This is a genomic window from Bacillus carboniphilus (assembly GCF_020524035.2).
Taxonomy (GTDB): Bacteria; Bacillota; Bacilli; order Bacillales; family JAIVKR01; genus Bacillus_CC.
On record NZ_CP129013.1, the window covers coordinates 3,272,210 to 3,387,552 of the forward strand.

Below are 115,343 nucleotides of genomic sequence, written 5' to 3' on the forward strand. Positions count from 1 at the left end.
GCTCACAATGCTGGCATCACTGCATGTTATTTCACAGAGGGTGATGAAATAAGTAACCATGCTGATTACAACATTAGCGACTTCAAACAACTTTACTCTATCATTTGAAATAAACTCTAGCTGGTGATGAGGTGCATTTTTTTAAAAGCAGATGATTTGCTTTTGGTTATTCAATTTGTCACAATTGGTCTTAGTTACCATTTCATCAATTTTGATAAGGAGGTCTCTTAATAATGAAAGTTTTTGTAGTAGGAGCAAACGGCCAAATTGGCACACAGCTGACAAACTTACTCAAACAAAGTGACGATCACAGTGTCGTTGCAATGGTAAGAAAAGAAGAACAAGCCAAAAAATTTGAGGAAAAAGGCATCGAAGCAAAAATCGCTGATTTAGAAGGTAGTGTAGAGGATATTGCTGAAGCAGCAAAAGGATGCGATGCTATTGTCTTTTCTGCAGGCTCAGGAGGGCAGACTGGGTACGATAAAACCTTATTAATTGACCTAGACGGTGCGGCCAAGACAATTGAGGCTGCTGAAAAAGCTGGAATACATAGATATGTAATGGTCAGCTCTCTTCAAGCCCATAACCGTGAGAACTGGAGCGAGCAAATCAAACCTTATTATGTGGCAAAACATTATGCAGAAAAAATATTACTCCAAAGTAATTTAAACTATACAATTGTTCGACCGGGTAGGCTACTAAATGAACCTAGTATCGGAAAATTTTCGTTAACAGCCACTCCAGATAATTTTTCTATTCCTCGTGAAGATGTGGCAAAAGTACTGTTTGAAGTGATTGATAATAAAAATACATTCAAGCGTTCCTTTGATGTCGTTTCTGGTGAAGAAACGATTACAGATGCTTTAACATATTTGGAAGACTAATATTATTTAGTTCTATCATTGGATTTCGCCCATGAAATCCAATGATAGAATGTTTTTTCACTTTATTCCTAGACGGATTCTTGCTCCCTTTGTTATTGAATTAAACGATTATACACAAAATAAAATCGAGATTACCGTTTGTCTCTTCTCTATTTATTGCACTAATTTTCTTTAAATTTTCATAAGTGAATGTTTGACTTTGAAGACTGTTGATCGGGATGATTTTTGTTCTACCAGATGTGAATTCGAATATGAGATCAACATCCGTTGGGAGATTTTCGATCGAGATCATTCCTGTTCGTCCTGTTTCTTGAAGTGCTTCATACAACCTATATTCAACATTAGGCAGCATTTCATCCAATTGTTGACTAGCTTCATTTTGGTTGCATACTAAAAAATTATCAAATTTAATACAAATTGAGTACAATAGAATATTCAATAACTGGTCAGTAGGGTTTTTGAGGATTATTTTACATACATTCTCAAAACTAAATGTAGTGTAATCTCTGGTTATGGTCCTTTTAATGATTTCACAATCTTTAGTGACAAAAATAATTTCTATATCAAAAGGGTCTCCTTGATTAAAATTATAAAGCGTAATTGCGCCATCTTTTCCTTCGTTAGCCAAAGATTGATATATTGTTCTCTCACTCATTTCCGGTATAATCACATCAAGTCCAGCAAGGTTTTGATTACAAACCACACCCTCATTACAATGGCTATTCAGGCTACTCTCCTCCTTTCTTAAGGGATACTTCATTGTATGTAAGCTTATCCAAAAGTGATTAGGTACTTGCGGAAGTGGAAAACCTAAAAATATCTAAAATTTTATTTTTCTTTTTATTGACTCACTGGCTCCTTTACGTTAATCTAAAACCAAATTAATATCAGGATTGTGACCATGTTGCGGGCAAGACCTTAGGTAAGTATGGAGTCATTTATTTGAGTCCTATAAATACCTGTGGTCTTTTTTTATTTTCAATCTTTTCTTATGGTTCACTGTAAGAGAGGGTAAAATAATGAAATCAAGAAGAGTGACTGTTTGCAGAGGTAATGCGTTATATAAAGGAGGGACATCTTTGAAGATTCATCGTATTCTGAATAATAATGCGGTTGTTGTTAAAGAGAATAATGTAGAGAAGGTTGTAATGGGTTCGGGTATTGCCTTTCAAAAACAGCGTAAGGATATTATTAATAAGATGAAAATTGAGAAAGTCTTTACGATGAAAGAAGGGAATAAAAAGTTCCAAGAATTGTTAGAATCGGTTCCTGTCGAGCACATTGAGATAGCTGAAAAGATTATTAGTTACGCAGAAGGAAAACTACAAGCTCCTTTAAGTGACCATATTCATATATCATTAACGGATCATCTTTCGTTTGCTATTAATCGGTTTGAACAAGGTTATACAATCCAAAATAAATTGTTGAGTGAAATTAAACTGTTATACAAACAAGAGTACGAAATTGGTCAGTGGTCACTTGAATTGATTAAACGAGAGCTGAATATCGAGCTACCTATTGATGAGGCAGGACATATTGCTATTCATATTCACACCGCTAAAATGAATTCGTCTGATTTGGAGAATACACTAAAACTTACGACGGTCATTTCAGAGTTAATCGAGATTATTGAGAAAGAGTTAAAAATTAATCTTGATGAAGAAGGAAATTTTTATCAACGTATGATTACTCATTTGAGGTTTGCTCTTTCAAGGATGGAAAAGAAAGAACCTTTTCACCAAATAGATAAAGAATTACTTGAATTAATTAAAGGGAAATATCATAATTCTTTTGAAATAGCAAAAAAGATAGCCCGATATTTAGAGAATGTATATGATTTTATCATTCCTGAATCCGAAGCCGGTTATATTGCGCTTCATATTGAAAGAATTGCTAAACGTTCCCAATGAATAAGGGGTTGACGTATATGTCCGTTTAGGATTACAATGAAAGCGCTATAATAAATAACTAAATATGTGGGATTGTTACTGGATAAGCAGGCAAGACCTAAAATGAGCGATAATATTTTATTCGCCCGTTTTAGGTCTTTTTTGTTGTCATAAATTTCTGCTTACGGATAATCCTATTAATAGAAGAAAGGGTGAAGAAAATGGATGTAAAACAAATAGCATCTCAACTAGTTCCTTTATTAGGAGGAAAAGAAAACATTGTTAGTGCGGCACATTGTGCCACGAGACTCCGCTTAGTATTAAAAGAGGATGATAAGGTTGATAAGAAAGCAATTGAAAACCTTGATGGAGTAAAAGGGGCCTTTGCTAGCTCTGGTCAGTTTCAAGTAATCTTTGGTACAGGACTTGTAAATAAGGTGTATGCTGAGTTCGTTAAAGAGGCAGGTTTAGATCAAAATAACGAGGAAGTAGTAGATCATCAAGAAGCGGTTAAGAAAAAAATGAACCCTCTTGCTCGTTTTGCAAAAACATTGTCTAATATTTTCGTTCCTATTATTCCAGCCATCGTTGCAAGTGGTTTGTTAATGGGATTACTAGGAATGATGAAAACGTTTGAATGGGTTTCAGGAGACAGCGCGATCATTTTATTCCTTGATATGTTTTCTAGTGCTGCTTTCATTATTCTACCTATCTTGATTGGTTTTTCAGCAGCGAAAGAATTTGGTGGAAACGCATATTTGGGTGCAGTCATCGGTGGAATTATGACCCATCCAGCATTGCTTAATCCTTGGGGACTAGCCAATGCTGAACCAGAAGTCATTAACTTTTTAGGGCTAAATGTTGAGCTTTTAGGTTATCAAGGAACGGTTGTACCCGTTTTACTTGCCGTTTATGTGATGAGTAAAATTGAAAAAGGCACTCGTAAAATTGTTCCAAATGCGATTGATTTACTTGTCACTCCTTTTGTAACGGTTATTTTAACAGGTTTAATAACCCTTTTAGTTATTGGTCCTTTAGGAACTATAGTTGGTGAAGGTATCACAACTATATTGAACTTTGTTTATGATAATGTTGGTTTTGTATCAGGTATTATTTTTGGTGGTATTTATTCTGCTATTGTCATTACAGGAGTTCACCATAGTTTCCATGCCATTGAAGCAAATTTAATTGCAGATATTGGGGTTAACTATTTACTTCCAATTTGGTCAATGGCTAATGTGGCTCAAGGGGGAGCAGGTTTAGCCGTATTTTTCAAAACAAAACGTGAAAAAACGAAGCAAGTGGCTCTTCCTGCCGCATTTTCAGCTTTCTTAGGTATTACGGAACCGGTCATTTTCGGTGTAAACTTAAAATACCGCAAGCCATTTATAGGTGCTATGATTGGTGGAGCACTAGGTGGAGGATACGTGGTTCTAACTGAAGTAGTTGCCAATGCTTATGGATTAACAGGTATTCCAATGCTCGCAATTGTTGCCCCGTTAGGAGCGACCAATTTAATCAACTATATCGTTGGCTTTGCGATTGCTCTAGTAAGTGCATTTGTCGCAACTTGGTTATTAGGATTTAAAGAAGAAGAAAATTAATTATAAGAGAAGAGATCAGGTTTATTTGTACCTGATTTCTTCTGTTTCATGAGGAGAGATATGATGAAAAGTGGAATCATTAGTCTAGGCGAAGCATTAATTGACTTTATTCCTATGGACGAATCCAATTTAGTTTATCAAAAATGCCCTGGAGGTGCTCCAGCAAATGTAGCAGTAGGGATTGCTAGACTGGGTGTCCCATCTACCTTTATAGGAAAAGTTGGCGATGATGTATTGGGCAACTTTTTAAAAGAAACACTGACCAGCTATGGAGTAAATACGTCTCAAATGCCCTTAACAAATGAAGCGAAAACAGGGGCAGTCTTTGTAACATTAGGAGAAAATGGAGAACGTAGTTTTGATTTTTATATTAATCCAAGTGCAGATACCTTTTTAAATACTGGAAATATAGATGAATTAGTTATAGGGAAAGAGAGAATTTTACATATTGGGTCTATTTCATTAATAAGGGAACCCTCAAAATCAGCTACTTTAAAAGCAATTGAAGTGGCAAAGAGGAACGGTGTACTTTTTTCGTTTGATCCTAATATAAGATTATCTCTATGGGAAGACGAAGAATCTGCAAAAAAGGAAATTACTTCTCTTCTTTCTCAAGTAGACATTTTAAAGATTTCAGATGATGAACTTCAATTTTTAACAAATCAACGAGATATAGACAAAGGGATAGACCTTCTCTCATCTTACAATATTCCGTTAATCGCCATTACGTTAGGTGCAAAGGGAAGTGTTCTTGTAACCAAACAAGGGAAAGTTCATGTACCTGCTATGAAAGTGGAAGCAGTTGACACGACAGGTGCTGGGGATGCCTTTGTTTCGGGACTTTTATTTAGTGTTTATCACTATGAAGGGAACCTATCCCGTATGACCATTGAACAAGCGAAGCAGATAGGTCAATTTGCTAGTGTTTCTGGAGGACTAGCTGCATCAACTAAAGGAGCCATGACGGCATTACCTACTCTACAAGAAGTTGAAAACAAACTAACTGAATAGCAGGTGAAAAGATGCTTGAGGATTTAGTGAAAAAAGAAGTAGATAAACATAAAAAGAAGGTTGAACAAGATTCGTATCGTTTAAGCTACCATCTCATGCCACCTGTAGGCTTATTAAATGATCCAAATGGATTTATACAATGGAGAGGGCAATATCATCTCTTTTATCAGTGGAATCCGTTTGAGACGGGGCATGGAGCGAAGTTTTGGGGTCATTATCAATCAAAGGATCTCGTTCATTGGCAAGATTATGGCGTTGCTTTATCTCCAACAAATTGGTTTGATAAAAATGGATGCTACTCAGGAAGTGCGGTCGAGGATTCATTGGGAAAACTCGTTTTGTTTTATACAGGGAATGTTAAGGATGAACAAGGAAACCGCCAGACGTATCAATGCCGAGCGATTAGCGAAGATGGTCTTCATTTTGAGAAAGAGGGGGTTGTCATTGAACTTCCTGAAGGCTATACGGCTCATTTTCGTGACCCGAAAGTATGGAAACATGAAGATCTATGGTATTTGGTCGTTGGTGCTCAGTCTGAAGATTTAAAAGGAAAAGTCGTGTTGTTTCAGTCTAATGACTTAAAAGAGTGGCTTCATTTAGGAACTGTTGCAGGTAGTCATGAAGGATCATTAGAAGATTTTGGTTTTATGTGGGAGTGTCCAGATCTTTTCCAACTTGATGGACAAGATGTGTTAATTGTTTCCCCGCAAGGCCTTCAACCAGAAGGATATAAATATCATAATAAATACCAATCGGGTTATTTTATTGGTAATCTGGATTATAATCAAGTGAATTTCGAACATGGAACGTTTACAGAGCTTGATCGAGGGTTTGAATTTTATGCTCCTCAGACAACAATGGATGATCAAGGAAGAAGAATCATGATCGGTTGGATGGGCGTTCCGGAGCAAGGGGAAGACCAGCAGCCAACGATTAAGCATAACTGGGTTCACACACTGACTATTCCAAGGCAGCTCCACTTAAAAGAAGGTAAGCTTTATCAAATGCCAATTAGAGAGTTGAAATCTCTTCGGCAAAATCGAGTTGATTTTTCACACGTGGTTATAAATCAAGAGGAAAAAGAGCTTGCTCAAGTTGCTGGTGATGTAATGGAATTGGAATTAAACAAAATTAATATCCTAAATGATTTTCGGATCAACATTCGTAACCACTGTTATATTCATTTTGATAAACAAAGGAAGCTGTTTTCTTTTGAAAGAGAACGTTTTACAGGTGACGGCATGGAGTCAAGACATTGTGATTTAGAAGAATTGAAGCAGTTGTCTATCTTTTTAGATACTTCTTCAATCGAAATCTTTATCAATCATGGACAAGAAGTGTTTACTTCAAGAATCTTTCCTTCCCCTCATGATAAAGCAGTCTCTTTTCAATCATCCGAACAAATTACCTTTGATTTAGTCAAATGGAATTTAAACTAATATACAAGCTGTTTGAACAGAGAGTAATGCTGTCCAACAGCTTTTTTGTTTTGATGCTATGATAAGATGAAAAGAAAGGGAAAGGGAGATAGTGATGAATACATACAAAGTCATTTTATTTGATTTAGATGGAACACTTTCAGATCCGAAAGAGGGAATAACAAAATCAGTTCAATATGCCTTGCAAAGAATGAATATTCATAAGGTAGATGTTGATCAATTAGAAAAGTTTATCGGACCTCCCCTGCAAGTTTCTTTTGCTGACTATTACGGTTTTAATAAGGAAAAAGTAGATATTGCGATCGGTCATTATCGAGCAAGGTTTAAGGAGAAGGGTATGTATGAAAATGAGTTATATCCTCAAATTCCATCTTTGTTAAAAACCTTGAAAGAAAGCGATATGACTTTAGTTGTTGCTACGTCTAAACCTACTGTGTATAGTGAACAAATATTAAAGCATTTTAAGGTTGACGATTATTTTGATCTTGTTGTTGGAAGTAATCTTGATGGAACGAGAACGTCTAAAGAGGAAATTATTCAAAATATTCTTAATACATATTACGAGTATCAACTAGAGGATTTTATTATGGTTGGAGACAGAAAACATGATGTTATAGGAGCGAATCAAACAGGGATTGACTCTCTCGCTGTTACTTATGGTTATGGTTCATTGGAAGAGTTACGTGAGTTTAGTCCTACTTATATAGTAAATACAGTGGATGAAATAAAAGATATTTTAACCTAATTACCGAGAAGTCGCCCACTTCTAAATGAAGAGAAAGTGGGTGATGAATCGGTTCTTTTTTTGTATAATATTGTTATAGAATGTCAAGGTAGGTGAAAATCGTGACAAAGCTAAACAAGGCGTATAAATTCCGTATCTATCCTACACGTGAACAAGCTTCTCTTATTCGCAGAACCTTTGGTTGTGTGCGTTTTGTGTACAACAAAATGTTAGATGACCGTAAGAAAACCTATGAGAAATATAAGGATGATAAGGAAACCTTGAAAATGCAAAAGTTCCCGACACCTGCCCAGTACAAACAAGAATTCAAATGGTTGAAGGAAGTTGATTCACTCGCTTTAGCGAATGCACAAATCAATCTTCAAAAAGCGTATCAAAACTTCTTTGCTAAAAAGGCTGACTTTCCTACCTTCAAAAGTCGTAAATCGAGACAATCCTATACAACAAATGTGGTCAATGGGAATATTAAACTTATAGATGGATTGATCAAACTACCAAAACTGACATGGATAAAAATCAAACAGCATCGCCCAATACCTGATGGACATAAGATAAAAGCATGTACGATCTCCATGACTAAAACAGGGAAGTTTTTTGTGTCCATCTTGACTGAATATGAAAAGAAAATTGTAGAACAACCAGCTCATTTATTGATTGGTCTAGACTTTGTGATGAATGGCTTATTTGTCGATAGTGAAACAGGTAAGAAAGCCAATTACCCTCGTTTTTATCGTCAAATGGTAGAGAAGCTAGCCAAAGAAAGCCGCATATTAGCTAGACGAACAAAAGGCTCTTCTCGTTGGCATCAACAGCGCTTAAAAGTAGCGAAAATTCATGAGAAAATCGCCAACCAAAGAAAAGACTTTCTTCATAAACAGTCTTATAGACTCGCAAACCAATACGATTGCGTCATTATTGAAGACCTCGATATGAAAGGGATGTCTCAAGCATTGAAGTTTGGTAAAAGTGTAGCTGATAATGCCTGGGGGAGGTTCACATCCTATTTAGAGTACAAGTTAAAAGAACAAGGAAAGAAACTAATCAAGATTGATAAATGGTTTCCTTCTTCAAAAACGTGCTCAAATTGCGGTCAAATCAAGGAAGAATTGACGCTTTCTGACCGAGTGTTCCATTGTCATTGTGGATTCTCATCCGATCGTGATTGGAATGCGTCAATCAATATCAAAAACGAAGGTATTCGAAAGCTTACATAAAGGAAACAAGAACTCTTGGTTCACGAGGGATCGCCTAGTCCATTAGAGACCATTAGGTTTCTGTACCTAGGAAGCATCCACCTCTAATCGCTAGAGTAGGTGGTATGTAGTTCACTAGAGAAGTGAGTCAATTTCATTATAGTGTGTGTTTAAAAAGTAGGGAAAAAAGGGCGCTGAATAGAAAAGCTGAAACCCTTTGTAAGTCCATCATCTAAGAACAGCCGCGTCCTGCGGCTAACAATGATGCTAGCACATCGTGTGCATCGCCGACAAGCATAAGGCGAACATAACGTGAAGGTGTTCTTTACCTTCACTAAGTGTTTGACTTATGACCTCGAGGGTGTAAGGGGTGAAGCTAGACAGGAACGAGGCGGTCTACTTAAGGATCACAGGCTAAGAACAACCACATCGCACGAGTTAACGCCTGCGCTAGCACTTCGTGTGCGCATGAGGAGCGGAAAAGCAACCAACAAAGTTATTCAACCGACCACTACGGAACATCATCTAAGTTCAGCCACTTCCTTTGGCTAACGATGATGCTAGGCCATCCAGGCCATCGTAGGACTTTTTAAACAACCTCTTATAGAAAACAAGAAAATAGATTTAATTTTTGAATACATCGTTGGTACTTTTTATTTTTGAGTTATGAAATTGATTCGAGTAATCATATTAAAGGAAAAGAGGGGGGAGGTCAAAGGTATTTAGGGTCTTACATTGTACATACTGTTATTATACTCTGTTAGGATAGACAGAGAGTTATCAATAAGATAAGATCAACTATACGATCATTTTTTCAAAGGAGATATCCACCCACATGCTTACGAATTTGAAACCATTCATCAAGACTAATTGGGAAAAACAGCAGTTTTCTCATTTCACTACTATTCAAGAAAAATCAATTCCCCTTATTATAGAGGGAAAAGACGTTATTGCTCAATCTCCAACAGGGACAGGAAAGACGTTAGCCTACTTGTTGCCGCTTTTACATAACATTGATTCAGAAAGCAAAGCCACTCAAGCCGTTATTTTAGCTTCTTCCCAAGAGTTGTAATGCAAATTTTAAAAGAAATTCAAACATGGGGAGAAGGCAGTGGCATTCGATCTGCTTCCATGATAGGTGGAGCAAACGTTAAAAGGCAGCTTGAAAAACTAAAGAAAAACCCTCATATCATTGTTGGGACACCAGGACGAGTGTTTGAACTCATTCAAAAGAAAAAACTGAAGATGCATGAGGTGAAAACGATTGTGTTAGATGAAGGCGATCAACTTTTAACACATGAACATGTATCAACAATTAAAAGCATCATCAAATCTTCTTTAGCTGATAGGCAAGTATTGTTGTTTTCAGCTACTTTACCAAAAGAAACGGAAGAAAAAGCAAAAGAGCTGACGAATGAAGCCACCATTATTAAAATTGACAAGGATGAATCGATTAACACAGCTGCTATCGACCATGTTTACTTTAAAGCAGAGCAAAGAGACAAAATGGCTGTTTTAGAAAAGCTATCGCGATTAGAAGACGTTAAAATTCTAGTCTTCATGAAAGATATAGGGCAAATAAATGTGGCGGCGGAAAAGCTATCATTTAAACAAATTGACGTATCACTTCTTCATAGTGAGCTGAACAAAGATAAGCGAAAAAAAGCCATGAAAGATTTTCGACAAGGCCAAACAAATATGCTCCTAGCAACAGATGTTGCGGCTAGAGGGCTGGATATCAAAGCCATCACCCATGTGGTTCATTTTGATTTCCCTAAAAGTCTCGAACAATATGTTCATCGTTCTGGTCGTACGGGAAGATTTGGAGCTGAAGGTACCGTTATATCTATTATTAATCATAAAGAAGAAAGAGATTTAGAAAGAATGGCAAAAAAAGCTTGGTTTCAAGGCGGAAGAAAAACGCTTTTATCATGGGGAAATTGTTGACGCATAAAACGAAACCATCAGTTGAGGAAAACTCACTGATGGTTTGTTTTTTTACTTGTAACTTCAATTAACTCTTCTATAGATTCTTCTCCTAAGTATTCGATATAGTAAACAACATTCTCTTTTCTTGCAATGATGGCCTTTTTGAGACCGTCTTCATTTATCCACAGTTCATCAAAAGTACGATTATCCAGTGGTTGAAAATTTTTATTGAATGATCTTTTGTCCATTAAATCATTAACAAAACGCTTTGCTAACCAAGTGGTTTTTATGTCGTATCGCTCAGATATAAGAGATGGTCGGTACTCCATATTCATGTGATTCCACTGTCTATCTTTAAATTCAACTACTTCATATAACTCTTCATAAGCATGGACGAAAAGACTTGAATCTTTTAAAAAATAGCTTTCGTGATCATCTCTTTCATAGTTAGCTTCATTATTGATATCGTCCATTCCGACAACTGATAAGTTCTCATCTAATATTTTATGGTAACGATCATCATCATTTGTATTTAATAGATTACTCCAAGCGAATCCATTCAAAATTAGCACAAACGCCAACATAATGACTCCTTTTAGATTATATTGAAACCTTTTTTTTCTTATAATTTGTACGATGGTTGAGAAAAACACCAGACCTTAATTTGTTGATTAGCTTTTGTGTATGGAAGACGTTTGCTATCATGTTGAGTGATAGAATGAAGAAGAAGAGAGAAATACAAAAAATAAATACCATATTATTATTTAAATAGCTCGTCACAGGATTTCTATAAATTAAAAATAGATTTAAAAAATAGATGATTGTAACAACGGCGAATGAGACCGTATTTGTGATGGCTTTTTTTTTCAAACGATTGAACACTTTTGCTTGTTCTTTTGGTTCAGCATATAGCTCCTCCATTTTCCCTCTAAATATAAGAATTACATCGCTACGATCAACATATTCCCACCCTTCTTGTTTGAAAAGCTCAATCTTATCTTTATACGTACTGTTATTCTCTTTGATATCAATTCGGTAGTTGATGGTTTCGGGTTCACATTGTTCAAAAGTAGCCCATAAACTATTGATTTTAATCAGCTTCCACCCTTGTTTCGCCATGTCTGTCAGCCAAGACTCGTATTCTTCAACATGCCACTGATTAAGTGAGCGGAATTTTCTTTTGATTTTTTTCTTCATTATAGTAACTCCCCTTTGGTTACTATTATTTCAAATGGCTAACGACATGACAACAGTTTTAGATGTAGATATTTAACAAATTTATATTGAACGAATGGCACAATTATGATATTCTTATCCTTAATTATTTACTAGAAAAGCGATGATGAGGAAAAGTAAATTGAATCTTTCTTTATACAGAGAGTGCCGAATGGTGAGAAAGCACAAGGAAAATCAATTGAAAAATGGTCTTTGAGCTGCTAGCTGAACTTCCCTTGGATAATAGGGAGTAGTAGGTGTGGCCGAGTATGTCTCTCGTTATAAAAGACAACGGTATAAGAGCTTGTTGCCTCCGTACCGGTTGAGGTTGATGATTTATTGTCAACGAATAAAGGTGGTACCACGGGATCCAAAGTCTCGTCCTTATTGTATGTTACATAAGGACGGGGCTTTTTTTACAGAGTAAGAAAGTATATAAATAGGTCTTTTTTTGGATGGTGCTTTTATTTTTGTCTAGCTCCAGCGCCCAGCGACTGGTGATGCTTCGTCCTCCTCTCTACGATAAGTCAACATCGAAGCCTGCGGCTTTTCGTGTTTCCTTTATCTCATGCGGGGGTCTATAAGCACCTGCGTCGCTAGATGGGCGCTTGCGCTTTTCTTATACTTTAGAATTAGGAGTGTTAATGATGAGTGTATTTATAGGTGGGGCTTGGCCTTATGCGAATGGGTCCTTACACATTGGACATATCGCTAGTTTATTACCAGGTGATATTATCGCTCGATATTACAGACAAAAAGGAGAAAAGGTTTTATACGTTTCAGGAAGTGACTGTAATGGAACGCCGATAGCGATACGTGCAAAACAAGAGAACAAATTGGTGTCGGAAATTGTGAATGATTATCATGAGGAATTCCTCTCTTGCTTTGAAAAATTAGGTTTTACTTATGATCATTATGGAAGAACGGACAGTGAAGACCACCATCAAACAGTACAAAAAGTGTTTAAAGAACTATTAAATAAGGAATTCATCTATAAGAAGGTTGTGAAGCAAACGTATTGTGATGCATGCCAGCAGTCATTACCAGATCGTTACGTAGAGGGAACTTGTCCGCACTGTCATCATCCTGCTCGAGGAGATCAGTGTGAAAGCTGCTCGAAAATATTAGATGCCGCAGATTTATTGGATAAAAAGTGTAAGAATTGTGGGAATGAACCATCAATGAAGGACTCGGAGCAGTTTTATTTTACTTTGAAAAAATTTCAGCCCTCATTAGAAAGTTACTTAGAGAAGGCTAAAGAAAATTGGCGAGACAATGCGATTCAGCTTACCGAACGGTATTTGCGTGAAGGTTTAGTTGATCGAGCAGCTTCAAGAGATTTATCAGTAGGAGTGCCGCTACCTGTAGATGGATATGAAGACAAAAAGGTGTATGTGTGGATCGAAGCGGTTTGTGGATACCTTTCAGCAAGTAATCAAACAAAAGATGGAGGATTATTTTGGACAGAACATACGAAAACCTACTATGTTCATGGGAAAGATAACATTCCTTTTCACACGATTATTTGGTCAGCCATTTTATTAGGGATAGATAAAAGACCATTGCCTCAATCCATTATTTCTAGTGAATATGTGACGCTGGAAAAGAAAAAAATTTCTACAAGTAGAAATTGGGCAATATGGGTGAAGGATCTACTGGATCGGTACCATCCTGATACGGTTCGTTACTTTTTAACGATTAATGCACCCGAAAATCGCGATGCCGATTTTTCCTGGAGAGAGTTCATATACAGTCATAATAGCGAACTTTTAGGTTCGTATGGAAATTTTATTAATCGTACATTAAAATTTATTGAAAAATACTTTGATGGAGAAATTCCTAATGAAAAGATTGATCCCGTATTAAAAGATCAAGTAGTGACTCTTTATGATCAGGTAGGGGAATTAATTGAGAAAGGTCAATTGAAAAAGGGAATAGAAGAAGTATTCTTACTCGTTAAAAAAGCAAATAAATATTTTGATGAAAGGGAGCCATGGAAAACGAGAACCGAAAATATAAAAGAGTGTAGGCAAACGCTGGCTACCTGTGTTCATTTAATCATAAATTTTGCGCAAATCTTATCACCTTTTTTACCGTTTTCCAGTCAAGAAATACAGAGGTATTTCCAGATTGAAGAGTGGAAATGGGAACCATTATTTATCATATGGAATGGAACGATTGAAAATGTAAAACCATTGTTTGACCGAATTGATATAAAAGTGATTGAAGAAGAGAAGGAGAGGTTGTTTAATAAAAACGTGTAGGATTAAAATTTTAAAGGGGAGAGGCAAATGGATTTACTTTTTTGGTTTACCATTATTCTTACTGGTTGTTTAATCTATGAAATGTATAAACTGAAGAAAAAATATCAACTAAAAGAAAAAGAAATCGAATTAGAAAAGAAGAAGATAGAGTTAGAAATGATAAAATGTCAAAATCAAAAAGTGTAATATTTATAAGGACTAGAGGGGCTTTTTATTATTAGGTAGCCCCTTTTCAATTTTCAAATAGGTCTCCTTTAAAATTCGCTTCTTGTTTCAATGCTTTGTTCATAGCAGTTATGGCTTCTTTACTTTTTGTACATTCTTTTCGTGGTTCAATTTAACTCGAGCATGCTGCAAGACAGGCTTTACAGATTCAACAGAGCGACCAAACCGGGTCATCCAATCATACCTTGGGATCATCCAAGTATGAAAGTGATGTGGAGTGTCTTCGTTATAGAAGTAATAGACATTTTCAATACCTAATACGTTTCTTTGAGCTTTACGAATTTTAGATAAAGTATCTATGTAATTGGATTTTTCTCTTTCTGTTAATTCATCGAAGCCTTTTACGTGCCTTTTCGAAGTTAAAATCACCAACCCTCTAATAGGATAAATAACGTCTTGATGGGCGTGAAAAAATTCTGTTTCCATTACTTTTCCTCCATCTGGTTCAACGATCCCTCCAGCTATCGCGCAGCTTAAACATTCCACTTTTATTTTTTTACCGTCAGATAAGGTAATCTCTCTCAAAGAATTTCCCTCCTTTTAAGTTTTGTAATGGGATTTAAATAGAACAATAAAAGGATTTTCATCATGTAATTATTGGTAGTTTAGGGATAGTTTAATTGGAAGTGAGCTCACTTTTTGTGAATTGCTCATTGAGTGAACGATAAAATTTTTCAGGTTCATCGACTCGAATAGCCACGTTGGAATAAACCTTTTCAATCCCATAAATAAGAGTTGCGTCTGTAGGGGTCTTTAATTCTATAATCATCTGAGGATAGAGCATTTCAAGATCTCTAGCCATAAATTCAACGGTCGTTTGTTTATTTAATTTTTTTTTCTAATAGTTGTGCATCTATATTAATAGCAGAAATGTTTTCAAGGGGAATCTTCATTTTCTTCATCAATCCCATGGACAGATATAGATGTTGGTCAGTTATTTTAATTGGGTTTAACCTTAGCGACTGTATGTCTCCTATGAAAAAAAGAATGGAGTATATATTCAATATGAGAAGCACGATTGATAATACCATTGACTGGTTGTGGAGCCACCAATGTAAGCTAATCGTCTCCAGTATAATAGCATGGATAATCATGACTCTAAATGCAATGAAACTGGTATTTTTATGGAGAGTAAAATATTCTTTACCATTCGGTGCTTTTTGTCTCCAAGACCCTAAAGCGTAGTAAAACATAAGCATTTCAGACACAACTACTTGTACTAGTGGATTTTTTCGTACATTTCCTTCCACTGCTTTTGGAAAAGAGTGTAACAAGCTATCTTCGCACATTCTCACTTGTTTATATATTTTTGGTAAGTAACGTAACAAAATCAGAAGGATTGTAAACTCAAATAATAATATGAAACCTTCTATGGCAAATCCAACGTATGTTAATACGATAAATGGTTCAAGATGGTTTTCTGAGATGAGGAATCTAGCTATAACTAAGCCAGCTGCCATGAATATGATAAATCGTTTAATGGAATCACTTTTTTTCTTATAAATGGCTAACAAAATCAATGGTACAAAAATGGCTAAATCAAATAGGGAGCCGAAGACAACCCATTTGCTTTCTGTGGGGAGATCTATTGGAGATCTGTATAAGAGCAGATTAGTAGTTAATACGATGAATACCAATGAAATTGCAATATAATGTCTTTTGTTTGTTTCCCATGCAAACAAAGAATCACCTCTTTTTGTTATCTCTTTAATAATAACTGAAATTTGGATATTTTCACACAGTTGAAATCGTTTTTTTCATTAATTATTGAACTACACATGATTGTTACCATAAATCTTTTCTTTTTTAGACATATGCTTGACCATTAATTATGTATGATCTTTAAGTATAGAAAGCATCAAAAGATAAGAAAGAGGCGATAAAGTTGAAAAAAGTTATAGCTGCATGTATGGCGATTTCATTAATTACAGCTGGCTGTTCTATCGATCAAGAAGTTGTTGAAGGAGAAAATACAGAAGAGAATATGGACTCACAATCAGAAAATAGTGCTACAGAAAATGGTGAAAGGCCAAGTGAAGAAAGACCCAATGGGGAAGGACAAATGGGTGAAGAAGGGATGACACCTCCTGATTTAGAAGAGATTGATCTTCCAGAAGGAGTGGAATTACCAGAAGAGATGACTTTACCTCAAGTAATTCAGTACATTATGGAATCTGATGTGGATGAACTACCAGATGGTATGACTATACACGAAGATATGGATATAAAAGGTTTTCTAGAATGGATAGAGGAAAACCTACCCGCTCCAAATCATGGCCAAGGTGGGCAAAGAGATGAAGGTCAAGGTTAGATCTATCCATTCTGCACAATTTTGATATAAAAAAACTAAAGGAACAGTCTAAAGAGCTCCTTTGGTTTAATATTTTATAGTTATTATCAATCAACTATTTTTCCTCAAGATAGATTTTAATTGAAAACGTTTCTCCATTTTTCGTTTTAAAGGTTACTTCCCCTGAATAATCTTCGATTGCTTCTTCAATAGCCTCATTTAATTGTGTTAGACTACTTTTTGTACCGTTAATTTTGAAGTTTATGTCTTCTTCTATAGTAATGGTCATGGTATCATCTTCTTCATCATCTTCATCATCTTTAAACAGGTCGACTACATAATACATGATCATATAAATTGAGGCTAAACTAAATCCTACTCCAACTGCCCCTAACCAACTAACAGTGATTTCATTTATAAACCAGATCGTTAAACTGAATAATAGAGTGTTCATGATATACATAAATATTTTTTCTGATTTCGTTTCGTGAGTTTGAAATAGATAACCCCATGGCTGGCGCTTCCATAGTAGAATCATTACATCGACTAGTAATGAGAATAGAAAGCTTACAAGTGTAATTTTCAAAGACATTTTAAAAAATGCAAAGGCTCCAATAACATGGATCGTTATTAAGTCGAGTTGATCGAAGATAAATAAATTTGCCGCAATTAATAGGAAAGGAATTGATAGGACAATGACAACTGCTAATAAGACAATAAAAATTATAACGAGGAGGAAAAAAGCATTTAATAGTTTTTTAATTGACATAGTGAGATCTCCAAATGTTTTTGTAGTTTAAGATTGAAAGTAAAATCAAGGACGAGTGAAGACTATATTTAGTTAAAATAAAGGAGGTCTATCAATCATTATTTGAAGGAATTCCTTCAAATAATGATGTCATTCTCTACATTTTCGTTTATGATAATTAATATATCATAAAAAGTTCAATTATTGTAATATATTAAAATGGTAATTGGTGAACATAGTAAAAACAAGTCTTAAGGGGGATGGTAGAATGAAAGTCAATGAAGGAGATCAATTCGTGTGGGGAAAAAGGTTTACTGAAGAAGATATACTTCAGTTTGCGGAGCTAACAGGCGATAAAGGCCGTCACCATATGGAATGCGATGAAAGTGGAAAGTTAATGGTTCACGGATTGTTAACCGCTAGCATAGGAACAAAAATTGCTGGTGATTTAAACTATATAGGAAGTATGCTTTATACTGAATATTTTCGGCCAGTTTTCAGTGGTGATACGATCGAATGCGAGTTAAACATTATAAAAGTAGAGGAATTAGAAGGCATACAAAAAGTTTCTCTTGAGAGCGTCTATAAGAATCAAAAAGGGAAAATAGTGATGCAAGCAAAAAGCGAGGGGATTATTAGAAACTAGAGTAGATTTTTGACTATCTACTCTAGCCTACCTTAATCTCTAATAGGTCTTTCTAATGAATGTAAATCTTCATCTAAATTAGTAAGCTTCTGCTCTACCACTTGTTGAGCATCTTTGATGGCTCCATTATAAAAGAAAGGTCCCAGCTCCTTTAAAGCGAAATCAAGGAAATTTTCTGCTGCCAATAAACCAATTTCTTCAGAACGCTCCGTATAAAAGTAATGTTGGATTTTTTCGATAATTAAATCTTTCTTTTCTTTAGGAAATTTCATGTGCATCGAGTTCCCCTCCTTATAAAGTACAGTTTTATTATAACAAGAATAGGAAGAATGAAAGAACGAAATGGAGGGGATCTAAACTCTTCCGAAGCTAACAAACCTACTTTTCCAGTACACGGTGGTGACATCAGTAAAACCTATACCATTTCTATTAGCGTCAAACATAAGATTATTTCCTACATATATACCAACATGTGTAATGACCCTTTTTGATTTACGTGTGTTTGTAAAGAAGACTAAATCTCCTTCTTTTGCATATTCAGTTCGAATTTTTGTGCATTGTTGATACTGTTTTTGTGCTGTTCTAGGAAGTGAAATCCCACCTTTTTTAAAAGTCCATTGCGTAAATCCTGAACAGTCGAAACCTGTATGAGGATTAGAACCTCCCCATACATATTTCATACCTATATATTGTTCCGCTTCAGAAATTATTTTTAAAAAAGTATCTTTTAACAAAGATATCACCCTAAATTAAAATGTTTACTATATGATATTTTTTTATCGTATAAATGCTTGTACTAATGACGCGAAAATTTAAAAATAGGTAGTTATAATTAAGATATAAGAGATCTAACAAAGGGGAGTTGTTGACATTGAAATATCATATTTTCATCAGAGGGAAAGTACAAAAGGTTGGTTTTCGAAAGTTTACAGCATCAGCGGCAAAAAAACTTCATATAGTGGGATGGGTTAAAAATAATGACGATGGAAAGGTTGAAGTTGTTGCAGAAGGCGAGAAAGAAAATTTGAATAAATTTGTAAAAAAACTAAAAAGGGGACCTTTAGTTTCAAAGGTGGATGAAGTAAAGATTACGGAATATCCTACAACGAAAACTACATTCAAAAGCTTTGAGATTATATAGATGAAAGAGAATAGATTGAAACAATGGATGTGGACTCTATTAAAAAAAGTGGATGGAAGTACCCAAGCTTTATAAACAAGTAATTTCTGTATCTATTACATTGATCAGTTTCGGATACTTACTATGGTCTGGTGTGAGTAGGCTAATAAAGATATCTAAAGAACCAATTCCCCCCATGGATTTTATGTTTATTATCGCTGCATCAGTCTTGGTGTTTATTGGAATGAAAACGTATTTACGAAGAAGTGAGAGGTGATGAGAGATGATTGGAATTTTAGCAGGGATGGGACCAAAATCAACGGCCCCTTTTATAGAAAAAGTGAATTATTATTCTCAAAAATTATATGGAGCACAAAATGACATTGACTTTCCTCATATGATGATTTATTCGTGTCCGACCCCCCTTTTACGTAGATCACCCTATCGACCACGCAAAAATGAAAGATGCGATTGTAAATGGTGCTAAACGATTAGAAAGTACAGAGATTTCATTTATGGCTATTCCATGTAACACGGCTCATTTGTATTTTCCTCAAATAGAAAAAGAACTAGACGTCCCATTGATAAATATGATTGAGGAAACGATTAAGGAAATACCGAACGATGTTCAAAAAGTAGCTGTTCTTGCAACCCAACCAACAACAGAATCGAACATTTATCAGAATGATTTATGTAAATCTGGATTCACACCTATTCAAGAAGAAGGTTGGCAAGAGAAGATTAATCTGATTTTAAAGGCTATAAAACAAGAGGACGGTTATAACCAAGCTAAGAATTTGTGGGAAGAATTACTGTTAGAACTAGATAGGAAAGTAGACTCGGTGGTAATTGCTTGCACAGACTTAAATGTATTAATAGATGATTCTTCTTCCAAAAGCATGATTGATTCCTCAAGTAGTTTAGCAAAAGCAGTAGTGAAACGTTATTATTCAGGTTCGTAAATCATAAACTATTTAGCATTTAAGTTATATTTTACATTTTAATATGTAAAATTTTTTTGAGATAATTAATCTTAAAAGGAATACTGGAGAAAGCGTGAATGTCTAAATGTTATTAATAGAAATCAAGCAAAGTATCATGAATGACTCACAAAATAAAGTGAGAAGTTATCAAGAAATTGCTGATATGATTGGGGTAACGAAAAACACGGTTACGAACACGATTAAGTTTATTGAAACTGGGCGTCCGCAAACCTCTTTACAAGCCATATTAGGTTATCATCAATTGTATGCTAGTTTAGATGATCATGAGAGGACAACTATAAGAGATTATGTCGAGAACTATGACTTAAAATCGAGTCATTTAAAGGATGTAATGGACTATTGTTATGAAAATGACTATTTTGAAGTTCTAGAATTGGCAATAAAAAAGAGTAAGGAAAAACCGTACGAAATGTCAAAGGTTGCTAGGCTTTATGAATTGTTGGCGAAACCGAGAATGCGTGAAATAAGTTATGTTGAGGCGTACGCTCAGTCCAAAAAGATTGATTACCGCCATCCGCATGTTGAAATTTTAAAGAGATATTTAGAAATTGTTTATCTTACGAATGAAGATGATTTTGTAAATTCTGAAGAAAAATGTATCGAACTAATGGGCATTTTGCAAAAATCAGATCCTCATGAATTGCCAGTAACAAATATTAATACCCGTGTGAACGTTGTTTTCTTAAAAGTTATGTTTGTACAGCAAAAATATCATTTAGTTAGAGAAACTGGGTTTAAGCTACTTGATGATCTTTCGGGAAACCGTTTTACTGCAATGGTATTCATCTATATTGGTTTATCCTATCAATATGAAGATTACCATCTAGCAAAGGTGCATTTTTTAAAAGCATTAGAGATTTACAAAAGGTTGAAGTTGAAAGGTGACTATATAGTAACGCAAAGAAATTTGGAGTTAACCTCTGTCATTTTCGATCGCTATCGTATAGAAGAGTTAGTTGATTCTAAAACAATCGCAATTGCTTATTGTTTGGAAGGAAGAATGAGAGAAGCTGATAAAATAGTAACCGAACTTGAAAAAGGTGACCTAGGTTCTCCGATTTTACTTATTTCTAGAGGATTAATCGAGTTATATGAAACAGGTAGAGACATCTACTTAAGATTATCAAAACTCAACTTTGAAAAGTGCGGCGACTTTCACTTTGCCGAGCTACCAATGAAAATTAAAGAGCTGTTTTTACAAAAGAGACAAGAGTGGGACGTTATTGATTTATAATGCGCACACTTTTTTCTGTTTTTAAGTAATGATAAATTCCTACACAAATAGGTATTAACAATAGGGTCAAAATCAATAATCTTATTTTTTTCAATTTAAACATTCATTAGGCTCCAATTCTATTTTTTCAATTTCGAATCATTTTATCCGATAGATGGATATATTGCAAGATTCTTCAGTGGTGAATAAAAAACTAAATGGTAAGCATAGATTAAATGGAACCAAGATATTGAGCTTTCTTTTCAATTGGCTAGTTTTAACCACGAACATTTTTCATTTGACATTTGTTTTTGGTTAGGATACGTTAGTAATAATATAATCGTCTAAGGAAATTTTAAACTTAAGCTTTAGCATTCTTTCAATCTCGTACATTGTTTGAGTGAAAAAGCGGTATTTAGGAATTTTAACGGGAGCTCTTACAAATAACTTGTTCGAAGTTAGTTGAAGTGAAACCGACAACATTCGAGATTCAATGATAGATATAATCATTGGACTTTTGAAGTTGTCGGTTTTTTATATGCCATTTTTTGAAAATTATAATAAAACAATAGGAGTGACATTAGAAGAATATACAAATAATTAAAGTGTAAACGCGTTGAGAGAGGAGAGTGTTCTTTTGTTAGTCTCGTTAAGTTCGTCATTATTATTAACCTTATTTTTTATAGCATTAAGTTTTTCCTTGTTAAGTGGTTTAATTTTTCTTCTTCCCCGAGTACCATTGAAATTTGTACACATTCATATTGGGATAGTGGCTCTTCCGCCCTTAGTTTCTATATTGGGCCTTACTAATATTAGTGAGAATGGAGCGATTGGTCTATGGTACTTAGATTCGTTAGCTTGGTTTATGGCTATCTTCGTCCTTATGATTGGTTTGATTATTCAACGTTTTTCTGTACGTTATTTATTAGGAGACCGTTATTATCGTAAGTATTTCTTTCTCTTCACGTTTACGACTAGCTCTGCGTCGATTGCTTGGTTAAGTGGCGATCTTCGTTTAATGGTCTTATCATGGGGAGCCACTCTTGTTGGTTTAATTATGCTTATAGGGTTAAACAAAGGATGGAGAGTCGCGAGAGAAGCAACAAAGGTTTCTAGTCGATTATTTTTATTAAGCTGGCTTTCTCTTTTATTCGCAGTGGTATGGCTTTTTCAAGCTACAGGTGAGTGGCAGCTTTCCGTCGCTCTGACAAAGGAAAGTTTAGCTCAACTAACAGCATGGGAGAAAACAGGAATTAATTTATTGATTGTATTAGCAGTAATCATTCCTGCAGCCCAATGGCCATTTCAAAGGTGGTTAATTGAATCTGTTGTTGCACCCACACCTGTTTCTGCCATTATGCATGCAGGTTTAGTAAATGCGGGTGGAATCATGCTAACTCGGTTTTCACCTCTTTTTAATGGTGATATAGCTTCGGTTGTATTACTTATTATTGCAAGTATCTCAGTCTTAATAGGATCCGGTATTAGTTTAGTGCAAGTTGATTATAAGCGGCAGCTAGTAGGTTCCACGATTGGACAGATGGGGTTCATGCTCATTCAATGTGCATTAGGTGCCTATTTAGCAGCGATCATTCATCTTATTTTACATGGTTTGTTCAAAGCTACGCTGTTTTTGCAGGCTGGTTCAGCCGTACGGCGTTTTGAAGTTTCGACTCGTGTTTATAAAAGATCATCCTATTTATGGGTCTGGATTGGACGTACGTTAGGTGTACTTGTAGGGGTTGCATTTTGGTTGATGTCTTCTGGAGATGGGTATCAATTGCTGAGCGCGTTTATTTTAGGCTGGTCCTTGTCCGTTTCATGGAAACATCTCGTTGCTTTTGGTGAAGGGAATTTTGGACGTATTGTTGGATTAGCAATCATAGGGGTTTGTGCCTCGGTCTATTTGTTCATTCATAATCTTTTCTATGACTGGCTATACACTTCTGTAAATCAAAGTATTCAGCCGAGCATGTCCGTTGTGATGATCGTCGTATCTCTTTTGTTTCTTTGTAATGCTATAGGGTCTTGGGTGGCTCGTCATCGTTCTTCTGTACTCTTCTCCATCCTTTACGTTTGGTTAATAAGGTTAGGTGAAGCAAAACCTAACTCAGTAGAAAGTCATCCAAACTATCTTAAACAACTTTTATCTCAAGGAGGTAATGAGTGATGGACGGAACGTCAGTGTTAACAAAAGAAGAATCCACAACACAGCCGAAGATCAATACGGAAAAAATGGATATTGATGCTTTAGTGGAGTCGTCCAGTAGGGTGATTGCTCCATTATGGCCGATCTCTACTGCAGCTCGAAATCCTTGGATGGGTCTTGAAAAGCAATCTTTTGAAGAGGTGGCAAGCTGGTTAAAGAATCTCCGTGATGTGGATATATACCCTAGTTCTTCCATGTTTCTTGAGGCAAAGAAAAAAGGAGAAATTGATGAAGCTCTTGTTGAGGAAGGGCTGCAGCGCTGGCTGGATTCACATCTTTTAACTATATCAAGGGAAGTAGCAGAATCATTTTGTCGTTCTGCATTGAAATTAGATTCTTTACCCCCTAACCTGGTATCATCAGTCAAGAAAGAGGAATGGGGCGCAAAATTTAGCACATCAAACATGGATAGTGCAATGCAGCCAACCCTTAAGTGCTCATGTTAAGAATCAAAATGGTGAAAGATTAGTTGAGTTACTGGATTATCATGTCATTAAATGGTGTAAATTATATCTTGATGATTCGCAGGCAGGATGGACTATGCCAAATCGTAAGGAAGGCTTTTATCGAGCGTGGCGTCGTCTCATTCAATATGATCCAGCGCTTAGTAAGACTCAACGTAAAAGCTTAAAACATTGGCCGAAAGAGGCACATGATGCTCTAAAGAAAGCCATTGATGCTCTACAGGTCCCTTCATCTAAGGTTCAGACTTACCTCGAAGGTCATTTGCTTTCCTTACCTGGATGGGCAGGGATGATGTTATGGCGCTCTCAACAGTTAAACCATGAACGTTCCCTTCTAACAGAATATTTAGCTGTTCGACTTTCAATGGAATGGGTACTGGTAAACTCTTATTTACCTATACAAAATCAAGAATCTAATCGAAATAATTTAAATTCTTATCTTGTAGCATCTTGGATTCATTGGGGCGGACTATCAATCGAGGATTGGTCGAGGATGACCTCTGTAGACCAAAATGAATATTTGACATTTGCTCATCAATTTGATGAAAAGGTACGTAAAAAGCTGTGGCTTGAAGCTTGGGAACAGACACAGAGAGATCAATTAAAGAAGGAAATTCTCTCTAAACAGCATGAGGCCGAAGAAAAAAAACCACCTTTAGCTCAATTAGCATTTTGTATCGATGTACGTTCAGAACCTTTTCGCCGTCAATTAGAAAAACAAGGTCCATTTGAAACGATTGGAATTGCTGGTTTCTTTGGGTTGCCGATTGCAACTAGTGAACTTGGGAGTCATCACAGTCATCCTTCTTTGCCCGTAATATTAAATCCACAGCACAAAATTAGAGAATGTGTGAATGAAAATAACCTTAAATCTTATCAACAACGTAAACAAACCGTTCAGTCTATTAGTTACACGTTTAAAACGATGAAGCAAAATATATTTGCAAGCTTACTCTTACCTGAGCTAAGTGGTCCTTGGTTAAGTCTACAAATGTTAACACGAAGTTTTGTGCCAAGAAGCGCAGATCGTTTCATTCATAACCTTCATGAAACGTGGTTACGTAAACCTAAAACAACGCTCTCACTTAATCATACTCATAACGAAGAGATTCCTATTGGTTTTTCAAACGAGGAAAAAGTGTTTTATGCACGTCAAGCTCTCAAGATGATGGGATTAACAGAAAATTTTGCTCCACTAGTGGTCATATGCGGACATGGTAGCCAAAGTACAAACAACCCTTATGCGGCAGCTCTTGAATGTGGAGCTTGCGGTGGTGCAGCAGGTGGATTTAATGCGAGGGTTTTAGCGGAACTATGTAATTTACCAGAGGTAAGAAAAGAGCTTTTTACAGAAGGGATTGAAATCCCTAAAGGTACCATATTTGTTGCCGCTAAGCATAAAACAACGGTGGATGAATTAGAGTGGGTTTATGTTCCTGAACTATCCAAAGAAGCAAAAGAAGCTTTTGATCGAATAGAAGCAATCATGCCGAACGTGAGTCTTAAGTCAAATGAAGAGCGACTAGCACAACTGCCGAGTTTTGAAACGAACCCTGAAAATCCAATGGTTGAGGCGCATCGTTATGCGGAAGATTGGAGCGAAATACGTCCTGAATGGGGGCTGGCTCGTAATGCTGCCTTTATTATTGGACAACGTGAGTTAACTAAGTATAGTGACTTGGAGGGTAGAGCGTTCCTTCATAATTATGATTGGAATAAGGACGAAAAGGGTGATCTTTTATCTAGTATAATAACCGGACCTGGAACAGTAACTCAATGGATTAACTTACAATATTATGCTTCAACGGTCGCTCCTCACTATTATGGGAGTGGAAATAAAGCAACGCAAACGGTCACTGCTGGTGTAGGTGTGATGCAAGGGAATTCAAGTGACTTGTTGGCCGGACTTCCTTGGCAGTCCGTCATGCGATCAGATCAGGAAGTGTATCATTCTCCTCTTCGTTTGCTGATTGTGATCCAAGCACCGAACGAATATATTAAGCGAATACTAAAGATTGATACTGCCTTTCGTGAAAAGGTTCAAAATGGATGGGTTCGCTTGGCTAATATCGATCCAGAAGGACATTGGCGAAATTGGTAAAATCCTTTTATGATCGTCGCATCTCACTGAAGTTTATCTCGTTTATTTAAAACGATTAGGAGGAGTTATCAAGAGACTATGGAAAGTAAAATGGGAGAGGTGTTTAGGAATCGTCAAGTGGTCATTGCCACAATGCATAAAAGGAACAAGTCATAGCTCCGTTATTAGAAAAGGAATTAGGTTTAAAGGTATTGGTGCCAGAAGGATTTAACACAGATAAGAATGAAATGGAAAACCGTCTTTCAATAATAGAAAGGCGGTTATTTTGATACGAGGCTACAATATCAAAGCCATTCTCTCAGTTTGTAGTACATAATCATCAATGGGATCATCAAATTCTTCAACTAGTTTAAATCCTTTGGAAAGATAAAAATTCTTTCCTTTTTGGTTGTCCTTTTCAACGTTTATATAGATTTTCTTCACTCCATTTAGTCTTTTAATTCCTTCATCTAGCAATGCCGTTCCTACTCCAAGACCCTGGAAATCAGGAAGTAAGTAAATAGCAAAAAGCTCAACTACTCCTTTTTCTTTAACAGGAGAAAAATTAGCAAATCCGATAATCTTTTGATCTATTTCAGCAATATAAAGATGAGAGCGTTCCATTCTTTGAATCATGCTTTTATCATTGTATGCATTTTTCAAAAAGTTCTCCTGTATGTGAGTGGGGATCATTCCTTCATATGTATCATGCCAACTAATTTTAGCTACGCTTTGTACTTGTTTAATATCGTTTTCATTCATTTCACGTATCATATATTTCATTTTCATAGCATCCTTTCTATGAATTTCACCTATTATAGCATATAATGGATGGGAATCTGCTTGGTATTGGAGAGTTTTTAATGAGTGATAGAGTGATACAAGAAACCGTCCGTTTTGTAAAAAACAAATGTTAGGTGAGGCTTCTGGACATGATTGGTGGCATATTGAACGGGTTTGGAAGAACTCACTCCTACTTAGTAAAAATGAGACTGTAAATTTGGTCGTTGTTCAACTAGCTGCCTTATTGCATGATATTGCTGATCATAAATTTCAAAATGAGACTAAGGGTAAGCGATGAAGATGTAGTTTCATAGTAAAGATTAAAGGTAAATATAATTGGATTTCAATAAAATCAATTGACACTAAGTTATTTTTAATGTAGTGTATTGTTGAATTTATAGCTCTCTAAACCTTTTAAATACTGATGGTTTAATGGACATAAAATAACAATAATTTCTCTAGTTTGAGGAGATATTTTTATGAGGAAAACAAAAGGATCTATAGAAGCCGAAATTAGTAAGGCGATTACTCAGTGGGAAAAAGATTTTCTAGGACGTGGTTCTGTTTCGGTCAAGACAGATATTGTTAGCAATATGATTATTGTTAATTTACATGGAATCTTATCACCGGCTGAATATGTCATGTGCGAAACAAAAGATGGATTACTAGCTGTAAAGAAAATACGTTCAGATTTAGTTGAGTCTGGTATAGATGAATTAAAGAAAATCATTCTTAATGTCACAGGAGAAGAAGTGAAGACATTCCATACAGATATCAGTACCCGAACGGGAGAAAGAATGATGGTCTTTAAATTATTTAAAAACTATGAAAAAACATTTGAATAAACAGGATAATCAGACAATTTAGTATGAATGAGCTGTGCTTAACTATACTGAGTTGTCTTTTTGATATTGTAATGTTGGGAACATGACCAGAAAGGAAAAGAGGTATAAGGGGATGAGTAACCACATTGATAAAAGAGGACGATTAGAAGAAACTCCATTTGATTTTCGTATATCCAAGAATAATACAGTGTTCATAAGTTACTATGGGAAGGAAATAAAAATTGTCAAAGGAAAAGAAGCGGAAAAACTAATAAGGGATCTCGAAGAGACCAACAATGAAAAAGAAGAACAACTTGTCTTAGCCAAAATTACAGGAAACTATAAGAGAGGAAATGAAAGATCCAAAGGAAGAAGATAAAAGAGCATCTTACTATATAATTTGTCAGTGAAAAGTTTTCATTATTCCACCAATGCTTAAACAACTGATTTTGCTGATAATTATTCAGTTTTCAAAAGTATGGTGTGAACGTCTAAACTTTGTTTCACTGGTAATGGTACAATGATGTAATAAACTAGAGGGATAGACACTCCAATATAATAAGATCTTATTTTTTTAATAAATTAATGTGCTAAGGTAAAACGGTATTTTTAGCATTTAACCTTGAAGATAAAACTGTTCTACAAAAGTATTATGAAGGGAATAGAAGGATTTATATATCATTCACTTGTTAAACGGCTAATACCCTTTCATATCATGAAAAACCATGGATAAGGCAGGTTAATCAGCTTTGAGAAAATCTACCTGTAAATGGTACAATAATAGAAGACATCAAGGAGGGGTATTTATGCATTGGTATGATAAGCTTAATCAATATTTCCCTATAGAAGAAATGAAGTCCAAAGAACATATTGAACTGTTATTAGACGAGAAGAGTGATATTTACTATAAAGATGAAGGTCCCGAACATGTTCTACTTTATGCGGAATTAGATGAGTTTGTGTTTATCGACTATATCTATGTGGCAAAAGAAGCACGAGGTAAAGGGCTTGGTTACAAACTACTAAAGAAATTGAAAGATAAACAGAAACCGATCATTTTAGAAGTGGAGCCTGTTGATTATCAAGACAGTGATACAGAAAAGCGATTGCATTTTTATGCTCGTGAAGGATTTGAACACGCTACCTCAATAGGATATAACCGCAAATCATTAGCTACAAATGAGACAAATTCATTAGAAATCCTCTATTGGTCTCCAACAAATGAGTCTAAAAAAAGCATCTTAAATAGAATGAAGCAAACGTATGAGAAAATTCATACTTATAAAGATAAACACTTATATGGAGAGGCATATCAACCTGTTGATCAAGTGCTAAAGATCGAAGAGGGCAAAGAAGATATTTTAAAACCTATTTCGGTAAAGTGAGGTTGAAGATAGTAAAAACCAGAAGGCGATATGTTTTCTGGTTTTTTATTTTACAGAGTAAGAAAGTATAAAAATCTGTCCTTATTTGGATGGTGCTTTTATTTTTGTCTAGCTCCAGCGCCCAGCGACGGGTAGCGCTTTCGACGCACAGGAAGTGCTAGCATCAACGTTGCCCACAGGAAGTGGGCGTCTTTAGTTGATGTTCCAATGTCTCTACGATAAGTCAACGGAGACGCCTCCAGGAGGGAGGTGGATCTACGTTTGCTCGCGCGACGTGGCTGAACTTAGTAGATCCTTCGCTTTCGGGTTTTTCGTGTTTCCTTTATCTCATGCGGCGATGCACAGGAAGTGCTAGCGTCAACGTTAGTTCGCGCGTCGTGACTGTACTTAGTTGACGTACCTTTTCACCTGCGTCGCTAGACGGGCGCTTGCGCATTTCTTATAAAAAATAGTGAATAATAGAATTTGTTACATATCTGTTACAAAAAAGATGAGTTAATCGTGTACAATTTTAAATGTGAGTGCTCTCACTACTACATAATGAATTAAGTTGAAAGGGGTTATCCCATGACAGCAATGGTGGAGCTGAAAAATGTAACCAAAACGATAAAAGGGAAGAAGATTATTGATGATTTATCATTCGAAGTAAATCATGGAGAAGTGTTTGGGTTTCTAGGACCAAATGGTGCAGGTAAAACAACAACGATTCGCATGATAGTTGGACTCATTGGTATTACCGAAGGGGATATATTGATTAATGGGAAAAGTGTCCAAAGAGACTTTGCTGATGCGATGAAAGATGTTGGGGCAATCGTCGAAAATCCTGAATTGTATAAATTTTTAACGGGGTATCAAAATTTGATGCAGTTTGTTCGAATGACTAAAGGAGTGACGAAAGAACGAATTGATGAAGTTGTCGAACTCGTTGATTTAAAAGATAATATTCATAAAAAGGTGAAAACCTATTCTTTAGGAATGAGACAACGATTAGGCCTAGCTCAATGTTTACTTCACCAACCGAAAGTGTTAATTTTGGATGAGCCAACAAATGGGTTGGACCCAGCCGGAATTAGGGAAATGAGAGATCACTTACGTAAACTAGCAAAAGAAGAAAACATGTGTATTATTGTTTCTAGTCACCTCCTTTCAGAAATGGAGATGATGTGCGACCGTATCGCAATTATTAGTAAAGGAAAACTAGTGAATGTTCAAAATGTTCATGAACAAATGGAAGAGAATGAACGCTCCTATTTATTTGAAATAGACAAGCTTGAAGAAGCCATCAGTTTATTAGAAGGTAAGGGGTATAGTGTATTGAAAGAACAGGATGGCCTTGTTGTTTCAACGAATAGAGAAGGCATTCCTTTTATCATTAAACTAATGGTGGAAAAGGATATTAATATGTACGGAATCAAAGAAGTTAAACGAACATTAGAAGAGCGTTTCTTAGAAATAACAGCGAACTAGAGGAGAGGTGAATAGAATGGTAAATTTAATTGCAAATGAATGGATCAAAATATTTAAACGTGTTGGAACGTACGTTATGATTGGTCTTGTCCTTTTAGTTATCTGTGCATTTGTTGCTGGTATGGTGTACTTTGAGGGAATGCAAACTCAAGAAGAACAGTTAGATTGGCGAGTAGAATTACAAAGTGAGAATCAAATGTTGGAAGAAAATGCTGAGTATGATGATTATTCTCTTGAGCAATTAAAGATTAATGAATATCGTTTAGAGAATAATATTCCTCCGGTTAATGAAACAACTGCTTGGACATTTATGGGGGAGAATGCTAACGTTTTAAGTTTTGCTGGACTTTTTACAATTATTATAGCTGCAGGTATTGTTGCGAGTGAATTTTCATGGGGAACTATAAAGGTCCTGCTGATTAGACCTGTAAGCCGTTTTAAAATTTTATTATCTAAATATATTACAGTTGTACTCTTTGGTATAGTAATTACCGCGATTGTTTTTGTTTTCTCTGGGTTACTAGGTTTACTCTTTTTCGGAACGGGCGATTCTACTAGCAACGTTCATTTAGCTTATAGTAACGGAGAAGTGGTTGAACAAAGTATCTTTTTACATATTGTTAAGTCATACTTGTTTAACTCCATTGATATCTTGATGGTGATGACTATGGCATTTATGATATCCTCAGCTTTTAGAAGTTCATCGCTTGCAATTGGATTGTCTATCTTCTTATTAATTGCTGGTGGGAATATCACTTTTATCCTATCCCAAAAGTTTGATTTCGCGAAGTATAGCTTGTTTGCGAATACGAACCTAACTCAATATTTTAATGGAACGCCGTTGGTCGAAGGAATGACTTTGCCATTTTCTATAACTATGCTTCTTATTTATTTTGTTATTTTTCAGGTTGTTGCCTTTGCGGTATTTATGAAACGAGACGTATCAATATAATAAATGAATTAGAAAAAATCTCGGTTTTAACCATCGTTAAAACCGGGCTTTTTTTGCATCCAACAATTTGAAAGCTTTTTCATGTACAGTAGGTTTCAGCATTAACGATGTGTAGTGATCCATATGTTGATTTTTTATGCTTTCGGTCTTCGAACAAAGGCCATTTTGCTTTCCTTTAGATGCGTTTAAAAAGACTTCATGAAATAAATCTTGTAAACTAGATGAGGTGAACGGAAAGGAGGAAACACACGTGGAAAAGGTTATTGATGTTCAATCGTTACGAAAAGATTTTAAGTCATACTCAAGTCGATCTGGACTTAAAGGTGCGTTTCGTGATTTATTTACACGTAATTATCAAGTGATCTCAGCAGTTAAAGACATTACCTTCTCTGTAAATGAAGGGGAGATGGTTGGATATATAGGAGAAAATGGGGCCGGGAAATCGACTAGTATAAAAATGTTAACAGGGATTTTGACACCAACATCTGGAGTCGTTCGTGTCAATGGGATGGACCCTCATCGTGAACGAGAGAAGTTTGTTCGAACGATTGGGGTTGTGTTTGGTCAGCGTTCTCAGCTATGGTGGGATATTGCTGTTCAAGAATCATTTCGGCTGTTACAGAAGGTTTATAAGGTTTCAGAAGAAGAGTATCAAGAACATATGGGACATGTAATTGAGTCTCTTGATATTGGTTCGCTTCTTGATAAACCAGTCCGAAAGTTATCTCTTGGGCAAAGAATGAGATGTGAATTAGCGGCAGCCCTTCTTCATAAACCGAAATTACTATTTTTGGATGAACCTACGATCGGTCTTGATGTTTTAGTTAAATTAAAGATTCGTAACTTCTTAAAGGAAATGAATCAAAAATACAATACTACGATTCTATTAACGACACATGACTTATCGGATATTGAGGCTTTATGTGAGCGAGTGGTTATGCTTGATGAAGGAAAAATTATCTACGATGGGAAATTGGCAGAGCTTCGTTCAAGTTGGGGAGATGGTAAGCAAATAGAATTTCAGTTCTTCGAAAAAGTAAAAAAGGATGATGTTGTTTCTCTGTTTACCGACCTACAAGTAGATTGGTCTGAAGGTGATCGTGACAATGTTTGGGTAGCCAATGTGGCGAACGATGAGCACGTCGTTTCTGAGGTGATTCGCGTAGTCGTTGATTCCTTTCGAATAAGTGATATTAAGATTCATGAAATATCTACCGAAGAAGTTATTCGAAATATATATGAAGAGGGGATTCTCAATGGCTAAATATATTGAGATGATCCGCATTCGTTTTTTAATGATGCTCGCTTATCGAACGAATTATTATAGTGGAATTTTAATTTATAGCATTAATATTGGTGCATACTATTTTTTGTGGAGTGCCATTTATGGAGATAAGGCTCAAATTGAAGGCCTTTCTGTTGTTCAAATGACGAGTTATGTGGCCATAGCTTGGATGGCAAGAGCGTTTTATTTTAATAATATTGATCGGGAAATTGCCCAAGAAATTAAAGAAGGTAAAGTAGCAGTAGAGTTTATTAGACCTTATCATTATTTACTAATGAAAACGATGCAAGGACTCGGAGAAGGAATCTTTCGTCTAACATTTTTCTCTCTTCCAGGCATGTTTATTGTCAGTTTGATTTTTCCTATTGAATTTTCAACTTCTGTTTCTACGTGGGTGTTTTTTAGTCTGTCTATTGTACTCAGTTTTATCGTGAATACCCAGATAAATTTATTAACAGGGGTTATGACGTTCTTTTTCTTTAACAATGATGGATTAATTCGTGCGAAACGTGTCGTCATTGATTTATTTTCAGGATTGCTTTTGCCGATCAGCTTTTATCCGATGTGGGCACAAAATGTAATGGACTTTTTACCATTTCAAGCGATTAGTTATATTCCTAGTATGATCTTCACCGGAGGATTTGCTGGAAGTGAAATAGCTGAGGCACTTTTTCTTCAATTTATATGGACACTTATCTTAATTGTGCCGATTCAAGGGTTTTGGATGATAGCGAAAAAGAAACTAGTAGTGCAGGGAGGGTAGAAAATGAATTATGTATCAATGTTCTTTCTTTATATCTCCCAATATATGAAAACGAGATTAACTTATCGAGTGGATATGGTGATGGAAATCCTTTCTGATTTACTGTTTCAAGGAGTCAATCTTATCTTTATCCTTGTTGTATTTGATCATACGAGTTTTTTGAATGGATGGAATCGAGATGAAATTATTTTTATTTATGGTTTTTTCCTTGTTCCATTTGCTGTGTTCGCTTCGTTTTTTAATATTTGGGATTTTAATGAAAGGTATATTGTTAAAGGAGAAATGGATCGAATTTTAACAAGACCTCTTCATAGTTTATATCAAGTGGTTTTAGAGAGGATGGAGCTTGAGTCGTTATTTGGTATGATCACAGGTTTAGCCATCATGTTTTATGCTGGAGCTAACTTAGGGTTAAGTGTGTCTTGGTACGATCCATTCATCTTTGTTGTACTCGTACTAGGTGGTGTATTCGTTTACGCGAGTATTTTTATTATGCTAGCTAGTATTAGCTTTTGGTCTGATAGCCGAACGAGCATCATCCCAATGATGTACAACATCGGCAACTATGGAAGGTATCCAGTTGATATTTATAATAAAGTTATTCGTTTTGTTTTAACGTGGATTTTGCCGTTTGCATTTGTCGGTGTCTATCCTTCGGCTTATTTCTTAAAACGAGAAGAATGGTATGGGTATGCTTTTTTAACTCCTGTAGTAGGAGCCGTTTTCTTTATTATTTCAATTATGATTTGGAACAAAGGGGTCACGAAATATCGAGGTGCAGGTAATTAATATTGAGGTAAGGGTCATCAACTCAGGGTGGATGGATCTTTTTTACAACTTCAAACATTCGAAAGGATTCTAACACATAATAGCCAATTATAGTAACTAATGATAAAGAGGAGTGTTTATGATGATTACATTTTTTGAATATAATTGGCAAGTTAGAGATGAATGGTTTGAATGGAGTAGTAATTTAACACGTGAATACTTAGTAGAAAAGCGTGTAGGTGGAGTAGAAAGTATCCTCTATACTCTTTTTCATATAGTCGAGGTAGAATCTAGTTGGATAAGAGGAATTCAAGGAAAAGAAGAAATATTGATAGAGTTTAAACATTACAACGAGCTGGAGAAAGTAAAAAAGCTGTCAGATACATATCGTAAAGAGATCATTAATTTCTTAAAATCTAGTTTATATGAATCTAGTAATGCCCTTATTACGGTTCCTTGGGATGAAGATTCCTATTCCAAAGAGGATATTTTACATCATATAATTGCTCACGAAATCCATTATATTGGTCAACTTTCCATTTGGGCAAGAGAAATAGGTTTAAAGCCGATATCAACATCTTTTATAGAAAGAGAGCGAAGGGGGATTAATCATTTTTAATCTAATAATATGAAGATGTTAAATCTTACCATTAATGTTAAAAGGAGACGTTTTATGGAAATCAGATCATGCCATAATGAAGATGAAACCGGATGGGTAAGATGCAATGGAACCATAATATAAAAAGGGTTCGCTAATACTCAGAACTGACGTATTAACGAACCCTTATATCGAAACAGCTGTTATATATGTGTGCTTCTTATTTATGTAAACGTTCTCAAGAAATAGAGCAGGCCTGCTTGTCTTTAATCAGTTCTGATAACATCGCTTTTATTTCTCCATTTGTGAAACCTAAACGAATGCCATACTGAATAACTTCTAACCATTCTTTCTCATTATTCATCCTACTCATCTCCCTTTGTAAGATCTATGAATATTATATAATAGTGTAGTTAAATTCTGAATATTCTATTCTATTCATTTTAGATTAGGAAAATAGATACATAAATAACATGGACATGGTCATTATATAGAACTTATTGCATGTTTTGATTCAAAAAAAGCTCAAATATGAACTATAATTAAGAAAAAGGACTCAAATATGAAAATTCTTTCGAAATTGAAAATAATGCTTATGGATTATGTCGAATCATGTAAGTGAGTTAATTCTGTTTCTTAATTTAATTGACTTATTGACGCTTACTTTAGTGGGGTAATATATTATTTAGATAAAGTATGCAGAAATCAATCTTTTTCACTTTTCGGTTTGTAAGACTAACATTTCTTGTTATGATAGAGAGAAGATTTTACAAGTGGAGAGATTATCAAATGAATGAAATTAAAACGTACGATATTATGGATATATGCTTATTAGCAGGAAAAATAATGCTGGTTAGTGGTGCGGAAACATATAGAGTGGAAGACACGATGACGAGAATTGCCATTTCATACGGGGCCCATAACTCTCATAGTTTTGTTACACCTACAGGTATTATGCTTTCAATTGAGGGGAATGAACCGACGAAAACGAAGCTCGTGCGGATATCGGAGAGAACTACAAATTTAAAAAAAGTGACGCTGGTTAACTCGATTTCACGGAAAATTGTCGCTCGTGAAATCCCCCTTTCTGAAGCTTATCAGCAGTTAAAGGATATTGAAAAAGAACATCATACATATCCTCTATACCAACAAATACTAGCAGCTGCTTTTGCAAGTGGTTGCTTCACTATTATGTTTAAAGGCTCTTTCATTGATTTTTTACCTTCCTTAATTTGTGGAGGAGTTGGTTTTTATTGTTTAGTTCTTTTTCATCGCTTGCTTTCTATCAAATTTTTTGCTGAATTTACTGCCTCTGTTGCTATCGGTATCTTATCTTATTTATTAATAATGATAGGGATAGGAGATCATATGGATAAGGTGATTATCGGTTCGGTTATGCCGCTAGTTCCAGGGCTATTAATAACAAATGCCGTAAGGGATCTCATTGCAGGCCACCTTGTTTCTGGCCTTTCAAAAGGGGCAGAGGCCTTTTTAACTGCCTTTGCTATTGGGTCGGGTGTGGCAGTAGCAATATCTTTGTTATAAAGAATGATCTAAAGACTGTAATCGGTTTTTATGAATAGAAAGGAGTTTTTTTTTGTTACCTATATTCATTCAGCTCGTCATGAGTTTTATCGCTTCTAGCGGATTTGCTATTCTATTTCATGCTCCAAAAGAGTCATTAATTAAATGTGGATTTGTGGGCATGTGTGGCTGGATATTGTATTTCGTGATGACTGAAAATCAACAGGACGCCGTATTAGCAACATTGCTTGCTTCATCTCTAGTTGCCATCATTAGTCAAGTTTTTGCTAAACGGTATAAAACTCCTGTCATTATTTTTAGCGTGTCGGGTATCATCCCTTTAGTCCCAGGTGGGTTAGCCTATGATGCTATGCGTCATTTTGTGCAAAACGACTATAGTGTAGCGAATGGATTAGCCGCAAAGGTTTTTATGATTTCAGGAGCAATTGCAATTGGACTAGTGTTGTCAGAAGTATTAAAACAAATGGGAGTCAAGCAGGAACAGACAATGAAAGGCTAACTTTTTTACAGAGTAGGAAAGTATATAAATAGGTCCTTATTTAGCTTGCGGTTTTAATTCTTGTCTAGCTCCATTGTCCAGCAACTCCCACGCACACGATGTGCTAGCGTCAACGTTAGTTTGCGCGTCGTGACTGTACTTAGTTGACGTTCCTTTGCCCCTTCGTTGCTAAACGGGCGCTTGCGCTTTTCTTAATGACACGAGGTAGCCTGTTATTTAGACTATCTTGTCTCTAGTTAGTTTATTATGGATACAGCTTCTGAAATAATAACAGATACGATCATAATTAAAAGGATGAATATGGAGATTGCTTTTTTATTTTGGCTTTTATAATCAATATAAATCGGGATAGCTGCTAAGATAAAAATGATCTCTTGAGCCCAAAGATAATATTCTAAATCCATCATGTTCATTAATAGAGGGGAAAAAGCGAGATAAATAAAAAGCATCGCAATACCGGTTTCTTTTTACAGAGTAAGAAAGTATAAAAATCTGTCCTTATTTGGATGGTGCTTTTATTTTTGTCTAGCTCCATCTCCCAGCAACTCGTAAGTTTTTCGACGCACAGGAAGTGCTAGCGTCAACGTTAGTCACAGGACGTGACTGTACTTAGTTGACGTACCTTTGCCCCTGCGTCGCTAGACGGGCGCTTGCGCTTTTCTTATTGTGTATCATAAATGAACTCCCCATGTATTATAGTCTTTAGATATCATTATATCAAAAATTACGTGTTTAAGAGATGGGATTAACTGTCGTTATATGTCCAAATATTTATAAGATTGTCTATAATAAGATTATCGTCTATAATTTTAGAATAGTATAAAAACTAAAAAAGGAGGACGAGCGGTTTGGGAGAATTTTTTAAAAGTTTCATTGATGGTTTAAATGGGATTTTATGGAGTAATCCTATTATTTATTTACTTCTTGGTATTGGCTTAATATTTTCTATCCTAACGAGGTTCTTGCAGGTTAGACACTTTAAAGAAATGATTCGTTTAATGTTTAAAGGGAAGAGTTCAGAATCAGGGGTTTCTTCTTTCCAAGCATTGGCTATTGCTTTATCAGGTAGAGTAGGTACAGGGAATATTGCTGGTACAGCAACTGCTATTGCGTACGGTGGACCTGGGGCTGTTTTTTGGATGTGGACCATCGCCTTTATAGGTGCTTCAAGTGCATTTATTGAGTCTACTCTTGGACAAATTTATAAAGAAAAACAAGATGGTCAATATCGTGGGGGACCTGCCTACTATATTGAAAAAGGAATTGGTTTTAAGCCATTTGCCATTGCCTTCGCATGTGCAGCTTTGTTAGCCATGAGTTTGCTTCTGCCAGGAATTCAAGCGAATTCGATTGCACTAAGTGTGGATAATGCTTTTGGTATAAATAGTTATATAACAGGAGCAATCATTGTTGTTCTTTTGGCCATTATCATATTTGGTGGAATCAAGAGAATAGCGTCTGTTGCGCAAATAGTCGTTCCATTTATGGCAATCGCTTATATTCTTCTCTCACTTATCATTATTTTTGCAAATATCAGTGAGGTACCTCAAGTTTTGTCGCTTATTTTCTCTAGTGCTTTTGCATTTGATTCGACGTTTGGTGGGATGATTGGTTTTGCAATTGCCTGGGGTGTGAAGCGTGGGATTTATTCCAACGAAGCTGGACAAGGGACAGGTCCACATGCTGCAGCAGCAGCAGAAGTATCACACCCAGCCAAGCAAGGGCTTGTTCAAGCTTTTTCTGTTTATATTGATACACTCTTTGTTTGTACAGCGACAGCATTTATGATTCTTTTTACAGGTTCATATAATGTTTTAGAAGGTTCAGAGGATGGAGCAGTGGTTGTTGAAAACTTACAAGGCATACCAGCAGGTGCAGAATATACTCAAGCTGCAATTGACTCTTTCTTCCAAGGTTTTGGAGAGCTGAATTCGTAGCGATAGCCCTATTTTTCTTTGCCTTTACTACGATTATGGCTTATTACTATATGGCCGAAACAAACATTGCTTATTTAACAAAGGGGCGCAAAAATATAATCCCAATGTTTCTCCTGAAAATTGCATTATTAGCCGCTGTTTTTTATGGAGCGATTCAAACAAAGCCAGGAACGGTATGGAGCTTAGGAGACGCAGGACTTGGGATTATGGTTTGGTTAAACATGGTGGCTATCCTGATACTGGCTAAACCAGCGATAAAGACGTTGAAAGATTATGAGCAACAGCGTAAACAAGGACTTGATCCCGTTTTTGATCCCTCAAAGCTAGGAATAAAAAATGCCCACTACTGGGAAGAAGAGCGAGAAGAAAAGACGAAAAGGAATTACTATAGTTAAAGTGAAAAGCTCTCAATCTACATTTAGATTGAGAGCTTTTTAACAGAGTAAGAAAGTATATAAATTGGTCCTTATTTGGATGGTGCTTCTATTTTTGTCTAGCTCCAGCGCCCAGCGACGGGTAGCGCTTTCGAAGCACACGACGTGCTAGCATCATCGTTGCCCACAGGACGTGGGCGCCTTTTAGATGATGTTCCATTTCTCTACGATAAGTCAACGGAGACGCCTCCAGGAGGGAGGTGGATCTACGTTTGCTCGCGCGACGTGGCAGTAGTTAGTAGATCCTCCGCTTTCCGGCTTTTCGTGTTTCCTTTATCTCATGCGGCGATGAACAGGAGGTTCTAGCGTCAACGTTAGTTCGCGCGTCGTGACTGTACTTAGTTGACGTTCCTTTGCACCTGCGTCGCTAGACGGGCGCTTGCGCTTTTCTTATAAGATCAGAAAGTATAAACTTTGTCCTTAATAAGACAGTGCTTTCATCGTTGTCTAGCTCCGGCGCCCAGCGACTGGTGATGCTTCGCCCTCCTCTCTACGATAAGTCAACATCGAAGCCTGCGGCTATTCGTGTTTCCTTTATCTCATGCGGGGGTCTATAAGCACCTGCGTCGCTAGACGGGCGCTTGCGCCTTTCTTAAAAGATAAGAAAGTATATAATTTCGGGTCTACCACAGTCTTAGAAACTGTGGTATTTTGATGTCATGGAGAATAATATATTAAAACAAATTTTCTTTGATAAACATAACCATTGGGATCACTTTCAAAAGAAACATGGAGCTAAAATCCGTCCAATAGTAAGAAAGGAAATAGAGAAATTCAGAGGGTGTGGGAATCCCAAAAATGGATTTAAGCTATTTGTTTGTGAAGGTTGCCATGATGTCAGGAAGGTTCCGTATCGTTGTAAGGGGCGATTTTGTACCACTTGTTCAGTAGGAGAAAGCGAAGAATGGAGTCGACTACTAACAGAAGAGGTCTTACAGGTGAATCATCGTCATGTCATCTTTACAATTGATGAAGGACTGCGTGATGTGTTTTTGCTTCATCGCCATCTGTTAAAAGATTTGATGGACGAGGCAGCGCGATTAATCATGGATTTTTTCAAAAAGAAAGCGAAAGTGACCCCTGGAATCATATCAGGCTTACATACTTTCGGATCCAGAGTGAATTTCAATCCCCATGTACATATGCTAGTGACGATGGGAGGTCTTACGAAAAAGGGGGAATGGAAACAGTACGATTATCTGCCATTTGAAATGTTAAGAAAGCAGTGGCAGACCGTGGTGTTAAAGTTCATACGCAGAGGTGTGTCAGAAAAAGAAAAGAAGAGAATACAACCTCGATTACAACAGGCGTTTCACAATAATGGGAAGGGCTTCTATGTGCATGCGCCAAAACAGGAAGGGAATGTAAAAGAACAACTTCGCTATATTGGCCGTTATATTCGTCGACCTGCGATAGGACTGAATCGGATCGAGGCATATGACGGACAAAAGGTAACCTTTACGTATCATGATAAGACAGGCGGAAAAGAAAAAGAGAGAAACGATCAGTGTAGAGGAATTTATCTCTAGGCTTATTCGTCATATCCCAGATGAACAGTTTAAGACGATTCGTCATTATGGGATGTATTCAAGGAGATGCAAGGGCTTGAGTAAAAAGTCTTATGTCAATGGCAACAGAAAGCGAAACGCTGGATAGTGAAAGCAAAGAAAACAATGCGCCGTCAGACATGGAGGGAACGAATCGTATCAAGTGGTAAGAGAGACCCTCTTATTTGTGAAAAATGCCAGTGTTACTATGAATACAAGGGAGAAGTCTGTCTTGAAAATGGTAGACTAGAAATCAAGGTGGCCTTGTGTACCACGACAAGAGCCTATTTAGAAAGGGTGATTCATCATTTCACCAGTATCGAAACACCGAAAAAAGGCAAGAAAAAAAGAAAAAAATGGCCCAATCAAAACAGAGCATCAACTTTGTTTGTTTAGTGTGTCATGAAAAGAAGAGATTCCACAACAAGTGGTAAGAGATTTTGATTTAATGGATGGAGGTGATCCAGCCGTCCCCCCTATGTTCTCCTGTGAAAAATGTGGAGAAGACATGTATCCTGAATACTATAAAGGTATTCATGGGAAGGAATACAGGATTGAGGATATTCTGAGCACCAAAAAGGACCAGGTGTGATTTTTAATCACACCTGGTTTTTCTTAAACACTTATTGTTTATGTAGTCGAATCTTTCTTCTTTATTTCTAATTCACCTATGGCTCTAAAAATGCTGAATCCTGCATAAATCAGCATCAAAATTCCAGGTACAATCAGCAATAAGGCTGAACCTTCTTTTGATTGGGCGAATTCTAAAAAGTAACCTACGTACGGAATCGTAAATCCATTATATTCACCGACCACATTTTCAGGTAAGACTGGATCCATATCCGGCGCGTTATTGTTATCCCCTTTTGTTTCATAAATGACAGAACCATTTGCCTCAGTGACGCCAACAATTCTATGTGTAACTAATTTATCCTCATCCATTTTGAAAGTAATGACATCATCTTCTTTAAATCTGGTCATATCTCCACCAGGTTCGATCGCGATTATAGATCCTGTTTTAATTCCAGGCTCCATCGATCCTGAAAGAACAACCTTAAGTTGGTGACCAAAGATTTCAGGCTCACCTCCAGAAGCTCTAGATGAAATCGTGATAAAAAGCATTAAGATAAATATACAAGCTAGAATAACGGTAAGAGTTCCACTTATAATTTTTTTTGCACGTTTCATATTGTTTTACCTCACAATCGAATTTTTGAAATCTATTAGTTATATGTATTATTTAACATATATTTCATTGACTGTCTATACTATTGTCAGAATACTCTACTAAATGACTAGAGATCTGGTCAAAGGTAGTTGGGTCTTTTAGCATAACGGTATAAAATCCATTATCTTTAATTGGAAATTTAAGAGTGCGTTTTTCATCGCCTTGAAGATAAGGAATCGGTCCAGAGTCAATAAGTTGTTTTGATGTTTCCTCTTTGTCGGATGAATAATATAACTGGTATTCGAGTTCAGGTGATTGATCTTCACCTTGGTTTTCTATATTGATTACTAGTTGTGTTTGATTGTTAGTAGTTTTTACTTCAGTAGATAGGATATTGAGGGATTGAAGGCTCCAATTTGTAAATGAAGGCTCCGTATTTAGTGAATGATCTACTACGGATTGATCAACAAAAATAGCATTTGTATAACCAACATTTTTAATCATTCCAATATAAAAAAAAGACCATGCAAAAAAAACAAGAAGAATAAGAGGGAATGATTTAGATTTACTAGTATTGTTTTTCATAAACTTCATGCTAAATTCACTCGTTTCTTAAAGGATAGATAGTAAAAGTAAAGGTGGAGTTTCCTCCACCTTTACAAAGTCATTACTTAAATTATTTAGCTTCTCCAGGACCTTGCATTCCTTCGAATGTCCAAGTAAGTTCTAGAGAATCACCTTGGAATTTGTTTTGGTCTTTACCATTGTCAACAAATTCGAATTGAACTAATAAAGTGTCACTAGTTCCAGCAGCTAGGTATCCACCGAATGTTCCTAACCAAGGAACGAATACTTTTTCATAAAGCTCTGTCTCATCCATTTCTTTTAACTCAGATAGAGTTGTAAAGAAGATAGGTGTATCAGCTTTATCCCAGTTGTGTAAGAAGTTAACACGAATGTGATCACCGAAGTCTTCACCAGCGTTATTACCTTCAGCGTCAATTACTTTGTAGTCTGTATATAATTTAATTTGATCAATATCTAAAGTACCATCATTTTTTAGTTCGAATGCACGATTCATCCAGTCACCTGGTTTGATGTTTTTCACATCAATAATTGTTGTTGGTTGTGCATTTAAGTCAAGTGTACCAGCAGCAAAGCTACCGTTTACTTCTGTAGTATCATTGAAGTAAGCAAATGTACCTCCACCTACTAAAGATAATCCTAGTGCAGCTGATGCAACGCCTAAACCTAATTTCTTTTTAAGACCCATTATAAAATTCCTCCTTCAGATGTTGGTTGAACTGTATTGAAAAGTACAAATTAATCTTAGCAAATATTATCTGAAATAGAATCTTTATATAGTAGGAAAAATTGAAGGGTTAAAAGGACTAGAATCTCAAGATATTTGTCATATAAAGTAAAAACTAAAGGAAATATAGGTATATTTGTCATAGAAGGATGGGTATAATTTCATTTAATTTTCCTATAAATTTGAATAATATTTCATATATATCCTTAATGAGAAAAATTCTCAATCGAAATATTTTGTATTTTTAAATAATGATTTATTTTCTTTGCAAAAGTAAGTGAATCTTTATGATCTCCATGAAGGCAAATCGTTTGTACTTTTAAAGGGATGTTTTTTTGAGAATAAGTATCTACTGAATGCTCTTTTACCATTTGAATGGCTTGCCGAATAGCCACTTCATCTGACTGAATAAGTGAGTGCTCCATTTTTCTTGGTGTAAGCGTCCCATCGTTTTGATAGACACGATCAATAAATCCTTCACTCGCTGTTTTTAACCCTATTCTGTTTCCTTCTTTTACTAATTGACTACCATGAAGTCCATAAATAATGAGGTTTTTGTTTAGATCATATATCGCTTTCACGATAGCTGAGGAGATTATTTGATCAACGGCTGCCATGTTATATAAAGCCCCATGAGGCTTTACATGCTGCATTTTTCCCCCTTGAGCTTGAACAAAAGCTTGCAAGGCACCTACCTGATAAAGAATGAGTTCATATGCTTCTTCTTCACTTATCTCCATCTTTCTCCTTCCAAATCCATTTAAATCAGGTAACCCTGGATGTGCCCCTATAGCGACACCTTTTTCAATGGCAAGTTGAACGGTTTTTCTCATGGTGTGTGGATCACCGGCATGAAACCCGCAAGCGATATTAGCAGAAGAAATATAATCCAGTATTTGTTCATCATGTCCGATGTTATAATGTCCAAAGCTTTCACCTAAATCACAGTTAAGGTCAATCGTAATGGTCATTTTTGATTCCTCCCGAATAATGAATACAGTATGTTTATCGTTTGTAGCTGTTTAGCATATAGATGTTGAGACTGTGTTAGACTGATCTCTTGAAAGGTTATTCATTCACCAATTCTTGTTTGAGCAAGTTTAGGTAGATCAGCTAACGAGACTTGACCAATCATTGGATACCCGCCTGTTGTTTGCCTGTCAGCCAATAAAATGATAGGCTTCCCACTTGGTAAGACTTGAATGGTCCCCACATTTACAGCTGTTGATAAAACTTCTTGTTTTTTATTTAGTAATAGATTTGGACCATCTAGTTGATACCCCATTCGATTAGATTGAGGTGTGACGGTAAAACAGTTTGATTGCATTAGCGTTTTTGCATTTTGATGTAACCAGTCATAATGTATTCCTTTTGTAAATTGAATGGAACGATCAGTTATATAGGTGTATACGTTAGGTGATATAGATTGCTTCATTAAAGAAAAATGAGAAGGAGAACTGCATAAGGATTTTTTAATTTTTTTATTTAAGTCCGCTTCATTTCCGATATGAAGAATGTCGTTTTTCTGTAAAGGACGCCCCTTTAATCCACCCAGATTTGCTTTTATGTATGTGGATTTACTATTTAATTGGTTAGGAACATCAATTCCACCAGAAATAGCGATATATCCTCTCGCTCCTTTCAAGGTAGGTCCAATTTTTAATGTACTATTCTTCCTCACATAAATTGTTCGCCACATAGGAATTGACTGGTTTTCAATAGATGCTTGAAATTCCCCTCCACAAATAGCGATGACACAATCCGAGAAAAACGTCAATGTTGGCCCTGACATGGTTATCTCAATGGTCGTTTCTGATGGAGGATTTCCAACTAGAATATTGGATAGTTGATGTGCCAAAGGATCCATAGCTCCGCTAACAACAACACCGAATTGTTGATAACCATGCCTTCCTATATCTTGAATGGTTGAAAACAATCCAGGTTTTTCGACGAGTATCATCGTTGTTTTTCCTCCAGACGTTTAAACGTTGCTATATCAATTGGGATAAATTGAATGTGGTCACCAGCCTTTAAAAAAGAAGGCTTGTCTAGATGAGGTTGAAACATCTTTAAAGGCGTTTTTCCGATAATGTTCCATCCACCTGGAGTATCTAATGAGTAGATACCTGTTTGCTCTCCAGCGATGCCAACCGATCCCGCTTCAATTCTTTTCTGAGGAGTCGCTTTTCGTGGAGTTGCGATCCTTCTTGACATTCCTCCGATGTATGGAAAACCAGGAGAAAATCCGATCATATAAACAAGATAAGTCGTCTCACTATGAATAGAAATAATCTCATCTTTTGTTAGTTGATGATATTGTGTGAGATGTTGTAAGTCTGGCGAGAACGGTTCCTCATAGCAAACTGGAATCTCATTTATCCTTATATCGGTCTTTTTTTCTACTTGTAGATCATTAAGCAAAGGTTGAATCGTTTGACAAACCCATTGAAAGGGAGACACGACTTGTCGAAACAACTTTAGTAAATCATAATAAAGGGTAACTGCCGTATAAGATGGAACAAGCTCAACTAACCATTCGAACGATTGATTGTTTAATTGTTGAAACACCGTTTGAACTTTATTAAATGTCTCTTCATTGATGTGCTTTCCTAATTGAATGGTTATTGCATTGTCACCCAAGGGGTATATCGTATAGTTCATAATGAACACCTTTCGTTATGTTTATAATAAAGAAGGAACTATTCTTCTAATGGTAAAGACTTTATATGAATGTCTCTTTGAGGAAAGGGGATCTCGATTTCATTTTGATTTAGTACTTGATAAATTCGGTAATGAAACTCACTTCTTAAGGTGATATATTCATATGGATTTGAAATCCATACAAATAACTCAAAGTTTAACGAAGAATCGCCAAATTCAATAAAGTTAAGGTAAGGCTTTGGTTTTAATAAAACAGCAGGGGTATTCTGTGCTTCATCATGCACGAGTTGTATGATGAGCTCTTTTAATCGTTCAGCATCTGTCCCATAGGCGACGCCGAAAGGGATGACTAGTTTGAGTTTAGAATCACTATAGGAGCGGTTAATGACATGTTCTTCTAAAAAATACGAATTTGGGATAATAATATGTTCATTATGGAGAGTCTTCACAACGGTAGCTCTCATTTTAATTTGTTTAACATCGCCAATAATATCATCAATGATGATTCTGTCCCCAACTTCGATCGGACGTTCAAATAATAAAATAATACCGGAAATAAAGTTTGATGTAATGTTTTGAAGTCCGAATCCGATCCCTACCGATAATAAACCTGCAAAAACGGTAAGCCCGTTGAGGCTAACTCCTACACTCGAAAGACTGATTAAAATAGCGATGACCATAATTATGTAGTGAATAATACGGCTAAACGTGTATTGAAGTCCTTTTGTGACATGGTAACGAGTAAATATAGGCGGGAGTATAGCTTCCCTGATTGTTTTTGAAATAATGTAAGAAATAGATAGGATAAAGACCGCAACAAGTATGAGAGATGGAGTAACTTCTATTTTTCCAACCTTAATCCATTCTTTTGTCATCCACTCAGCATCTGCAAAATAGACCAGCATAAAAATGAGAATCGCATAAAATGAAAGCCAATTAATTAGGGTTTTAAATGCTTTTCCTTTCAAAAGCGTGGTTTTTTTAAGACTTAAAAGTAATATTAGCCTAACTACCATAATAAGTATGGTGATCGCTATTATTAAAATGAAATCAATAACATTGAATTGCTCTAGCCATTTTAATAAATAGTCCATTTCCTCTCCCCCCATGTATCATTCATCATATCACTTTCATTGGTCAATGATAAAGATACAGAGCTTGGTCAATCATTCAAAAAGAAAAGAGATGATGCACTTTTCTTGAATTGTATGTTAAAAAAAGATAACGTAGATGATAAGAAAAATATGATTTTAAAGGAAAAATATGAAAAAGGGGATTAGACATGAATGATAGATTCTTTACTGTTTAGTATCGTTTTAATTACTGTTTTAGGTGTTTTATCACAGTGGGTAGCTTGGCGATATAAGTTGCCTGCGATTGTAGTTATGTCCATCTCTGGCCTGCTTGTTGGTCCTATTTTTGGATTTATTCAACCAATGGAAGACTTTGGGACCCTTTATAGTCCGTTAATTTCGATTGCAGTAGCCATCATTCTTTTCGAAGGAAGTCTAAACCTTGATTTAAAAGAAATAAAGGATTTAAATAAACCAGTCTTTCGCATCGTCACCTTTGGTGCCATCCTTGCATGGCTACTCGGATCATTCACTGCACATGCGGTTGCTGGATTATCATGGGAAGTCGCGTTTATTATCGGAGGATTGTTTATTGTAACAGGTCCTACTGTTATCTTACCCATGTTAAGGCAAGCTAAGTTAAACTTACGGCCAGCCAAAATATTAAAATGGGAAGGAATTATTGTTGATCCTTTAGGTGCACTTTTAGCGGTGTTTACATTCGAGTTTATTAAATTTTTCACAAATGATAAAGGTTTTTCGATCCTCGGCGAGTTTTTATTTATATCTTTATGTGCGATTGGTATCGGAATTTTCTTTGGATATGGTATAGGATGGTTATTTAAAAAGGGGCATGTTCCAGAATTTTTAAAGTCTCCTTTTGTTTTTGCTGTTGTTTTGTTAAGCTTTGCTCTCGCAGAAGGCTTAATGCATGAGACTGGTTTACTTTCTGTTACAGCAATGGGAATGGTTATTGCCAACATGAAGTTAAACTCAATAGAAGATATGAGGCATTTTAAAGAAAACATATCAGTCTTACTCATCTCTACTATTTTTATTATGATTACAGCATCTTTAACAAGGGAAACGCTTTTTCAAGTTTTTCAACTAGAAATTATTCTATTTGTTCTTTTAATGCTATTTGTCGTTCGTCCACTATCTATTTACCTTTCGACAGCAGGAACCGATTTAACAAGAAATGAGAAACTGTTAATTGGCTGGATTGCTCCAAGGGGAATCGTCGCTCTCACTGTTTCTGGTTATTTATCTTCCTTGCTTATTAGTGAAGGATTTGAAGAAGCATCGATTTTGAACTCATTAACTTTTGCTCTCGTTTTTACAACGGTTTGTGTTCATGGGTTTTCCATTCGCTGGGCTGCGAGGAAGTTAGATTTAGCATACAAAAGTCAGGCTGGTGTCTTACTAGTAGGAGGAAATCCATTTACAACAGCCTTAGGTCAAGTACTTGAAGATTTATCTGTACCTGTGTTAATCATCGATTCTTCTTGGAAACGTCTTTCTTTAGCTCGAAAAGTTGGGATCCCCTCGTATAGAGGAGAAATACTTGCTGCTGAAACTGAATATCAAGTAGATATGACTCCATATGATTATCTTCTTTCAGCTACTGAATTTGATTCTTACAATGCTTTAGTTTGTACGACTCATGTCCCTCATATTGGACGAAATAACCTTTTTCAATTAAGTCTCGAAAGGCAAGAGACAGATGGACTAGACGAGCTTGGTCATACGGTTGGTGGTAGAAATGTTTTTAGCGAGAAGGCTACATGGGGTCGCCTTAATGCAAAAGTAAAATCAGGATATGTTATGAGAAAGACATCTATAACGGAACAATATTCTTTTGAAACATATTTACGTGATCAAGATGATGATACAGTATACTTATTTTTGTTAAAAGAGACAGGAGATATAGAGTTTTTTACGACTGATCATAAGTTGGTAGGAGAACCTGGAGATATTGTAGTTGCCTTGATGCCGCCAAGTAAAGAATTTAGAAGAATTAGAGAGAGGTTAAATGAAGAAAGATAAAGAAAGTTGAGTAAAGTGAATTTTTTTGTTATTATACAAATGACTAAGAACCACAATATCTTTCTTGTATAGTGCCTAGGCGGTTTGCCTAGGCACTTTCTCTTTTTGAGTAGTATTGGGTGGGCCTTTCAAAAAGGAAGATTTCTTTTATCATCAATATTCGTTATAATAAGAAAAATCAATAAAGGGAGGATGGGCAATGAACGTACATAAACAAATTGAAAAATTTAAAAAGCAACATGAAAACCGAGGTAGGTTGCTTATTCACTGTCCGGACAAACCAGGGATCGTTGCATCCGTTTCTACCTTTTTAAAGGATTTTGGTGCGAACATAATTGAGTCGAATCAATTCTCAACAGACCCATCTGGAGGATCTTTTTTCTTAAGAATTGAATTTGATTGTCCCTATTTAGTAAACAAAATGGAAAAAATGTTAAGTAGCTTTTCAGACATTGCTAATCAATTTTCGATGTCTTGGACATTAACACGAGTGTCTGATGTGAAGAAGTGTGCCGTATTTGTTTCGAAAGAACTGCATTGTTTGCAAGAATTATTATGGGAGTGGCAGAGTGGAGAATTGATGATTGATATACCACTTGTCATTAGTAACCATCTAGATGCAAAAGAAGTGGTGAAGTCTTTTGGGATCCCTTTTTATCATATTCAATCTTCGAGAGATATTCGAAAGCAGGTCGAGCAGGAACAACTGAAATTACTTAATCAATATTCTGTTGATTTTATTGTGTTAGCAAGGTACATGCAAATTTTAACTCCTGAATTTGTTGAACAACATCCAAACCAAATTATTAATATTCATCATTCTTTTCTCCCTGCTTTTGTCGGTGCAAAGCCATATGAACGAGCGTTTAAACGAGGTGTAAAACTAATTGGTGCCACCTCTCACTATGTGACGAATGACTTAGATGAAGGACCAATTATAGAACAGGATATTGAACGAGTCGATCATCGTCAAGATGTAGAAGGGTTGAAAGTGATTGGTCGAAAAATTGAACGAAATGTATTAGCTCAGGCAGTCAAATGGCATATTGAAGATAGAATCATTGTTTTTAAGAACAAAACGATCGTTTTTTAATGGTAAATAAAGTTTTTCATTTCTCCTTATGTAAAGAGTATTCCTCTAATATAAGGTTTTTTTTGTGTCGATTTTCATGTTTATTACATATTGTAGAGTATCCCTTTAGTTGGAGTGTGACAGATGAAAGCGAATTTACCTGTTATTACATTAGGTAAAGTGTTTAATCCCCGATTACCTAATCAATTGAATCAAAGTGAGCCACCGATTAAGTTGGCTGAAGTAATTTTAGAACCTAACAAATGCATGAGTACCTGTGCGTTATTGGAGTATTCACAATTTATCACTTTTACGATTTTTGGTTTGAATCCAAAGTTAGAAATTGTATATCGTCTTATTAGACAAAATAAAAAATCAACAGAAATTCTTCAAATATGGGATTTTCTTTTTGAATCTGCAACAATAGCAGAGGTTGCCAATATTCAAACAAATCAACCTGATGTTTTTAAATTTTGCGATTGTGATCTTCAAAATCAAGGTGAGAAACTGATTTATCTGTACCAAATCATTAGTATTAAGAAAAATTCAGTAAGAGAATTTGAACTTACTAACAAGAATGTGACTGGGAACGAACTAAGGAATGGAAAGAGCTACTTACTTTATAATTAGGCTTGAAAATATGAATTAAACGAGGAAGGTGAATATATTGGAGCTACAGGGAAGCTATTTACCATTCATTGTTCAGGCTAAAGTTTTTAATCCTGTTTTACCAATTAAGTTAAGTAGACAACAACCTCCAATTAAATTGACGCAACTATCCTTTGATGTACCCCAAAATATTGATATGTGTGTGTTTATTAGTTTTTCTGGTTTTGTATCATCAAATTTGCGAGGGGAAGATTTTAATCGTTTGACTTTTAGGTTGATTAAAAAGTGTGAAGGATTCACTGTGCAAAACCTCCAGGAATATTCCTTTCGAAGAGGTTTTGTGAATGATACTAATATAAAAGAGCCTGTGGTCTATAATTATTGTCAATGTATATCCAATCGCTTTATAAGTTTTTGTACGTATTCATTTGAGTTAGTTGAAGCAGAATTATCCAACAACTCGTTTTATAATATTTCAGAAAAAAATATGACCGCTCAAGTTTATCGGGGCGAAGAACAACATCAGGGGAGGTGTTGAGGTTGGAGTCATCTTGTCAGTCTTCATTTTTAAACTGTGGGAAAACTTATAAAGTATTAATTCCGAATCAACTATCTCTCAATTCGGTGCCTTTAAAAATTGCCTCTGTTAAAGTAGATGTTCAAAATATTAAAAATCCTCGTGTACTTATAAATTATTCTCAAAATTGTAATGTAGTTGTAAATGGTTATAATATACTTATTAGCGTTACTTTTGAACTTGTGAGGAAATCAATTCAAACAGGTGAGGAAGAAAGATTAGAGAAATGGACATTTAAAGTGTCTGAAGGAATTCCTACAGTTGTGGAGGAATTAGTAACAATTGAACCTCTGGTCCTTAATTATTGTGATAGTCTAAACAATTCCTTTGAAGATGCATTTATTTACACTATCCAAATTATAGATTTAAAATCTAATAATGCTTCATACACTTTAGATAGTCAACAAATATCGGCAATTGCATGTAGTGGTAGTTCTAACTAAAAAATGTTTTTTGAGACATTAAGAAAATTGGACATCCAAAAGTATTCAACTTGAAGAAGAACACAATCCTCGTAAAAAAGTTTGTTTGTTTTTTCATTCTCCATCTTTCCTAATGGATATTTCTTGTTCTAAAAGGTCAGGATGAGTAAATATTAAACTGTGTAACAACTGTTTGTGTTAATCAAATTTTAGACTTCTCTTGTAATCAAAAAACTAGGATTAAAAATATGTCAACTACTTACACAGATAAATACGAAAGAATTGCAGTGAAAATCAAGTGATTTTTGGTTGATATTTGTTTGTTGTATTGTAAATCCCCATTCTAAAAGGGGAATTTACAATAAACAAAAATTAACAAGAACCGATTTACATCGGTTCTTGTTAATAAGTAGAATTCAAATAAAAAAAGGATACATAAACCCTCCAAACCCTCTATATGGAAAGCGATATGGACGAAAGTAACGAAATCTTCTTGGGTAACCGTAACCATAAAAGGGAGCGCCGAAAAATCGTTCATCTTCTCCAGAAGGAACTAGCAGACTAAAAGAGTCATCATCTAATTCATCTATAATCCCTTCAACTTGTTGTCCTTCATTCGTTACAAAGATAACAAAGTGATGGTGATGATCATGACAAAACTGTTTAATTTCACTTTCTGATTTCTTTGTCATTTGTGGAGAAACATTAGCTTGTTGGTTTGATTGATATGGTGATACATTTGCTTGTTGATTCATTTGGTTTGGGGACACGTTCGATTGTTGATTAGGTTGGTATGGAGACATCATTGGGTTATTCGGATAATAATTCAAGTTTATCGTCTCCTTTCATATATATTTACAAACATTTATATGTAGCAGTAGCTTGTACTAGTATTCGATCTTCAGTAAAAATTTTAAAACAACAAGGGGAAAAGTGACGGAAATCACATCCACTTTCCTTTAAAAATTGTATAGTAAAAGAGTGTTTTAGCATGCCATTGCAAATGAATTTCTACTTCCTTTTCGAACAGGCTTCCTACAGGGAGCTATTCGCTATCCTTTCATAAGGGTAGCTTTTTTTTATATGATATGAATGTATAAACTTTGTCCTTTATAAGAAGGTGCTAAAATGATTGTCTAGCTCCAGAGCCCAGCAACTTCGACGCACACGAAGTGCTAGCGTCACAGGACGTGACTGCATTTAGTTGACGTTCCTTTTTTTTGGCGTCGCTAAACAGGCTTATTCCCTCGGTGTCGTCATCACTAGGAAAAATTCGTTTATAAAAGCTCGATAGTCAAACCATAAAGCAATATTATGAACAGGCCAATTTGCTTTATTGACTATCTTTCGAAAATCTCCAGAGCTTTGTCCAAAGCTTTCACCTCTAGTTGTATTAATGAAGGTAGGTGTTTCTTCATAATATATATTTTTTTTACCACTATCCGAAATTGCCCATAAGGTAAACGTGTCGTGAAGAGGGCTTCCATTCATTGAAGGATAGTTCTTTTTATAAAAGTCATTATAATAGTCAAATAGTGGTTTTATAATTTGTCCTACTGAATCATTTTGCCCTTTGTAAAATAAAGTTAATTGATTAATCATTGGGGTTGTCACTAACGCATATTCTGTAACGTCTAGTGGAATTAAGTAAACAGGTTTAGGTGCTAATTGAATGAGTAAATTGGCTGCATATGGATCTCCAAAATAATTAGCCTCAGCAACTGGGGTTACATTTCCAGGGACGTTAAAAGCTCCTCCCATAACATAAAATTCTTTCACTTCTGACATTGTTTTAGGGTATAACACGAAGGCGGTTGCTAAAGAAGTTAATCGTCCAGTTGAAAGGATATAGAGATCATTTTTGTAGCGTTCAATAATTTCATTAATTAAGTAAAAGTTTTCGTCTATTACGTGATTCGTTTCAATTTGAGGGATGATCGGTCCTAAACCGAAGGGTCCGTGAATATTTGTAAAGTAGTGAGGTTCTTGTCCTGTTAATGAAGAAACAGCGCCACTAATTATAGGAACATCTGTAACTCCCGTTAGATTTTGAATAAATTTTACGTTTGTCATAGCGGCTTCAAATGAGATATTTCCGTAGTCCGCTACAATTCCGACTAGGTTGATCTCCTCACTATAATAAGCATAAAGAAGCGTGATCACATCATCGATCCCAAAGTCGGAGAATGCGAGAACATTTTTCTGATTTCTCATCCACACCACCTCTTTTTAATAAGTATGGAGAAAAACATCAATAATTCCTAATTTGAAATAAGATTTTTAAATAGTCCAAAAAATGAATGTAGATTAAGAAAATCGCAATCACCCGTTTAGAAACGCAGGGAAAAAGGAACGTCAACTAAGTACAGTCACGTCCTGTGACTAAAGCTGACGTTAGCACATCGTGTGCGTCGGAGTTGCTGGGCAATGGAGCTAGACAAGAATTAAAACCGCAAGCTAAATATGGACCTATTTATCTACTTTCTTCCTCTAATAAAAAAGATCCTAATCAATTGATTAGGCTCTTTTTTGAATAGTAGATGTTCAATTCCAAATTTCTTCAACCCATTCGGGGTGATCAATAAAAGGATTGCGGTTTTGTTGATAATCCTCGTAAATGATGTCATTTCTTGTTCTTTCAAAATCATCTACTGGGTCTTCGTTATGCCATTCTAAAAGAGTAGATAGTTTCCCATGATAAGGACTAGAATCATTACTTACAAAATCATTAACCTCTAAATCTAGTTCACCAGAATCCCCTTCGTAGCGAACGGCCATATAGAAAATCATTCGAGCGATGTCTCCTTTTACTTCGTCCCTTGGTTCCCAAGAATCGCTATCATAAAAGGTATCATCAGCTTCGCCTTGAGCAGTACCACCATTGTCAAAATCTTTGTTTCCTCTGGAGCTATTGACAGTCATATCAGAAGGTCTAATGTGATGAAGGTCTGTACCTTCTCCTTTAGATGTACCGAAATCACCATGAGACTTAGCCCAAACGTGTTCTCTGTTCCAATCATCTATTCCATTACCATTCCTATATTTACTTTGTGATCGACCAGTATATATTAATATGACATTATTACTATTATCTGGGTCTTGATCCGTATATCGTAATGCATTCCATACATCATTATAGCTAAGTTCTACGTGATCATCAATAATGGCATGGAGTGATCTTTTTAATGTATCTCCTGTTTTATTCTCTGCAGATTGATAGTACTCTTCAATCTCTGAATTTACTGTTGATTCAGAAGAAAATTCAATGGACTGGGGTGATTTTAAACCAGCATGTCCATAATAACTAGTTAATGTACCGGTTACGGAAATTTTATCCGCTAATATTGATGAATTTGTATCAAGACCAAATGTAGAGCGGTAATCTGAAGTTAGTTGTATGTACAACATGTTTTCTGTTGATGTCTCATCTTGATCATCAGCAATGGCAATCGAATAATCATCTGAAAAAGACGAGGTTTGGATTGAACTGGACGAAAGTGGCTTTCCTACTATATATCCTTCGACCGTTTGAGATGAACCATCTTGATTGTTAATGGCCTCTTGAGTTGAAGAAATAGTCGTAGCTTCGTAAGTTGATAGTGGCATCTGAAGTAATGAAACTAGTAAAATAGCTGAAATAAATATTTTCACCTTTGACAAATTAATTCCTCCTAAATCCCCTTTGATATCACTTATAATTAAAAACATAATTGAAAACGCTTACTTTTTGACTATATTAATTTTATTGCATATTTTTTAAAAAAACAATGATTTTATATAAAATTTAAAATAATTTACTAAGTATATAAATTGTTTATCATCCTTTTACAAAGAAAACATGCCCTTGCCCGTTCTTATACACTTTATGCTATTATAGTACACGTGCAGGTTATGCCAAGAGTACAAATCATACATTGTTCGATATTGCACAAGCTTATCTTTTTCTGTTATGATACAATCTAGGTACGAACCAAAAAGGGAGTGAATGAAATGATTTTATGCGAATGGAAAGATTTCCATACAGATGCTGAAACTTATACACAAGAAGTATTTGAAGATTTAATTGGTGATGAATTCGAAGCTATGATGATTAAAGAAGAGGAAAAGATTCCTTCATATATATGGACTGTCAATTTTGTAGTCATAATAAAAAGAAGTGCACGCATGTTTAACGATATCTCATTTGAAAAGATCCCACGTAATCCTGTTTGCGAATAAATAGAGCAAAAGCACCTTAATTTGGAGGTGCTTTTTATATGCAAAAAATTCAATGAACAACACATGAAATGATCTGCTAATAGTAAGTGAACATGATTAAGAAAGGGTGAAGAAAAATCTCAGATATAATCATGTGTTAAGCGCTTACATTTTTACTTTGTTCAATAGTTCACAAATTAGACATACACAAATCGCTAATAGCGTTATATAATGAGTTCATAGAAAAGAAAATAACCTTAATTAAATTTTTTTAAAGATGTATGTGAAAATATTCACATACAAATTAGGAGGGTTTATCCATGGTAGTTGAAGAGAAAGTAATCGACAAACAAAAAGAAGCTCGTTTAATGGTTGATAAGTTAGTGGAAAAAGGAAATAAGGCTTTAGAAGAGTTTCGTGGATTAGATCAAGAAGCTATCAATGAAATTGTTAAACAAATGGCGTTAGCTGGTTTAGATAAACATATGCACTTGGCTAAAATGGCAATTGAAGAAACAAAACGTGGCGTTTTTGAAGATAAAGTAACGAAAAATATTTTCGCTACAGAATATATTTATCATAATATTAAGTATGATCGAACTGTTGGTGTTATTTCTAATAATGAATATGACAATGTAGTAGAAATTGCTGAACCTGTAGGAGTGGTTGCTGGAGTTACTCCTGTAACAAACCCAACATCAACAACCCTATTTAAAGCGATCACAGCTATTAAAACAAGAAATCCAATTATTTTTGCTTTCCATCCATCTGCTCAAAAATGTAGTAGTGAAGCAGCTCGTATTGTCCGTGATGCAGCTGTAAAAGCAGGAGCACCAGAAAACTGTGTGCAATGGATTGAAAAACCATCTTTAGAAGCAACGAAAAACTTAATGAACCATGATGGTGTAGCACTTATTTTAGCGACTGGTGGAGCTGGAATGGTGAAATCAGCCTATAGTTCTGGGAAACCTGCATTAGGTGTAGGTCCTGGTAACGTACCTTGTTACATTGAAAAAACAGCTGTTGTAAAACGTGCAGTAAACGATTTAATCTTATCTAAAACATTCGATAATGGTATGATCTGTGCTTCTGAACAAGCTGTTATTATTGATAAAGAAGTGTACGAAGAAGTTAAAAATGAAATGACGTACCATAGCTGCTATTTCTTAAATGAACAAGAACGTAAAAAAGTAGAAAAATTAGTCATTAACGAGCAATCTTGTGCAGTTAATGCAGATATCGTAGGTAAACCAGCTTATGAAATTGCGAAAATGGCTGGAGTAAAAGTACCAGAAGATACAAAGATCTTAGTTGCTGAAATAGAGGGTGTAGGACCAAAATATCCACTATCTCGTGAGAAATTAAGTCCAGTATTAGCCTGCTACCGAGTACGTAGCACAGAAGAAGGAATGACTCGTGCAGAAGAAATGCTTAACTTTGGAGGCTTAGGACACTCTGCTGTTATTCATTCTGAAGATCAAAAAGTATTAGATGAGTTTGGAATCAGAATGAAAGCAGGTCGTATCATTGTAAACGCACCTTCTTCTCAAGGGGCCATTGGTGATATTTATAACGCATATATGCCATCTTTAACGCTTGGCTGTGGAACGTACGGTGGTAACTCAGTTTCTACAAACGTTGGAGCGGTTCATTTGATTAATATTAAAAAAATGGCGAAAAGGAATGTCAATATGCAATGGTTTAAACTTCCACCAAAAGTATTTTTCGAGAAAAATTCTATTCAATACTTGTCTAAAATGCCGAACATTTCAAAAGCGATGATCGTAACAGATGAAGGAATGGTTAAATTAGGATATGTTGATAAATTACTTTATAATTTAAGAAAACGTGCTGATTATGTTCATTGTGAAATCTTCTCTGATGTTGAACCAGATCCATCTATCGAAACGGTGATGAAAGGTACAGAAATGATGCATAGCTTTAAGCCAGATGTCATCATCGCACTTGGTGGAGGATCAGCAATGGATGCCGCCAAAGGAATGTGGTTATTCTATGAGCAACCAGCAACTGAATTCAATGGCATTAAACAAAAATTCTTAGATATTCGTAAACGTACGTATAAGTACCCTAAACTAGGTGAGAAAGCGAAATTTGTTGCAATTCCAACTACATCTGGTACTGGATCTGAGGTAACACCGTTCTCTGTTATTACAGACAAAGAAAACAATGTAAAATATCCATTAGCAGACTATGAGTTAACTCCAGACGTGGCGATTGTTGATCCGCAGTTTGTCATGACGGTTCCTAAACATGTAACAGCTGATACAGGTATGGACGTATTGACTCATGCGATTGAAGCGTATGTATCTAACATGGCGAATGATTATACGGATGGATTAGCGCTTAAAGCCATTCAACTAGTGTTTGACTATTTACCAAAAGCCTATCATAACGGTAGCGATGAAGTCGCTCGTGAAAAAATGCATAATGCATCTACGATTGCAGGTATGGCATTTGCAAATGCGTTCTTAGGAATTAACCATAGTTTGGCTCATAAATTAGGAGCAGAATTCCACATTGCTCATGGACGTTCAAATGCAATCTTAATGCCACATGTTATTCGTTATAATGCGATTAAACCTAAGAAATTTGTAGCATTCCCTAAATACGAATACTTCAAAGCGGATGTTCATTACGCTGAGATTGCAAGAATGCTAGGATTACCATCTAGCACAACCGAAGAAGGAGTAGAAAGCCTAGTTCAAGCGGTCATTAAGCTTGGAAAAGAACTTAACATTCCAATGAGCATTAAAGAAAATGGTGTCACAAAAGAAGCGTTCGAAGCAAAAGTAGACGAATTAGCGGAACTTGCTTTTGAAGATCAATGTACACCAGCAAATCCAAAGTTACCTCTTGTAACTGAATTAGCAGAAGTTTACCGTAACGCGTTTAAAGGTGTTTAATTCTTTAATATAAATGAAATATACTTTCCCCTTCCCAAGCACCTCCTACTTCCCAACTGCAAGTAGGAGGTGTTTTTATGGCTTAGAAAACTTCTAGCTACCAGGCGTTCAGGAAAACTTATAGCGTGGTATTAAAAAAAACCTCACTTCATAGTAGGATAAAGATGGTTTCCCGACCACTTCATCTCACCATAGAAGGAGGTATGTCCGTATGAAGGACATGAATAGTTTAGCACACACAGCATGAAATTTTAAGTATTTCTAAATGCATATGCTTGCGCTTTTCTTATGGCAATTCGTCTCCCCTAGACGTTACGTATAGCTCATACCATTCTTCTCGTGTCATTAATTTTGATTGCTGCACTCCATCTGCGCACTTTTGAATGCGTTCCGGATTTGTTGTACCGATTACTGGTTGAACCTTGACAGGGTGACGCATTAACCAGCCAATGACAATCGCTTCAGGAGAAGTGTTCTTTTCTTCTGCAAGTTTGTTCACTAATTGAATTGTATTCTTTTCTGTTTTCGATACATTAGCTTGTCCTCTTCCAGAATAAATCCCGTTTGCGAGAGAACCCCATGCTTGGATTTGCACATCAATTAGTTTGCTGTACTCCAATAGTCCATCGGCAAAATAATTGTTTAAACCTATTTGTTGATTAACCGAAATTCCTTCGTTAACCCAATCAAGTTTTCGTAGACTCATTTCTAATTGATTAACAATGAGAGGGTCCTCAAGATAAGCATTCATTAGTTCCATTTGTGATTTGTTCATATTGGAAACGCCAAAATGTTGAACCTTTCCAGAGGATTTTAACCATTCAAATGCTTCAGCAACCTCTTCAGGTTCTATGAGTGGATCTGGTCGATGAAGAAGGAGAACATCTATAGAATCAATAGTAAGTCTTTGTAATATGTTATCAACAGATTGTATAATGTACTCTTTTGAAAAATCATACCTTTTTGGACCTAAGTCATCAGGAAAACGAATCCCACATTTGCTTTGAATGACGATCTTATTTCGAAGTGAGGGGTTTGCCTTTAACACCTCACCGAATACTTTCTCTGCTTTTCCATTACGGTATATATCTGCATGATCGAACATCGTGATTCCAGAAGAAAGAGCGGCATCAATGGCTATCTCCATTTTATATATATCATCTTGGGAATAATGGTCAGTACCCCGCTCTCCTCCAAACCCCATACATCCTAAAACGATAGGGCTATTCGATATATGTCTTTTTTTAATCGGAAATTGAGACATAAAATCCCTCCTTTTTATTTAATTCTAATGCTTTTATTCAAGTACTCCTTGCATGTAATTCAAGTAGATTGCGTCAAACTCATCTAGTGAGTATGGTTCTTCTTGATCATCCCACAATGTTTGGCATTGTTCAATAAACTGAATTGTTTCTTCACACCATTTAATATATTGTTTTTCTTGTTCAATCCCACGCTTCAAAACAGCGGAACTTAAAAGAATTCTTGCTTTCATGATGTTACGTTCTTTAATACTGAGCCATCTTTCTTCTACAAGCTTGTTCATTTTATTGAGTCGTTCTTTTCTTTCATTCTTGTGTATTTTTAGTTTAAATAAGACTTCCTCTAAGGGGAGGTTGTCCATAAAGAAAGATTTCATAAGAAAGGGATTTTTCACCTTTATAGGTTCCGGTGGTGAAAGGAGCCAATTTGTTAGTTCTTTTTGCCCTTCATTTGTAATAGAGTAAGCTTCCAAGGGTAATATAGGGTAACTGCTAAATCCTGTATTGTGATAAAAAATGTAAAAATTCTTTTTGCTCTCGATGGTGATATTTTAGAATGGCGTATGTGTGAGCTTCTGGTAGCTGAAACGAATGGGTCTCAACTTCTAAAAGCCTTCCTTCTAGTAGTTCTCGTCTTATGGTGGAGGATGGAAGATAAGAAATGCCTAATCCCTCACTTATAAAGCGTTTCGTAATATGAATCTGTGACACTTTCATCATTCTGGTAGCAGGATAAAATTGCTTTATAGTTTTGGATAAATCGTCCCAATAGCTAGGATGATTATGGGTTAATAAATAATTCGAAGTTAATAGTTCTTCTTCGTCTAGTGGGGGAGCAGATTCGAGATCTTTTCCATCGTGAGGAGCCACTAAAACGACTTTGTCTTTATACAGTAGTTCACTGTCGAGTTCTTTTTGATAGCTAGGGAGACAAGATAGGCCAATATCAACTCTATCATTTAAAACCGACTGTTCTATTTCACTAGACTCAATTATTTTTACAGATATTTCAACATCTGGATGGTACTCTAAATACTTCTTTAAAACAAAGGGTAAAATTGTATCTGCTATCAGTGGAGATATAGCAATAGATAGTTTCCTTGTGTACCCTTGACTGTATGTTTGAAGATCTTCCATGCCTTTCTCATAAACCTCGATTAAATCAGTTGCATGATTGAAATATCGCTTTCCTTCCTCTGTCAATTTCACTTTCTTTCCTTCTCGTAAAAATAACTTCACTCCTAGTTCCTTTTCTAAAAGTTTTATATGAACGGTTACGGTAGGTTGAGAGATATAAAGTTGGTCAGCTGTTTTTCTAAAGTTACAAAGCTTTGTAGCGGTAATAAACGTTTGAGTCCAAGTTAAATCCATCATAAACCTCCATAATTAATAATTTTAATCAAATAGTTTAAAAATATTTAATTTTATTAATTAAAATTATATCATACAATGTTGGTAACAAACGGAAAGGAGAAATGTTAAATGATGAATGAAGGTTTAAAGGGGATTATCGCATGCGCAAACAAAAATTAGTCATATTGATGGAAAAGAAGGATTACTGCTTTATCGAGGTTATCAAATTGGAGATTTAACAAAGAAGTATTCTTTTGAAGAGGTCGCTTTTTTACTTTGGTATGGTTATTTACCATCTGAAGAGGAGACAAAAATGATTCATGAGAAATTGATGAAGTATCGGTATTTGACAACGACAATGAAGTCAGTTATTCGATCTTTACCAAAAGAGATGGATATGATGAGTGTTTTAAGAACCGTGATATCTTCTGAAGGGGTTATAGACTATCAATGGAAACCAACGGTGGATCAAGCGATTCGCTTAACGGCTGTGTTTCCACTTATAATTGCTTACAGAAAAAGTATAGTGGAAGAAGAAACATTTGTTGAACCCAGTCCAGACTTTAAACATGTTGAAAATTATTTGTATATGCTAACAGGAAGTAAGCCCTCAGAAGCAGTAGTAAGCGCATTAGAAACTTACATGATATTGACCCTCGAGCATGGACTGAATGCTTCATCTTTTTCTGCAAGAGTGACGATTTCCACTCAATCAGATCTCGTATCAGCTATTACATCAGCAATTGGGACAATGAAGGGACCTCTACATGGAGGTGCACCAACAGGAGTCATTGCCCTTTTAGACGAAATAAAATCAAAAGAAAATGCAGAACAAGTCCTTAGAGAAAAATTGACCAATGGGGAAAGATTAATGGGATTCGGACATCGAGTGTATAAAACGCATGATCCAAGAGCGGTTGCCCTACGAGAGAAGTTGCTACACTCAACAACAGAAGGAGATAAATGGTTAGCCCTTGCTATACATGTTGAAGAGACAGCCATTGAGGTTTTAGATGAAGTGAAACCAGGCCGGTCATTATATACCAATGTAGAATTTTATGCTGCGGCAATCATGAAGTCAATTCATTTAGATCCGGAGTTGTTTACACCTACTTTTTCAGCTTCACGTATTGTCGGGTGGACTGCGCACGTATTAGAGCAAGCAGAAAATAATACGATCTATCGCCCACAGGCTGAGTATGTTGGGAGGATGGAAGAGGGGATAAAGTAATGTTATATCGATGATGGTTGACCGGATGGGAAGGGGAGTGAATAAAAGAGCTTTTCCTCACATACCTCAAAAGAATTGTAACTTTTGTTGTCTCTAACAAAATAAATAGGCTGTTCTCATTTTGGATGATCACAGCCTATTAAATATTCATTTGTGAATTCATACTAAAACCTTTTTTCCCATTAAGACATCATACGCATGTTTGACTTGCTCATCATTCGGAGGATCGACATGTGAAAGTTCATATTTTAAGCCGAGAGCTTCCCATTTGTACATACCTAATTGGTGATATGGGAGTACTTCTACTTTTTTGACATTGTTTAAGGTCTTTATAAAATCTGCTAACCAAGCTAGGTCATCTTCACGGTCTGTTACTCCTGGAACAAGGACATGACGAATCCAAACTGGAATATCCTTATCGGATAGATATTGGGCAAAGTCTAAAATGTGACGATTCGTCATACCTGTAAGCTTTTTATGACGTTTTTCATCGATCAATTTTAAATCTAATAAAACTAGGTCTGTATATTTTAAAAGTTCTTCTAAAGGTTGAATAAAGGCTGGGTGATTGTGAAAGCATCCTCCAGAGCTATCAATGGTTGTGTGAACACCTAGTTTTTTGCATTCTTTAAATAGCTCGATGAGGAATGGAACATGTAATAACGGTTCCCCGCCACTAACCGTGATCCCACCACCTGACGCTTTTAAAAAAGGGAGATATTCTTTTAAATCGTTGATAATTTCCGAAACGGTGATGTCTCTTCCTCCACGTACGTTCCATGTATCAGGGTTATGGCAATATTGGCAACGTAATAGGCATCCTTGTGTGAATACTATATAACGTAGGCCAGGACCATCAACAGTACCACAAGTTTCAATTGAATGAATACGAGTTTTCATCGTGATCAGACCTTCTTTCAATGTGGGGCTGACATGTTCATGCCAGCCTCATCAATATTTATAGTATATGCTAGTCTAAATAGTTGGTTCCACTTGATATTGGCGCTACCGCTTTTCTTGTTGTCCAGCTTCCGCGCCCAGCGACTCGTAAGTTTTCGCCCTTCTCCTTATGATAAGTCAACATCGAAGCCTGCGGCATTTCGTGTTTCCTTTATCTCATACGAAGTGCTCAAGCCCCTTCGTCGCTAAACGGGCGCTACCGCTTTTCTTGTTACATTGTTTCGTGGAATGTACGGTTAATCACGTCAATTTGTTGTTCGCGTGTAAGTTTAATAAAGTTAACCGCGTAACCAGAAACTCGAATGGTTAACTGTGGATACTTTTCTGGGTGCTCCATAGCATCCATCAATGTTTCACGATTGAATACGTTGATGTTTAAGTGATGCCCTTTTTTTTCAACATATCCATCAAGAATCGCAACGAGATTCATATCTTGTGTATCCTCTTCACGACCAAGTGCTTTCGGTACGATAGAGAATGTATTTGATACACCGTCTAAAGAATACTCATAAGGAATTTTTGAGACAGAACTTAGCGATGCAAGTGCTCCTTTTTGATCGCGTCCATGTAATGGGTTCGCCCCTGGAGCAAATGGTTCGCCTGCTTTTCTTCCATCAGGTGTATTTCCTGTTTTCTTACCATAAACTACATTAGATGTGATCGTTAAGATTGACATGGTGTGTTCTGAATTACGGTATGTTTTATGTTGTTTTAGCTTTTTCATGAAACGTTCAGTTAAATCGACAGCAAGGTCATCTACTCTTGAATCGTTGTTACCGTATTTAGGAAAATCACCTTCAATTTCATAGTCAACAACAAGACCGTTTTCGTCACGAATTGTACGAACTTTTGCGTGTTTTATCGCGCTTAAAGAGTCAGCGACAACGGATAATCCAGCGATTCCAGCGGCCATTGTCCGTAAAATATCACGATCGTGAAGCGCCATTTCGATTCTTTCATAGCTATATTTATCGTGCATGTAATGAATCACATTTAATGTATTAATATATAAACTTGCTAACCAATCAAGCATATGGTCGTAACGTGCCATTACATCTTCAAACGATAAATACTCCGTTGTTATAGGTGCAAAAGGAGGTGCGACTTGCATTTTTAACTTTTCATCCATTCCACCGTTAATTGCGTATAATAAAGCTTTCGCTAAGTTTGCTCTTGCCCCAAAGAATTGCATCTGCTTACCAATCGCCATAGCACTCACACAACAAGCAATTCCATAGTCGTCACCGTATTTTTCACGCATCATATCATCATTTTCATATTGTATTGAACTTGTTTTAATTGACATTCTTGCACAATATTTCTTAAATTGATCTGGTAATTTTGTAGACCATAACACGGTTAAGTTTGGTTCAGGTGATGGACCTAAGTTATCAAGCGTGTGTAAGAAACGGAATGAGTTTTTCGTAACTAGAGAACGGCCATTTAAGTCAACACCACCGATAGACTCTGTAACCCATGTTGGATCACCACTAAATAATTCATTATATTCAGGTGTACGAGCAAACTTGACTAGACGGAGCTTCATGACAAAATGATCGACAAGTTCTTGAGCGTCTTGCTCTGTTAGATTACCTTCTTCAATATCACGATCAATGTAAATGTCCAAGAAACTTGAAACTCTGCCTAAACTCATGGCTGCCCCATTTTGTTCCTTGATTGCAGCTAAATAACCGAAGTAAAGCCATTGAAATGCTTCTTTCGCGTTAATAGCAGGTTTTGAAATATCAAATCCATAGGCTGCAGCAAGCTGTTTTAATTCTTGTAGCGCTCGAGTTTGCTCACTTAATTCTTCTCTTAAACGAATGATGTCTTCATCCATTGTGCTACTTACCGTTTCATTTAAAATTTGTTTTCTTTCTTCAATTAAGAAATCTACTCCATATAAAGCAACGCGACGATAATCACCAATGATTCTTCCACGACCGTATGCATCCGGTAACCCTGTAATAATACCTGCTTTACGAGCTAATTTCATTTCAGGTGTGTACGCATCAAAAACACCTTGGTTATGAGTTTTTCGGTATTCAGTAAAGACTTTCTTTACTTCTTCATCCAATTCAAATCCATAAGACGTACAAGCAGTGTCTGCCATACGAATACCACCGAATGGTTGCATTGAACGTTTAAATGGTTTATCTGTTTGAAAACCTACTACGGTTTCTAATTCTTTATTTAAATAACCAGGTCCATGAGAAGTAATGGTAGAGACAATCTTAGTATCCATATCGAGGACGCCGCCGTTTTCTCTTTCTTGCTTCGTTAACTCCATTACTTGATCCCACAATGATAAAGTTGCATCGGTAGGGCCAGCTAAAAAGGACTCATCTCCTTCATAACGTTTAACATTGTTTATGATGAAATCTCTCACGTTCACTTCTGTTGTCCATTTACCTTCTTTAAAGCTTCTCCATTGTTCCATTTAAAAAGCCTCCTTGAAAACTTTGCTCACAATTGAGCATATTTATTTTCTAATTTAACCATACCTGAAATACTCCGCAATCAGTTGTGATATTTATCACATATTATTTGCTGTAGAAAGGTGTTCAGAAAAAGTTCATATTTCTCTATTAGTACAGGGTTTTTCGAAGATTTTGTGTTTTATAACAATGAACTAGGAAGTAGTTTAATAGAAATTGATTGTTAGATTAATTAATTATGATAGAGTCAATTAGTTGCGTATGCAACTAAATGGTGGTAAAATAAATAGATAATTTGGTTGCGTGCGCAACTATTTTGAAAATAGATCGGAGTGAAGTACATGGACTCAATTGGTAAATGGATATCGACAATCCATCGCTATAATCATATTTATATTTCTAGACAATTTGAAACCTTAGATATCGGTATTGGTAAAGGGCAAATGATGTTTTTGCTTTTTTTATATAAAAATGATGGGGTAACTCAAGACTATATATCAAAAAAATTGTACATTGATAAAGCTACCGTTACTCGTGCTATTCAAAAACTTGAATCTGAAGGTTTTGTGAAGAGAACGGTATCTCCGGATGACAGACGACAAAACTTAGTGTATTTGACGAAAAAAGCTCGAAAAGTGGAGAAAGATATATTAAATGTATTAAGAGATGTAAATGACGTGATGTCGGAAAACTTTACCGAACAAGAAAAAGATCAGATCATTTGTTTATTAAAAAAGATGGTAAATAATATGGTTACAGAAATCCAAGAGAAGGGAGTGGAAAAAAGTGCAGAGTGAATTAAGTAAAAAATTAGGGACTGAAAATATATCAAAGCTAATGGTTAATTTATCCCTTCCTGCTTTTATAGGAATGATGGTTATGGCTTTATATAATGTCGTTGATACAATCTTTATTGCTCGAGGTGTAGGAACTTTAGGGGTAGCTGGATTAACCATTGCCTTTCCTATTCAGATGATTATGGGAGCCTTTGCTTTGGCTATGGGTGTAGGTGGTGCTGCTGTTGTTTCCATTCGTTTAGGAGAAAAGCAAGATGATAAAGCCAACGAAGTGTTTGGACATATTGTTTGGCTCGTTATTTTCTTTAGTTTGTTATTAGTCATTATTGCACTTTTATTTTTAGAACCGCTATTACGAATATTTGGAGCAACAGAAGTATTACTACCTTATGCAAGTGATTACCTATCCATTCTCCTACTAGGTTCGATCTTTTTATCCTTTGCGATGGCGACCAATAATGTTGTTCGTGCAGAAGGAAATGCAAAAATGGCTATGTCCACCATGCTTGTTTCTTCTGTAATTAATATCATTCTTGATCCTATCTTTATTTTTGGTTTGGATATGGGGATTAGTGGAGCGGCTACTGCGACAATTATTTCACAAGCATGTGCAGCCATTTGGATTTTTACTTATTTCATGAGTGGCAAAAGTTCTGTTAGCTTTACATGGATTGGGTTTATGCCGAAACTCTCCATTGTGAAAGAAATAGTGGCCATTGGTTCGTCCACTTTTGTCAGACAAATTGCGGCGAGTGTTTCAATTGTAGCTATTAACTGGATGGTTCTTTTATACGGAAGCGAGACACAAATTGCAATATATGGAATCATTAATCGTATTTTAATGTTTGGATTAATGCCGATGTTTGGCATAGTTCAAGGGATGCAACCTATTGTTGGATATAACTATGGTGCGAAGCAATATAGTCGTGTAGGGCATGCGGCAAAGCTTAGCTTTATGGTGGCTACTACGATGTCTATTGTTATTTGGATTATCGCTTTAACGTTTGCCGAGCCTTTGATTTCAATATTTACTACCGATCAACAGGTAATCAACCAAGGAGCTGAGACGTTAAGGTTGATGTTCTTACTTGCGCCGGTGATTGGTTTTCAAATGGTGTCTGGCGGATTATATCAGGCACTAGGTAAAGCAAAAATCTCGTTTGTTTTATCAATTGCTAGACAATTGTTATTTTTAATTCCAATTGTATTAGTGTTACCCCATTTTATCGGAGTAATAGGGGTTTGGCTCGCCTTTCCAATTTCTGATTTCTTTGCCTTTCTATTGTCATTGTTCATTATCACAAAGGATAGAAAAATGCTCTTTAGAACTGATGATTTGAAGGATACATCCCCTAGCTTGAGAACGTCCTAAGCCTCAAGTCTTATGGCAAAATGGAGCTCAAGCTCGTTATGGTCTTTCTTATTTCTGTGTAACATGGAGATATAAGAAAGGAGGGAGCTTGATGAAAAAAGTTGGTCTTCTCATAATAGGTGGAATCGCTACTTTTGTTTTAGTTGGTTCTATTGGACCATTAATTAGTTTAGCAATCAGTTTAGTGATTCTTTACTTTGTGACAAAAGAGTTTTTAAAAACGAACTCAATGACAGTGAAAGTAGCTTTATTTATTATCGGGCTTGTGCTAGTCAGTATAACTCTTTCTAATTTTCCAGCTTTAGTTGGCGTGTTTGTTGCCTATGTTTTATATGTTATATATAAAAAATGGAATGAAGAGAAATTAGATCATCATTCGAATGAAACAAATGATCCTTTCACAAACTTTGAAAAACAATGGGCAGAATTAAATAAATAACGCTTCTTGGCTTATTAGAGGGATGTCAACTAATCATTCCCCCATCCAATAGATAAGTTGACATGCTCTCTCAAAAAAATTTAGGAACAAATTATGTAGCTGACCTTAAAAAAGCTATTTACAAAATTCTAAATCGAAAATGGAAAAGGAGAGAGTTTAACATGACGAACATATTGACCCGTATAAAAAATTCAATTTCAGCTGATATAAATGAATTGTTAGATGAAAAGGAACAAAAAAATCCGATTGCAACACTTAATCAATATTTGAGAGAGTGTGAACAGGAAGTATTAAAAGTAAGAAACTTGGTCGAAAGACAGAATCGATTAAAAGAGGAATTTTATAAAGAGTTACAAGAAGCAAAGTATTTATTTGGAAAAAGAGAACGACAGTCAGAAGTAGCTAAAGCAGCTGGTGAAACAGACCTTTATGAATATGCGATTAAAGAGAAGCTTGAGTTAGAACATAGGACAGAATCATTAGAACGCTCATATGAAAATGCATTAATGCAGCTAAAAGAGTTGGAAGAAAAGTATCAAGACATGAACGCAAAGTTAAAAGATATGAAAATGAGAAGAATGGAACTAATGGGAAAAGAAAACTACGTTCGAGCAAACAGACGTATGGATCGTATGATGGATGACCAACAAATGTTTAAATCATTGGATCGCTTCAGCGAGATGGAATATTATATAGAAGGTTTAGGAAGGCAAATGAACGAAAAGTATGATCAACACCAGAATGACATTCGTCTAGAGCAACTAGAAAAAAAGATGGAACAGGTTGAAAAGTAAAGAAGGAAAGGACGTAGTTGCTAAAGATGACTACGTCTTTTTTGTAAATATGAAAAGCCTTCAAATTTGCTAAAATAAAGTGGTATGATTTATGTTGTGGATATCACAAGTAAAGAAAGGAGTTGAGTCGTCATGGGACCAAAGTTTTCGACAAATGCAGTCAACTGGTTTATCTTAACAGGATTACTATTCATATTTGTTGACCAGTTGTTTTTTGATCAAATCCCGATCTTTTTTTTACTTGTGGTTTCTGCTTTTATTTATTATGGACGTAAAAACTATCAAAAGACTAGAGGAAGATCACTATTTTGGATAGGGATCATATTCATTATTATTTTGATCCTTAGCACGGATCTGTTTATGATTGCGGGAATCATCATTATCATTTACATCATTATTCAATATTCACAAAGGAACAGTGAACCGAAAATAATGGATATTAATCGTTTTAAAGAATCGAAAATCGACTCCATGTTATTTCATAAAGTGAGGACGAAGAATTTATATGAATGGACAGATGTGAATATACAGGCTGGAATTGGAGATACAGAAATAAACGTTAGTAATACGGTTTTGCCAAGAGGCGAATCCATTATTTTTATTAGAAACATAATTGGGAACATCAAGATTTACGTTCCTTACGATGTCGAAGTTCATATCAATAGTTCGATTGTTTTTGGAGGGCTTAGTATTTTTGAGGAACAAGCTCAACAGCTAATGAATGAAACAATCATTTATGCGACGGAGGACTATGCAGATGCTACAAGGAAATTAAAAATTGTTACTTCCATTATCATCGGTGATGTGGAGGTAAAGAGGATATGAACCTAATTCAACGTTATTTATTCATAATGTTTACGATAATTTTTGTTATCACGATTGTTGTTGGGGTTAGTTTTTACAAAGTTTTTCTTCCTGATCATTTTTTGGTTCTTTGGGAACGAAAAGTGTTTACGCTTCCCTTTATCGTTTTTTTGTTTTTAATGATTATGATCGTAGGATTTGTTTTTTCCATTCCTATTATGTTTCATCTAAAAAATGAATTGCGAAACGTGGATTTTTCCCTGGAGAAACTTCATCATGGTTCTTATAAAAAGCATGAAAAGTATAGTGTTATTCCTGAGATAAAAAGAATTCAATTAAAATTAGATGACTTTCAATCTTATGTTATGGAACAGACAAAGCGTTCACAAAAACTTGTCAACGAAATGGTCGAAATACAGGAGAAAAGAGTTCAAAAAGTAGTAGAGGAAGAAAGACAAAGGTTAGCAAGAGAACTGCATGATTCAGTTAGCCAACAGCTTTTTGCAGCATCGATGTTAATGTCTGCATTGAATGAATCAAATCCAGGTGATAACCAAAAACAAATGAAAATGGTAGAAAAGATGATTCACCAATCTCAACTGGAAATGAGAGCCCTCCTGTTACACTTGAGACCTGTTGCTTTAAAGGGAAAGTCACTATCTGAAGGTGTTGAAGAGTTACTAAATGAATTAAAACAAAAAGTAACGATATCCATTGAATGGAAAGTGGAAAATGTTGAAATAGATTTAGGAATTGAAGATCATTTGTTTCGCATTTTACAGGAAGCTGTTTCGAATACTCTTAGGCATGCTCAGGCACAATCATTGGATGTTTTCTTAATGGAGCGGTCAGGTGTTTTAATATTAAAAGTAATAGATGATGGAGTAGGATTTGATGTACAAGAGCAAAAAACGTCTTCATATGGTTTAGGGAATATACATGAACGAGCTTTAGAAATTGGTGGTTCCTTCAAGATCGTTAGCCTACTAGGTAAAGGAACTACTGTTGAGGTGAAAGTACCCATTTTCTCAAAAAAGGAGGGCTCTGAGAAATGATTAAAGTTCTACTCATTGATGATCATGAAATGGTGCGCATTGGCGTATCCGCTTATTTATCATCTCAATCTGATATTGAAGTAGTGGGAGAAGCTTCAAATGGAAAGCAAGGCGTATTGCTTGCACTTGACTTAAAACCAGATATTATTTTAATGGATTTAGTCATGGATGAAATGGATGGAATAGAAGCGACAAAGCAAATTATCACTCAATGGCCGGAAGCGAAAATCATTATTATAACAAGTTTTTTAGATGATGATAAAGTGTACCCGGCTATAGAAGCAGGTGCCGTTAGTTATTTGTTGAAAACGTCCAAAGCGAATAGGATTGCCGATGCTATTAGGAAAACATTTCAAGGAGAAACCGTTCTTGAGCCAGAGGTAACGGGGAAAGTAATGAAAAAAATGAGAAATCCGAAAAAAACTTTTCTTTATGAAGACTTAACAGAAAGAGAAATGGAAGTCCTTCTATTAATGACGAAAGGTAAAACGAATCAAGAAATAGCCGATGAATTATTTATTGCCTTAAAAACAGTGAAGGCGCACGTTAGTAACATTTTGAGTAAATTGCAAGTTCACGACCGAACGCAAGCGGTTATTTATGCTTTTAAACATGGATTAACAGACTAGGAGAAGTCATAAATATCTTTTTTAGATCCTACAACGAGAGGTGAACCATCAAATGAAAGAAAAATTGTGGCATGAAGCTTCATCATTTATACAAACGTGTTATCAAGAGTTAGGCAAATCAATAGAACAAACAGAAAATCGTCTTAGAGAAATAAAAAAGCAAATCGACACTTCTTGCTTTTATGAACATACGGAAGAAGAACTGAGTCACGGTGCTAAAATGGCTTGGCGAAATAGTAATCGCTGTATTGGAAGATTCTTTTGGGACAAGCTTCATGTCGTTGATCAACGAAACCTAAATACGGTTGAAGACATAAAAGAGGCCCTTTTTCACCACATTGAATATGCTACGAACAAAGGAAATATTCGTCCGACAATTACCATTTTTAAGCCCAAAAAAAGTCTTAATAATCAAGTGAGAATTTGGAATCATCAACTCATTCGTTATGCAGGTTATGAAACAGAGCATGGAATTTTAGGTGATTCTTCTTCAATTTCTTTTACAAATGCATGTGAAAAACTAGGGTGGAAAGGCAATGGAACTCATTTCGATGTCTTACCCTTAGTCATTCAGTTAAATAATGAAGATCCAGTTTGGGTTCCTATACCTGAATCATTGATAGTAGAGGTACCTATTACACATCCCTTTATTGAAGGATTTCAAGACTTACACCTTAAATGGTATGCAGTACCAATGATAGCCGATATGAAGTTAGAAATAGGTGGGATTGACTATATTGCATCTCCTTTTAATGGTTGGTACATGGAAACGGAAATTGGAGCGAGAAATTTAGCGGATACAACTAGATATAATATGCTACCTAAAGTAGCTTCTATAATGGAAATTGATACACGTCTAAACACACACTTGTGGAAAGATCGAGCGCTAATTGAGTTAAACACGGCTGTTATGCATTCTTATAAGCAAGCAGGGGTAAGTATTGTGGATCATCATACAGCAGCCAATCAATTTAAACGGTTTGAGAAAAATGAAGAATCAAGTGGTCGAAAGGTAACAGGTGATTGGGTTTGGCTTATTCCTCCTGTATCACCAGCAACGACGCATATTTTTCATAAACAATATAGTAATGTGGATGTGAAACCTAATTATTATTATCAAGAAAAGCCATACTGACATCATACTTTTTAGTCTATTTGTCTAAGCTATATGTATGATGAAAAAAATAAGAAGTTTAACCGTATTGTTGGTGCTGCTTTGTTTATGGAATGGAATGGTTTATGGTCAAACTTATGATAACTATACTGTCCAAAAAGGAGATAGTTTATGGATTATTTCATTGAAATACCAGATCGGGTTAGACGAGATTATCGCTGCAAATCCGGAAATTAAAAACCCTGCTCTGATATATCCTAATCAAAAGGTGTTAGTTCCTTTGAAGACAGAAACAAAAGCGATAGAAGAGGAGGTAGTTGAATTAACAAATGCTCAGCGACAAAAAGTTGGGTTAACGAGTTATCAGCATGATTGGGAGTTGCAAAGAACAGCTCGATATAAATCTTGTGACATGAGAGATAATGGTTATTTTTCTCATCAATCTCCTGTATATGGTAGTCCATTTGAAATGATGAGTTCCTTTGGTATTTCTTATCAAACAGCAGGAGAAAATATTGCCAAGGGACAAACTTCCGCTCAACAAGTAGTGAATTCGTGGATGAACAGTAGCGGTCATAGGGCGAACATTTTAAGCCAGAAATTTACTCATATTGGGGTAGGGTATTGTAGCTCTAGTCAAGGTGGATATTGGACTCAAATGTTTATCGCTAAATAAAAACAAAACGATTACGCAGGTGATCGTTTTGTTTTTTGAAGGTCCTCTTTCACCTTTTCGATTAACTGTGGTGAGTCGTTAATGATCTTTCCAATATAAACAAATCCAATGACAGTAAAAATGGACATGATCCAATTGAAGATTTTACGAACAACAATGCCTTTGTCGAAAGCTTCTACTCCATACTCCATAATTAGCCAAGTTTTAATGGAAGCTAAAATGACCATTTTTAAAACAAAAATGAGACAAATAATGTGAAAGAGAATAAGAAGTTTTTTCTCATAATATAGCTTTTTACTAAAAAACTTATCATAGCCTTGAAGCTCAGCGAAATCAACTGCAAAATAAAGAGGGATAGGCTTATTAATTAACATAGAAAAAAGAAAGATACCACTCATACAAAAAGTGAAAATCACTTGATTCCAAAGAAGCTGCAAGGCTGACCCTGCAAGCAATTCAACAGATGTACCAATGATTAAAGTTAACAATATATAAACACCAAAAAAATTGATTTTTTTTAGTTCAAAAAAACGATAAATACTATAAAGGATTCCAGGAACGGATGATAGGATCATAGCATAATAATCACCAAGTGATTCTCGTAAAATCCCTGAATTCCACATAACTACAGGAAAGATTAGATAAAAAATAATATCATAAACAACAATGTTCTTTTTCATACAATACCCCCTTTGTAATGGTTCGTATACTAATATTATCCAATAATTAGATTATTATCAAGGGGAAAATAAAAAAGCCGAACCTTGTTCGACTTATTAAATGTTAATACCTACTTTTTTAGCGATATTTTTATTTAGAATAAAGTTATATTTATCAGCGTGCTTCTGCTCATCCGTAATGATTTCGTACAAAATATCTCGATAGTAAAAATTCTGAAAAAATGCTCTGATTTTTCGGTAATCTTCTACGGCAGATAGTTCACCAAAAAAGGCTTCTTTAATACCTGCTAAATAGCTTTTCGGTTCTTGATAGGAAGGGGATTCATTTGTTTGAACTTCTTGACCTGTTAAGTTTCTATAAATGTCTCTAAATAATTGATTATGCTTCATTTCATCATTTCGAATGGACGTAATGATGTCTTTTTCTTCAGCAGTTGGAGCAACAGATATGAGATAGTTATAAAATTGCTCATCTTTACGTTCTCCTTGAACGGCTTCTTGAATTAAGTTTGCTGCTTGTTGAACCGATTGATTCAAACGTTGATAATAATAGAAGTCGGGTCTTCCATATTGATACATCAATTTTCCTCCTTCTTTGTTTCGTTGATAAGATGTAATAGAGGAAGTTTAACTTCGAACATTTTAAAACCCTGTGTACCAAATTGAGAGTCTCATAGGGTTTTTCTTAATGTCTAGCTCCATCGCCCAGCGACTCGTAAGTTTTTCGACGCACAGGAAGTGCTAGCCTAGCATCATCGTTGCCCACAGGACGTGGCTGTAATTAGTTGACGCTCATTATCCCAAGTCGCTTAGCGTACTCTTCCGCTTTTCTTTGTTTGGTACTCCTTTAATAATTGAGCAAGCTTATACTGTTTGTAACTTTCAATATATAAATCTCCATGTTTATTAACTCCTAACTTTTTTAGTTCTTTCACATACCAGCCTTTGCTCCCATAATACATGCTATTCCTCCTAATAACATTATGACAAGTTGTTTTGTATATTGTATTCGTGAACTTTTAATATATGCTAAATGAGAGTGAGGTGGTGGATAAACTCATTTCTTTCTCCTGTTAAATAGTTAATAGTTTAAAATGCTAATTTTCTAAAATTTGAGACAGTTACATTGACAGTTTATAACTAGAAACCGTACACTTGAAGTAGTGATTAGTTATTAGAGTAATAATAAGATTCATTCATCTTTTAGAAAAAGTAAGGAGACTTACATGATTCAACATTCAAATAAAAAAATTGGCCAATTAGCTTTAAGACTTACTTTCTCAGAAGAACAAAGGGAAGTTACCAATCATCTAGGTCAGCTTGGGTGGTCGTATTGTCAAGGAAAAGTGGGTTCAATGGAATTGCAAAAAATCGTTGCAGCTATTGAGACGGCCTCAAAAAGAAATGCTGTCGTGAATGGTGATTTATACAGAGAAATGCATGCTTTATATCACGCCATTATTGAGAGTATGCAAGGTGTAACAAGAGGGCAAGTAGAGTTAAAAGACCTTCTCCGAACGGTTGGTTTACGCTTTGCTGTTGTAAGAGGGACCCCTTATGATGACAAGGCAGAAGGAGAATGGATAGCGGTAGCATTATATGGAACGATAGGAGCTCCTGTTAGAGGGTTGGAGCATGAGACGATGGGGCTCGGAATTAATCATATATAAAAGCCTATAGTTAATAGACATGAGTGGTTGTTCAAGGTTAGAAATTTTATTTTCTAATCTTTTATGATGACAATTTTAGGAGGCTGTACGAACAAGAATATTCTGTTCGTATGGTCTCTCTTTTTGTTTAATTTTAGAAAAGAGGTGAGAGCATGATTCAATTGGATGGAAACCATTTGACCATAGATGAGGCGAAAAAGATCATTTTTAATTTTGAAAAGGTCACCGCCAATCCTGCTAGTTGGGAAGATGTTCGACATTCTAGAAAGTCAGTGGAGAAAATTGTAGAAGAAAAAAAGATCGTATATGGGATCAACACGGGGTTTGGTAAATTTAGTGATGTGTTAATCGATTCAGAAGATGTAGAAGATTTGCAACTACATCTTATTCATTCGCATGCTTGTGGGGTGGGTGAGCCTTTTAAAGAATGTGTATCTCGAGCGATGGTATTACTGAGGGCAAATGCATTGTTAAAAGGCTATTCTGGTGTGCGAAAGGTCGTAATTGAACGTTTACTCCAGCTCTTAAATGCTTGTATTCATCCAGTCGTCCCTCAACAAGGTTCATTAGGTGCTAGCGGAGATCTTGCACCACTTTCTCATTTAGCATTAGTCTTAATGGGAGAGGGAGAAGTCTTTTACCGAGGAGAAAGAATAGAAACGAAACATGCCTTAATAATGGAAGGGATTGAACCCATTACGTTGAAGGCAAAAGAGGGGCTTGCGTTAATTAATGGTACACAAGCCATGACAGCGATGGGGTTAGTTGCTTACATTGATGCGAATTCATTAGCTTTAAAAAGTGAATTGATTGCTAGTGTCACAATGGAAGGATTAACGGGTATTATTGACGCTTTTGATCACGATGTTCATCGGGTACGTGGGTATAGAGAGCAAATAGATGTGGCAAAGCGTATTCGTAAATATTTAGAGGGGAGCAACTCGTCACAAAGCAAGGACAGCTTCGTACTCAAGATGCCTATTCTTTACGTTGTATTCCTCAAGTACACGGAGCTTCTCTTCAAGTATTAAATTATGTGAGAGAAAAACTTGAAATAGAAATGAATGCTGCAACCGATAATCCGTTAATCTTTGATGGTGGAGAAAAGGTTATTTCCGGAGGGAATTTTCACGGTCAACCAATCGCATTTGCAATGGATTTTATGAAAGTCGCGATGAGTGAGCTAGCCAATATTTCAGAAAGAAGAATTGAGCGGCTTGTCAATCCTCAGCTTAATGATTTACCACCGTTTTTAAGTGCTCAGCCAGGTCTTCAATCAGGAGCGATGATCATGCAATACAGTGCCGCATCCCTTGTTTCAGAAAATAAAACCTTGGCTCATCCAGCGAGCGTTGATTCCATTCCTTCTTCAGCGAATCAAGAAGATCATGTAAGTATGGGAACCATTGCTTCTCGTCATGCTTATATGATTATCGAGAATGTCAGAAGAGTAATGGCAATTGAGTGTATTTGCGCTCTGCAAGCCGTCGAATATCGTGGAGTTGAGAAGATGGCGACGTCAACAAAGGATTTTTATGATGAGGCGAGAAAAATGGTTCCTTCTATTGAACAAGATCGCATTTTTTCGAAGGATATTGAAAAAGTGTCTCAATGGTTAAGTACGTTTGATATTTCTAAATATAGCGTTACAGATCGTGAAAAGCAATTATAAAAGGGGAGTGTGATGATGATGGAATCACGTACGATTCATGCAAAAAAAGGGTTGGAGTTGGAATGTAAAGGATGGGAGCAAGAGGCTGTATTACGAATGCTTTATAACAACTTGGACCCAGAGGTTGCGGAGAAACCAGAAGAATTAATCGTCTATGGAGGAATCGGCAAGGCGGCTCGAAATTGGGAAGCCTTTGATGGGATTGTTCGTACATTGCGAAATTTAGAAGAGGACGAAACAATGCTAGTGCAATCCGGGAAGCCTGTTGGCGTATTTAAAACACATGAAGAAGCACCACGAGTGTTACTTTCAAACTCAGTTCTTGTTCCAAAATGGGCGAATTGGGAACACTTTCATGAGCTCGACCAAAAAGGATTAATGATGTACGGTCAAATGACTGCTGGTAGTTGGATTTATATTGGGACACAAGGAATTTTACAAGGCACTTATGAAACGTTTGCTGAAATTGCTAGACAACATTTCGGTGGAAGTCTATCTGGAACCATTACACTTACTGCTGGATTAGGTGGAATGGGAGGAGCCCAGCCTCTTGCCGTTACAATGAATGGTGGAGTTGTTATTGCTGTAGAAGTGGACCCTTCAAGAATAGAAAAGAGAATTGCAACAAACTATTGTGATCGAATGACGGAAAATTTAGAAGAAGCATTAAGATGGGCTCAAGAAGCAAAAGCAAAAAAGGAACCGCTTTCTATTGGTCTATTAGGAAATGCTTCAGAAATTCATCAGCAAATAATCAATCAACAGTTTCCAATTGATATTGTCACAGACCAAACGTCTGCACATGACCCGTTAAATGGTTATATTCCAAAAGGCTTTTCGTTAGAAGAAGCCGCTCAGCTAAGAAAAGAGGATCCTGAAAAATATAGTAAACTTTCTAAACAAAGTATGGCAATTCACGTTCAAGCGATGCTTCAATTCCAAAAACTAGGTTCCGTTGTTTTTGATTATGGAAACAACATTCGTCAAGTAGCGAAAGATGAAGGGATTGCTCATGCGTTTGACTTTCCAGGATTCGTACCAGCCTATATTCGTCCCCTGTTTTGTGAGGGGAAAGGGCCATTCCGCTGGGCTTGCCCTATCTGGAGATCCAGAAGATATTTATCGTACAGATCAACTCTTAAAAGAATTATTTCCCGAGAATGAAGCCTTAATGAGATGGATTGATATGGCACAAGAAAAGGTTCACTTTCAAGGGTTACCATCACGAATTTGTTGGCTTGGTTATGGTGAACGCGTCAAGATGGGACTAGCGATTAATGAGTTAGTTCAAAATGGGCAACTAAAAGCACCGATTGTGATCGGTCGTGACCACCTCGATTGTGGGTCCGTTGCTTCACCTAATCGTGAAACTGAAGCGATGAAAGATGGTAGTGATGCCGTAGCAGATTGGGCTGTATTAAATGCACTTGTGAATACAGCTGCTGGAGGCTCATGGATTTCAGTACATCACGGTGGAGGCGTAGGTATGGGCTATTCTTTACATGCGGGTATGGTTGTCGTCGCTGATGGAACGGAAAGAGCAAAAAGACGATTAGAAAGAGTATTAACAACAGATCCGGGTATGGGAATTATTCGACATGCAGACGCTGGGTATGATAAAGCAGTTGATCATGCGAAGAAACATCATATTACGGTTCCGATGATGGATAAATAGAGGAGGCATTTTTATGAAAGTAGATATATTGATTACGAATATTGGGCAGCTTTTAACCATGCAACACGGACCTGTTAGGGGAAAGGAAATGGGGCAGCTTTCATTATTAGAGGATTCTGCAGTAGGAATTAAAGATGGCGAGGTTGTATTTGTCGGATCAAACAAAGAATCTGTATCTCTCGAAGCTGAAGAAGTGATTGATGCGAAAGGTAAGCTTGTCACACCGGGATTAGTTGATCCTCATACTCACCTTGTTTTTGGAGGGTCGAGGGAACATGAAATGGCCCTTAAACAACAAGGTGTCCCTTACTTAGATATTCTAAAACAAGGGGGGAGGAATTTTATCAACGGTTGCATCTACAAGAAAAACAAGTGAAGAGCAATTGTTTCAGAAGGCTCTTTTCCATTTAGATCGATTTGCATCCTATGGTGTGACAACAGTTGAAGCAAAAAGTGGTTATGGGCTAGACAAAGAAACAGAATTAAAACAGCTTCGTGTGACAAAGCGATTAGGTGAGGATCATGTTCTTGATATCGTTCCAACCTTTTTAGGTGCACATGCGATTCCACCTGAATATAAAGGACGTTCCGATGAATTTTTAGCAGAAATGATCGACTTATTAGACACGATTAAAAAAGAAGAGTTAGCAGAGTTTGTGGATATTTTTTGCGAAACAGGTGTTTTTACCGTCGAACAATCGAAAGATTATTTACAAAGAGCGAAACAAAAAGGATTTGATGTGAAAATTCATGCAGATGAAATTGATCCTTTAGGAGGAACAGAGCTAGCGGTGGAAGTAGGAGCTAAAAGTGGAGATCATCTTGTTGGTGCATCTGATCGAGGGATTGAGGAGTTGGCCGCTCATGATACAACCGCAGTGCTCCTTCCAGGAACTTCTTTTTATTTAGGGAAGGAAAAGCATGCAAGGGGTAGAGAAATGATTGATTCTGGTGCAGCAGTTGCTCTTTCCACTGATTTTAATCCAGGAAGCTCACCAACTGAAAATATTCAGCTTATCATGAACCTAGCGGCACTACATTTAAAGATGTCACCTGAAGAAATTTGGAATGCCGTTACGGTAAATGCGGCTCATGCCATTAATCGAGGAGAACAAGCGGGACAAATTGCGAAAGGTCGCAGAGCAGACATCGTCATTTGGAACGCTACTAACTATCTTTATATTCCTTATCATTATGGTGTCAATCATGTTCACTCTGTCTTTAAAGAAGGGAAGAAAATTTATGAGCAACCTACCATTTCTTAAAGGAGCGGGAAAAGCAACTTTTCAAGATCGTCATGTGACGAAGATAGCAGATTGCTTGGAGGAATGGAGCGGTCAACAAAGCCCACCCATTGGCCTAGTAGGGATTCCGTTATCAAAACCGTCTATTAGTCATTCAGGAGCATCTTTCTCTCCCCATGTTATTAGAAACATGTTGCAAAAATATAGCACGTATTCGATGGAAGAAGACCTAGATTTAAAGGAGCTTCCTATTACTGACTTTGGGGATATCGATATGCATGTTACTGATTTAGTTGAGTGTCAGCAAAGAATTGAGAAAACCGTTGAACAGTTAACGAACGATCATAAAGATACACATTGGATCTTTATAGGAGGGGATCATTCCATTAGCTGTCCTACCATTACAGGGTTGCAAAGAAATAAAGGGAAGGTGGGTGTTATTCAATTTGATGCTCACCATGATCTTCGCAATGTAGAAGATGGAGGACCAACGAATGGGACCCCTTTTAGAAGGTTACTAGAATCTAGTGCAATAAAGGGTGACCATCTCATTCAAATAGGCATTCGCGATTTTTCTAATGCGAAAGCTTATTCACAATATGGGGAGTCACACCACGTGACCATGTTTTCTATGAAGGATGTTAAGGAACACCCTCCTAAACATATGATTAAAAAATGTATAGATCAACTGAAAGATGAAGTGGATTCGATTTATGTATCAGTCGATATGGATGTGTTAGATCAAGCGTTTGCTCCAGGATGTCCAGCTATTGGACCAGGGGGAATGACTTCTGATTACTTGTTAGAGTCCATGTTTTTATTAGGTCAGGAGAAAAAGGTTGAAGCCATTGATATCGTGGAAATCGATCCGACTGTCGATTTTCGAGACATGACTAGTCGGGTTGCGGCGCATGTTATCTTGCAATTTTTAAAAGGAAGGCTTGTTTTACAGAAATGATGGATGCTATCCCCACCATAAAAGTAGGTGGGGGTATTCTCAATCATCTTTTAGATTCGTTATGGCCTCAACAGCAATTTTCATGCATTCCAGACGAGCGCTTTTTTTACACTCTCCAGAGATGACGACCCAGGGTGAATAATCGGTTGAGGTTCGCTCGAGCATCTCTTCTACAGCCGTTTCATATTCATCCCACTTCTCCCGATTACGCCAGTCTTCCTCTGTTATTTTCCAGCGTTTTAAAGGATTATCTTGTCTTTCTTGAAACCGCCTAAGTTGTTCTTCTTTGCTAATGTGCAACCAAAATTTGATGATGATATATCCTTGTTGGTGGAGGAATTTTTCGAAATAATTGATTTCGTTATAAGCTTTCAACCACTGTTCATTAGAAGCAAATCCTTCTACCCGCTCCACTAAAACTCTACCATACCAGGATCGATCAAAAATACCGATCTTACCGTACTTTGGAATTCGGCTCCAAAAACGATGTAAATAAGGGTATTGTTGCTCTTCATTTGTTGGTGCTTTTGTTGCATGAACTTCAAATCCTCTCGGATCAAGTCCAGCTGTCATTCGTTTAATGACCCCACCCTTTCCTGCTGCATCCCATCCTTCAAAAACAAAAATACATCCTCTATGGTTATCTACTAATGTTCTTTGTAACCCTAATAATTGCATTTGTAATTCTTTAAGCCTAGTTTTATATTCTTTTTTTTGAATAGATTGTTTGAGATAAATCGACTTTTTCTAAATGTCCCATGAAGTTCCTCCTAGTTTTTGTTGAACGAAAAAATGCTTCTTTTAGAATGTTTGACAAATACACAGAAAAAACCTCCTGCTTCAATCAATAAGCAAGAGGTTTTTTCTATAGATAACATCATTATTTTACTTCTTCCCATACCATATGGCTTCCTGGTGTATCTCCTTGAGTCCACCATTTTGCTTTATAGGTTTTCCCATTGTATTCAACAGTGCTTCCACCTGTATAAATGGTCTCCTTGTCCCACTCTAGGGCAGTGTCACTAACTAATTTCCATCCGTAACGCTTTTCAGGTTGTTTGTTTTGAGTCCACCATAAGGCTTCATAAAGAGCGCCATTGTACTCGACCTGATCACCTTCAACGTAAATTTTTGTTGCATCCCATTCTTGAACAGATGCACTTTCATTGTTGCCTTCATTGTTATTTGAAGCATCATCGTTTGTGTTGTTATGATCGTCATGACCGTTTTCTGAGTTTTCATCAGTATTTTCACTACTATCATCATTTGACTCGGATTGAGCCGTTTTTGTTGTGATGACATTACTACTATCTGACGCGTTATTATAACTATCTACTGCTTTTACATAATATTCATAGGCTGTGTTCGCTGTTAATTCTTCTTCATCAATAAATCTTGTCTCTGTTGTTTGACCAACTTTTTCACCATCACGATATATTTCATAGTGCTTGGCATTTTCAGAAGCTGTCCACATTAAATCAATCGTTTGATTTGTTACTTCCATTACGTGTAACCCAGTTGGTGCAGTTACAGCCTGGTCATTAGTTGAGTCTTCATTTGTAGCATCGTCAGAAGAATCATTATTGTTTGTTTCATCATTAGAAGCATCATTTGTGTCATCTGAAGTATCGGCATCATTTTCATCTGTTGCTTGATCGTTATTAGAAGGTACATTGTTTAAATTAACATCAATGACTTGATAGAATGCATTATCAGTATCGGCAACATCCCAAACTCCTAAAATGATATGGTATCCACTCCGATCATCTGGTACTTCTATATCATGTGATAAGTTGGTGTTTGTTGCTGATCCATCATGTTCAACTGTTCCAATTAACTCAAAGTCTTCACTTTTTAATGGAGAATTTGGATTCCAATCGACTTTTGTAATGTAATAATGCCATTTTGACGTTGCATGTGGAGCCGTATAATTCCATGTGAAAGTATTAACCCCACTGTTCATATCTTGCTTAATCCAGCGATCTTCCGTTTGGTTATCCATTACATAGTCAATTTGACCAAATCCACCTTCAGCTGAAGCAATTTGTCCATCTTGTGGACCGTCTTCAGGAAACCCTTTAGGACCTTCCACTGCATGAGGTGAATTAATAACAAATCCGTATATTTCTAAAGCTTCATAATAGCCTAACTCTTCTTTCATTAAACTACCAGTGTAAGCTCGACTAGCAGGTTCTTCAATATAGCCATGTGCGTCAGCTTGATCCGCACTGATTGTTGCACCAATTCCAATCGCTGATAAAAGTGCCACAGCTTTAAGGGATGTTTTTATCAAACTCAAATTCTATCATCCTTTCAAATTTTATTATATCTATCTATTTCAAATTATCATGCGCTTCAGGAGTTAAACAAGGTGTATAACCGATTCGTAAGTATATTGAATTAGCTTTGAAATAGAACGGTAGACTATGTAACAAATTTAATGTAAGTGATTAGGTTAGATAAGCATCATATAATGATTCGAATTATATTGTTTAACTGTCCCTAATTAATAAGGGGGTTGAAAAATTGGAACAAGGTTTAATGATATATAGAGACCTTTGAATAGAGTCTGTCGTTGGATCACTTCATGGGGCAAGATTTTAAACCTAAATTTTCCTTGGTTAGATTAGTTTTAATATCTAATTGAAGGCATAAGGTTCGTTAGAATGTAATGAGAGGAATTATATAGAAATGAGGAAAAATGAGTAGATCATGTTTTTTAAAAACGATTATGCACACATTTTTGAAATCAAAATATACTATTAGTGCGGATACTCGATGTTCTGTAAAACTTCTGGCCTTGATACGACCCTCTAGCGTGGGAAACTAGAGGGCTTTTTGTTTTTTTTGTGTACCTAACAGGTATGGACGTAACTACCTTAGAATTGATCTCGGAGAAAGGGATTTATTAGGGACAAGTCTTTTTTTCACCATTGGACTAATACTGCAAGGTGAAAATTTCCAACCTTTCATATATATTTCATGTTTTATCAAAGAAACAGCTCGGGAGGAGAGGAATGCCCCGAGTTTTTTTCGCTCCCTGTCCGCTTTTTTAAATACTAATTGATCATTCTAAATGGTGAAGAACCAAAAAACACCACTTAAATAGAAGTTATATTTCCAGGACTATCTCCAACTGCTATTGTTCCGGTCACCATATTTGTATTACCGTCAATTACAGCAACACTGTTGGTGAAAAGATTAATAGCATAAATAGTATTTAAGTCTTCGCTAACGGTTATACTCGTTGGACCATTTAAACCAATAATGGTAGCAGTTACTATATTTAAGTTTCCATCAATAACGGAGACAGTATCGCCTAAGGTATTAGTCACGTAAATCAGGTTAGTATTTTCATTTAGAGCAATACCAATGGGGAATACCCCCACTGTAATGGTGGAAGTCACGACAAATGAAGTACCATCAATTACGGCTGCAAGGTTATCAGCTACATTTGATACTAGATAAATTAGGTTTGTCAATTCGTTGACTGTTAAATCTGAAGGACTTCCCCCTAAAGGGACAGTCGCTGTGATCACAAAGCCAATGTCACCATCAATAACGGAGACTATTTGTGAAAATTGTGATACAACGTAGATTAGGTTTCTTTGTTGATCAACATCAATAGCACTTGCACCAGGAGCTACGGTAACCGTATTAATAATTACATTAGATGTTCCATCAACAATAGTTACAGTGTTTCCTAAACCAGTAGTAGGACCATTATTAGCTAAATAAATTAAGTTTTCATTTTCATTAACAGCCACTCCAAAAATATTTACATCAATTCCTGCTGTTATTGTGTTAATTATGATATTCGTTGTAGCATCAATAACAGAAAGAAACATATCATTATTAGCTACGTATACTAAACCTGTGACAGAGTTAGCAGCAATTCCAGTAGGGTTAGTGACTCCCGTAATCGTATCAACCACCATATTTGTAGCTGTATCGATCACAGAAACATCATTAGAATCAGTATTCGTAACATATAATAAGAGGCATAACACTTCCGTTATCCCAACCGACTGCACGTTTTGTCCATCCACGGTTGCACTCGCGGTAATTGAAGTTTCCGTCGTAGGCTTTGAAGGTGTCACGACAACAGTCGTCACAAAATCTCCATTTATACCCGTAGTGGATGGATTTGGCATGAACGAAACACCCGATGTATTGGACGTAAAACTAACATCAACACCCGCTTGTGGTACACTGTTTAACGATACGTCACCCGATATTGGTTTTTTACAATTTATGAAGTCGGGTAAAAATAAATTCAATTGCGGAGTCACCGGATAATCGATATCCTGTAAGACCTCCGGGCTTGATACCATTAAACGAATGAATTGAACAAACTCACTTGATCCGTTAAATGCGGTCACTGTTGGATGAACGGCAGTGGCGGTAATCACATCGCTTCGATTGGCTAAATCAATCTCCACCTCGATTAAAAACGAAGATAAAGCAGCTAAACTATACAATTCACTCTCGGTTCTGCTTGCATTGACTATAAATGAATCCGAGTCAATAAGTGTCTCTGGTGAAAGGCTTTCGTCTAAAAGTCTTACGGTTACACTTGCATTATTAGAAGGATCTGTATTACGAATACGAACCTCGATGTTTTCTAAAGTCGTGTTATCAATTGGACCCGTCGTAAATAAAATAGACATCTTTTATTCACATCCTTTTTTAATTTACTATATGTTATGTTAAGAAAGAAGATTTGCATGGACGAAAGCGGATTATACGAAAAATTAGGTACACATTTTTGAAATCATAGTAAACTATTTAGTGCGGATATGTGATATTCTGTAAACCATCTGGAATTGATAAAACCCTCTAGCATAGGAAACTAGAGGGTTTTAATGTGTTAAACTATACTAGGATTTTAATCCGAACTAATCCACTTAGAGTTGATATCAGCAACACGAGAAAATTTACTTGAGTCTCATCACCTTTTTACTGGCCCCAGCAAAATATCTTATTTTACAAAGTCGAAAAAAAGGTTCATGCCAAAACTAGAGCCTAGAGTTGTTCCCGTAGCCCGCATATGCCAATATGGGCTAGCATAAAGGAGTAAACAATGTGATTCCTTGTGGAAGAATTCCTACTGTAATTGTAGTAATTAATTCATTCGAATTCCCATCGATTACAGAAATATTGTTTGTAGCCTGATTGATCACATAAACAATGTTTGAGTCTTCATCGATAGTTATCACCGTAGGTTGCTCACCACCAGTAATAGTGAAAGTAACTATATCTAAGCCTCCATCAATAACGGAAATATTACTGCTCACTATATTAGACACATAGATTTGATTGTTTTCTTCATTGAAAGCAATTCCAACTGGGTTGTCACCAACAGTAATTGTAGCATTGACAACATATGAATTGCCGTTAATTACAGATACAAGGTTATTGGGGCCACCTGTAGCTACATAGATTTTATTTTCCAATTCATTAACAGAGATACCTTGAGGGGAACCTCCCACATTGACAGTTGCCGTGACCACAAAACCAATATCTCCATCAATAACGGAAACGATCCCTGAAGTATCAGATGTGACGTAGATTAGGTTTCTTTGGATATCAACCGCAACCCCCGTTGCATCGGGCGGGACGGTTGTAGTACCTATGATTTGATTAGAAATCGTATCAAGAATAATTAAATAACTTGATATATCATCGTTACTAGCTAAATAAAGTAAGTTTTCACTTTCATTAATAGCAATCCCGAATTGCCCCACTCCTCTTCCATCTGTTACAGTGTTAACAATGACATTTGTTGTAGCATCGATAATGGAAAGAGCATCATCTTGGGCTAGTACAAAGTTATATACATAAACTAAATTGGTTTTGGAGTTAACGACTATCCCATCTGGGTTAGAGAATCCTGTAATGGTATCTACCACCATATTTGTATTAGTATCAATAACGGATACATTATTAGTTATAGAATTTGTTACATATAATACAGAACTACAAACCACTGTCGTTACCCCAACTGATTTTACACTTTTCGCATCTATGGTTGTACTAGCGGTAATGGCCGTTTCTGTTGCTATTTTTCGCTGTTTCACGCCCACACTCGTGACAAAGTCCCCGTTTAAATCCGTAGTGGATGGATTTGGCATGAACGAAACACCCGACGTATTAGACGTTAAACTAACATCAACACCCGCTTGGGGAACTCCCTTCTATTGATACATCTCCTTTAATCTGTGATTTGCAGTTAATCGTATTGGGTAAAAACAAATTAAGTTGTGGTGTCATTGGATAATCAATGTTTTGTAAATTTTTCGGATTTGAAACGAGTAAACGAATGAATTGAACAAGCTCGTTCGTATCATCAAGAACTGTTATTGTTGGCTGAACGGCAGTAGCGGTTGTTTTATCACTCCGTTTTGTTAAGCTGACTTCCACCTCTACTAAAAATGATGTTAATAAGGCAGCACTATATAATTCACTTTCCGTACTGTTTGGTCCAATGGTAAAAGAGTCTGAGTCAATAAGGGATTCAGGAGACAAACTTTCGTTGAAAAAACGTATAGTTACACTCGCATTATTAGACGGATCCGTATTACGAATACGAACTTCGATGTTACTTAGATCCAATTTTGTGTTATCAATTGGACCCGTCGTAAATAGAATAGACATTTTTATAGACCTCCTTTTTCGAGTTAATGTATATGTTATGTAAGGGATGACAAATTGGTGTGGACGAGTGTGGATTTTTCATAGGATTTAGTAAATGATCAAGAGATTAGTATAAAATGAGTGCGTTACTTAATGTTCTGCAAAGTTTAGAGATTGATACGACCCTTTAGCGTGAGTGCTAGAATTTTCATTGTGTTTTCTAATATAATAAACTGTGGAAAACGAAAGAATTATTCATGTACCAGATGACTTTCAAACTATACAAGAAGCTCTTGATAATGCATCTCCATGAACGTTAATAAAAGTATCTGCAGGAAACTATAATAACTAAGAATGCTAGTTATATTGTATTCTTGGTATTTATTATTTAGTGTTTTTCTGTTAGGAGGTTTTTTGACAATTCTCAATGATATGTAGAGAAAAACGGGGTAATCTTCACAACCTATTACACTACGGTTATTTGTTCTGCTTAACAAAAAGATTATATGAAAAAAGGGAGTTTTGTATAAAAAACTCCCGCAAAGGCTTGTCCTAGTTTACCATTGTCATCTGAACCATAAGAATGACAGAGTAGAATAGAATTATATAGACAGTATTATTTCACTATGTTTACTTGAAAAGTTGTCCATTGTGATATATCTGAACCTCCAGCATGAACACCAGGTCTAGGGGCAGCAAGAATATATAGATTGTAAGCTGATTTTAGAGAAACCTTGTCTCCGTCCTCAAGGCACCCGTTGGCATCTGTTTGATTAATAAGAGTGAATGTTTCCTCATGTAAAGGGTAAGTTGGACTAGAGGTTAGGTCCCCTGACTGCTTTCCAGAGAAATAATGACCATCACTTGTCTTAATTGCCACTTGTTCTCCATTCTTAATGCAACCACGATTATTTCCTAGTAAAGATACCGTAGCTTCATTTGGAGAAATTGAAACATCTCGTCCATTTACTGCATGTAAATACCCACCTATAGGCGTTTTAAGAGAAACTTGAGGGGGGAGGGGATATTCTTGTAAATCCCGCCCAGTCAAGTCGGAGTTGTCATCTGGTCCACCAGGGCCACTTACTAAAACAGATAAATCAGAGCTACCTCCTTCATTTCCCCACCTATTTATACCCCCACCATAAGGACTTGATGAATCATAGCCAGCAAGGGTTGTTGTAGTATCAGAACTCATCCATGAAGGCCATGCATCAAGTCCAGAAAGTACTTTTTTATTCGTTTTATCTAAAGCAACAAGCGAGTTCCAAGTTTTCCAAGAACGACCTTTGCTTGTTTTATCAGATAATGTAGCTATTGTTACTTCATTAGGTATGTCGTCAAAAAGGTCAATAACAGGAATATCGTCTAAAGGAGCTTTAATCGTATGATAAATATGGGTTCCAGCATTTTTCCAAGATCCATGAGAACCATTTGCAGAATAGACAACGGGATGCCCCTCATAATATTCTAATTCATCTGCTTCATAAATATTACTCCACGCATGGTAATCATACTGAGCATAGGCTATTTCTTCGTCAATAACACGTACAACTATTTTTTCCCAATCTCCAACGTGGTGTCCAAATTGAGTAAGGAAAGGTAGTGAACTAAAACGAGAAACATCAAGAAGGAATCGAAAATCCTCAATTGCATCAATATTCTTGCCTCGATTATAAGGATAAAAGACCATGTAAGAGATGTCTGCAACCTGATAATCCACATCTGTCCAATAAGCATAGACTTTGGCTGTATTTAAGTCTCCATTAAAAAAAGGAATGACACATGAATCACAGTTTATGCTTTGTTTGGTTCTAAGAGAATAATGATTACTTGAATCTAAATAGCGTTCCATATGGTTAAACGCCCAATCGACAGAAGAAGGATAATACTGCTCCCCTTTAGCAAACCACATATACGGTGCGTATTGTTCCATAATAGCAAGCTTCTCACTATCTGTATATTCAGCAGAAAAGCTCTTTGCTTGTACCGAAACAGCCGGTAAATGATATAGACATAGAAATAGAATACTAAGCAAAACTAAAAGTGTTTTTTTCATTTTATTAACTCCTTAATCTCAAATTTGAATCGCTTCATTATATCCTTAACTTTTTTTATGGTTAACCATTATTGAACAATCTAGAGGATTTTATGAGTAAACATTAAATCATATTGAGTTAACTTTCATAATTATTTTTAATATTATGAAAAATAGAAACATGAAGTTTGAATAAACGGTTTTAGTACTAAAAAATACTTTTGATAATCCGCACTAGTCCACACTCCTTTTCTTCTCTATACATAATATAAATAAATAGAAAAGGAGATGTTAATTTATGGCTGTTCAGTTTACAACAGCACCTATTGATAATCAAAACAATAATATTATATTGGTAGAAATACGTATTCGTAATACGGATCCCTCCAATCAAATGCAAGTAGTAGCAAAACTGTTTGATGAAGGATCATCAACTGAATCATTAGTTAGTTCAACAGCATTTGTAGTGAACTCAAGCAGTACTGAAAGCGTATCATTAATTACTGCCACATTGACCTCATTTTTGATTGAAATAGAAGTTGTTTTAGAAAATCGAAGTGATGATATTACCGTTACAGCAGCTCATCCTACCATCACTATATTTGGAAATTCAATTGAATTTATTCAGTTTATTCGTACACTGGTATCGAATCCAAATATATTACAAGAGATTGAATATCCCATTACTCCTCAATTAAATTTATTTTTACCAGATAAAATTGACTGTGGAGGAACAATTTCAGGAGATTTAACACTTGGTGGGGTACCTCAACCAGGGATTGATGTCATGCTATCAGCGAGTGTGACAGGTGTTTCGTTTACACCAAATCCATCTGTAACAGATATGAATGGGGATTTTGTAACGACGGTAACAGTACCAAAACCCACTTTTCTTCAAAATTCGCTTTTTTCGGCTTCAACGCAATTTAACGGGAATAATATTCAAACTCAATCGATAACAGAGGTAGAGTGTGGTGTCCTTTTATATGTGACAGGAGGAGGAGAAGTTTCTGTTGTTGACGGAAATAGCAGAATGATTATTGACACAGTCTCAATCGAAGAGGTTAGCGTACAGGATATAGGGGTTAGTCGTAGTACGGCTCAATTGTATGTCCCATATAGTAGTGGTTCGTCTACTACAGGCATTTCTGTCATTGATCTTCTTACAAATACATTAAATACTAGCGTTACTTTTCCCTCTGGCCAAAGGTTCGGAATTGATGTGAATAAATTGTTAAATAATGTGTATGTTAGTCAATCATCAGGTGTAAATGCTATTGAAGTCATTGATCCACAGTTAAATCAAATAATAGATACCATTACTATTTCTAATGGGGGAAATGTTCCATTTGGTGTAGCCGTGAATGATATAACTCAATCAGTCTATGTTGCTGCAGACAATGTTATTATCCTTATAGATGCAAATACAAACAATATTACGGATACGATTGGTACTGCAGGTAATTATCTTGGTATTGCTGTTAGTCAAAATCTAAACAAAATTTATGCGAAAGAATTCTCTAACAATATAGCGGTTATTGATGGAGCTATTAATGAAATAGTCATGACTATCACAGTAGGGGCACCTGGAACAGGAGCAACTTCTCCTCTTGCTGTTAGTGAGAATACAGACCAATTATATGTATCTAATGGAGGTGACGACACCGTTTCAATCGTAGATGTGACAAACGATATCATTATTAAAACCTTGTCAGTTGGGAATAGCCCCGCTGGAATTGCTGTTAGTGAGACATTGGACCAAGTATTTGTAGTTAACTACCAGGAGAACACTGTATCTGTTATTGATGCGATAACGAATAACATTATTGATACGATAACAGGTTTTATGACAGCTGGTAATGCTGGTGTCATCGCCATAAGCGAATCTTGTTAAAAATAGGCTCTAACATAGGTATATACCGTTCCATTTATGAGTTGACTTAATAGTAATATACTGAAGGGAGGTGAAAATATGGCAACCGGTAAAAATCTAATAGAAATTCAAATTCCTTCATCATCTTGTTATTTTGTTCCATTTATTGGTGAGACTCCAATTTTGGAATATAAATTAGTTTTTGGTACAGTAGGCCCACTATCTGAAGAAGGAATCATTATTTTTGGTGGAGAAGCTGAAGAATTTTTTAACGAGTTTATTGGAGATGAAATTGCTGATAAAACATTTATTAGAAAAGGAGAAACCCCTCCCGATAGCTTAACAAAGCCACCTTTTCCTGTTGATTTTATTCCAACAGCTGAAACAATTTCCCAATACCTTTACGAGCAACTCTTCCCAGCCTATTTGAAAACAAGTGGCATTCTTGTTTCGGTTATAGTTAGAGCACCAAGAATTGATGCTGTTTTTACAAACGAATCGATTAGAAGATTAGTTTTAGATGATTTTCATTAAGCTCAGCTGTAATCATTTCCTGTCTAGCTTCAATAATGGTTTCATTATATTTCCTAAGAGTAAACGTTTGTAAAACTTTTCAAACTGCTTTTTTTGATCTTTTATAAATCATTAGAAGTTTAAAAGAAGGTACTTTGTCGTCACTATTTGTGAGAATCAACTAAAATATATCAACAATAGAGCAGTTGATAATGTTTGAGTTAATGTCAGAGCATTTTCTGCAATAATTGGCAGGAGATGCTCTTATAGATTTTACTTAGCTTAAAAACGTCCCACTCCTATCATTTTTTTCGAAGTAATTTTCATTTCCTTGTTTCCTCTATTTCATATGTACCACTACATAAATAGTAGGATTAATGATTATATCTTTTTTTGTAAGTCGTCATTCCTTCTTTTTAATGTACTTAAATGTGTTGTATAGGAATACGAACAGGTATGGACGAGTGCGGATTTTTTGGAAAATTAGGTACACATCTTCGAAATAAAAATATACTATTCGTGCGCTTACTCGATGTTCTGTAAAATTTCTGTAATTAATAAACCTTCTAGCGTGGAGAACTAGGGGGTTTTTTGTGCTCTTGTGCACTTAACGGGTGATTATAAGGTAATTCCTAAAGAAATGTGATATCTCTTGGGCTACCTCCAACCGTAATCGTTGATGTCACTATATTTGTATCACCGTCGATCACTGAGACATTGTTGTCAAATTGATTGATAACATATATGACATTTGAGTCTTCAATGAGGGTTATTGCTGTTGGGAACTCCCCAACACTTATTGTCGCAGTTACTACATCTAGGTTTCCATCGATAACTGCGACATAATTGGGCCCTTGATTAGTAACATAGATGAGGTTATTTTCTTCATTTAAAGCAATTCCTACGGGTGAATTACCTACTGAAATTGTAGCAGTTACGACAAATGAACCTCCGCTAATAACGGAAACCAAATTATTAGATGGTCCACCTGTACCTGTCACATAAATTTTATTTGTCGATTCATTGACTGCTAAGTCTCTAGGAGATCCCCCCACCGTGACAGTTGCTGTGATAACGAAACCATTGTCACCATCAATAACAGATACGATTCCTGAAAATTCGGATGTAACGTAAGTTAGATTTCTTTGTTGATCAACCGCAACACCTTTTGCAGCGGAAGGGACGGTAACCGTATCAATAATTACATTAGATGTCCCATCAACAATGGTTACGGTGTTTGCGGCACCACCATTATTCGCTAAATAAATTAAATTTTCGTTTTCGTTAACAGCAACTCCAAATTGTTCCACATTTATTCCAGCTGGGATTGTATTGGTAATGAGATTGGTTGAAGCATCAATGACAGATAACATGAAAAAAACATCACTAGCTACGTATACTAAGTTCGTTACTGAATTAGTAGCAACTCCAGTAGGAGTATTTATTCCTGTAATTGTATTAACGACCATATTTGTAATTGCATCTATAACAGAAACATCATTAGATTCAAAATTCGTAACATATAATAAGAAGCATACCACTTCCGTTATCCCAACCGACTGCACGTTTTGTCCATCCACGGTAGCACTTCCAGTAATTGCGATTTCTGTCGTAGGATTTGGCACGGCTACACTTGTCACATAATTCCCGCTCATATCGGTTGTGGCCGGATTTGGCACGAACGAAACACCCGAGGTAGTGGACGTAAAACTAACATCAACACCCGCTTGTGGTACACCGTTAAACGAGACATCCCCAGATATTTGTCCTTCACAATTAATTATATCTGGTAAAAATATATTCAATTGCGGAGTGATCGGATAGTCTATATCTTGCAAAAGCTCTGGTCTAGATACCATTAAACGAATGAATTGATTAAACTCGCTCGATCCGTTAAATACCGTCACTGTTGGTTGAATGGCAGTCGCTGTGATCACCTCGCTTCGATTGGCTAAATCGATCTCTACCTCAATTAAAAACGAAGATAAAGCAGCTACACTATACAATTCACTCTCGGTTCTGCTTGCATCGACTGTAAATGAATTCGAGTGAATAAGTGCTTCCGGTGAACTACTTTCGTCTAAAAGTCTTACGGATACACTCGCACTGTTTGACGGATCCGTATTTCGCACACGGATTTCGATATTACTTAAAAAAAGATTCGTGTTATCGATTGGTCCCGTCGTATATAAAATAGACATCTTTTACTCTCCTCCTTTTTGAATGTACTTACAGGTTATGTAAAGGAATACGAACCGGTATGGACGAGTGCGGATTTTTTGAGAAAATTAGGTACACATCTTCGAAATAAAAATATACTATTCGTGTGGTTACTCGATGTTCTGTAAAATTTCTGGAATTAATAGGCCTTCTAGCGTGGAGAACTAGGGGGGGGTTTGTGTGCTCTCGTGCACTTAACGAATCCATCCCCTAGTTAAAAGTCAATTGCGTTAAATGGATGTCAGCAACACGCTATAACCATATGTGTTTATTCACCATGATAAAAGTCCAAGCATTATTACTCTTATTACATATGATGAATTGAATACTAAAATGGAGGTGAAAATTATGGGGCATGGATTTCCCCAACATCAAATTAAATACGGACTTGATGCTATTGTTCGACCGGAAACCCGAATTTCCGTCGCTTTACAAACAGTCCTAAACCCGCCAGCGGTAGACTTGGAACAAGATTTACAAGCACAATTTATTTTTTCCGACCCTGCAACAGCTCGTTTCGTTACTATTACAGCTATCATTGATGGGGAACCAGTGCCGGTTGAATTAGAAGATGGATTTTATAGAACTGATTTAGGCGTCGTCAAACCAAATGAATCGATAACAACGTTAGTAACTCTAGGTTCGGAACTAGCAGGACGGGATGTAGGCTTAACCGTTGAATTACTGGAGGCGAATGGAAATAACATACTTGCGTGTGAGGATTTATGGGTTGCCGTACAGCCAGCTTAATTACGACAAAAAATGACTAGAGAGGAGGATGACACATGGCCACCACTGTTCACCAAATAAAATGGAATTTACCGGCTTTAGTACTTCCAACTACAACTACCCCGGCAAATCTACAGGTGGTAGCAAATGTAGACGCTGTTGACCTCGTTGAAAACTATTCAGCAAGGTTTGTTTTATCTGACCCTACTACTCCAGAAAACTTTGTCATTATGTTTAATGTTGATGAAAACCCTCGAAGACTTGAGTTTAACAGTGCAGGTGTTGCAGTACTTCCCGATGTTTTTTTAAACGAAACAGTAGCTGGGACATTTAGGATTGAAATTCCGTTTTCTGGATTTATCACGTATCAATTGTTTGAACAAGAAACGAAGACTGTCGTCGCAGAACGAATAGTTTTAATTGAAGGCATTAAAACTCCAGAATGAAAAATCCCCACTTCTTGCATTAAGAAATGCGACAGCGGGGCTTTCAATCTGAAGAAATCATCTGTTACTAATATAGGTGATATTTAACTAAAGTTTAACCGAAAAAGTCCTGTACGTCTTTCTTTACGTAATCCTTATCATTTCATAATCGAGAAATTGTCATTCAACTGGCCTTTGGAGATCCTGCTGCGTAATCTCCCTTTTCTCTAGATAGCGGCGGAACTTGGTTTTCGTTTTTTTCCTCAAGCTTATCAGCTCTCTTAATTCGAATAGCATTATTCACCTCAGATCATTTGAAGGATTTTGTCTAATTTACTTTTAAATAAAACCAATTTTTGAACATGCTTTATATAAAAATTCCCATAAATTGAGTTGTAGTAAAAAACCATCCTAGTCACAAAAAACTTAAAAATCGCCTTATTTTAGTTAAATCCGCACTAGTCCAATCATTTTTTATTCACTCACATACCATAAAAGGAAATGTGAAAAGGATGTGAGTAAAATGTCTATTATATTTACAACAGGTCCTATTGATAACACTAATTTAGACTTAGGTAATGTTGAAGTTCGTGTCCGCAATACAGACCCGTCAAACAGTGCGAGTGTATCCGTACGATTTTTGGATGAAAGTTCATCGCCTGAGTCACTTATTGACTCAGATTCATTCATGGTCGATGCAAGCAGAACCGAAAGTGAATTGTATAGTGTAGCTGCTTTATCTTCGTTTTTAATCGAGGTGGAGGTCAATTTAGAAAATCGAAGCGATATAATCACCACCTCGGCCGTTCATCCAACAGTGACCGCATTTAACGGATCAAGTGAGTTTGTTCAATTCATTCGTTTAATGGTATCAAGCCCGGAGGTCTTACAGGATATCGATTATCCGGTGACTCCGCAATTAAATTTATTTTTACCCGACTTCATCAAGTGTAAAAGACCAATATCGGGTGACGTATCGTTAAACGGTGTACCACAAGCGGGTGTTGATGTTAGCTTTATGTCTAATACGTCGGGTGTTTCGTTCATGCCAAATCCATCCACTACGGATATGAATGGAGATTATGTGACGACTGTTGTCGTGACACCTTCAAAGCCTACGACGGAAACTTCCATTACCGCGAGTGCAACCGTGGATGGACAAAACGTGCAGTCGGTTGGGATAACGGAAGTGTTATGCCTTTTATTATATGTTACAAATTCTGAATCTAATGATGTTTCTGTTATAGATGCATCTACGAATATGGTGATTGATACGATTACAGGAATCACAAATCCTACTGGAATTGCCGCAAATACCGAAACAGGTTTAGTCTATGTAGCTAATAATGATTTCTTCCTATCTGTTATTGATGCGACAACAAATCTCATTATTAACACAATAACGGCTGGAGATGGTGTGTTTATCTTTGGGATCGCTGTTAATGAAAGTGAAAACTTAATTTATTTAGCTAATACTGGTACTAATGTTATAGGCAACACTGTAACTGTTGTTGACGGAACATCTAATCTCATTATTGATACGGTTACCGTTAGCGATAACGTTATCGAACCTGCTGAGCCAAATGGTATTGCGGTTGATCAACAAAGAAACCTAATCTACGTTACATCTACTATAGGTATCGTTTCCGTTATTGATGGAGACATTGGTTTCGTAATTACAGCAACTGTCACGGTAGGAGGTACTCCTCTAGGTATAGCAGTTAATGAATCGACAAATAAAATATATGTAGGTACAGATGGTTTGTTTGAGAGTGGTCCTGTTGCCGTTATTGACGGTGCTTCATTTGTTGTGATTGCTACCATTTCAGCAGGTATCTCTCCTACCGGAGTGGCACTGAATGAAGATAGCAATATCGTCTATGTTACAAATTTATTATCCGACAATGTTTCTGTTATAGACGGAAACTTAGATGTAGTTACGGCAACCATTTTTATTAGTGATACTTTAGGTGATATAACCTTCAGTGAAGACTTAAATAATATTTATGTTGTCAATAGCTTTGTTTATGTCATTGATGCTGATACAAATATGGTAACGACAACGATTTCAGTAGGGGATAACCCAATAGGTGTCACGTTTCTATAATTTATGAATAAACAAAATTAACGAATAATAGGTGACTAGATACATTTATAGAAAGGCTAAATAAGAGCTAGTCAACTTTTGTTAAATAAAAAATATATAAAGGAGTGAAATAGAATGTCCATTTTATTTACAAGCGGACCGATCGATAACACAAATTTTTTTTTAGGTAATGTTGAAGTCCGCGTCCGCAATACGGATCCATCAAACAGTGCAAGTGTAACTGTAAGACTTTTAGACGAAAGCCTTTCACCAGAGGCACTTATTGACTCGGATTCATTTATAGTCAATGCAAGCAGAACCGAAAGTGAATTGTATAGTGTAGCTGCTTTATCTTCGTTTTTAATCGAGGTGGAGATCGATTTAGCCAATCGAAGCGATGTGATTACCGCCACTGCCGTTCAACCAACAGTGACCACATTTAACGGATCGAGCGATTTTGATCAATTCATTCGTTTAATGGTATCGAGCCCGGAGGTCTTACAGGATATCAATTATCCGGTGACTCCGCAACTTAATCTGATCTTACCTGAAACAGCCATTTGTTCAATGGCGTCAATTATGGGTGATGTCTCGTTAAATAATATCCCTCAAGCTGGGATTGACGTTAGTTTTACTGCTGACACGTCGGGTGTTTCGTTTATGCCAAATCCAGCAACTACGGATATGAATGGTGAGTATGTAACGAGTATAGTTGTGACCTCGCCGAAAGGACCGACAAATACCGCTGTTACTGCAAGTGCTACTGTGGATGGGCAAAGCGTTCAGTCTGTTGGGGTGACAGAAGTTGAATGTTTACCCTTTGAAATATATGTTACGAATAATGGTTCTAATGATGTTTCTGTTATCGATACAGTTACAAATATGGTGGTTGATACGATTACGGGAATCACAAACCCTACTGGGATTGCCACAAACTCGTTAACAGACTTAGTATATGTTGCGAATAATAGTTCCTTCCTATCTGTTATTGATGGCACAACAAATGTCATTATTAACACAATCACAATTGGAATATTTGTCTCAGAATACGGAGTTGCTGTTAATGAAAGTGAAAACTTAATCTATTTAGCGAATAATGGTGGTTCGGCAAATACGGTCATTATTGTTGATGGAACATCTAATGTAATCACTGATACTGTTTCTGTAACTTCAGCCGCAATAGGTGTTGCGGTTGATCAACAAAGAAATCTAACTTACGTCACATCTGAAGGTTCAGGTGTCGTATCTGTTATTGATGGTGATAATGGGTTCGTCATTACGGCAACTTTCACGGTGGGTGGTTCTCCTCAAGGTTTAGCAGTCAATGAATCGACAAATAAAGTCTATGTGGCTGGTACAGGTGTAGCCAGTGACGTGGTTTCTGTAATTGACGGAGGTTCATTTGTACTGACTTCTACCATTTCTGTGGGTAGCCTTCCTTTAGATGTTGCGTTAAATGAAAATACCAACCTTATTTATGTTACTAATCAAGGGAGTGAAAATGTTTCGGTTATCGATGGAAACTTAGATGTAGTAACTGCGACTATTACTGTTGGTGGAAATGGGCTAATAGCAATAACCCTTATTGAAGACTCTAATACTATTTATGTGGCTAATGCGAATAGTAACAATGTCTCTGTCATCGACGGTGATACAAATATGGTTATCACAACAATTACAGTAGGAATTACTCCGAGAGATATTACGTTTCTTTAATTTAGGAGCTTTTAAACATGTGAATATTGAATTGACATTTTGTAAGATTGAGAGTTTGGTTTTTTCATTATAGAGAGTTAAAAAGAAGAGGGCATTTATTGTCCTTTTCTCCATGAGAGTTTTATTAATGAAAAATACAAAAGGTAATTGCCCTTGGTAAGTACTTTCAAATAGTTTAATAAATAAAATGAAGAAAGGAAATGAGTGAATTTGTCCATTTTATTTACAAGCGGACCGATCGATAACACAAATTTTATTTTAGGTAATGTTGAAGTCCGCGTCCGCAATACGGATCCATCAAACAGTGCAAGTGTAACTGTAAGACTTTTAGACGAAAGCCTTTCACCAGAGGCACTTATTGACTCGGATTCATTTATAGTCAATGCAAGCAGAACCGAAAGTGAATTGTATAGTGTAGCTGCTTTATCTTCGTTTTTAATCGAGGTGGAGATCGATTTAGCCAATCGAAGCGATGTGATTACCGCCACTGCCGTTCAACCAACAGTGACCGCATTTAACGGATCAAGTGAGTTTGATCAATTCATTCGTTTAATGGTATCAAGCCCGGAGGTCTTACAGGATATCAATTATCCGGTGACTCCGCAACTTAATCTGATCTTACCTGAAACAGCCATTTGTTCAATGGCGTCAATTATGGGTGATGTCTCGTTAAATAATATCCCTCAAGCTGGAATTGACATTAGTTTTACTGCTGACACGTCGGGTGTTTCGTTTATGCCAAATCCAGCAACTACGGATATGAATGGTGAGTATGTAACGAGTATAGTTGTGACCTCGCCGAAAGGACCGACAAATACCGCTATTACTGCAAGTGCTACTGTGGATGGGCAAAGCGTTCAGTCTGTTGGGGTGACGGAAGTTGAATGTCTACCCTTTGAAATATATGTTACGAATAATGGTTCTAATGATGTTTCTGTTATCGATACAGTTACAAATATGGTGGTTGATACGATTACGGGAATCACAAACCCTACTGGGATTGCCGCAAACTCGTTAACAGACTTAGTATATGTTGCGAATAATAATTCCTTCCTATCTGTTATTGATGGCACAACAAATGTCATTATTAACACAATCACAGCTGGAATAAATGTAATCCAATTTGGAGTTGACGTTAATGAAAGTGAAAACTTAATTTTTTTAGCGAATAATGGTGGTCCTGCAAACACCGTAACCATTGTTGACGGAACATCTAATGTAATTATTGATACTGTTACCGTAACACCTCAAGCCAACGGTGTTGCGGTTGATCAACAAAGAAACCTAACTTACGTCACATCTGCATTTACAGGATTCGTATCCGTCATTGATGGTGATAATGGGTTCGTCATTACGGCAACTATCACGGTGGGTGGTTCTCCTCGAGGTTTAGAAGTCAATGAATCGACAAATACAATTTATGTTGCTTTAAGTTCTTTTCCTCTAGTATCTGTTATTGACGGAGATTCATTTTTACTGACTTCTACCATTTCTGTGGGTATCGTTCCTTTAGATGTTGCATTAAATGAAAATACCAACCTTATTTATGTTACTAATCAAGGGAGTGGTAATATTTCGGTTATCGATGGAAACCTAGATGTAGTAACTGCGACCATTACCGTCGGAATTGGGAGCGGCCTATCAGCAATAACCCTTATTGAAGACTCTAATACTATTTATGTGGCTAATACGAATAGTAACAATGTTTCAGTTATTGACGGCGATACCAATATGGTTATCACAACGATTACAGTAGGAGGTAGTCCGTTAGATATTACGTTTCTTTAATTAAGGAGCTTTTAAACATTTGAATATGGAATTGACATTTTGTAAGATTGAGAGTTTGGTTTTTTCATTATAGAAAGTTAAAAAAGAAGAGGGCATTTATTGTCCTTTTCTCCATGAGAGTTTTATTAATGAAAAATACAAAAGGTAATTGCCCTTGGTAAGTACTTTCAAATAGTTTAATAAATAAAATAAAGAAAGGAAATGAGTGAATTTGTCCATTTTATTTACAAGCGGACCGATCGATAACACAAATTTAAACTTAAATAGTGTTGAAATCCGCATACGGAATGTGGACCCAACCAATAGTGCGAATGTAAATGTAAGATTGTTTAATGAAAATAGTTCACCTGAATCTCTTAATCAATCAATTTCATTGACAGTAAATGCAAATAGTACCGAAAGTGTTTTATATAGTGTAGCATCGTTATCATCTTTTTTAATCGAGGTCGAGGTCGATTTAGAAAATAGAAGTAATATTACGGCAATCACTTCCGTACAACCAACGGTTACTTTGTTTGATATTATTAGCAATCAATTTGTTCAATTTGTACGCTTGTTTGTATCCAGTCCCGAGCTTTCACAGGACGTTAATTACCCTGTAACACCTCAAGTTAATCTGTTTTTACCGGAAAAAATCAACTGTAAGTATAAGATTTCTGGCGATGTTACAATCAATCAAGTACCTCAGTCAGGTATTGACGTATCTTTGACTTCGGATGTAGCAGGTGTATCTTTCTCACCTAATCCTACTACAACGGACTTGAACGGGGAATATGTAACAACTGTTACCGCTGTTGATCCAACCGTTACGCAAGACGCAGCTATTTTTGCAACCGCACAAGTAAGCGGAAGTAACTCTAGTACAATAGGAATTACTGAAGTGGTTTGTGGTATTCTCCTTTATGTGACCGGTGGAACAGTTGTCTCTGTAGTAGATGGGACGACTCGTTCAATTATTGACACGATCACCGTTTTTAATGCAGATTCAGTAGCTATTGCTAATAGTAATGAATTCAATCAATTATATGTTGGTTATGCTGGTGGAACTTCTGAGGTCACTGTCATAGATACTTTAACTAACTCTATTTCAACTACTCTTAACATTGAAGATGATGATACAAGAGGAATCGCTGTCAACACTAACACGAATCAAGTGTATATAAGTTTTGATAATTTGGGTGAAATCACTATTTTCGATGAAGAACAAAATGTATTTATTACAACGTTTTCAGTAGGAACGCTTCCCAGAGGAATTGCCGTCAATGAAACTACTAATAAAGTGTATGTAGCTAGTAATAATAATATCACGGTCATTGATGGCCAAACAAATGCGATAACTAACACATTGACACCTTCAGGCTTGTTAACGAATATAGCCGTTAGTGAAAATATAAATAAGGTTTATGTAACTAGTGATGGACCAGACAGAGTATATATTTTAGATGGAGTTACCGACAATATCTTAGAAACAATAACGGGTATTAATATTAGCGCCACCTCAGGTGTAGCCGTCAGCGAAAACACGAATCAAGTATATTTTGCTTCTGATCCAAATAATATTGGAGTAATAGATGCTATATCTAATGTGATTACGGATACAATTAGTGTCGGCAGTTCTCCAGCTGGTATTGCGGTTAGCGAAACGACAGATCAAGTATTTGTTGTTAATTCGGGAGAAAACACGGTCTCAATTATCGACGCAACAACTAATATGATAGTTGGCACTATTAGTGGATTTTTAGATCCTTTTGTTTTAGCAATTAGCGAATCTTGTTAAAGGTATCATATTTATCTATAAAAAGAAGGGAAGTCCTCTCTTTAAGGGCTTCCCTTTACTTATAATCTTATTATTTGTTTCAACTGATTTCGTTTATTTTCTATACCTAGCTTTAGCTTGCGGAAGCACCTGCGTAGCAGGAGGTGTGGTATAAAACCACCTACTTTTAGTAGCATTTCTTTTAGTCGGCTTTAGCCGATAAAACTCGTAGGCGGTTCAGTCCGCCTACGAGAAATCTCCGTACTTTAGTGTGGAGTCGTTTAGTTTACCTGGATTATTTCGATTAAAGTTAACTAAATATTCAAGTCGTGATTTAGAAATTTGCCTAGGTAGGTTTTAGGTTCATGACTAAGTGTACTGTCAGAAAATCAAGAAAAGATGTTTTGGTCAATTTAAAGCAATCACTTTCATACTAATCGTATTAGGTTTTATTGAGGAGAACCATTCGTGTTTTTATCTATGTTGTACTGATGGAGTTGAAATACACTTTCACCTTTCTATTTAACATGAATGATTTTCCCTTTTGAATTAAAGTGTACATTTTTATTTACAAGTATTCCCTTTTCATTCACATACTGAGTATAGGCTATTTTTTGATTTTTATTTTTAATAGGGTATTTAAATGTTCTTATTCTGATCAAACATTTAGATTTACTAATGAACATGGTATTTTGAACGTGTTTACTTGGAGTTAAAGTAATCAAAATTTTTTGTTCCGGCCTTTTGTGTACAACAACATCAGCATTTTGAGCCGTAAAACTTTTGATGCAAGATAATAACAAGAAACACGGACAACTAGATGCACAGGCAGATGGGATGCAAGGGGATATATTACATGATGGTGGGGGTGGAGCATTTAATTTCACAGTACGTGTTTGCACTTTAACATCATTTGAATTCACTATACTATCTCCTTTCATCAAAATTTTTAAGTCTTCACAATAGTAGATGCGAAAATTGCTGTAGTTGCTTGTGTTAAAACCCAATAAACGATAGAAAGTTGTTTTTTAGCAAAGAAAACGAACAAATGGACGACTATGGAACACCTAGACTAAATTGTTTCTAAATGAAAGAAGAAGGTATCATCCTTTTTCATTTTTTAAAGGAATGAATGACTCTCATATTGAATTATTGAATGATAAGTAAAATTTTGAGAGGAGTTTTAAAGGATGACAGAAAAAATCCCGCCTGTTGTAACGGTTACAAATAGTGCATTCGAAAGCACCAAAGGAGTTCTTTTTCAAGGGAAGTCGCCTATTTTACTGCCTGACTTAGTCAATAATGCATGGGGAGGATTGTTTAACCCTTCAGATTCTCAGTTGAATTTATTTTTAGGTCTTGGTGCTATATCTAATTTTTCAAATACTGTTATTAAAGTTGGTATATTCTTAAATTCTAAACCACCTGGGACGGTATTTGAATCACCACAATCCGCCCCACTTAAAATAGGATCGGATAATAAACCTTTTGGAACGATCTTATACAACCAATCAATTCAAGGAGAACCTATTGGTGGAACTGAAATTGTATCACTATCAGTAGGTCCATTTTCAACTTTTTCCGATTTTAGTATTTTAGGAAGAGTAATTGTTCAACCAGGAACAAATATCCTCTTTTTTTTGAGTAGCGAAGAAAGTACAGAAGCTTCAGTTACTTTTAGCTGGTGGGAGAGTGTGGGGATTGTATGTTGATTATTTACTTGTGTAGAAGAAGGGGTGGTTAAGTATTCTTCCTTCGTACTTTAGAGTGAAGTAATTAAGTTATCGAGCATTTTAGTTGGGAAATTTAGTGTATTAGATTTTGACTATTATTCAAATATAGGGAAGACTACCTGAAAAGCACCTATTAAAGGTGCTTTTCCTTTACTTCACAAGATTTGTTTCAAGAATCTCTTAGTAAATGGAGGGTTTATGTATTTTTCTTGGTTATGTTTGTTGTGACCTAGCTAAAATTAAAAAATTGTATAATACTTCTTTTTGTTCAAAGGTAATATCCTTATTAAATTGGTGATTTCATCGTTGTATAGTTCTAGTCAGGGGGAATTGTGTTTGTAAATGCTAACGGAGATGCCTTCAGAACATAGGTGGATCTAGGTTGCCAAGGACCTAGTTATTAGTAGATTCTTATTTAAAGTGTGTAACTTTCTTGATTAGTTTAACGTCAAAAAGATGAAAAGAGCCTACAGGAGGTTAAGAGATGAAGAAGATGATGGCAATTTATTTGATGTTGGTAGCAATTTTTTCTCTAATGATAGGGTGTTCTTTCAACAGTTCATCAGATGATAAAGGTAAAACTGATGATCTACGCATACAGGGCTATATACTAGAGGTAGCGGAAGAAGAAGTACTTTTGGTTAGAGATATAAGCTTATCAGAATTCAATAAAATAAGAGATTTATCTTTAGAAGAGCTAATGGAGAACGATGAATTCTCACATGACCTTATATATGTTAAATATGAAAATAGCAGTGAATTTAGTATAGGTGACAGGGTAATTGCTTCAATATCTTCAGATGGTATTTATGAGACTTGGCCAGCTCAAGCTGAAGCTGAAAAAATTGAGTTGTATAATTGACTACTCTAAGTATTAATCTGATACAGCTTTTATTTAGGAGCGGTTGGAAGTGAGTTGAACTTAAAATTATGATAAGGGTAACGGTCGTTATTGTTCAGATCGTAATGAGTTATCAAATTTGGAGTTAGACAATGATTAATAATAAGATTACATATTATTTTGCACTATGATTTGAATGTAAAAAGGTGTCCCGTGCTTGGGACACCTTTTTAAAGATAGTATTGAATAATATCTTTTCCATAATAGATAGAGACAATGGCTAAACCGAGAAAAACAACCTGTTCAATTAAGCTACCTGTCTTTGTAGTCATTGGAAAACGGATCGATTTTTTAAGAGGATAAAAAAGCATAATCCCCCTTTTCGTCATTCCATCAAGAACGAAGTGACTAATCATACCTAGTAAAACACCTGTAGAAATCGCCGAGAAAGGAATAAACGTTTTTAGCAAAGAGGCAATGATGAAAAGAAATAATAAGCTATGTGTAAATGTTCTGTGACCGAAAATGGAATTGATAATCTTTGATAAGAATGGAAACCTTCTCCCGATTTTACTTCCACTATGGCAGATATCGGGGAGAAGGGAGCCGATCATTCCAGATGTGATTAAAATGGCTGGATTGTCGTTTGTTATGGTGAAAGCAACAGCACATGTTGCAACTCCCGCCATCATATGTGTTTTTCCTGTCATGGGTAAATCAACCTTTCTGTTTCTAAGATGTATTCGTGACGGATAGAAGGTTTGATACTGAAAGCAACTTTCCAAGTTTATCATAAATATACTTCTCGGGTGAGAGTCGAAAGAAGTATATTTATCGATAAAAGATATGTTCCTAAAAGGTACCTAACTGAGTTTGTAACACCTCTGTTTCTCCTCACGCGGTTTTTTATATAGAAGGTTTAGTTATAATCTATATGCACACAAGATAAATGGAGCATACAGAATTGATTTATAAAAAGGAAACTTCTTTTTTGAAAATATGAAGAAATAGACAAAAAGTATCTTTAGTAACATACCATATTTATCCTTAATCTATGCTATAGTAGAAGTAGGAAATATCAATATTAATATTAGCTGTTTGATTATGTTTTGAGTTATCACATCATTCTTACTTTTTGGAGGTGTTGAGATATGGACTTCTCTACTATTATTTCTGAAGACCGTATTAAACGAGCCTATGAAGACGGAGTGTTTGATCATTTAGAAGGATATGGGAAACTGTTACCAAAAGATGATGCTTCTCACCTTCCACCAGAATTACGAATGGCTTATCGTATCATGAAGAACGGCCGTATGATCGTTGAGACAGAAGTGAAAAAAAGAGATTCTTAATATTGAAGACCTACTTAAAGAAACCAAATCGGAAGAAGAAAGAAACGATTTAACGAAACAACTCCATTATAAACAGAAGAAACTAGATAGCATTCTTCAAAAAAGAGGTGCTACAAATTCAAACGCTTCGGCTTTTTATAAAGAGAAAATGATGGATAAGTTGAAATAACTAGAAACCCATTAACAATAAGGGTTCTTTTTTTTTACAATTCCCCAATCTAATAAACATAGTGCACGAAGGTGATAAAAAGAACGTAGCATGGATTAAACGAAATTTTTAGGCTAAGGGATTATCGTCCTTTGTTTGAAGTGAGTCAATATAGCATTGTTCTATCTTTAAATGATTATTGTTATACTAAGACATTAAAGGAGGAATGTTCTAATGACAAATGGTGGTTGTATTAAATGTGGACATACAGAAGCAGGACAAAAAGAGATTGCTACATCTGGAACAGGGTTATCAAAAATGTTCGATGTGCAGCACAACAAATTCATGGTGGTATATTGCAAAAACTGTGGTTATTGTGAGCTATATAATAAGAACACTTCAGCGGCAAGTAATATTGTTGATTTGTTCTTTGGTTGATAACTGTAAATCCTTTTAACATTGTTGCAAGGAAATAGAAGTATCTTTCTGTAGCTCAAATGGATAAAACTAAAATGATAAATGAATTGTGAGAACGGTCAAGTCACCAAAGGAGTCAAATGCCCATATAATACATCAAGATTTTAAGTAGGTGATGTTTATGTGGGCTTTACTTGGATATTCTTTTTCACTTTTGACTTTAATCGTAGTGACAACCGCTCTTTTTTTAAGAAATCTATTAATCTATCCTCGTACTTTTCGGTATGAAGAAACATTTGAGTTAGGGATTAAAAAGGGAGAAATTAATGTAGTGAAATATCATACACTAGAAAAGTATGAGTTATACATTGATTCAAAGTTTGGCTATAAGATACACGGTTTGTTATTTCCTTTGAAAAGAGAATCAAAAAAAGCGATCATTATAGCTCATGGTATAAGATGGAGTTTATTTGGAAATGTAAAATACATCGACCTGTTTCACAGGCTAGGCTATCATGTATTAACGTATGACCAGAGGTTTCATGGGAAAAGTGAAGGGTCACATACGTCTTTTGGCTTTTTTGAAAAATATGATATGCAAGCATGGGTAGATTATTTATATAAAAAATTAGGCGATGATGCCCAAATAGGGGTGTTAGGTGAATCGTTAGGTGCAGCAACAGCATTACAAGCGTTAAAAGATTATCCAAAGATCGCTTTCTGTATAGCGGATTGTGCGTATAGCAATTTAATAGATTTACTCAAAAGTCATCTTTTCTTTTTCAATAGACTATCCCTTTCCTTAATTATTCCAATTACGAGCTTTTTTACGAAAATGTTTCACGGTTGGAGTTTTAAGCAAATTTCTCCTATTAACCATCTTCATGAAACAAACACGCCTATTTTATTAATTCACGGCGAGAAAGATCGCATTATTCCGAAACGAATGAGTGAAGAAATGTATAGAAAGATTCGAGGAATCAAACAACTTTATATTGTACCGAATGCAGGACACACAGAAGCCTATGTATACGACCCATTAAATTATGAGTCGGTGGTTAAAGAATTTTTAGAGTTAATTGAAAAGAGATAAAAAAGAGGAGACATGAGAATGCTTTTAAAAAGTATTCTTTATTTTTGTATGTAATAAAAGTGTAATTTTACATATAAAATATAGTATTATACTTATTGAAGGTGGTGATTTTAAATATGAAAATCTTAAATTCTTTATATTATCTCTTATTGATTTTAGGGATTATCGTTCTCTTGTATCATTTTCTAGCATGGGGAATAGTGGGTAGTTATATTATAAATGAAGAAAGTTTTCAAGATTATTTGGTTTTCACAGACCCACCTTATAATAAAAGCAGTATATCTGATTTAGATAAATTCATTTACGGTGCGAGTATTTCAAATCATCATTATTATGTCATAGCTACTCTCATATTTATAACCATTATTACGATGATAAAACATTTTTGTGGTCGAAAATCCGATGAAACTTTCTGAACTGATAATCGTATTTTATTTTAACGTGTATAGTTTAATATAGGGGATAACCTCCATAAATATAATTTCACTAGGAAGTGATCTGATGAAAATCTTGTTTGCTCTGTTGGTTATAATTGGATGTTTTATTTTGTTTAACTGGCTAATGGGATATAGAAAAGGGAATATCGTTATTGATTTTGATGAGCGCTTTTTTAATCGTGATCGGTATATCTCAGCAATTAAAAAGAAACTTGAGAGTGAAGGGAGAATGGTTGAATATAAAGGTGGGGGAAGATTCTTGATTGATGGAAAAACGTATCTATTTATAGAGCGTAACGTCAGTATGGGAAATGTACCGTTACAAAGAACGATATTAAAACTAGAAAAATAGGGGAATAAAAAAATGAAAGTATTGAACATACGTCATATACCGAAAGCAACCATAACAGAGTTCTTTAATAAGCATTGGGGAAGTAGCGAAATGGTGATCTCTTCGGGAGTATATCAATGTGATGAACTGGAGGGATACGTGGTCATAAACGATCAAAAAGAGATCATAGGTTTAGTCACTATTATTCTTTCTAAGGAAGAGTGTGAAATCATTTCACTAGATAGCCTTGTGGAGAGAAAAGGAATAGGTAGTCTACTTATGAAAGAAGTAGAAGCATATGCTAAAAACCATTCTTGTTTTAAAATGAAAGTGACTACAACGAACGATAATTTACTAGCTCTAGGGTTCTATCAAAGGCGTGGTTATCAAATAACAGAAGTAATCAAAAATGCAGTAGTTCAAGCAAGGGAAATCAAGCCCCAAATTCCCATGATCGCAGAAAATGGAATTCCAATAAGGGACGAGCTAATCTTAGAAAAAATGATTTAATCTACATCTTTATGGTGTAGCTTTTTGTTTGCTTTGATTGAAAGGGAAAATTCTGATAGTTTCAACTTTTGCTTGATCTATGAAAAAATCTTCAATTAATGATAAGATAAAAACATTGGTGTAAAGACAGGTGTTTGAACTTTACTTTAAAAGAGGTGCGGTTTCTACTATATTAATCACATTTAAACAATGTGGTATGTTTTTTGTGTTATTTCCCTTTGTAAACAGGGTTTAATACATCATGGAGGTATCATAATGAAAACAATGAAAGAGATGCAACAATTATTTCCTAGTATTGATGGAAATGAACAACAACGCAATGATTTTTTAGGCTATGTTTCAGAACTAGTGTCCAAATTAGATGAATTAAAAGATCCAAAAAAATTATCTTTAGGTGAGATGCCGGATTACACAAAAGATTACTATGAACAAGTTATGAACCAAGCAATGATACCCGAAAATGGGGTGGCGATTCAAGAATTGATTGACCAATTAATTGAACTCGCAAAAGGTCAACGATATATTAATAGTAATTACGTCGCGAATGCAGTCCCACTACCGAATATACCAAGTTTATTAGGGAATCTATTAATGGTTTTGACTAATGGAAATGGTTTGTGGGATGTGGAAGGAGCTGCTCCTGCACTTGCAGAAGTGAAAATTACGAGTATGTTATCAAAGATGATTGGCTACAACCCAGAAAAAAGCGGTGGATATACTACATGGGGAGGACAAGGAGCCGTATTTAATTCATTGCGATTGGCTATTACGAGACAGTTCCCTGAATCAAATAAAGAAGGGATTCCTAATAACCTGTACTGCTTTTGCTCTGAATTGAGTCATTATAGCTTATATAAATCGGTTGAAGCAACTGGAATTGGAATTAATAATATGATTCGAGTAAAAGTAAATGATGACCATTCGATGAACATTGACGATTTAAAAGAAAAGATAGAAGCGGTCATTGCCAATGGTGGTATTCCTCTATATATCCTTGCTACGATGGGTACAACTGATACGTTCGGAATCGATTCCATCAAAGAAATCAAGGAAGTTGCTATGAAACTAGAAGATGAGCATAACTTAAAGCCAATCTATATTCACGCTGATTCAGCGATGGGTGGAATGTATACGTTCTTTAATGACTATGACTTTGCCCAAAACCCATTGGACTTTGAGCCACGTGTTTGTGATACGTTATCCAATTTTCAATCAAAATTTAAGTTTATTCATTTAGCAGATAGTATGGTTTTTGATTTTCACAAATTAGGTCAAACGCCGTATATTTCGAGTCTTTTCCTTGTGAAAAATAAATCTGACTTAGTCAATGTTGATTTGGATTCATCAGAAACTCCTTATATAGGAAATCGCGGATATGGAAGCTATCACACAAGTTATACTTTAGAATGTTCCCGAATGGGAAGTTCGATTACCATCTTGGCTTCTCTTCTTGGTCTTGGAATTGAAGGTTATCAAAGATTACTAGCAAACTATATATTAGTTAATCATCATTTTAGAGATTCGTTAAAAGAGAGCTTTTCAAATGTTGCCGTGACAAATGAGGTCTCTCCTATTACAACGTTTAGATTCTATCAAGACGAAGTAGTATGGGAAAAGGAAAAAAACGGTGAACTCACAATCGATGAAATAAGAGAGATCAATGACTATAATGACGGATTTGCAGAGTTAATCGGTATCGAGCGAGACGTTGTTTATTTTGGAAATACGAAAAAGCAACGATTGATTTTGCCAAAAGGATCTGAAAAAAGGATCCCAATTTACGCACATAAATTTTTCAGTATTTCTCCTTATACAACAGTTGAAGAGGTTGAAAGGTATATTGGGTTCTTAAAAGATCATATGAATATGTATGAAAAACAGCCTGTACTCATGTAAATAAAGGGGGATTTCCCCCTTACTCATTGAGTTCTAGCTTCATGACGATTTTTTTATGCTCTTCTTCTTTATATGCATTAAAGATAACTTTCACCCAATTAAGTTCTTCTATATTGGTCCTTTCTAAGTTCCAAAAAATAACTCCTTTTTTTGAAACCTCTCCAAAAATTTCACCACCAATAGGGTCTGAACACGAATCCTCTACGAATTCCACCTGTTCTCCAGTTGAAGTGACTAAAACGCCTTGATCAGGAAAGACGGAGAAGGTGTCATCAGTCGTGTTTTCTAAAACAAACTGGACACCGATTGACGATGGGGGATGATTCGAAAGTAAAACCTCTTCAATTTCCATTTTAAGTCCTTTATAATTTTCAGAGGCCATTCCTCTGTATATCTTCCAATCTTTTTCCTCAATAAAATTATTTCTTATTGAGTCAATTTCGCTTATATCTGTCTTATTTTTCTGTAAATCAATCATTTGTTCTTCATATTTCGTTGAAATCTGCTCTATTTCTTGTTGATGATCTTCTTCTGTTATTCCATGAGGAGAGAAAATATAGCCTAAAATAAAAAATATGATTCCAATAAAAGCCGCTTTAATGAATAGCCGTTCTCTACTACGCTTCAACGTGATCATCCTTTGAAAGAAGTAACAGTACAATATTTAGGATAAATTATAAAATGTTATTTATCAACGGTATTTGTAAAAGATTAATAAATATATATATAAATTCCTATAATGAATTTATAAAAACCCTACTTTATTCCTAAATATAGAAATGAAGGAGGGGGATTTCTCTATCTAATTTTAAATTGCAGTCATTATTTCCATTTAGTTACAAGTATGGTACTGTATAAGAGGAAGGGCTTTTATAATTAAAAATAAGTATAAAAACTTGTTCTTATTTAAATTATGTGTTTAATGTTGTCTAGCTCCGTCGCCCAGCGACTCGTAAGTTTTCGCCCTCCTCCTTTTGATAAGTCAACATCGAAGTCTTAGACTTTTCGTGTTTCCTTTATCTCATATGGAGTGCTCAAGCCCCTTCGTCGCTAAACGGTCTCCTGCACCTTCCTTTTTTATCGGATACTTTGTTCCTAAATTTAGAGAATGTTTTGAGTTTAATAAAAGGTAAAATGATTCCTCATAAAAATGTGGGGGTAGGGATGTTAGGATGGGTTATTCATATCATTATGGCTATTTAAGTGATTGTTTTGATGAAAAAAATAGATGATCGAACATTACATATTGCCTTTGACGAACCGACAGCTAATGGATTGGAAAATTTGTTGAAGTACGAGAGTGATCAAAAAGTAATGGCTGGTCCTCATCTGTTTTCAATTGGTCCCCTCTACGAATTGGATAAAAAAGAAGGGGAGGGAAAAACGCTATCAATGGTTATTTGACCATATGGATTATGAAAAGGACTATATGTATCAATACCTTTATAAGTGGGATAACCTGGTTGAAACCTTGTCGCGCATATCTGAATCCTCTCAAGTAGTCATTTGGGTGAGTGATAATGCGAATGAGCAAACCGGAATACGGTATGTTCTTTACTTGTTAAAGAACAAGGATTGTCCAATTTTTGTTTTAAATATGAATGAGCTATACAAACAGCATTTCAAAGGTGAAAGAAATATGATCACGTCAGGTCAAATCAAGCGCGAAGAATTGGAGGTCCTTTATCGTGAAATTGAAAACAATGAGCCTTTATCTAGTCATGAACGTAAAGATTTAGAAAAACAGTGGGGAGAACTTTCGGAAAAGCAAAAGGTTTTGCGTATTTGGAGAAGTAATCAAATAATAGATGTGGATGAAAATTATTTTGATATGATAATCATCAAAAAGGCCCAAGATTTATATATAGAACATGGGATCATAGGGTTTATGCACGCCTCAAGGTTGATAGGAGTCGTTATAGAAGAAATCATTGATAAACATAAACAATATATTGACTTCAATTATTTGAACTACCGATTAAGGGAGTTAATTTCAAAAGAGGTTTTTGAAAGAAAAGACGCTTTAAATTCTTTGATGGATTGTCGTATAAACTACTTAGTAAAACTAGCAAAATGTTACTTTCAAAAAGGAGAGGATTAAAATGGGATGGGCTATTCTTGTAATGGTTTCCTACTTACCAATTATCTATTGAATTCATAAACATCTAGATTTTTTAGAAGATGAGGTCAGAAGGATAGAAAAGAGGGGGGATGTCCTCAAAAATCTAACACTATATATCCCATTTATTCCAAAAATCGCTTTTTAAGTTCAGGAGTAGGCATCATACAAGAGTCTTGTTGACCAAACCATTTATAACGGTTCTTCGCAACATAGTTATAGATAAAATCTCTAATTGGTTTTGGAACGAGGATGAAAATAAAGAGCAAGCGCCAAAAGCCGCCTAATGTTTTAAACATATGCAAAGCTGCTGTTGACTTTGTGTAATATTTGTCACCTTCAACATAAACAAATGAATCAAAATTTGTTTGACAGAGGCCGAACTTGTTTAGGTAGTTTTGGCCTGATTCAGATTGTAAGGATGCAAATAAGAAACGCGCATGATGATCCCTTTTGATAATAAACCGGACAAGATCATTACATAAATTGCACACACCATCAAATAAAAGGATCGGTTTATTCATTATTTATCAACTCCAACAATATCTTGTCTCCCATTATACTACGAGTGGCAATTTTTTAATAATCAAAAGATATATGAATGATTCATCGTGCTTTGTTCGGTTTCGTTTTTTGAAGCCACAATTGAAAAGGAACTAAACTCGAAGGGTTATCTATTTTTTCAGTTGGGATTGTTCTTTTTTCAGGAGAGAGGCATACTTGTTGATAAATGAACTGATCACGAATACCGTATTCTGCTACTACTTTAGTAGGTGTACAGTAAACAATTCGTTTAATATTTGCCCAATAAGCAGTTGCTAAGCACATTGGACAAGGCTCGGC

At 35.9% G+C, this 115,343-nt stretch carries 106 protein-coding genes, 9 pseudogenes and 1 other annotated feature (2 of these 116 running past the window's edge); of the genes and pseudogenes, 73 read left to right on the top strand and 42 right to left on the bottom strand.

Annotated elements, in window-relative coordinates; genetic code table 11:
- Both LC087_RS17070 and LC087_RS17075 read left to right on the top strand, forming a co-directional pair.
- A protein-coding gene (locus tag LC087_RS17070) for an HAD-IA family hydrolase (protein WP_226542408.1) crosses the window boundary here: on the top strand, positions 1-108 show its final stretch. The gene continues 507 nt to the left of window position 1, outside the view; only the last 108 of its 615 coding nucleotides appear in the window; the start codon falls outside the window, past its left edge; the stop codon is at positions 106-108.
- Between the two features lie 125 nt (positions 109-233).
- Complete coding sequence (locus tag LC087_RS17075) at positions 234-884, top strand: SDR family oxidoreductase (RefSeq protein WP_226542406.1); 651 nt, start codon at positions 234-236, stop codon at positions 882-884.
- Positions 885-984: 100 nt separating this feature from the next.
- On the opposite strand, the gene LC087_RS17080 is transcribed toward LC087_RS17075, so the two are convergent.
- On the bottom strand, positions 985-1,587 hold the full coding sequence (locus tag LC087_RS17080) for a hypothetical protein (RefSeq protein WP_226542404.1): 603 nt from the start codon (positions 1,585-1,587) through the stop codon (positions 985-987).
- A 316-nt stretch (positions 1,588-1,903) separates the two neighbouring features.
- Here LC087_RS17080 and LC087_RS17085 point away from each other — a divergent pair, with 316 nt between their 5' ends.
- The 8 genes and pseudogenes from LC087_RS17085 (at position 1,904) to LC087_RS19840 (ending at position 10,712) form a co-directional block, all read left to right on the top strand.
- Positions 1,904-2,794 carry a PRD domain-containing protein gene (locus LC087_RS17085; RefSeq protein WP_306019729.1) on the top strand — a complete coding sequence of 297 codons (891 nt, stop codon included), beginning with the start codon at positions 1,904-1,906 and terminating at the stop codon, positions 2,792-2,794.
- A gap of 200 nt (positions 2,795-2,994) precedes the next feature.
- On the top strand, positions 2,995-4,377 hold the full coding sequence (locus tag LC087_RS17090) for a sucrose-specific PTS transporter subunit IIBC (RefSeq protein ID WP_226542402.1): 1,383 nt from the start codon (positions 2,995-2,997) through the stop codon (positions 4,375-4,377).
- Between the two features lie 63 nt (positions 4,378-4,440).
- Entirely contained in the window at positions 4,441-5,388 is a 948-nt protein-coding gene (locus LC087_RS17095; protein ID WP_226542400.1) for an aminoimidazole riboside kinase, read from the top strand.
- Positions 5,389-5,399: 11 nt separating this feature from the next.
- On the top strand, positions 5,400-6,827 hold the full coding sequence (locus LC087_RS17100; protein ID WP_226542398.1) for a glycoside hydrolase family 32 protein: 1,428 nt from the start codon (positions 5,400-5,402) through the stop codon (positions 6,825-6,827).
- Between the two features lie 94 nt (positions 6,828-6,921).
- Positions 6,922-7,572 (top strand): HAD family hydrolase, encoded by a 651-nt coding sequence (locus tag LC087_RS17105; protein WP_226542396.1) that lies wholly within the window; start codon positions 6,922-6,924, stop codon positions 7,570-7,572.
- A 101-nt stretch (positions 7,573-7,673) separates the two neighbouring features.
- The gene (locus LC087_RS17110) at positions 7,674-8,786 is read left to right on the top strand and encodes an RNA-guided endonuclease TnpB family protein (protein WP_306019730.1); all 1,113 of its coding nucleotides are present in this window, start codon (positions 7,674-7,676) and stop codon (positions 8,784-8,786) included.
- A gap of 814 nt (positions 8,787-9,600) precedes the next feature.
- Positions 9,601-10,097 (top strand): annotated as a pseudogene (locus tag LC087_RS19835) (DEAD/DEAH box helicase family protein); the annotation flags it as partial.
- 228 nt (positions 10,098-10,325) lie between these two features.
- Positions 10,326-10,712 carry a C-terminal helicase domain-containing protein gene (locus LC087_RS19840; protein ID WP_371932712.1) on the top strand — a complete coding sequence of 129 codons (387 nt, stop codon included), beginning with the start codon at positions 10,326-10,328 and terminating at the stop codon, positions 10,710-10,712.
- Between the two features lie 32 nt (positions 10,713-10,744).
- On the opposite strand, the gene LC087_RS17120 is transcribed toward LC087_RS19840, so the two are convergent.
- Positions 10,745-11,275 carry a hypothetical protein gene (locus tag LC087_RS17120; RefSeq protein ID WP_306019731.1) on the bottom strand — a complete coding sequence of 177 codons (531 nt, stop codon included), beginning with the start codon at positions 11,273-11,275 and terminating at the stop codon, positions 10,745-10,747.
- Between the two features lie 19 nt (positions 11,276-11,294).
- Complete coding sequence (locus LC087_RS17125; RefSeq protein ID WP_306019732.1) at positions 11,295-11,891, bottom strand: DUF2812 domain-containing protein; 597 nt, start codon at positions 11,889-11,891, stop codon at positions 11,295-11,297.
- Between the two features lie 133 nt (positions 11,892-12,024).
- Positions 12,025-12,298 (top strand) — a binding site (T-box leader).
- 258 nt (positions 12,299-12,556) lie between these two features.
- Here LC087_RS17125 and metG point away from each other — a divergent pair.
- On the top strand, positions 12,557-14,173 hold the full coding sequence (gene metG, locus LC087_RS17130) for a methionine--tRNA ligase (protein WP_226542876.1): 1,617 nt from the start codon (positions 12,557-12,559) through the stop codon (positions 14,171-14,173).
- 27 nt (positions 14,174-14,200) lie between these two features.
- The gene (locus LC087_RS17135) at positions 14,201-14,359 is read left to right on the top strand and encodes a hypothetical protein (RefSeq protein ID WP_226542878.1); all 159 of its coding nucleotides are present in this window, start codon (positions 14,201-14,203) and stop codon (positions 14,357-14,359) included.
- A gap of 108 nt (positions 14,360-14,467) precedes the next feature.
- Here LC087_RS17135 and LC087_RS17140 read toward each other — a convergent pair whose 3' ends face one another.
- The 3 genes from LC087_RS17140 to LC087_RS17150 all read right to left on the bottom strand — a co-directional run bounded on the left by LC087_RS17140 (position 14,468) and on the right by LC087_RS17150 (position 16,080).
- A complete protein-coding gene (locus LC087_RS17140) occupies positions 14,468-14,923 on the bottom strand; it encodes an HIT family protein (RefSeq protein ID WP_306019733.1) in 456 nt (151 codons plus the stop codon).
- A gap of 91 nt (positions 14,924-15,014) precedes the next feature.
- The gene (locus tag LC087_RS17145) at positions 15,015-15,182 is read right to left on the bottom strand and encodes a hypothetical protein (RefSeq protein WP_306019734.1); all 168 of its coding nucleotides are present in this window, start codon (positions 15,180-15,182) and stop codon (positions 15,015-15,017) included.
- Positions 15,183-15,219: 37 nt separating this feature from the next.
- Positions 15,220-16,080, bottom strand: coding sequence for a beta-carotene 15,15'-monooxygenase (locus LC087_RS17150; RefSeq protein ID WP_306019735.1), 861 nt, complete (start codon positions 16,078-16,080; stop codon positions 15,220-15,222).
- 203 nt (positions 16,081-16,283) lie between these two features.
- Here LC087_RS17150 and LC087_RS17155 point away from each other — a divergent pair, with 203 nt between their 5' ends.
- Positions 16,284-16,709, top strand: a complete 426-nt coding sequence (locus LC087_RS17155) for a hypothetical protein (protein WP_226542885.1) — start codon at positions 16,284-16,286, stop codon at positions 16,707-16,709.
- A gap of 94 nt (positions 16,710-16,803) precedes the next feature.
- Here the strand turns inward: LC087_RS17155 and LC087_RS17160 are convergent, their stop codons facing one another.
- A complete protein-coding gene (locus LC087_RS17160) occupies positions 16,804-17,457 on the bottom strand; it encodes a hypothetical protein (protein WP_226542887.1) in 654 nt (217 codons plus the stop codon).
- Positions 17,458-17,704: 247 nt separating this feature from the next.
- On the opposite strand from LC087_RS17160, the gene LC087_RS17165 reads away from it, so the two are divergent.
- Positions 17,705-18,082: a hotdog family protein gene (locus LC087_RS17165; protein WP_226542889.1), complete on the top strand. Its 378-nt coding sequence runs from the start codon at positions 17,705-17,707 to the stop codon at positions 18,080-18,082.
- A gap of 32 nt (positions 18,083-18,114) precedes the next feature.
- Here LC087_RS17165 and LC087_RS17170 read toward each other — a convergent pair whose 3' ends face one another.
- Both LC087_RS17170 and LC087_RS17175 read right to left on the bottom strand, forming a co-directional pair.
- Positions 18,115-18,360 (bottom strand): DUF2164 domain-containing protein, encoded by a 246-nt coding sequence (locus LC087_RS17170; RefSeq protein WP_226542891.1) that lies wholly within the window; start codon positions 18,358-18,360, stop codon positions 18,115-18,117.
- A gap of 75 nt (positions 18,361-18,435) precedes the next feature.
- The gene (locus LC087_RS17175; protein ID WP_226542893.1) at positions 18,436-18,816 is read right to left on the bottom strand and encodes a C40 family peptidase; all 381 of its coding nucleotides are present in this window, start codon (positions 18,814-18,816) and stop codon (positions 18,436-18,438) included.
- A 137-nt stretch (positions 18,817-18,953) separates the two neighbouring features.
- Between LC087_RS17175 and LC087_RS17180 the strand changes: the two genes are divergently transcribed.
- The 5 genes and pseudogenes from LC087_RS17180 (at position 18,954) to LC087_RS17200 (ending at position 26,193) form a co-directional block, all read left to right on the top strand.
- A complete protein-coding gene (locus LC087_RS17180; protein ID WP_226542895.1) occupies positions 18,954-19,223 on the top strand; it encodes an acylphosphatase in 270 nt (89 codons plus the stop codon).
- A gap of 262 nt (positions 19,224-19,485) precedes the next feature.
- Positions 19,486-20,164, top strand: a pseudogene (locus LC087_RS17185) (aspartate/glutamate racemase family protein).
- A gap of 106 nt (positions 20,165-20,270) precedes the next feature.
- On the top strand, positions 20,271-21,440 hold the full coding sequence (locus LC087_RS17190) for an AimR family lysis-lysogeny pheromone receptor (protein ID WP_226542901.1): 1,170 nt from the start codon (positions 20,271-20,273) through the stop codon (positions 21,438-21,440).
- A 616-nt stretch (positions 21,441-22,056) separates the two neighbouring features.
- Positions 22,057-23,589 carry an NADH dehydrogenase subunit 5 gene (locus LC087_RS17195; RefSeq protein ID WP_226542903.1) on the top strand — a complete coding sequence of 511 codons (1,533 nt, stop codon included), beginning with the start codon at positions 22,057-22,059 and terminating at the stop codon, positions 23,587-23,589.
- Positions 23,589-26,193, top strand: a pseudogene (locus tag LC087_RS17200) (DUF2309 domain-containing protein). Before LC087_RS17195 ends, LC087_RS17200 begins: the two are co-directional and overlap by 1 nt.
- A 276-nt stretch (positions 26,194-26,469) precedes the next feature.
- On the opposite strand, the gene LC087_RS17205 reads toward LC087_RS17200, so the two are convergent.
- Positions 26,470-26,955: a GNAT family N-acetyltransferase gene (locus LC087_RS17205; protein WP_226542906.1), complete on the bottom strand. Its 486-nt coding sequence runs from the start codon at positions 26,953-26,955 to the stop codon at positions 26,470-26,472.
- A gap of 479 nt (positions 26,956-27,434) precedes the next feature.
- Between LC087_RS17205 and LC087_RS17210 the strand changes: the two genes are divergently transcribed.
- The 9 genes from LC087_RS17210 to LC087_RS17250 all read left to right on the top strand — a co-directional run bounded on the left by LC087_RS17210 (position 27,435) and on the right by LC087_RS17250 (position 35,018).
- The gene (locus LC087_RS17210; RefSeq protein WP_226542908.1) at positions 27,435-27,800 is read left to right on the top strand and encodes a Na-translocating system protein MpsC family protein; all 366 of its coding nucleotides are present in this window, start codon (positions 27,435-27,437) and stop codon (positions 27,798-27,800) included.
- A 112-nt stretch (positions 27,801-27,912) separates the two neighbouring features.
- Positions 27,913-28,158 (top strand): hypothetical protein, encoded by a 246-nt coding sequence (locus LC087_RS17215; protein WP_226542910.1) that lies wholly within the window; start codon positions 27,913-27,915, stop codon positions 28,156-28,158.
- Between the two features lie 427 nt (positions 28,159-28,585).
- Entirely contained in the window at positions 28,586-29,164 is a 579-nt protein-coding gene (locus LC087_RS17220) for a GNAT family N-acetyltransferase (protein WP_226542912.1), read from the top strand.
- Between the two features lie 567 nt (positions 29,165-29,731).
- The gene (locus LC087_RS17225; RefSeq protein ID WP_226542914.1) at positions 29,732-30,631 is read left to right on the top strand and encodes an ABC transporter ATP-binding protein; all 900 of its coding nucleotides are present in this window, start codon (positions 29,732-29,734) and stop codon (positions 30,629-30,631) included.
- Positions 30,632-30,647: 16 nt separating this feature from the next.
- The gene (locus LC087_RS17230; RefSeq protein WP_226542916.1) at positions 30,648-31,583 is read left to right on the top strand and encodes an ABC transporter permease; all 936 of its coding nucleotides are present in this window, start codon (positions 30,648-30,650) and stop codon (positions 31,581-31,583) included.
- 250 nt (positions 31,584-31,833) lie between these two features.
- Positions 31,834-32,847, top strand: a complete 1,014-nt coding sequence (locus LC087_RS17235) for an ABC transporter ATP-binding protein (protein ID WP_226542918.1) — start codon at positions 31,834-31,836, stop codon at positions 32,845-32,847.
- A complete protein-coding gene (locus LC087_RS17240; RefSeq protein WP_226542920.1) occupies positions 32,840-33,631 on the top strand; it encodes an ABC transporter permease in 792 nt (263 codons plus the stop codon). The genes LC087_RS17235 and LC087_RS17240 overlap by 8 nt, the downstream gene beginning before the upstream one ends.
- Before the next feature lie 3 nt (positions 33,632-33,634).
- Positions 33,635-34,420, top strand: coding sequence for an ABC transporter permease (locus LC087_RS17245; RefSeq protein WP_226542922.1), 786 nt, complete (start codon positions 33,635-33,637; stop codon positions 34,418-34,420).
- Between the two features lie 121 nt (positions 34,421-34,541).
- On the top strand, positions 34,542-35,018 hold the full coding sequence (locus LC087_RS17250) for a DinB family protein (protein ID WP_226542924.1): 477 nt from the start codon (positions 34,542-34,544) through the stop codon (positions 35,016-35,018).
- 217 nt (positions 35,019-35,235) lie between these two features.
- On the opposite strand, the gene LC087_RS17255 is transcribed toward LC087_RS17250, so the two are convergent.
- The gene (locus tag LC087_RS17255) at positions 35,236-35,361 is read right to left on the bottom strand and encodes a hypothetical protein (RefSeq protein ID WP_264190016.1); all 126 of its coding nucleotides are present in this window, start codon (positions 35,359-35,361) and stop codon (positions 35,236-35,238) included.
- Between the two features lie 425 nt (positions 35,362-35,786).
- On the opposite strand from LC087_RS17255, the gene LC087_RS17260 reads away from it, so the two are divergent.
- Together LC087_RS17260 and LC087_RS17265 are read left to right on the top strand one after the other, a co-directional pair.
- Positions 35,787-36,542: a threonine/serine exporter family protein gene (locus LC087_RS17260; protein WP_226542926.1), complete on the top strand. Its 756-nt coding sequence runs from the start codon at positions 35,787-35,789 to the stop codon at positions 36,540-36,542.
- A gap of 61 nt (positions 36,543-36,603) precedes the next feature.
- On the top strand, positions 36,604-37,041 hold the full coding sequence (locus tag LC087_RS17265) for a threonine/serine exporter family protein (RefSeq protein ID WP_226542931.1): 438 nt from the start codon (positions 36,604-36,606) through the stop codon (positions 37,039-37,041).
- A gap of 236 nt (positions 37,042-37,277) precedes the next feature.
- On the opposite strand, the gene LC087_RS17270 is transcribed toward LC087_RS17265, so the two are convergent.
- Entirely contained in the window at positions 37,278-37,490 is a 213-nt protein-coding gene (locus LC087_RS17270) for a hypothetical protein (RefSeq protein ID WP_306019736.1), read from the bottom strand.
- Positions 37,491-37,889: 399 nt separating this feature from the next.
- Here LC087_RS17270 and LC087_RS17275 point away from each other — a divergent pair.
- The 3 genes and pseudogenes from LC087_RS17275 to LC087_RS17295 all read left to right on the top strand — a co-directional run bounded on the left by LC087_RS17275 (position 37,890) and on the right by LC087_RS17295 (position 41,551).
- A pseudogene (locus LC087_RS17275) lies at positions 37,890-39,373 on the top strand (alanine/glycine:cation symporter family protein).
- Positions 39,374-40,071: 698 nt separating this feature from the next.
- Positions 40,072-41,365 (top strand): annotated as a pseudogene (locus tag LC087_RS17280) (IS91 family transposase).
- A gap of 21 nt (positions 41,366-41,386) precedes the next feature.
- Complete coding sequence (locus tag LC087_RS17295; RefSeq protein ID WP_306019610.1) at positions 41,387-41,551, top strand: hypothetical protein; 165 nt, start codon at positions 41,387-41,389, stop codon at positions 41,549-41,551.
- A gap of 38 nt (positions 41,552-41,589) precedes the next feature.
- On the opposite strand, the gene sipW is transcribed toward LC087_RS17295, so the two are convergent.
- The 7 genes from sipW to LC087_RS17330 all read right to left on the bottom strand — a co-directional run bounded on the left by sipW (position 41,590) and on the right by LC087_RS17330 (position 47,194).
- On the bottom strand, positions 41,590-42,147 hold the full coding sequence (sipW, locus tag LC087_RS17300; RefSeq protein ID WP_226540881.1) for a signal peptidase I SipW: 558 nt from the start codon (positions 42,145-42,147) through the stop codon (positions 41,590-41,592).
- A 64-nt stretch (positions 42,148-42,211) separates the two neighbouring features.
- Complete coding sequence (locus LC087_RS17305; RefSeq protein WP_226540882.1) at positions 42,212-42,721, bottom strand: hypothetical protein; 510 nt, start codon at positions 42,719-42,721, stop codon at positions 42,212-42,214.
- Positions 42,722-42,803: 82 nt separating this feature from the next.
- Positions 42,804-43,400, bottom strand: coding sequence for a CalY family protein (locus LC087_RS17310; RefSeq protein ID WP_226540883.1), 597 nt, complete (start codon positions 43,398-43,400; stop codon positions 42,804-42,806).
- Between the two features lie 245 nt (positions 43,401-43,645).
- Positions 43,646-44,410: a LamB/YcsF family protein gene (locus tag LC087_RS17315; RefSeq protein ID WP_226540886.1), complete on the bottom strand. Its 765-nt coding sequence runs from the start codon at positions 44,408-44,410 to the stop codon at positions 43,646-43,648.
- A gap of 101 nt (positions 44,411-44,511) precedes the next feature.
- Positions 44,512-45,399: a 5-oxoprolinase subunit C family protein gene (locus LC087_RS17320; RefSeq protein WP_226540888.1), complete on the bottom strand. Its 888-nt coding sequence runs from the start codon at positions 45,397-45,399 to the stop codon at positions 44,512-44,514.
- Positions 45,396-46,100: a 5-oxoprolinase subunit PxpB gene (pxpB, locus tag LC087_RS17325; protein ID WP_226540898.1), complete on the bottom strand. Its 705-nt coding sequence runs from the start codon at positions 46,098-46,100 to the stop codon at positions 45,396-45,398. Before pxpB ends, LC087_RS17320 begins: the two co-directional genes overlap by 4 nt.
- Before the next feature lie 38 nt (positions 46,101-46,138).
- Positions 46,139-47,194, bottom strand: coding sequence for a mechanosensitive ion channel family protein (locus LC087_RS17330; RefSeq protein ID WP_226540901.1), 1,056 nt, complete (start codon positions 47,192-47,194; stop codon positions 46,139-46,141).
- 192 nt (positions 47,195-47,386) lie between these two features.
- Here LC087_RS17330 and LC087_RS17335 point away from each other — a divergent pair, with 192 nt between their 5' ends.
- The 5 genes from LC087_RS17335 to LC087_RS17355 all read left to right on the top strand — a co-directional run bounded on the left by LC087_RS17335 (position 47,387) and on the right by LC087_RS17355 (position 51,920).
- On the top strand, positions 47,387-49,219 hold the full coding sequence (locus tag LC087_RS17335) for a cation:proton antiporter (RefSeq protein ID WP_226540903.1): 1,833 nt from the start codon (positions 47,387-47,389) through the stop codon (positions 49,217-49,219).
- A 199-nt stretch (positions 49,220-49,418) separates the two neighbouring features.
- Complete coding sequence (purU, locus tag LC087_RS17340) at positions 49,419-50,312, top strand: formyltetrahydrofolate deformylase (RefSeq protein WP_226540905.1); 894 nt, start codon at positions 49,419-49,421, stop codon at positions 50,310-50,312.
- 123 nt (positions 50,313-50,435) lie between these two features.
- On the top strand, positions 50,436-50,921 hold the full coding sequence (locus LC087_RS17345) for a hypothetical protein (protein ID WP_226540907.1): 486 nt from the start codon (positions 50,436-50,438) through the stop codon (positions 50,919-50,921).
- 37 nt (positions 50,922-50,958) lie between these two features.
- The gene (locus LC087_RS17350) at positions 50,959-51,438 is read left to right on the top strand and encodes a DUF4489 domain-containing protein (RefSeq protein WP_226540910.1); all 480 of its coding nucleotides are present in this window, start codon (positions 50,959-50,961) and stop codon (positions 51,436-51,438) included.
- A 2-nt stretch (positions 51,439-51,440) separates the two neighbouring features.
- Positions 51,441-51,920: a DUF4489 domain-containing protein gene (locus tag LC087_RS17355; RefSeq protein ID WP_226540912.1), complete on the top strand. Its 480-nt coding sequence runs from the start codon at positions 51,441-51,443 to the stop codon at positions 51,918-51,920.
- Positions 51,921-52,315: 395 nt separating this feature from the next.
- Here LC087_RS17355 and LC087_RS17360 read toward each other — a convergent pair whose 3' ends face one another.
- From LC087_RS17360 to LC087_RS17370, 3 genes are all read right to left on the bottom strand, one after another.
- Positions 52,316-52,729 (bottom strand): hypothetical protein, encoded by a 414-nt coding sequence (locus tag LC087_RS17360; protein ID WP_226540914.1) that lies wholly within the window; start codon positions 52,727-52,729, stop codon positions 52,316-52,318.
- A 409-nt stretch (positions 52,730-53,138) separates the two neighbouring features.
- The gene (locus tag LC087_RS17365) at positions 53,139-54,113 is read right to left on the bottom strand and encodes a nucleoside hydrolase (RefSeq protein ID WP_226540916.1); all 975 of its coding nucleotides are present in this window, start codon (positions 54,111-54,113) and stop codon (positions 53,139-53,141) included.
- 330 nt (positions 54,114-54,443) lie between these two features.
- Complete coding sequence (locus tag LC087_RS17370) at positions 54,444-55,505, bottom strand: endonuclease (protein ID WP_226541065.1); 1,062 nt, start codon at positions 55,503-55,505, stop codon at positions 54,444-54,446.
- Positions 55,506-55,889: 384 nt separating this feature from the next.
- Here LC087_RS17370 and LC087_RS17375 point away from each other — a divergent pair, with 384 nt between their 5' ends.
- Together LC087_RS17375 and adhE are read left to right on the top strand one after the other, a co-directional pair.
- Positions 55,890-56,117, top strand: a complete 228-nt coding sequence (locus tag LC087_RS17375) for a hypothetical protein (RefSeq protein ID WP_226540917.1) — start codon at positions 55,890-55,892, stop codon at positions 56,115-56,117.
- Positions 56,118-56,416: 299 nt separating this feature from the next.
- A complete protein-coding gene (gene adhE / locus LC087_RS17380) occupies positions 56,417-59,020 on the top strand; it encodes a bifunctional acetaldehyde-CoA/alcohol dehydrogenase (RefSeq protein WP_226540920.1) in 2,604 nt (867 codons plus the stop codon).
- 286 nt (positions 59,021-59,306) lie between these two features.
- Here the strand turns inward: adhE and LC087_RS17385 are convergent, their stop codons facing one another.
- The 3 genes from LC087_RS17385 to LC087_RS17395 form a co-directional block, all read right to left on the bottom strand.
- Positions 59,307-60,284 (bottom strand): aldo/keto reductase, encoded by a 978-nt coding sequence (locus LC087_RS17385; protein WP_226540922.1) that lies wholly within the window; start codon positions 60,282-60,284, stop codon positions 59,307-59,309.
- A 33-nt stretch (positions 60,285-60,317) separates the two neighbouring features.
- Positions 60,318-60,677: a virulence activator alpha C-terminal domain-containing protein gene (locus tag LC087_RS17390; protein ID WP_226540924.1), complete on the bottom strand. Its 360-nt coding sequence runs from the start codon at positions 60,675-60,677 to the stop codon at positions 60,318-60,320.
- A gap of 97 nt (positions 60,678-60,774) precedes the next feature.
- Positions 60,775-61,653 carry a LysR family transcriptional regulator gene (locus LC087_RS17395; protein WP_306019740.1) on the bottom strand — a complete coding sequence of 293 codons (879 nt, stop codon included), beginning with the start codon at positions 61,651-61,653 and terminating at the stop codon, positions 60,775-60,777.
- 111 nt (positions 61,654-61,764) lie between these two features.
- On the opposite strand from LC087_RS17395, the pseudogene LC087_RS17400 reads away from it, so the two are divergent.
- Positions 61,765-62,866: pseudogene (locus tag LC087_RS17400) on the top strand (citrate synthase/methylcitrate synthase).
- 159 nt (positions 62,867-63,025) lie between these two features.
- Here the strand turns inward: LC087_RS17400 and pflA are convergent.
- Together pflA and pflB are read right to left on the bottom strand one after the other, a co-directional pair.
- Positions 63,026-63,766 (bottom strand): pyruvate formate-lyase-activating protein, encoded by a 741-nt coding sequence (pflA, locus tag LC087_RS17405; RefSeq protein ID WP_226540931.1) that lies wholly within the window; start codon positions 63,764-63,766, stop codon positions 63,026-63,028.
- Positions 63,767-64,037: 271 nt separating this feature from the next.
- Entirely contained in the window at positions 64,038-66,266 is a 2,229-nt protein-coding gene (gene pflB / locus LC087_RS17410) for a formate C-acetyltransferase (RefSeq protein WP_226540933.1), read from the bottom strand.
- A 339-nt stretch (positions 66,267-66,605) separates the two neighbouring features.
- Between pflB and LC087_RS17415 the strand changes: the two genes are divergently transcribed.
- From LC087_RS17415 to LC087_RS17455, 9 genes are all read left to right on the top strand, one after another.
- Positions 66,606-67,061 carry a MarR family winged helix-turn-helix transcriptional regulator gene (locus LC087_RS17415; protein ID WP_226540935.1) on the top strand — a complete coding sequence of 152 codons (456 nt, stop codon included), beginning with the start codon at positions 66,606-66,608 and terminating at the stop codon, positions 67,059-67,061.
- Positions 67,051-68,433 carry an MATE family efflux transporter gene (locus tag LC087_RS17420; protein ID WP_226540937.1) on the top strand — a complete coding sequence of 461 codons (1,383 nt, stop codon included), beginning with the start codon at positions 67,051-67,053 and terminating at the stop codon, positions 68,431-68,433. Before LC087_RS17415 ends, LC087_RS17420 begins: the two co-directional genes overlap by 11 nt.
- A gap of 91 nt (positions 68,434-68,524) precedes the next feature.
- Entirely contained in the window at positions 68,525-68,872 is a 348-nt protein-coding gene (locus tag LC087_RS17425; RefSeq protein WP_306019741.1) for a lmo0954 family membrane protein, read from the top strand.
- Between the two features lie 161 nt (positions 68,873-69,033).
- A complete protein-coding gene (locus LC087_RS17430; protein ID WP_226540941.1) occupies positions 69,034-69,666 on the top strand; it encodes a PspA/IM30 family protein in 633 nt (210 codons plus the stop codon).
- A 132-nt stretch (positions 69,667-69,798) separates the two neighbouring features.
- The gene (gene liaF, locus LC087_RS17435; RefSeq protein ID WP_226540943.1) at positions 69,799-70,491 is read left to right on the top strand and encodes a cell wall-active antibiotics response protein LiaF; all 693 of its coding nucleotides are present in this window, start codon (positions 69,799-69,801) and stop codon (positions 70,489-70,491) included.
- The gene (locus tag LC087_RS17440) at positions 70,488-71,525 is read left to right on the top strand and encodes a sensor histidine kinase (protein ID WP_226540946.1); all 1,038 of its coding nucleotides are present in this window, start codon (positions 70,488-70,490) and stop codon (positions 71,523-71,525) included. The genes liaF and LC087_RS17440 overlap by 4 nt, the downstream gene beginning before the upstream one ends.
- Positions 71,522-72,154, top strand: coding sequence for a response regulator transcription factor (locus tag LC087_RS17445; RefSeq protein WP_226540955.1), 633 nt, complete (start codon positions 71,522-71,524; stop codon positions 72,152-72,154). Before LC087_RS17440 ends, LC087_RS17445 begins: the two co-directional genes overlap by 4 nt.
- Before the next feature lie 52 nt (positions 72,155-72,206).
- A complete protein-coding gene (locus LC087_RS17450) occupies positions 72,207-73,289 on the top strand; it encodes a nitric oxide synthase oxygenase (RefSeq protein WP_226540956.1) in 1,083 nt (360 codons plus the stop codon).
- Positions 73,290-73,362: 73 nt separating this feature from the next.
- The gene (locus LC087_RS17455; RefSeq protein ID WP_371932713.1) at positions 73,363-73,944 is read left to right on the top strand and encodes a CAP domain-containing protein; all 582 of its coding nucleotides are present in this window, start codon (positions 73,363-73,365) and stop codon (positions 73,942-73,944) included.
- Positions 73,945-73,955: 11 nt separating this feature from the next.
- Here LC087_RS17455 and LC087_RS17460 read toward each other — a convergent pair whose 3' ends face one another.
- From LC087_RS17460 to LC087_RS17470, 3 genes are all read right to left on the bottom strand, one after another.
- On the bottom strand, positions 73,956-74,624 hold the full coding sequence (locus LC087_RS17460) for a VC0807 family protein (protein WP_226540958.1): 669 nt from the start codon (positions 74,622-74,624) through the stop codon (positions 73,956-73,958).
- Positions 74,625-74,720: 96 nt separating this feature from the next.
- Positions 74,721-75,203: a ferritin-like domain-containing protein gene (locus LC087_RS17465; protein WP_226540959.1), complete on the bottom strand. Its 483-nt coding sequence runs from the start codon at positions 75,201-75,203 to the stop codon at positions 74,721-74,723.
- A 230-nt stretch (positions 75,204-75,433) separates the two neighbouring features.
- The gene (locus LC087_RS17470; RefSeq protein ID WP_226540960.1) at positions 75,434-75,586 is read right to left on the bottom strand and encodes a DUF2639 domain-containing protein; all 153 of its coding nucleotides are present in this window, start codon (positions 75,584-75,586) and stop codon (positions 75,434-75,436) included.
- Positions 75,587-75,850: 264 nt separating this feature from the next.
- On the opposite strand from LC087_RS17470, the gene hutP reads away from it, so the two are divergent.
- The 5 genes and pseudogenes from hutP (at position 75,851) to hutG (ending at position 81,843) form a co-directional block, all read left to right on the top strand.
- Positions 75,851-76,294, top strand: a complete 444-nt coding sequence (gene hutP / locus LC087_RS17475; protein WP_226540962.1) for a histidine utilization transcription antiterminator HutP — start codon at positions 75,851-75,853, stop codon at positions 76,292-76,294.
- Between the two features lie 152 nt (positions 76,295-76,446).
- Positions 76,447-77,966: pseudogene (gene hutH, locus LC087_RS17480) on the top strand (histidine ammonia-lyase).
- A 12-nt stretch (positions 77,967-77,978) separates the two neighbouring features.
- Positions 77,979-79,641, top strand: a pseudogene (hutU, locus tag LC087_RS17485) (urocanate hydratase).
- A 13-nt stretch (positions 79,642-79,654) separates the two neighbouring features.
- Positions 79,655-80,906: pseudogene (gene hutI / locus LC087_RS17490) on the top strand (imidazolonepropionase).
- Positions 80,884-81,843, top strand: coding sequence for a formimidoylglutamase (gene hutG / locus LC087_RS17495; protein WP_226540971.1), 960 nt, complete (start codon positions 80,884-80,886; stop codon positions 81,841-81,843). The pseudogene hutI and the gene hutG overlap by 23 nt, the downstream one beginning before the upstream one ends.
- A gap of 39 nt (positions 81,844-81,882) precedes the next feature.
- Here hutG and LC087_RS17500 read toward each other — a convergent pair whose 3' ends face one another.
- The 6 genes from LC087_RS17500 to LC087_RS17525 form a co-directional block, all read right to left on the bottom strand.
- The gene (locus tag LC087_RS17500; RefSeq protein ID WP_306019742.1) at positions 81,883-82,521 is read right to left on the bottom strand and encodes a polyphosphate kinase 2 family protein; all 639 of its coding nucleotides are present in this window, start codon (positions 82,519-82,521) and stop codon (positions 81,883-81,885) included.
- A gap of 202 nt (positions 82,522-82,723) precedes the next feature.
- Positions 82,724-84,142, bottom strand: a complete 1,419-nt coding sequence (locus LC087_RS17505) for a lytic polysaccharide monooxygenase (RefSeq protein WP_306019743.1) — start codon at positions 84,140-84,142, stop codon at positions 82,724-82,726.
- 802 nt (positions 84,143-84,944) lie between these two features.
- Positions 84,945-86,513: a YncE family protein gene (locus LC087_RS17510; protein ID WP_226540976.1), complete on the bottom strand. Its 1,569-nt coding sequence runs from the start codon at positions 86,511-86,513 to the stop codon at positions 84,945-84,947.
- A gap of 393 nt (positions 86,514-86,906) precedes the next feature.
- The gene (locus LC087_RS17515; RefSeq protein WP_306019744.1) at positions 86,907-87,977 is read right to left on the bottom strand and encodes a beta-propeller fold lactonase family protein; all 1,071 of its coding nucleotides are present in this window, start codon (positions 87,975-87,977) and stop codon (positions 86,907-86,909) included.
- Positions 87,978-88,014: 37 nt separating this feature from the next.
- Positions 88,015-88,500 carry a hypothetical protein gene (locus LC087_RS17520; protein ID WP_306019745.1) on the bottom strand — a complete coding sequence of 162 codons (486 nt, stop codon included), beginning with the start codon at positions 88,498-88,500 and terminating at the stop codon, positions 88,015-88,017.
- A gap of 595 nt (positions 88,501-89,095) precedes the next feature.
- Positions 89,096-90,538: a Vps62-related protein gene (locus LC087_RS17525; RefSeq protein ID WP_226540978.1), complete on the bottom strand. Its 1,443-nt coding sequence runs from the start codon at positions 90,536-90,538 to the stop codon at positions 89,096-89,098.
- Between the two features lie 277 nt (positions 90,539-90,815).
- Between LC087_RS17525 and LC087_RS17530 the strand changes: the two genes are divergently transcribed.
- Both LC087_RS17530 and LC087_RS17535 read left to right on the top strand, forming a co-directional pair.
- Positions 90,816-92,411 carry a YncE family protein gene (locus LC087_RS17530; protein ID WP_226540979.1) on the top strand — a complete coding sequence of 532 codons (1,596 nt, stop codon included), beginning with the start codon at positions 90,816-90,818 and terminating at the stop codon, positions 92,409-92,411.
- 78 nt (positions 92,412-92,489) lie between these two features.
- The gene (locus tag LC087_RS17535) at positions 92,490-92,924 is read left to right on the top strand and encodes a hypothetical protein (RefSeq protein WP_226540980.1); all 435 of its coding nucleotides are present in this window, start codon (positions 92,490-92,492) and stop codon (positions 92,922-92,924) included.
- Positions 92,925-93,535: 611 nt separating this feature from the next.
- Here the strand turns inward: LC087_RS17535 and LC087_RS17540 are convergent.
- Positions 93,536-95,104, bottom strand: coding sequence for a beta-propeller fold lactonase family protein (locus LC087_RS17540; RefSeq protein ID WP_226540981.1), 1,569 nt, complete (start codon positions 95,102-95,104; stop codon positions 93,536-93,538).
- A gap of 367 nt (positions 95,105-95,471) precedes the next feature.
- On the opposite strand from LC087_RS17540, the gene LC087_RS17545 reads away from it, so the two are divergent.
- The 6 genes from LC087_RS17545 to LC087_RS17570 all read left to right on the top strand — a co-directional run bounded on the left by LC087_RS17545 (position 95,472) and on the right by LC087_RS17570 (position 103,644).
- Complete coding sequence (locus LC087_RS17545; protein WP_306019746.1) at positions 95,472-95,873, top strand: hypothetical protein; 402 nt, start codon at positions 95,472-95,474, stop codon at positions 95,871-95,873.
- Between the two features lie 35 nt (positions 95,874-95,908).
- Positions 95,909-96,298 carry a hypothetical protein gene (locus tag LC087_RS17550; protein WP_226540983.1) on the top strand — a complete coding sequence of 130 codons (390 nt, stop codon included), beginning with the start codon at positions 95,909-95,911 and terminating at the stop codon, positions 96,296-96,298.
- A gap of 502 nt (positions 96,299-96,800) precedes the next feature.
- Complete coding sequence (locus tag LC087_RS17555) at positions 96,801-98,384, top strand: beta-propeller fold lactonase family protein (RefSeq protein WP_226540985.1); 1,584 nt, start codon at positions 96,801-96,803, stop codon at positions 98,382-98,384.
- 114 nt (positions 98,385-98,498) lie between these two features.
- Entirely contained in the window at positions 98,499-100,079 is a 1,581-nt protein-coding gene (locus tag LC087_RS17560) for a YncE family protein (protein WP_226540987.1), read from the top strand.
- Between the two features lie 204 nt (positions 100,080-100,283).
- The gene (locus tag LC087_RS17565) at positions 100,284-101,867 is read left to right on the top strand and encodes a YncE family protein (protein ID WP_226540989.1); all 1,584 of its coding nucleotides are present in this window, start codon (positions 100,284-100,286) and stop codon (positions 101,865-101,867) included.
- Positions 101,868-102,072: 205 nt separating this feature from the next.
- Positions 102,073-103,644 (top strand): YncE family protein, encoded by a 1,572-nt coding sequence (locus tag LC087_RS17570; RefSeq protein ID WP_226540991.1) that lies wholly within the window; start codon positions 102,073-102,075, stop codon positions 103,642-103,644.
- A gap of 497 nt (positions 103,645-104,141) precedes the next feature.
- Here LC087_RS17570 and LC087_RS17575 read toward each other — a convergent pair whose 3' ends face one another.
- Positions 104,142-104,546: a hypothetical protein gene (locus LC087_RS17575; RefSeq protein ID WP_226540992.1), complete on the bottom strand. Its 405-nt coding sequence runs from the start codon at positions 104,544-104,546 to the stop codon at positions 104,142-104,144.
- 267 nt (positions 104,547-104,813) lie between these two features.
- Between LC087_RS17575 and LC087_RS17580 the strand changes: the two genes are divergently transcribed.
- Both LC087_RS17580 and LC087_RS17585 read left to right on the top strand, forming a co-directional pair.
- Entirely contained in the window at positions 104,814-105,335 is a 522-nt protein-coding gene (locus LC087_RS17580) for a DUF6143 family protein (protein ID WP_226540993.1), read from the top strand.
- Positions 105,336-105,840: 505 nt separating this feature from the next.
- Positions 105,841-106,218, top strand: coding sequence for a DUF3221 domain-containing protein (locus LC087_RS17585; RefSeq protein ID WP_226540994.1), 378 nt, complete (start codon positions 105,841-105,843; stop codon positions 106,216-106,218).
- 209 nt (positions 106,219-106,427) lie between these two features.
- Here LC087_RS17585 and LC087_RS17590 read toward each other — a convergent pair whose 3' ends face one another.
- A complete protein-coding gene (locus LC087_RS17590; protein ID WP_226540995.1) occupies positions 106,428-106,907 on the bottom strand; it encodes a metal-dependent hydrolase in 480 nt (159 codons plus the stop codon).
- A 441-nt stretch (positions 106,908-107,348) separates the two neighbouring features.
- Here LC087_RS17590 and LC087_RS17595 point away from each other — a divergent pair, with 441 nt between their 5' ends.
- The 6 genes from LC087_RS17595 to LC087_RS17620 all read left to right on the top strand — a co-directional run bounded on the left by LC087_RS17595 (position 107,349) and on the right by LC087_RS17620 (position 112,381).
- Complete coding sequence (locus LC087_RS17595) at positions 107,349-107,549, top strand: DnaJ family domain-containing protein (protein ID WP_306019747.1); 201 nt, start codon at positions 107,349-107,351, stop codon at positions 107,547-107,549.
- 382 nt (positions 107,550-107,931) lie between these two features.
- Entirely contained in the window at positions 107,932-108,135 is a 204-nt protein-coding gene (locus LC087_RS17600; RefSeq protein ID WP_226540997.1) for a zinc ribbon domain-containing protein, read from the top strand.
- Between the two features lie 160 nt (positions 108,136-108,295).
- Entirely contained in the window at positions 108,296-109,207 is a 912-nt protein-coding gene (locus tag LC087_RS17605) for an alpha/beta hydrolase (protein WP_226540998.1), read from the top strand.
- A 501-nt stretch (positions 109,208-109,708) separates the two neighbouring features.
- Complete coding sequence (locus tag LC087_RS17610; RefSeq protein ID WP_226540999.1) at positions 109,709-109,996, top strand: hypothetical protein; 288 nt, start codon at positions 109,709-109,711, stop codon at positions 109,994-109,996.
- A 12-nt stretch (positions 109,997-110,008) separates the two neighbouring features.
- Positions 110,009-110,485, top strand: coding sequence for a GNAT family N-acetyltransferase (locus LC087_RS17615; RefSeq protein WP_226541008.1), 477 nt, complete (start codon positions 110,009-110,011; stop codon positions 110,483-110,485).
- Positions 110,486-110,749: 264 nt separating this feature from the next.
- On the top strand, positions 110,750-112,381 hold the full coding sequence (locus tag LC087_RS17620) for a pyridoxal phosphate-dependent decarboxylase family protein (protein ID WP_226541066.1): 1,632 nt from the start codon (positions 110,750-110,752) through the stop codon (positions 112,379-112,381).
- 19 nt (positions 112,382-112,400) lie between these two features.
- On the opposite strand, the gene LC087_RS17625 is transcribed toward LC087_RS17620, so the two are convergent.
- Complete coding sequence (locus LC087_RS17625; RefSeq protein ID WP_226541010.1) at positions 112,401-113,009, bottom strand: hypothetical protein; 609 nt, start codon at positions 113,007-113,009, stop codon at positions 112,401-112,403.
- Between the two features lie 587 nt (positions 113,010-113,596).
- On the opposite strand from LC087_RS17625, the gene LC087_RS17630 reads away from it, so the two are divergent.
- Positions 113,597-113,785: a DUF1835 domain-containing protein gene (locus LC087_RS17630; protein ID WP_306019748.1), complete on the top strand. Its 189-nt coding sequence runs from the start codon at positions 113,597-113,599 to the stop codon at positions 113,783-113,785.
- Between the two features lie 4 nt (positions 113,786-113,789).
- The gene (locus tag LC087_RS17635; protein ID WP_306019749.1) at positions 113,790-114,482 is read left to right on the top strand and encodes a DUF3658 domain-containing protein; all 693 of its coding nucleotides are present in this window, start codon (positions 113,790-113,792) and stop codon (positions 114,480-114,482) included.
- A gap of 143 nt (positions 114,483-114,625) precedes the next feature.
- On the opposite strand, the gene LC087_RS17640 is transcribed toward LC087_RS17635, so the two are convergent.
- Together LC087_RS17640 and LC087_RS17645 are read right to left on the bottom strand one after the other, a co-directional pair.
- Positions 114,626-115,024 (bottom strand): thiol-disulfide oxidoreductase DCC family protein, encoded by a 399-nt coding sequence (locus tag LC087_RS17640; RefSeq protein ID WP_226541016.1) that lies wholly within the window; start codon positions 115,022-115,024, stop codon positions 114,626-114,628.
- Positions 115,025-115,106: 82 nt separating this feature from the next.
- Positions 115,107-115,343, bottom strand: the 3' portion of a protein-coding gene (locus tag LC087_RS17645; RefSeq protein ID WP_306019750.1) for a nucleoside deaminase. The gene runs 249 nt beyond the window's last position; the window shows 237 of its 486 coding nt (coding positions 250-486); its start codon lies off the right edge, out of view — the gene reads right to left on this strand; it ends in the stop codon at positions 115,107-115,109.

Bases quoted from the DNA above. Each gene is read 5' to 3' on its own strand.
- LC087_RS17595 (WP_306019747.1), top strand. From the start codon at position 107,349: ATGGACTTCTCTACTATTATTTCTGAAGACCGTATTAAACGAGCCTAT.
- LC087_RS17385 (WP_226540922.1), bottom strand. From the start codon at position 60,284: ATGTCTCAATTTCCGATTAAAAAAAGACATATATCGAATAGCCCTATC.
- adhE (WP_226540920.1), top strand. From the start codon at position 56,417: ATGGTAGTTGAAGAGAAAGTAATCGACAAACAAAAAGAAGCTCGTTTA.
- LC087_RS17215 (WP_226542910.1), top strand. From the start codon at position 27,913: ATGAGTAACCACATTGATAAAAGAGGACGATTAGAAGAAACTCCATTT.
- LC087_RS17540 (WP_226540981.1), bottom strand. From the start codon at position 95,104: ATGTCTATTTTATATACGACGGGACCAATCGATAACACGAATCTTTTT.
- LC087_RS17525 (WP_226540978.1), bottom strand. From the start codon at position 90,538: ATGAAAAAAACACTTTTAGTTTTGCTTAGTATTCTATTTCTATGTCTA.
- LC087_RS17335 (WP_226540903.1), top strand. From the start codon at position 47,387: ATGATAGATTCTTTACTGTTTAGTATCGTTTTAATTACTGTTTTAGGT.
- LC087_RS17210 (WP_226542908.1), top strand. From the start codon at position 27,435: ATGAGGAAAACAAAAGGATCTATAGAAGCCGAAATTAGTAAGGCGATT.
- LC087_RS17470 (WP_226540960.1), bottom strand. From the start codon at position 75,586: ATGTATTATGGGAGCAAAGGCTGGTATGTGAAAGAACTAAAAAAGTTA.
- pflB (WP_226540933.1), bottom strand. From the start codon at position 66,266: ATGGAACAATGGAGAAGCTTTAAAGAAGGTAAATGGACAACAGAAGTG.
- LC087_RS17615 (WP_226541008.1), top strand. From the start codon at position 110,009: ATGAAAGTATTGAACATACGTCATATACCGAAAGCAACCATAACAGAG.
- LC087_RS17630 (WP_306019748.1), top strand. From the start codon at position 113,597: ATGAAAAAAATAGATGATCGAACATTACATATTGCCTTTGACGAACCG.
- LC087_RS19840 (WP_371932712.1), top strand. From the start codon at position 10,326: ATGAAAGATATAGGGCAAATAAATGTGGCGGCGGAAAAGCTATCATTT.
- LC087_RS17590 (WP_226540995.1), bottom strand. From the start codon at position 106,907: ATGACAGGAAAAACACATATGATGGCGGGAGTTGCAACATGTGCTGTT.
- LC087_RS17260 (WP_226542926.1), top strand. From the start codon at position 35,787: ATGAATGAAATTAAAACGTACGATATTATGGATATATGCTTATTAGCA.
- LC087_RS17345 (WP_226540907.1), top strand. From the start codon at position 50,436: ATGAAAGCGAATTTACCTGTTATTACATTAGGTAAAGTGTTTAATCCC.
- LC087_RS17320 (WP_226540888.1), bottom strand. From the start codon at position 45,399: ATGATACTCGTCGAAAAACCTGGATTGTTTTCAACCATTCAAGATATA.
- LC087_RS17555 (WP_226540985.1), top strand. From the start codon at position 96,801: ATGTCTATTATATTTACAACAGGTCCTATTGATAACACTAATTTAGAC.
- LC087_RS17220 (WP_226542912.1), top strand. From the start codon at position 28,586: ATGCATTGGTATGATAAGCTTAATCAATATTTCCCTATAGAAGAAATG.
- LC087_RS17090 (WP_226542402.1), top strand. From the start codon at position 2,995: ATGGATGTAAAACAAATAGCATCTCAACTAGTTCCTTTATTAGGAGGA.
- hutG (WP_226540971.1), top strand. From the start codon at position 80,884: ATGAGCAACCTACCATTTCTTAAAGGAGCGGGAAAAGCAACTTTTCAA.
- LC087_RS17560 (WP_226540987.1), top strand. From the start codon at position 98,499: ATGTCCATTTTATTTACAAGCGGACCGATCGATAACACAAATTTTTTT.
- LC087_RS17500 (WP_306019742.1), bottom strand. From the start codon at position 82,521: ATGCAATTATTAGGGTTACAAAGAACATTAGTAGATAACCATAGAGGA.
- LC087_RS17450 (WP_226540956.1), top strand. From the start codon at position 72,207: ATGAAAGAAAAATTGTGGCATGAAGCTTCATCATTTATACAAACGTGT.
- LC087_RS17100 (WP_226542398.1), top strand. From the start codon at position 5,400: ATGCTTGAGGATTTAGTGAAAAAAGAAGTAGATAAACATAAAAAGAAG.
- LC087_RS17365 (WP_226540916.1), bottom strand. From the start codon at position 54,113: ATGAGAAATCAGAAAAATGTTCTCGCATTCTCCGACTTTGGGATCGAT.
- LC087_RS17230 (WP_226542916.1), top strand. From the start codon at position 30,648: ATGGTAAATTTAATTGCAAATGAATGGATCAAAATATTTAAACGTGTT.
- LC087_RS17605 (WP_226540998.1), top strand. From the start codon at position 108,296: ATGTGGGCTTTACTTGGATATTCTTTTTCACTTTTGACTTTAATCGTA.
- LC087_RS17415 (WP_226540935.1), top strand. From the start codon at position 66,606: ATGGACTCAATTGGTAAATGGATATCGACAATCCATCGCTATAATCAT.
- LC087_RS17125 (WP_306019732.1), bottom strand. From the start codon at position 11,891: ATGAAGAAAAAAATCAAAAGAAAATTCCGCTCACTTAATCAGTGGCAT.
- LC087_RS17425 (WP_306019741.1), top strand. From the start codon at position 68,525: ATGAAAAAAGTTGGTCTTCTCATAATAGGTGGAATCGCTACTTTTGTT.
- LC087_RS17440 (WP_226540946.1), top strand. From the start codon at position 70,488: ATGAACCTAATTCAACGTTATTTATTCATAATGTTTACGATAATTTTT.
- LC087_RS17250 (WP_226542924.1), top strand. From the start codon at position 34,542: ATGATTACATTTTTTGAATATAATTGGCAAGTTAGAGATGAATGGTTT.
- LC087_RS17600 (WP_226540997.1), top strand. From the start codon at position 107,932: ATGACAAATGGTGGTTGTATTAAATGTGGACATACAGAAGCAGGACAA.
- LC087_RS17145 (WP_306019734.1), bottom strand. From the start codon at position 15,182: ATGCTCTATCCTCAGATGATTATAGAATTAAAGACCCCTACAGACGCA.
- LC087_RS17395 (WP_306019740.1), bottom strand. From the start codon at position 61,653: ATGGATTTAACTTGGACTCAAACGTTTATTACCGCTACAAAGCTTTGT.
- LC087_RS17460 (WP_226540958.1), bottom strand. From the start codon at position 74,624: ATGAAAAAGAACATTGTTGTTTATGATATTATTTTTTATCTAATCTTT.
- LC087_RS17445 (WP_226540955.1), top strand. From the start codon at position 71,522: ATGATTAAAGTTCTACTCATTGATGATCATGAAATGGTGCGCATTGGC.
- LC087_RS17610 (WP_226540999.1), top strand. From the start codon at position 109,709: ATGAAAATCTTGTTTGCTCTGTTGGTTATAATTGGATGTTTTATTTTG.
- LC087_RS17520 (WP_306019745.1), bottom strand. From the start codon at position 88,500: ATGTCTATTCTATTTACGACGGGTCCAATTGATAACACAAAATTGGAT.
- LC087_RS17205 (WP_226542906.1), bottom strand. From the start codon at position 26,955: ATGAAATATATGATACGTGAAATGAATGAAAACGATATTAAACAAGTA.
- LC087_RS17580 (WP_226540993.1), top strand. From the start codon at position 104,814: ATGACAGAAAAAATCCCGCCTGTTGTAACGGTTACAAATAGTGCATTC.
- LC087_RS17170 (WP_226542891.1), bottom strand. From the start codon at position 18,360: ATGCACATGAAATTTCCTAAAGAAAAGAAAGATTTAATTATCGAAAAA.
- LC087_RS17255 (WP_264190016.1), bottom strand. From the start codon at position 35,361: ATGAATAATGAGAAAGAATGGTTAGAAGTTATTCAGTATGGCATTCGT.
- liaF (WP_226540943.1), top strand. From the start codon at position 69,799: ATGGGACCAAAGTTTTCGACAAATGCAGTCAACTGGTTTATCTTAACA.
- LC087_RS17135 (WP_226542878.1), top strand. From the start codon at position 14,201: ATGGATTTACTTTTTTGGTTTACCATTATTCTTACTGGTTGTTTAATC.
- LC087_RS17165 (WP_226542889.1), top strand. From the start codon at position 17,705: ATGAAAGTCAATGAAGGAGATCAATTCGTGTGGGGAAAAAGGTTTACT.
- LC087_RS17305 (WP_226540882.1), bottom strand. From the start codon at position 42,721: ATGAAGTTTATGAAAAACAATACTAGTAAATCTAAATCATTCCCTCTT.
- LC087_RS17240 (WP_226542920.1), top strand. From the start codon at position 32,840: ATGGCTAAATATATTGAGATGATCCGCATTCGTTTTTTAATGATGCTC.
- sipW (WP_226540881.1), bottom strand. From the start codon at position 42,147: ATGAAACGTGCAAAAAAAATTATAAGTGGAACTCTTACCGTTATTCTA.
- LC087_RS17245 (WP_226542922.1), top strand. From the start codon at position 33,635: ATGAATTATGTATCAATGTTCTTTCTTTATATCTCCCAATATATGAAA.
- LC087_RS17535 (WP_226540980.1), top strand. From the start codon at position 92,490: ATGGCAACCGGTAAAAATCTAATAGAAATTCAAATTCCTTCATCATCT.
- LC087_RS17585 (WP_226540994.1), top strand. From the start codon at position 105,841: ATGAAGAAGATGATGGCAATTTATTTGATGTTGGTAGCAATTTTTTCT.
- LC087_RS17085 (WP_306019729.1), top strand. From the start codon at position 1,904: ATGAAATCAAGAAGAGTGACTGTTTGCAGAGGTAATGCGTTATATAAA.
- LC087_RS17225 (WP_226542914.1), top strand. From the start codon at position 29,732: ATGACAGCAATGGTGGAGCTGAAAAATGTAACCAAAACGATAAAAGGG.
- LC087_RS17620 (WP_226541066.1), top strand. From the start codon at position 110,750: ATGAAAGAGATGCAACAATTATTTCCTAGTATTGATGGAAATGAACAA.
- pflA (WP_226540931.1), bottom strand. From the start codon at position 63,766: ATGAAAACTCGTATTCATTCAATTGAAACTTGTGGTACTGTTGATGGT.
- pxpB (WP_226540898.1), bottom strand. From the start codon at position 46,100: ATGAACTATACGATATACCCCTTGGGTGACAATGCAATAACCATTCAA.
- LC087_RS17075 (WP_226542406.1), top strand. From the start codon at position 234: ATGAAAGTTTTTGTAGTAGGAGCAAACGGCCAAATTGGCACACAGCTG.
- LC087_RS17550 (WP_226540983.1), top strand. From the start codon at position 95,909: ATGGCCACCACTGTTCACCAAATAAAATGGAATTTACCGGCTTTAGTA.
- LC087_RS17640 (WP_226541016.1), bottom strand. From the start codon at position 115,024: ATGAATAAACCGATCCTTTTATTTGATGGTGTGTGCAATTTATGTAAT.
- LC087_RS17530 (WP_226540979.1), top strand. From the start codon at position 90,816: ATGGCTGTTCAGTTTACAACAGCACCTATTGATAATCAAAACAATAAT.
- LC087_RS17190 (WP_226542901.1), top strand. From the start codon at position 20,271: ATGTTATTAATAGAAATCAAGCAAAGTATCATGAATGACTCACAAAAT.
- LC087_RS17330 (WP_226540901.1), bottom strand. From the start codon at position 47,194: ATGGACTATTTATTAAAATGGCTAGAGCAATTCAATGTTATTGATTTC.
- purU (WP_226540905.1), top strand. From the start codon at position 49,419: ATGAACGTACATAAACAAATTGAAAAATTTAAAAAGCAACATGAAAAC.
- LC087_RS17430 (WP_226540941.1), top strand. From the start codon at position 69,034: ATGACGAACATATTGACCCGTATAAAAAATTCAATTTCAGCTGATATA.
- LC087_RS17375 (WP_226540917.1), top strand. From the start codon at position 55,890: ATGATTTTATGCGAATGGAAAGATTTCCATACAGATGCTGAAACTTAT.
- LC087_RS17545 (WP_306019746.1), top strand. From the start codon at position 95,472: ATGGGGCATGGATTTCCCCAACATCAAATTAAATACGGACTTGATGCT.
- LC087_RS17095 (WP_226542400.1), top strand. From the start codon at position 4,441: ATGAAAAGTGGAATCATTAGTCTAGGCGAAGCATTAATTGACTTTATT.
- LC087_RS17310 (WP_226540883.1), bottom strand. From the start codon at position 43,400: ATGGGTCTTAAAAAGAAATTAGGTTTAGGCGTTGCATCAGCTGCACTA.
- hutP (WP_226540962.1), top strand. From the start codon at position 75,851: ATGATTCAACATTCAAATAAAAAAATTGGCCAATTAGCTTTAAGACTT.
- LC087_RS17315 (WP_226540886.1), bottom strand. From the start codon at position 44,410: ATGACCATTACGATTGACCTTAACTGTGATTTAGGTGAAAGCTTTGGA.
- LC087_RS17270 (WP_306019736.1), bottom strand. From the start codon at position 37,490: ATGCTTTTTATTTATCTCGCTTTTTCCCCTCTATTAATGAACATGATG.
- LC087_RS17370 (WP_226541065.1), bottom strand. From the start codon at position 55,505: ATGCCACTATCAACTTACGAAGCTACGACTATTTCTTCAACTCAAGAG.
- LC087_RS17105 (WP_226542396.1), top strand. From the start codon at position 6,922: ATGAATACATACAAAGTCATTTTATTTGATTTAGATGGAACACTTTCA.
- LC087_RS17635 (WP_306019749.1), top strand. From the start codon at position 113,790: ATGGATTATGAAAAGGACTATATGTATCAATACCTTTATAAGTGGGAT.
- LC087_RS17465 (WP_226540959.1), bottom strand. From the start codon at position 75,203: ATGTATCAATATGGAAGACCCGACTTCTATTATTATCAACGTTTGAAT.
- LC087_RS17515 (WP_306019744.1), bottom strand. From the start codon at position 87,977: ATGCCAAATCCATCCACTACGGATTTAAACGGGGACTTTGTCACGAGT.
- metG (WP_226542876.1), top strand. From the start codon at position 12,557: ATGAGTGTATTTATAGGTGGGGCTTGGCCTTATGCGAATGGGTCCTTA.
- LC087_RS17510 (WP_226540976.1), bottom strand. From the start codon at position 86,513: ATGTCTATTTTATTTACGACGGGTCCAATTGATAACACGACTTTAGAA.
- LC087_RS17160 (WP_226542887.1), bottom strand. From the start codon at position 17,457: ATGTCAATTAAAAAACTATTAAATGCTTTTTTCCTCCTCGTTATAATT.